Source organism: Bacillus nitroreducens, assembly GCF_964021195.1.
In genome coordinates this window covers 3,018,750-3,134,092 of sequence record NZ_CAXHYI020000003.1, presented here as the reverse complement: position 1 = coordinate 3,134,092, position 115,343 = coordinate 3,018,750, and the positions used below count along the sequence as shown (strand labels likewise).

102 protein-coding genes, 9 pseudogenes and 1 riboswitch (2 of these 112 cut by a window edge) are annotated in these 115,343 nt (G+C 37.3%); of the genes and pseudogenes, 15 read left to right on the top strand and 96 right to left on the bottom strand.

Annotation, left to right across the window (positions count from 1 at the left end; genetic code table 11):
- The 6 genes from ACWPVE_RS19155 to ACWPVE_RS19130 form a co-directional block, all read right to left on the bottom strand.
- A protein-coding gene (locus ACWPVE_RS19155) for a sodium:solute symporter family protein (protein ID WP_453996156.1) crosses the window boundary here: on the bottom strand, positions 1–913 show its 5' portion. 674 nt of this gene lie to the left of the window's left edge; 913 of the gene's 1,587 nt are visible here — the first part of the coding sequence; it begins with the start codon at positions 911–913; its stop codon lies beyond the left edge, outside the window.
- A gap of 15 nt (positions 914–928) precedes the next feature.
- Positions 929–1,057: a hypothetical protein gene (locus ACWPVE_RS19150; protein ID WP_453996154.1), complete on the bottom strand. Its 129-nt coding sequence runs from the start codon at positions 1,055–1,057 to the stop codon at positions 929–931.
- Positions 1,058–1,087: 30 nt separating this feature from the next.
- Positions 1,088–2,125 (bottom strand): ketopantoate reductase family protein, encoded by a 1,038-nt coding sequence (locus ACWPVE_RS19145; protein ID WP_453996152.1) that lies wholly within the window; start codon positions 2,123–2,125, stop codon positions 1,088–1,090.
- Between the two features lie 38 nt (positions 2,126–2,163).
- Positions 2,164–3,021, bottom strand: coding sequence for a 3-keto-5-aminohexanoate cleavage protein (locus ACWPVE_RS19140; protein ID WP_453996150.1), 858 nt, complete (start codon positions 3,019–3,021; stop codon positions 2,164–2,166).
- Positions 3,022–3,224: 203 nt separating this feature from the next.
- Entirely contained in the window at positions 3,225–4,718 is a 1,494-nt protein-coding gene (locus ACWPVE_RS19135; protein WP_453996148.1) for a sigma-54 interaction domain-containing protein, read from the bottom strand.
- A gap of 584 nt (positions 4,719–5,302) precedes the next feature.
- A complete protein-coding gene (locus ACWPVE_RS19130; protein ID WP_453996146.1) occupies positions 5,303–5,923 on the bottom strand; it encodes an NAD(P)-dependent oxidoreductase in 621 nt (206 codons plus the stop codon).
- Positions 5,924–6,255: 332 nt separating this feature from the next.
- On the opposite strand from ACWPVE_RS19130, the gene ACWPVE_RS19125 reads away from it, so the two are divergent.
- Positions 6,256–7,644: a M28 family metallopeptidase gene (locus ACWPVE_RS19125; RefSeq protein WP_453996144.1), complete on the top strand. Its 1,389-nt coding sequence runs from the start codon at positions 6,256–6,258 to the stop codon at positions 7,642–7,644.
- Positions 7,645–7,787: 143 nt separating this feature from the next.
- Here ACWPVE_RS19125 and ACWPVE_RS19120 read toward each other — a convergent pair whose 3' ends face one another.
- From ACWPVE_RS19120 to ACWPVE_RS19075, 10 genes are all read right to left on the bottom strand, one after another.
- The gene (locus ACWPVE_RS19120; protein ID WP_453997637.1) at positions 7,788–8,270 is read right to left on the bottom strand and encodes a VanZ family protein; all 483 of its coding nucleotides are present in this window, start codon (positions 8,268–8,270) and stop codon (positions 7,788–7,790) included.
- Between the two features lie 113 nt (positions 8,271–8,383).
- Complete coding sequence (locus tag ACWPVE_RS19115) at positions 8,384–8,668, bottom strand: hypothetical protein (RefSeq protein WP_453996142.1); 285 nt, start codon at positions 8,666–8,668, stop codon at positions 8,384–8,386.
- 62 nt (positions 8,669–8,730) lie between these two features.
- Entirely contained in the window at positions 8,731–9,261 is a 531-nt protein-coding gene (resA, locus tag ACWPVE_RS19110; protein ID WP_453996140.1) for a thiol-disulfide oxidoreductase ResA, read from the bottom strand.
- A 301-nt stretch (positions 9,262–9,562) separates the two neighbouring features.
- Positions 9,563–10,072 (bottom strand): YfiT family bacillithiol transferase, encoded by a 510-nt coding sequence (locus ACWPVE_RS19105; RefSeq protein WP_453996138.1) that lies wholly within the window; start codon positions 10,070–10,072, stop codon positions 9,563–9,565.
- Between the two features lie 208 nt (positions 10,073–10,280).
- Positions 10,281–11,747, bottom strand: coding sequence for a glycoside hydrolase family 1 protein (locus ACWPVE_RS19100; RefSeq protein ID WP_453996136.1), 1,467 nt, complete (start codon positions 11,745–11,747; stop codon positions 10,281–10,283).
- A 24-nt stretch (positions 11,748–11,771) separates the two neighbouring features.
- Complete coding sequence (locus ACWPVE_RS19095) at positions 11,772–12,704, bottom strand: ROK family protein (protein WP_453996134.1); 933 nt, start codon at positions 12,702–12,704, stop codon at positions 11,772–11,774.
- Positions 12,705–12,770: 66 nt separating this feature from the next.
- Entirely contained in the window at positions 12,771–13,796 is a 1,026-nt protein-coding gene (locus ACWPVE_RS19090) for a LacI family DNA-binding transcriptional regulator (RefSeq protein WP_453996132.1), read from the bottom strand.
- A 90-nt stretch (positions 13,797–13,886) separates the two neighbouring features.
- Positions 13,887–14,720 (bottom strand): carbohydrate ABC transporter permease, encoded by an 834-nt coding sequence (locus ACWPVE_RS19085; protein WP_453996130.1) that lies wholly within the window; start codon positions 14,718–14,720, stop codon positions 13,887–13,889.
- A 14-nt stretch (positions 14,721–14,734) separates the two neighbouring features.
- Positions 14,735–15,682, bottom strand: a complete 948-nt coding sequence (locus tag ACWPVE_RS19080; protein ID WP_453996128.1) for a carbohydrate ABC transporter permease — start codon at positions 15,680–15,682, stop codon at positions 14,735–14,737.
- 154 nt (positions 15,683–15,836) lie between these two features.
- The gene (locus tag ACWPVE_RS19075; RefSeq protein ID WP_453996126.1) at positions 15,837–17,138 is read right to left on the bottom strand and encodes an ABC transporter substrate-binding protein; all 1,302 of its coding nucleotides are present in this window, start codon (positions 17,136–17,138) and stop codon (positions 15,837–15,839) included.
- A gap of 578 nt (positions 17,139–17,716) precedes the next feature.
- Between ACWPVE_RS19075 and ACWPVE_RS19070 the strand changes: the two genes are divergently transcribed.
- Positions 17,717–18,523 (top strand): aldo/keto reductase, encoded by an 807-nt coding sequence (locus ACWPVE_RS19070; RefSeq protein ID WP_453996124.1) that lies wholly within the window; start codon positions 17,717–17,719, stop codon positions 18,521–18,523.
- A gap of 329 nt (positions 18,524–18,852) precedes the next feature.
- On the opposite strand, the gene ACWPVE_RS19065 is transcribed toward ACWPVE_RS19070, so the two are convergent.
- Both ACWPVE_RS19065 and ACWPVE_RS19060 read right to left on the bottom strand, forming a co-directional pair.
- Complete coding sequence (locus tag ACWPVE_RS19065) at positions 18,853–20,001, bottom strand: IS91 family transposase (RefSeq protein ID WP_453993553.1); 1,149 nt, start codon at positions 19,999–20,001, stop codon at positions 18,853–18,855.
- A complete protein-coding gene (locus ACWPVE_RS19060) occupies positions 19,998–20,867 on the bottom strand; it encodes a tyrosine-type recombinase/integrase (protein WP_453990210.1) in 870 nt (289 codons plus the stop codon). Before ACWPVE_RS19060 ends, ACWPVE_RS19065 begins: the two co-directional genes overlap by 4 nt.
- A gap of 522 nt (positions 20,868–21,389) precedes the next feature.
- On the opposite strand from ACWPVE_RS19060, the pseudogene ACWPVE_RS19055 reads away from it, so the two are divergent.
- A pseudogene (locus tag ACWPVE_RS19055) lies at positions 21,390–22,859 on the top strand (IS1182 family transposase); the annotation flags it as partial.
- A 164-nt stretch (positions 22,860–23,023) separates the two neighbouring features.
- Here the strand turns inward: ACWPVE_RS19055 and ACWPVE_RS19050 are convergent.
- From ACWPVE_RS19050 to ACWPVE_RS19030, 5 genes are all read right to left on the bottom strand, one after another.
- Entirely contained in the window at positions 23,024–24,172 is a 1,149-nt protein-coding gene (locus ACWPVE_RS19050; RefSeq protein WP_453996122.1) for an FAD-dependent oxidoreductase, read from the bottom strand.
- A 169-nt stretch (positions 24,173–24,341) separates the two neighbouring features.
- Entirely contained in the window at positions 24,342–24,773 is a 432-nt protein-coding gene (locus ACWPVE_RS19045; protein WP_453996120.1) for a GNAT family N-acetyltransferase, read from the bottom strand.
- A 238-nt stretch (positions 24,774–25,011) separates the two neighbouring features.
- A complete protein-coding gene (locus tag ACWPVE_RS19040) occupies positions 25,012–25,806 on the bottom strand; it encodes a tyrosine-protein phosphatase (protein WP_453996118.1) in 795 nt (264 codons plus the stop codon).
- A gap of 175 nt (positions 25,807–25,981) precedes the next feature.
- Positions 25,982–26,245: a hypothetical protein gene (locus ACWPVE_RS19035; RefSeq protein WP_453996116.1), complete on the bottom strand. Its 264-nt coding sequence runs from the start codon at positions 26,243–26,245 to the stop codon at positions 25,982–25,984.
- Positions 26,246–26,339: 94 nt separating this feature from the next.
- Positions 26,340–27,218: a CPBP family glutamic-type intramembrane protease gene (locus tag ACWPVE_RS19030; protein ID WP_453996114.1), complete on the bottom strand. Its 879-nt coding sequence runs from the start codon at positions 27,216–27,218 to the stop codon at positions 26,340–26,342.
- A gap of 328 nt (positions 27,219–27,546) precedes the next feature.
- On the opposite strand from ACWPVE_RS19030, the gene ACWPVE_RS19025 reads away from it, so the two are divergent.
- Together ACWPVE_RS19025 and ACWPVE_RS19020 are read left to right on the top strand one after the other, a co-directional pair.
- On the top strand, positions 27,547–28,026 hold the full coding sequence (locus ACWPVE_RS19025; RefSeq protein ID WP_453996112.1) for a glutathione peroxidase: 480 nt from the start codon (positions 27,547–27,549) through the stop codon (positions 28,024–28,026).
- Positions 28,027–28,039: 13 nt separating this feature from the next.
- Positions 28,040–28,480 (top strand): MarR family winged helix-turn-helix transcriptional regulator, encoded by a 441-nt coding sequence (locus ACWPVE_RS19020; protein WP_453996110.1) that lies wholly within the window; start codon positions 28,040–28,042, stop codon positions 28,478–28,480.
- Between the two features lie 249 nt (positions 28,481–28,729).
- Here the strand turns inward: ACWPVE_RS19020 and ACWPVE_RS19015 are convergent.
- The 20 genes and pseudogenes from ACWPVE_RS19015 to ACWPVE_RS18920 all read right to left on the bottom strand — a co-directional run.
- A pseudogene (locus ACWPVE_RS19015) lies at positions 28,730–30,199 on the bottom strand (IS1182 family transposase); the annotation flags it as partial.
- Positions 30,200–30,422: 223 nt separating this feature from the next.
- On the bottom strand, positions 30,423–31,034 hold the full coding sequence (gene wrbA / locus ACWPVE_RS19010) for an NAD(P)H:quinone oxidoreductase (protein ID WP_453997635.1): 612 nt from the start codon (positions 31,032–31,034) through the stop codon (positions 30,423–30,425).
- Positions 31,035–31,134: 100 nt separating this feature from the next.
- Complete coding sequence (locus tag ACWPVE_RS19005; RefSeq protein ID WP_453996108.1) at positions 31,135–31,560, bottom strand: DoxX family protein; 426 nt, start codon at positions 31,558–31,560, stop codon at positions 31,135–31,137.
- Positions 31,561–31,584: 24 nt separating this feature from the next.
- On the bottom strand, positions 31,585–32,193 hold the full coding sequence (locus ACWPVE_RS19000; protein ID WP_453996106.1) for an alpha/beta hydrolase: 609 nt from the start codon (positions 32,191–32,193) through the stop codon (positions 31,585–31,587).
- The gene (locus tag ACWPVE_RS18995) at positions 32,190–33,137 is read right to left on the bottom strand and encodes a ring-cleaving dioxygenase (RefSeq protein ID WP_453996104.1); all 948 of its coding nucleotides are present in this window, start codon (positions 33,135–33,137) and stop codon (positions 32,190–32,192) included. Before ACWPVE_RS18995 ends, ACWPVE_RS19000 begins: the two co-directional genes overlap by 4 nt.
- A 56-nt stretch (positions 33,138–33,193) precedes the next feature.
- Positions 33,194–33,802, bottom strand: coding sequence for a flavin reductase family protein (locus ACWPVE_RS18990; protein ID WP_453996102.1), 609 nt, complete (start codon positions 33,800–33,802; stop codon positions 33,194–33,196).
- A gap of 20 nt (positions 33,803–33,822) precedes the next feature.
- Positions 33,823–34,761: pseudogene (locus tag ACWPVE_RS18985) on the bottom strand (ring-cleaving dioxygenase).
- 148 nt (positions 34,762–34,909) lie between these two features.
- Complete coding sequence (locus ACWPVE_RS18980) at positions 34,910–35,338, bottom strand: MarR family winged helix-turn-helix transcriptional regulator (RefSeq protein ID WP_453996100.1); 429 nt, start codon at positions 35,336–35,338, stop codon at positions 34,910–34,912.
- Positions 35,339–35,673: 335 nt separating this feature from the next.
- Positions 35,674–35,904: a hypothetical protein gene (locus tag ACWPVE_RS18975; protein ID WP_453996098.1), complete on the bottom strand. Its 231-nt coding sequence runs from the start codon at positions 35,902–35,904 to the stop codon at positions 35,674–35,676.
- A 172-nt stretch (positions 35,905–36,076) separates the two neighbouring features.
- Positions 36,077–36,469: a hypothetical protein gene (locus ACWPVE_RS18970; RefSeq protein ID WP_453996096.1), complete on the bottom strand. Its 393-nt coding sequence runs from the start codon at positions 36,467–36,469 to the stop codon at positions 36,077–36,079.
- Between the two features lie 375 nt (positions 36,470–36,844).
- A complete protein-coding gene (locus ACWPVE_RS18965) occupies positions 36,845–37,045 on the bottom strand; it encodes a hypothetical protein (protein ID WP_453996094.1) in 201 nt (66 codons plus the stop codon).
- 234 nt (positions 37,046–37,279) lie between these two features.
- The gene (locus tag ACWPVE_RS18960) at positions 37,280–37,555 is read right to left on the bottom strand and encodes a hypothetical protein (protein WP_453996093.1); all 276 of its coding nucleotides are present in this window, start codon (positions 37,553–37,555) and stop codon (positions 37,280–37,282) included.
- Between the two features lie 78 nt (positions 37,556–37,633).
- Positions 37,634–38,340, bottom strand: a pseudogene (locus tag ACWPVE_RS18955) (SDR family oxidoreductase).
- A gap of 94 nt (positions 38,341–38,434) precedes the next feature.
- Positions 38,435–38,650 carry a hypothetical protein gene (locus ACWPVE_RS18950; protein ID WP_453996091.1) on the bottom strand — a complete coding sequence of 72 codons (216 nt, stop codon included), beginning with the start codon at positions 38,648–38,650 and terminating at the stop codon, positions 38,435–38,437.
- 16 nt (positions 38,651–38,666) lie between these two features.
- A complete protein-coding gene (locus tag ACWPVE_RS18945; RefSeq protein WP_453996089.1) occupies positions 38,667–38,960 on the bottom strand; it encodes a hypothetical protein in 294 nt (97 codons plus the stop codon).
- An 80-nt stretch (positions 38,961–39,040) separates the two neighbouring features.
- Entirely contained in the window at positions 39,041–39,610 is a 570-nt protein-coding gene (locus tag ACWPVE_RS18940; protein WP_453996087.1) for a nucleotidyltransferase domain-containing protein, read from the bottom strand.
- 226 nt (positions 39,611–39,836) lie between these two features.
- Positions 39,837–41,372 carry a tetratricopeptide repeat protein gene (locus tag ACWPVE_RS18935; RefSeq protein WP_453996085.1) on the bottom strand — a complete coding sequence of 512 codons (1,536 nt, stop codon included), beginning with the start codon at positions 41,370–41,372 and terminating at the stop codon, positions 39,837–39,839.
- Between the two features lie 286 nt (positions 41,373–41,658).
- Positions 41,659–43,530, bottom strand: a complete 1,872-nt coding sequence (locus ACWPVE_RS18930; RefSeq protein ID WP_453996083.1) for a PTS fructose transporter subunit IIABC — start codon at positions 43,528–43,530, stop codon at positions 41,659–41,661.
- 15 nt (positions 43,531–43,545) lie between these two features.
- Positions 43,546–44,457 (bottom strand): 1-phosphofructokinase, encoded by a 912-nt coding sequence (gene pfkB / locus ACWPVE_RS18925; RefSeq protein ID WP_453996081.1) that lies wholly within the window; start codon positions 44,455–44,457, stop codon positions 43,546–43,548.
- The gene (locus ACWPVE_RS18920) at positions 44,454–45,209 is read right to left on the bottom strand and encodes a DeoR/GlpR family DNA-binding transcription regulator (RefSeq protein ID WP_453996078.1); all 756 of its coding nucleotides are present in this window, start codon (positions 45,207–45,209) and stop codon (positions 44,454–44,456) included. Before ACWPVE_RS18920 ends, pfkB begins: the two co-directional genes overlap by 4 nt.
- Before the next feature lie 538 nt (positions 45,210–45,747).
- Between ACWPVE_RS18920 and ACWPVE_RS18915 the strand changes: the two genes are divergently transcribed.
- Positions 45,748–46,983 carry an IS110 family transposase gene (locus ACWPVE_RS18915; protein ID WP_453996076.1) on the top strand — a complete coding sequence of 412 codons (1,236 nt, stop codon included), beginning with the start codon at positions 45,748–45,750 and terminating at the stop codon, positions 46,981–46,983.
- Between the two features lie 134 nt (positions 46,984–47,117).
- On the opposite strand, the gene ACWPVE_RS18910 is transcribed toward ACWPVE_RS18915, so the two are convergent.
- From ACWPVE_RS18910 to ACWPVE_RS18860, 11 genes and pseudogenes are all read right to left on the bottom strand, one after another.
- Positions 47,118–47,567, bottom strand: coding sequence for a hypothetical protein (locus ACWPVE_RS18910; protein WP_453996074.1), 450 nt, complete (start codon positions 47,565–47,567; stop codon positions 47,118–47,120).
- 61 nt (positions 47,568–47,628) lie between these two features.
- Entirely contained in the window at positions 47,629–48,669 is a 1,041-nt protein-coding gene (locus ACWPVE_RS18905) for an anti sigma factor C-terminal domain-containing protein (RefSeq protein ID WP_453996072.1), read from the bottom strand.
- The gene (locus tag ACWPVE_RS18900) at positions 48,662–49,159 is read right to left on the bottom strand and encodes an RNA polymerase sigma factor (RefSeq protein WP_453996070.1); all 498 of its coding nucleotides are present in this window, start codon (positions 49,157–49,159) and stop codon (positions 48,662–48,664) included. The genes ACWPVE_RS18905 and ACWPVE_RS18900 overlap by 8 nt, the downstream gene beginning before the upstream one ends.
- A 490-nt stretch (positions 49,160–49,649) precedes the next feature.
- Positions 49,650–49,826, bottom strand: a complete 177-nt coding sequence (locus ACWPVE_RS18895; protein ID WP_453996068.1) for a hypothetical protein — start codon at positions 49,824–49,826, stop codon at positions 49,650–49,652.
- Between the two features lie 190 nt (positions 49,827–50,016).
- Entirely contained in the window at positions 50,017–50,847 is an 831-nt protein-coding gene (locus ACWPVE_RS18890; protein WP_453996066.1) for a hypothetical protein, read from the bottom strand.
- A gap of 425 nt (positions 50,848–51,272) precedes the next feature.
- The gene (locus tag ACWPVE_RS18885; RefSeq protein ID WP_453996064.1) at positions 51,273–51,473 is read right to left on the bottom strand and encodes a histidine kinase; all 201 of its coding nucleotides are present in this window, start codon (positions 51,471–51,473) and stop codon (positions 51,273–51,275) included.
- A 324-nt stretch (positions 51,474–51,797) separates the two neighbouring features.
- Positions 51,798–53,267: pseudogene (locus ACWPVE_RS18880) on the bottom strand (IS1182 family transposase); the annotation flags it as partial.
- Between the two features lie 160 nt (positions 53,268–53,427).
- The gene (locus ACWPVE_RS18875; RefSeq protein WP_453996062.1) at positions 53,428–56,379 is read right to left on the bottom strand and encodes a lamin tail domain-containing protein; all 2,952 of its coding nucleotides are present in this window, start codon (positions 56,377–56,379) and stop codon (positions 53,428–53,430) included.
- 443 nt (positions 56,380–56,822) lie between these two features.
- Positions 56,823–58,100, bottom strand: a complete 1,278-nt coding sequence (gene larA, locus ACWPVE_RS18870; RefSeq protein WP_453996060.1) for a nickel-dependent lactate racemase — start codon at positions 58,098–58,100, stop codon at positions 56,823–56,825.
- Between the two features lie 332 nt (positions 58,101–58,432).
- Positions 58,433–60,367, bottom strand: a complete 1,935-nt coding sequence (locus tag ACWPVE_RS18865; RefSeq protein ID WP_453996058.1) for a DNA/RNA helicase domain-containing protein — start codon at positions 60,365–60,367, stop codon at positions 58,433–58,435.
- Between the two features lie 615 nt (positions 60,368–60,982).
- Positions 60,983–61,219: a hypothetical protein gene (locus tag ACWPVE_RS18860; protein ID WP_453996056.1), complete on the bottom strand. Its 237-nt coding sequence runs from the start codon at positions 61,217–61,219 to the stop codon at positions 60,983–60,985.
- A 442-nt stretch (positions 61,220–61,661) separates the two neighbouring features.
- On the opposite strand from ACWPVE_RS18860, the gene ACWPVE_RS18855 reads away from it, so the two are divergent.
- A complete protein-coding gene (locus ACWPVE_RS18855; protein WP_453996054.1) occupies positions 61,662–62,567 on the top strand; it encodes a hypothetical protein in 906 nt (301 codons plus the stop codon).
- A gap of 181 nt (positions 62,568–62,748) precedes the next feature.
- On the opposite strand, the gene xylE is transcribed toward ACWPVE_RS18855, so the two are convergent.
- The 3 genes from xylE to galU form a co-directional block, all read right to left on the bottom strand.
- On the bottom strand, positions 62,749–64,185 hold the full coding sequence (xylE, locus tag ACWPVE_RS18850; protein WP_453996052.1) for a D-xylose transporter XylE: 1,437 nt from the start codon (positions 64,183–64,185) through the stop codon (positions 62,749–62,751).
- Between the two features lie 657 nt (positions 64,186–64,842).
- Positions 64,843–66,300, bottom strand: coding sequence for a glycosyltransferase family 2 protein (locus tag ACWPVE_RS18845; RefSeq protein ID WP_453997633.1), 1,458 nt, complete (start codon positions 66,298–66,300; stop codon positions 64,843–64,845).
- Positions 66,301–66,506: 206 nt separating this feature from the next.
- Positions 66,507–67,433, bottom strand: a complete 927-nt coding sequence (gene galU / locus ACWPVE_RS18840; protein ID WP_453996050.1) for a UTP--glucose-1-phosphate uridylyltransferase GalU — start codon at positions 67,431–67,433, stop codon at positions 66,507–66,509.
- Between the two features lie 396 nt (positions 67,434–67,829).
- On the opposite strand from galU, the gene ACWPVE_RS18835 reads away from it, so the two are divergent.
- Positions 67,830–70,349 carry a LuxR C-terminal-related transcriptional regulator gene (locus ACWPVE_RS18835; RefSeq protein WP_453996048.1) on the top strand — a complete coding sequence of 840 codons (2,520 nt, stop codon included), beginning with the start codon at positions 67,830–67,832 and terminating at the stop codon, positions 70,347–70,349.
- Between the two features lie 349 nt (positions 70,350–70,698).
- Here the strand turns inward: ACWPVE_RS18835 and ACWPVE_RS18830 are convergent, their stop codons facing one another.
- On the bottom strand, positions 70,699–71,742 hold the full coding sequence (locus tag ACWPVE_RS18830; protein ID WP_453996046.1) for a serine hydrolase domain-containing protein: 1,044 nt from the start codon (positions 71,740–71,742) through the stop codon (positions 70,699–70,701).
- Between the two features lie 326 nt (positions 71,743–72,068).
- Here ACWPVE_RS18830 and ACWPVE_RS18825 point away from each other — a divergent pair, with 326 nt between their 5' ends.
- Positions 72,069–72,344 (top strand): hypothetical protein, encoded by a 276-nt coding sequence (locus ACWPVE_RS18825; protein ID WP_453996044.1) that lies wholly within the window; start codon positions 72,069–72,071, stop codon positions 72,342–72,344.
- A gap of 279 nt (positions 72,345–72,623) precedes the next feature.
- Here the strand turns inward: ACWPVE_RS18825 and ACWPVE_RS18820 are convergent, their stop codons facing one another.
- The 17 genes from ACWPVE_RS18820 to chvE form a co-directional block, all read right to left on the bottom strand.
- Positions 72,624–73,916: a Na+/H+ antiporter NhaC family protein gene (locus tag ACWPVE_RS18820; protein WP_453996042.1), complete on the bottom strand. Its 1,293-nt coding sequence runs from the start codon at positions 73,914–73,916 to the stop codon at positions 72,624–72,626.
- A gap of 520 nt (positions 73,917–74,436) precedes the next feature.
- Positions 74,437–75,456, bottom strand: coding sequence for an ABC transporter permease (locus ACWPVE_RS18815; protein WP_453996040.1), 1,020 nt, complete (start codon positions 75,454–75,456; stop codon positions 74,437–74,439).
- Positions 75,449–76,441: an ABC transporter permease gene (locus tag ACWPVE_RS18810; RefSeq protein ID WP_453996038.1), complete on the bottom strand. Its 993-nt coding sequence runs from the start codon at positions 76,439–76,441 to the stop codon at positions 75,449–75,451. The genes ACWPVE_RS18815 and ACWPVE_RS18810 overlap by 8 nt, the downstream gene beginning before the upstream one ends.
- Positions 76,407–77,942: a sugar ABC transporter ATP-binding protein gene (locus ACWPVE_RS18805; RefSeq protein ID WP_453996036.1), complete on the bottom strand. Its 1,536-nt coding sequence runs from the start codon at positions 77,940–77,942 to the stop codon at positions 76,407–76,409. Before ACWPVE_RS18805 ends, ACWPVE_RS18810 begins: the two co-directional genes overlap by 35 nt.
- Before the next feature lie 555 nt (positions 77,943–78,497).
- Complete coding sequence (locus ACWPVE_RS18800) at positions 78,498–79,541, bottom strand: substrate-binding domain-containing protein (RefSeq protein ID WP_453996034.1); 1,044 nt, start codon at positions 79,539–79,541, stop codon at positions 78,498–78,500.
- A 78-nt stretch (positions 79,542–79,619) separates the two neighbouring features.
- Positions 79,620–80,807, bottom strand: a complete 1,188-nt coding sequence (locus tag ACWPVE_RS18795; protein WP_453996032.1) for an acyl-CoA dehydrogenase family protein — start codon at positions 80,805–80,807, stop codon at positions 79,620–79,622.
- 39 nt (positions 80,808–80,846) lie between these two features.
- Positions 80,847–82,226, bottom strand: coding sequence for an LLM class flavin-dependent oxidoreductase (locus tag ACWPVE_RS18790; protein WP_453996030.1), 1,380 nt, complete (start codon positions 82,224–82,226; stop codon positions 80,847–80,849).
- Positions 82,227–82,345: 119 nt separating this feature from the next.
- Positions 82,346–82,510, bottom strand: a complete 165-nt coding sequence (locus tag ACWPVE_RS18785) for a hypothetical protein (protein ID WP_453996028.1) — start codon at positions 82,508–82,510, stop codon at positions 82,346–82,348.
- Between the two features lies 1 nt (position 82,511).
- Entirely contained in the window at positions 82,512–83,747 is a 1,236-nt protein-coding gene (locus ACWPVE_RS18780) for an acyl-CoA dehydrogenase family protein (RefSeq protein ID WP_453996026.1), read from the bottom strand.
- Positions 83,748–84,063: 316 nt separating this feature from the next.
- Positions 84,064–84,408 carry a hypothetical protein gene (locus tag ACWPVE_RS18775; protein ID WP_453996024.1) on the bottom strand — a complete coding sequence of 115 codons (345 nt, stop codon included), beginning with the start codon at positions 84,406–84,408 and terminating at the stop codon, positions 84,064–84,066.
- Between the two features lie 198 nt (positions 84,409–84,606).
- A riboswitch (SAM riboswitch) is annotated at positions 84,607–84,707 on the bottom strand.
- Between the two features lie 200 nt (positions 84,708–84,907).
- On the bottom strand, positions 84,908–85,939 hold the full coding sequence (locus ACWPVE_RS18770; protein WP_453996022.1) for a threonine aldolase family protein: 1,032 nt from the start codon (positions 85,937–85,939) through the stop codon (positions 84,908–84,910).
- A 29-nt stretch (positions 85,940–85,968) separates the two neighbouring features.
- Positions 85,969–87,132, bottom strand: coding sequence for a cation:dicarboxylate symporter family transporter (locus ACWPVE_RS18765; RefSeq protein ID WP_453996020.1), 1,164 nt, complete (start codon positions 87,130–87,132; stop codon positions 85,969–85,971).
- Between the two features lie 482 nt (positions 87,133–87,614).
- Complete coding sequence (locus ACWPVE_RS18760; RefSeq protein ID WP_453996018.1) at positions 87,615–88,100, bottom strand: GyrI-like domain-containing protein; 486 nt, start codon at positions 88,098–88,100, stop codon at positions 87,615–87,617.
- 62 nt (positions 88,101–88,162) lie between these two features.
- On the bottom strand, positions 88,163–88,618 hold the full coding sequence (locus ACWPVE_RS18755; RefSeq protein WP_453996016.1) for a hypothetical protein: 456 nt from the start codon (positions 88,616–88,618) through the stop codon (positions 88,163–88,165).
- Positions 88,619–88,816: 198 nt separating this feature from the next.
- On the bottom strand, positions 88,817–89,980 hold the full coding sequence (gene mmsB, locus ACWPVE_RS18750) for a multiple monosaccharide ABC transporter permease (protein WP_453996014.1): 1,164 nt from the start codon (positions 89,978–89,980) through the stop codon (positions 88,817–88,819).
- Entirely contained in the window at positions 89,964–91,514 is a 1,551-nt protein-coding gene (gene mmsA, locus ACWPVE_RS18745) for a multiple monosaccharide ABC transporter ATP-binding protein (protein WP_453996012.1), read from the bottom strand. The genes mmsB and mmsA overlap by 17 nt, the downstream gene beginning before the upstream one ends.
- Positions 91,515–91,589: 75 nt before the next feature.
- Positions 91,590–92,681 (bottom strand): multiple monosaccharide ABC transporter substrate-binding protein, encoded by a 1,092-nt coding sequence (gene chvE / locus ACWPVE_RS18740; RefSeq protein WP_453996010.1) that lies wholly within the window; start codon positions 92,679–92,681, stop codon positions 91,590–91,592.
- 586 nt (positions 92,682–93,267) lie between these two features.
- Here chvE and catA point away from each other — a divergent pair.
- Positions 93,268–93,913: pseudogene (gene catA / locus ACWPVE_RS18735) on the top strand (type A chloramphenicol O-acetyltransferase); the annotation flags it as partial.
- A 204-nt stretch (positions 93,914–94,117) separates the two neighbouring features.
- On the opposite strand, the pseudogene ACWPVE_RS18730 reads toward catA, so the two are convergent.
- The 4 genes and pseudogenes from ACWPVE_RS18730 to ACWPVE_RS18715 form a co-directional block, all read right to left on the bottom strand.
- Positions 94,118–94,446, bottom strand: a pseudogene (locus ACWPVE_RS18730) (HIT domain-containing protein).
- Positions 94,447–95,282: 836 nt separating this feature from the next.
- A complete protein-coding gene (locus ACWPVE_RS18725; RefSeq protein ID WP_453996008.1) occupies positions 95,283–95,765 on the bottom strand; it encodes an N-acetyltransferase family protein in 483 nt (160 codons plus the stop codon).
- A gap of 473 nt (positions 95,766–96,238) precedes the next feature.
- Entirely contained in the window at positions 96,239–96,769 is a 531-nt protein-coding gene (locus tag ACWPVE_RS18720; protein WP_453996006.1) for a GNAT family N-acetyltransferase, read from the bottom strand.
- Positions 96,770–96,804: 35 nt separating this feature from the next.
- Positions 96,805–97,668: an alpha/beta fold hydrolase gene (locus tag ACWPVE_RS18715; protein ID WP_453996004.1), complete on the bottom strand. Its 864-nt coding sequence runs from the start codon at positions 97,666–97,668 to the stop codon at positions 96,805–96,807.
- 173 nt (positions 97,669–97,841) lie between these two features.
- Between ACWPVE_RS18715 and ACWPVE_RS18710 the strand changes: the two genes are divergently transcribed.
- Positions 97,842–98,429: a TetR/AcrR family transcriptional regulator gene (locus ACWPVE_RS18710; protein WP_453996002.1), complete on the top strand. Its 588-nt coding sequence runs from the start codon at positions 97,842–97,844 to the stop codon at positions 98,427–98,429.
- 80 nt (positions 98,430–98,509) lie between these two features.
- On the top strand, positions 98,510–98,692 hold the full coding sequence (locus ACWPVE_RS18705; protein ID WP_453996000.1) for a hypothetical protein: 183 nt from the start codon (positions 98,510–98,512) through the stop codon (positions 98,690–98,692).
- Here the strand turns inward: ACWPVE_RS18705 and ACWPVE_RS18700 are convergent.
- The 6 genes and pseudogenes from ACWPVE_RS18700 to ACWPVE_RS18675 form a co-directional block, all read right to left on the bottom strand.
- A pseudogene (locus tag ACWPVE_RS18700) lies at positions 98,693–98,905 on the bottom strand (IS1595 family transposase); the annotation flags it as partial.
- A pseudogene (locus tag ACWPVE_RS18695) lies at positions 98,902–99,081 on the bottom strand (IS5/IS1182 family transposase); the annotation flags it as partial. The pseudogenes ACWPVE_RS18700 and ACWPVE_RS18695, both read right to left, overlap by 4 nt.
- A 337-nt stretch (positions 99,082–99,418) precedes the next feature.
- Entirely contained in the window at positions 99,419–100,633 is a 1,215-nt protein-coding gene (locus ACWPVE_RS18690) for a response regulator transcription factor (RefSeq protein ID WP_453995998.1), read from the bottom strand.
- The gene (locus ACWPVE_RS18685; RefSeq protein ID WP_453995996.1) at positions 100,626–102,461 is read right to left on the bottom strand and encodes a cache domain-containing sensor histidine kinase; all 1,836 of its coding nucleotides are present in this window, start codon (positions 102,459–102,461) and stop codon (positions 100,626–100,628) included. Before ACWPVE_RS18685 ends, ACWPVE_RS18690 begins: the two co-directional genes overlap by 8 nt.
- Before the next feature lie 18 nt (positions 102,462–102,479).
- The gene (locus ACWPVE_RS18680; protein ID WP_453995994.1) at positions 102,480–103,475 is read right to left on the bottom strand and encodes a substrate-binding domain-containing protein; all 996 of its coding nucleotides are present in this window, start codon (positions 103,473–103,475) and stop codon (positions 102,480–102,482) included.
- Between the two features lie 292 nt (positions 103,476–103,767).
- Positions 103,768–104,421, bottom strand: coding sequence for a DUF1643 domain-containing protein (locus tag ACWPVE_RS18675; RefSeq protein ID WP_453995992.1), 654 nt, complete (start codon positions 104,419–104,421; stop codon positions 103,768–103,770).
- Positions 104,422–104,836: 415 nt separating this feature from the next.
- Between ACWPVE_RS18675 and ACWPVE_RS18670 the strand changes: the two genes are divergently transcribed.
- Both ACWPVE_RS18670 and ACWPVE_RS18665 read left to right on the top strand, forming a co-directional pair.
- Positions 104,837–105,136 (top strand): hypothetical protein, encoded by a 300-nt coding sequence (locus ACWPVE_RS18670; RefSeq protein WP_453995990.1) that lies wholly within the window; start codon positions 104,837–104,839, stop codon positions 105,134–105,136.
- Between the two features lie 165 nt (positions 105,137–105,301).
- Positions 105,302–106,522, top strand: a complete 1,221-nt coding sequence (locus ACWPVE_RS18665) for an ISL3 family transposase (RefSeq protein ID WP_082090051.1) — start codon at positions 105,302–105,304, stop codon at positions 106,520–106,522.
- 293 nt (positions 106,523–106,815) lie between these two features.
- Here ACWPVE_RS18665 and ACWPVE_RS18660 read toward each other — a convergent pair whose 3' ends face one another.
- The gene (locus ACWPVE_RS18660; protein WP_453995988.1) at positions 106,816–107,316 is read right to left on the bottom strand and encodes an SRPBCC family protein; all 501 of its coding nucleotides are present in this window, start codon (positions 107,314–107,316) and stop codon (positions 106,816–106,818) included.
- Positions 107,317–107,633: 317 nt separating this feature from the next.
- Between ACWPVE_RS18660 and ACWPVE_RS18655 the strand changes: the two genes are divergently transcribed.
- Positions 107,634–108,032, top strand: a complete 399-nt coding sequence (locus tag ACWPVE_RS18655; protein WP_453995986.1) for a hypothetical protein — start codon at positions 107,634–107,636, stop codon at positions 108,030–108,032.
- 74 nt (positions 108,033–108,106) lie between these two features.
- Here the strand turns inward: ACWPVE_RS18655 and nadR are convergent, their stop codons facing one another.
- The 10 genes from nadR to cbiB all read right to left on the bottom strand — a co-directional run.
- The gene (gene nadR, locus ACWPVE_RS18650) at positions 108,107–109,132 is read right to left on the bottom strand and encodes a multifunctional transcriptional regulator/nicotinamide-nucleotide adenylyltransferase/ribosylnicotinamide kinase NadR (protein ID WP_453995984.1); all 1,026 of its coding nucleotides are present in this window, start codon (positions 109,130–109,132) and stop codon (positions 108,107–108,109) included.
- The gene (gene pnuC / locus ACWPVE_RS18645) at positions 109,129–109,827 is read right to left on the bottom strand and encodes a nicotinamide riboside transporter PnuC (RefSeq protein ID WP_453995982.1); all 699 of its coding nucleotides are present in this window, start codon (positions 109,825–109,827) and stop codon (positions 109,129–109,131) included. Before pnuC ends, nadR begins: the two co-directional genes overlap by 4 nt.
- 60 nt (positions 109,828–109,887) lie before the next feature.
- Positions 109,888–110,670 (bottom strand): NUDIX domain-containing protein, encoded by a 783-nt coding sequence (locus ACWPVE_RS18640; RefSeq protein ID WP_453995980.1) that lies wholly within the window; start codon positions 110,668–110,670, stop codon positions 109,888–109,890.
- Positions 110,671–110,802: 132 nt separating this feature from the next.
- Positions 110,803–111,618 (bottom strand): cobalamin-binding protein, encoded by an 816-nt coding sequence (locus ACWPVE_RS18635; RefSeq protein WP_453997631.1) that lies wholly within the window; start codon positions 111,616–111,618, stop codon positions 110,803–110,805.
- A 32-nt stretch (positions 111,619–111,650) separates the two neighbouring features.
- Positions 111,651–112,079: a bifunctional adenosylcobinamide kinase/adenosylcobinamide-phosphate guanylyltransferase gene (locus tag ACWPVE_RS18630; protein WP_453995978.1), complete on the bottom strand. Its 429-nt coding sequence runs from the start codon at positions 112,077–112,079 to the stop codon at positions 111,651–111,653.
- Positions 112,031–112,654, bottom strand: coding sequence for a histidine phosphatase family protein (locus ACWPVE_RS18625; protein ID WP_453995976.1), 624 nt, complete (start codon positions 112,652–112,654; stop codon positions 112,031–112,033). The genes ACWPVE_RS18630 and ACWPVE_RS18625 overlap by 49 nt, the downstream gene beginning before the upstream one ends.
- Complete coding sequence (cobS, locus tag ACWPVE_RS18620; RefSeq protein ID WP_453995974.1) at positions 112,606–113,364, bottom strand: adenosylcobinamide-GDP ribazoletransferase; 759 nt, start codon at positions 113,362–113,364, stop codon at positions 112,606–112,608. Before cobS ends, ACWPVE_RS18625 begins: the two co-directional genes overlap by 49 nt.
- The gene (locus ACWPVE_RS18615) at positions 113,364–113,912 is read right to left on the bottom strand and encodes a bifunctional adenosylcobinamide kinase/adenosylcobinamide-phosphate guanylyltransferase (protein ID WP_453995972.1); all 549 of its coding nucleotides are present in this window, start codon (positions 113,910–113,912) and stop codon (positions 113,364–113,366) included. Before ACWPVE_RS18615 ends, cobS begins: the two co-directional genes overlap by 1 nt.
- Positions 113,909–114,994 (bottom strand): threonine-phosphate decarboxylase CobD, encoded by a 1,086-nt coding sequence (gene cobD, locus ACWPVE_RS18610; RefSeq protein ID WP_453995970.1) that lies wholly within the window; start codon positions 114,992–114,994, stop codon positions 113,909–113,911. The genes ACWPVE_RS18615 and cobD overlap by 4 nt, the downstream gene beginning before the upstream one ends.
- Positions 114,995–115,010: 16 nt before the next feature.
- On the bottom strand, positions 115,011–115,343 hold the final stretch of the coding sequence (cbiB, locus tag ACWPVE_RS18605) for an adenosylcobinamide-phosphate synthase CbiB (protein ID WP_453995968.1). Its footprint extends 642 nt past the window's final position; the window shows 333 of its 975 coding nt (coding positions 643–975); its start codon lies off the right edge, out of view — the gene reads right to left on this strand; its stop codon occupies positions 115,011–115,013.

Below are 115,343 nucleotides of genomic sequence, written 5' to 3'. Positions count from 1 at the left end.
GAATCAGCGTCTTAGCACCTAATCCAATTACGATGAGCGGAAGAAAAATACCAATCAAAACGACAACTGAAAACATCATTTGCATAATCGCAACTTTGACACTTTTAGGTGCTAACATCCTGGTTACCCAGTGAGGGGATACTGCTGCCCCTAAGGAATTCGAGATAAAAATTGAAAAAAGCGCTCCTAAACCAAAGGTACCAACAGGAGATAAAAGAACACCTGTGCTTAAACTTTCTCCTCCTTCAATTGTTGGGGCTGTTGTTGTAGAAAGTGTTTGATAGATATTTTCAAATCCCCCTGTTGCTACTAACACAGCTCCTGCCCCTAATATCACTCCTGTAATAATTAAGACAGTATTTACTGTGTCGGTAACAGCAACCGACCAAAACCCACCTATACTTGTAAATAGTAAAAAGAGTAGAAAAACAAAAATAGCAATCTTATAATCAATACCAGTAATGGTTGAAAAGACAATTCCAAAACCGACAACTTGTAGGTGAGTAAATACAAAATACCCAATTAACATTAAGGCAGCAACAAGTGTCCTTAAATGACTGTTCTTCTTGAATGGTTCATATCTTAAATGAACATATTCAGGAAAGGTTCTTGCTGGTGTTGCAGGTCTTCTGATTTTATAGGCAACTAAAGGGATTAAGGCTGTTCCAAAGAACCATCCCCCTACCCATCCAATGATTGCTGCAACTCCCGTACTATACAGGTAGCCCGGGACCCCCATAACCGAGGCAACACTCACCCATGTTGCAACAGTCGTCCCAACCCCAATCCATAGTCCCATCCGATGTCCACCTGTTGTAAAGTCCGACATGGATTCTACATTTTTTAGACTTTGCAAACAAGACCATATGAGAAATACCATATAAAAACAAAAAACGGCTAGATACCAAGTCATCTTCCTACCCCCTTATTATTTAAAGAGTTTACCTGAAGCACCCCAACGCTTTACTCCCGATTTTTCAATTCGATAGCAAAGGAATGACCCGAACATGATGGAAAATATAATCGTTATCAACCAGATTGAAAATGCAATGATCATACATGTCTCCTCCAATTTCATTAGTAAAAATTATTTAACAACCGTTCTTAATGATTCAAAACGGGCAAGATTTTCATTAAAATCAGGGAGCGTTCTAGTATTTTCTGCTTCCTTAATTAGCTGAACGACGAAATCATTATAAGGGGTTTTTACTCCAACTTCTTTCCCCTTATGACTTACAAAACCATTGATATAATCGATTTCTGTTTTTCTATATTTTTCCAGATCTTGAAGCATACTTGCTTTTAATTTCCTGTGTGGAGACCATACTTCATGATAAAAGTCCATTTTTTCACAGACTTTTTGTCCTTCTTTTATTTCTAATAGACTCATATCTTTTCCTTGCATCTTTGCTAATTGAATCCCATGGGCTCGTGCTACCTTAATCGTTTCATCAGCGATATATGCTAAACAATTCATCGCCGTTTTATTATCTAATACTTCTCCAAACGTACAGCCGAGCGCTGCAGACATCCCGCTAAATGTGGCATTCATGAGCAACTTTGACCATTTAATACCTAAAATATTTGAAGAGACTTCACAGTACCCAACATGTTCTAAAACTGCTTTTATTTTTGATAATCGGGGCGTATCCTTTCCATCGATCTCACCGATATCGAATGCATATTTTTTTACCGTCTCCCATTCCGTTGTTAATTCTGATTCACCTGGACCTTTCCAAGTTGCTCCAAATCCAACAACCCCTCCGACTGTCCTGTTTGCACCTACAATAGAAGCGACATAATCTTCAGGCACTCCATTTTGAAGAGTACAAACAATACTATTTTCATGAAGGTGTGGTAGTAATTGTTTTAATGTTTCATCGTTATACACTTGTTTCGTTAATAAAAAGACTAAATCGTAGACGTGGTCTTCTAATTCAAATGGTGTAATGGCATTTACAGGGATTGTCTTCTGAATAAATCCCGTTAATTTTGCACCAGCCTGATTCAACGCCTGAACATGCTCTTCATTGATATCAATTAAATCGACTTTTTCTCCACCTTCTGTCAGTAATCCACCAATGATTGTTCCTAAAGAACCTGCTCCAGCTATCGCAATATTCATCACAAAATCCCCCATTCATTTTTTCAATATTCTGTTTTCTATTTTTGTACATCTGCTAAATTTGGTAGACGATTCCTTTTTAATTTATCTAATCCTAAAATTCGTCTAGCATCTGTCGGAGTGGCTACTTCTCTTCCAAAGGTGTGAGAGAGTTCGGTGATTCTCTTAACAAACTGTGCATTTGAAGTTGCCAATTCCCCTTTTCGATAATACACGCTATCTTCCATTCCTACACGAACATGACCGCCTAATAGAATGCTCATCGTATTAATGGCTAACTGATCCTTACTCGCCCCGATGGCAGACCATGTGGACCCCTCTGGAATACTATCAATTAAAAACATTAAATTTTTAGGAGTGGCTGGCATACCACCATGCACACCCAGTACAAATTGAAAGTGGAATGGTTTTTCCATTAAACCCTTATTAGCAATGCGTAAGGCATTATGAATCATACCGACATCAAAGATTTCAATTTCAGGCTTGATTTGACGTTCTTTTGTAACAGCTGCCAACCTTTCTAAAAACACAGGCGTATTATGAAAGACTCCTTTGCCAAAATTCATAGTTCCTGCATCAAAAGTGGCCATCTCTGGATTTAATTCACAAACTCTTAATCTAGCTTCATCATCCATCCCGATTCCGCCAGCAGTAGTCAAGTTTAAGATAATGTCACATTTTTCTCCAACGCGTTCAATAACTTCCTTATAAGTATCGAGGTCAAGCGTATTATCTCCATTTCGATCCCTGACATGAATATGAGCAATAGCTGCGCCTTCTTTCCATGATTCATACACAGAGTCTGCTATCTCTTTTGGAGTAAGTGGTAGATACGGCGTATGTTCCCGTGTTGTTTGTGCTCCTGTTGGTGCTACGGTAATAATGAGTTTTTCCATGAATCTCCCTCACTTCTATATATTTTTTCACTTTATATAGATGCAAGTACCGTGCCAACTTTAAAAGGGCTCTATGAAAGGCTTTTCATACCGTATCAAAAAAAATCTGATGAAAAAATTCATCAAAATTTAGCTTACATAAAGATACTACAGGTACAAATAGGATTTAACTGTGATTCTAAAATGAATCACCCCTGATGACATTAAGAATCACCTAGTTGAATTCCTAACTTTTTTGCTTTTTTCACAACAGAAGATTGGCTAATTTTTAAAACTGCTGCCGCTTTTCTTGTACTTCCATAGTCTTTTAATGCCTTTTCGATTGCCTTCCTTTCTACCATTTCCACCATTTCTTTTAAACCGAGCTCTCCGTTTAACATTTCAGGACTTTCGGTAGTAATATTTAACAGTTTCTTTGCTACATTTACTTCTATTCTTTTATTCTGTTCTGATACAATAACCATTCGCTCAACTACATTTCGCAATTCTCGTATATTCCCTGGCCATGAATACGTTTTAAACACGTCATACACTTCAGAATCTAAGAATACGTGCTTTCCATATTTAACGTTATACTTATTCAAATAATGATTGGTTAGTAATTCGATATCAGTCATTCGTTCCCTAAGTGGCGGGATATGAATAGGGAAGACATTAAGTCTGTAATATAAATCCTCGCGAAATTTCCCCTGTTTCACTAGTTCATATAAGTTACAATTGGTAGCAGCAAGAATTCGAACATCAAATTTTACCGATTTTGTTCCACCAATCCGTGTAACCTCTTTTTCTTGTATGATTCTAAGAAGTTTTGATTGTAACTCGAGTGGCATTTCACCAATCTCGTCCAATAGGATCGTACCTTTATCGGCTAACTCGAACATTCCGATTTTTCCTTTGCTAGATGCGCCAGTAAAGGCACCAGACTCATAGCCAAACAACTCCGCTTCTAATAGGCTAGCAGGAATCGCTGCACAATTGACTTTGATAAAAGGTTTGCCTCGTCTATTACTATTCGTATAGATTTCGTTTCCAACAACCTCTTTCCCAGCCCCTGTCTCTCCCGTAATCAAGACGGTAACATCCAAATTAGCTACTTGTTGGATCATTCGTAAGACTGGCCTTAGTTCGTCGCTTTGACCGATTAAGTTGCTAGACGTTTGCAATTTACGTAAGTGTTCGATTTCATTTTGCGAGGCTGTAAGCTTTTCCTGCATTTCCAACAAATCGGACATATCTCGATTTATCACAACAACCCTTTTTACATTTCCTTCATCATCAAAAATAGGAGCACCCGATATTAATACCTTGACCCCTGTACGGATTTCTGCCATCGCATTAATCGGTTTTTTTGTTCGGATAATATCAGGTGTGATCGCATTTTTAAATAAACCTTCCTTCATGAGGTCTGTTACATACTTATTCAGAACAAGTTCTGGAGCCAATCCCGTTATTCTACTATAAGCCTTATTGACATATAAAGTTTTTCCCTGTCCATCTGATATATATATCCCATCATATAATTCATCACAGATTTTCTTATAGAAAAGATCCCCTTTTAATTCTTCCAATTCCCTACAAACTCTTTTTAAATCGGACTCTATTTCCATCTTGATCAAAGGGTTAGACACTTTCGTTTCCAATGACTTTATCAATTCATTAAGAATTTTAGTTGAAGAATACGTTTTTTCACTGTTCATCCTCAAACCACCTAATCTATTATTTCAGTCTGTTTCAATTATATTATCACTTTTTTCTTACTATTTGGATTTCTATTGGAATATTTTGTTATGGTTCTTTTCGGAAAGATTGTTGCTGTGTTTGAGACTATTATAGAATTCTTTTTTGGCTCGTCTTATCGATTCAACAGTTGGAATAACCGAATCACGACATGCTGAAATAAGCATTATCGTTAAGGTGATAAGAAAAAAAGACCGCTAATGAAACGGTCTTATACTAGTCATAAGATTTATTTAAGAAAGGCACTAAAATTTTTGTCCCTTCCAAAATTCAATATTTTTGCCAACTATACATAGGTAAGTAATAGTAAAAAGAAAGTGGATAAATTTCTTAAAGGTTCCAGTAATTCATTAAAGTTAAAATTGTGATAATGTAGGCCCCAAAACATAACATCAAAATACTGATTGTAAGGCTACGTTTATATTTGATTTTCTGTCAATTAACTTTTGTGATAAAAAGCAAACAGCCTACATAAATAAAACCTAGTAAAATACTAGGCATCAAAATGATAATTTGGTTGTTTACATACAATTTGAACACATGATTAATAGGCGACTCCTACTCGCGTATGGATAAACTCACTACTTTCTATCTGACGATACGCAAATTCTGCTGTATCGGGAACTGATATTTTCATACCCTCTTCTGGCAAAAAGTTTCGTTCAATTCGATATTGACCTTCTCTTTTTCCGTCTGGCAAATAGGTCGGACATACAATCGTCCAATCGAGTGTTGAGTCTTGCAAAATCTCGTAAGCTTTATGATGGTCTTCTGCTGCACGAGTTGATTTGCGTTTTGATTCACTTGATTGATAACGCAAAATATCTGGTGTGATTCTACTTTGTAGTATACCTGCTGTACCTATCGTTATTATTCGTTTTAAACCTTCGTTTTTCATTGCTTCGATAATCAGTGGCATGCTTTCAGATAAAGTGTTTTTGCCATCCGTGTTGAGTGCACTAATCACGACATCAATCCCCTGCATCGCCCGTTTAAGCTCCTCTATATTTAATACATTCCCTTGAATAATCGTTGCATTTTCACTATGTATGTCAACCTTCTCTGGAGATCGAACGAATGCAGTAACCTGATGTTTATCATGAAGGGCATACGTTACAATTTGCCTTCCCACTCGTCCAGTTGCACCTAAAACTAAAATATTCAAAAATAGATCCTCCCTTTTTCCTTATAACTATTACAATACACTATTAATTCGTCTTTTACTGCACTCTTCAACTTTCCACTTTATCGGTGCTTCGTTTGTACAACTATAATAGTCGTCTAAATCAATTTCATATAAACTTACCATAGAATAGGTCTCTTTTACCATGACTTACTAGATTTTTACGTCGAAATAAGTCTAAATATTAGTAATTTTCTAACTCGTATGTTTTTCCATTTTACCCTATCATTAAATGTAATTGTGGCTTGTACAAATACTAGTTTGCTAGATACATAAAAAACGCAGCCATAACAATTACATTTAGGAGGATGTATATGGTAGTTAAAAGAACAAGATCAAAGGTGTTTGCTTCACTTTTAGCAGTATCCATTGCATTTGGGTCCGTAGGATCTGTTTCGGCAGATAGCCCAAACGGAAAATCTTCTTATGCACACGATCAAAAGGTAGTCGCAAGAGTTGATGCAAATAGGGCAATTGAACACGTCCGATATTTATCTGAAGAAATTGGTACACGGCCTGGAGGACTTGAAGCAGAAAAACGGTCAGCAGATTATATTGCAAACACCTTAAGGGGATACGGGTACGATGTAGAATATCAATATTTTCCTGTAGCTGATCAGTATATTGCTAATGTAGCCTTTAATGATGGCAGTACATGGGAAATGGGGGCTGCCCCAAATGGAAAAATAAGCACGGAAGCTGTCGAGGGCCAGGTTTTATTTATTGAAGGTGGAACGAGCTTAACCGATTTTCCTAGTGAAGCAGAAGGAAAAATAATTGTTATGCCTCGTGCGTCTAGTACTTCCGATTATCGGAAGCAGGTAGACAATGCTGTTCAGGCTGGAGCTAAAGGAGTTATTTTACAAAGCCTTGTCGGTAGTCGTGGTAATTATGGTTCAACCTTTAATCCAAGTTTATTGACAACATATGATATCCCTGTATATGGTGCAGCCTTTATCCAGGGAGAGTGGCTAAAAGAGCAGTTGGAAGAAGGACCAGTAGAAATCAGCCTTACGGCAAAACAATATTCCAACCTTCAATCCGTGAACGTAATAGCCACAAAGGCACCGAAAACGAAGAGGAAAAATGCAAAACAAGTCATTCTTGGCGCCCATCATGATAGCGTCGTTGGCGCATTTGGTGCAAATGACAATGCCTCTGGTGTGGGATTAATGCTTGAGCTTGCAAGGGTTTTTAAAGGATATAACACAGAAAAAGAATTGAAATTTATTGCTTTTGGTGCGGAAGAACGTGGATTACTTGGATCACGATATTATGTTAATCAATTAACACAGGAACAAAAAGATAACATTGAAGCTGTATTTGTTCCTGATATGGTGGCTACCAATTATGATAAGGCGAAAAACCTATATGCGATGACTCCAGATGGTAGTACAAATTTGGTTACTGACTCAACAATGGCCGCAGGTGCCCGTTTAGGTAATTCTGACATCCTGCCAGGAACATTTGGCTCGAGTGACCATGTACCATTCCATCAAGCGGGTATCCCTGCTGCCTTATTTATTTGGATGGGTATCGATAGTTGGGACCCGCTTGTGTACCATATCGAGAAAGTCTACCATACGCCACAAGATACCATTGCTGATAATATTTCTGCTGAAAAAATGAAATCAGCACTAGACATCATAGGTGCTGGACTGTTTTCAACCGTAAGAAAAGATATACCTGGCTTATATAAGTAAGAACGAAACAGAATATTGAAGTATTACAGATGACTCCAGTTATGAACTGGGTCATCTGTTTTCATTCAAAAAGGTAAGCTCGATATCTTTTACAAAAAAGTGCAGAAATCTTTGGATCAATGCACTCCTCTTGTACAAGAACATTAGGATTCCGATTTGGCAAACATATGAACTATTCTAACAGAAGTTTTGATTACCAAAAATCCGATCATAGTACCTAAAGTGTTCAAGATGATGTCGTCAACATCCGTTGCCCTCATTGGCAAAAAAAATTGGACGAACTCAATACATGTAGAACATAGGAAACCCGTTACTCCCACTCTTAGTACACTATTTAATTTGTTGAATTTTAATGTAAGCATTATTCCTAATGGTACAAACAAGATAATATTTCCAGCAAAATTTCTTAAAGGGACCATGTAATAAAAGTGGCTCATTAAGCCTTTTATACTTGAAAGAGGTACTAAATTGATAGTTGGACCATGGTTATAATGAATACCTATTTCAATAGGAAAAATGGTCATTCCTATAATCCACAGTACACTTATCAAAAAAAGTAGATTGATTGTTTCCTGTTTAAGATCAAATTCTATCTTCCTACAAATGATCGAATTCCCTTTAATCATCAACCATAAAATTATGATGACTAGTGCTGGTAAAAGAAAGTTTATCCTCAATTCTATACATCTCCAACAACTATATATTCTATCTCATAAAATACGAATGTTCGCTGAGTTATTTAATAGAACCAGTATTGCAATAAATCTTGAAGAGCTACGATCAATAAAACAGTACCAACAATAAAGAAAGCGATTAATTGAGCAACGATTCTATTTTTCTTATAAAACCGAATACCACTTATAAAAAAACATAGGCTAACTGACATAAAAAAGAATGGAGCAACTACCATATTATCCGTAATGGTGAGATACACAAATAAAATAAGAGAAATCATTGTAGTAAATGCGTGAATGAACATCATGGCCTTAACATCACAAACTCTCTCCCTCTTCACCTCAATCATACATGAATCACCTCCGATATAAATTCTTACTATTAAAAAGGACTCTTTAAAATATTTTTGTTTTAATTATGTACTATTTCTTTTATTAATTGATCTAGTTGTTCTTTAGATAACTCGCCTTCGTAGGAACTATGTAAAGTTCCGTCAGGAGTTATAAAAAAGGATGTAGGAACATAACGAACATTGAAAGTATTATAGACTTCTCCTTTTTTATCTAGGACAACAGGAATTGTTAAATCATTTTTTTGCATAAACGATGAAACGGTTTCTTCAGATTCATATATGTTAACTGCTACAACCTCAAAACCGTCCTTTTTATATTGTTCATAAGCCTGTTGAATTGCAGGCATTTCATTTTTACAAGGGGTACACCAGCTACCCCAAAAATTGATTAATACAGCCTGTCCACGTAAATCTTTTAACTCTAATTCTTCGTCGTTATTCGTTGGTAACCTAAAATTCGGAGTAACTTTACCAATTACGGCTTCTTGAGTCTGATCTATTGCAAAGTAATTTTGATAAATCGTGAATATTAGTGCAGCAAAAAGTATGGCTATTACACTTCGACGTAGCCAAATACTGAACCTTTCCATGACAAAAGCTCCCATCAAAATAAAAATGTGTTGAATACGAATACACACTTAACTTTAACATATTTTACATAAATTAACATTAAAAGTTGATAGTTTACATAAAACCACTACTTCTATACATTCTTTATATTTGTTGTATTTCAAAAAAGAAGAGCTATTTCTAATAAATCCACCTTTTCTATATGAAGATATTTTTTATATAGGCACCATTAATATTCTTAATTAACCACAATAAAAAGGTGCAATAATCATTAGATCAATGCACCCTGTTGTTTAATAATAACTTTTATAAACTATTGTATTATTTTGATAACGCCATTTTTATATGGGCTAAGTGATGTTCTTCATGCCAGGATAATTTAGCTATTTTTGTTGCAACCTTTATCATACCGTTTATCTGGTGGTTAAAGCCTCGTTCTAATTGTTCTTCTGTTAAACTTTTTCCTAATGATACGATGCGTTCGTTAATACCTTCTAACATTCTAATCGAACTTTCTACAGGAAGCTTTGTATCAGGCTGAATTGCCCATTTTTCTTCATCAAATGCAGGTACTGTTGGGTTCTCATCTGTTAAAGCCAGCTTCAAACGTTGATACATATTCAACTGAGAATCTGCTATATGATGAACAAGTTGACGGACTGTCCAGCTACCTTCACGATACGTTTTGCTTAATTCCTCATCACGAAGGGAGTCGACAGTTTCTCTTAATCGAATGGTGTAAGTTTCGATTTCATTTAGCCATTCTTGAATATTCTCTAATGTTACTTTTTCAGGAACTTGTAATTTCCCTATTGGGTATCTTACATCCATTTTCAATCCCCATTTCTCTTCTTCCTCTTTATTTTTCATACTATTTTTAATTATATCATTTCAACATTTAGATAGTTGGATAAAAGCTTTTTCATTAAACGCATCCTGATTTTTTAATAGATGTTAACAAATAATTTATCATTAAAAGACCTCTTCCAAAACGGAAGAGGCTTATAAAAACAATAATCTAAATGTAATATACCATTCTTTACTCTTTCTCACCCGCTACTTCGGCAGATTCTAGTATACTACCATTCGTTTCGATGACTTCTTTATACCAATAATAGCTTTTCTTTTTGATGCGGCGAAGATCGTGTATTCCTTCTTCATGTTGGTTCACATAGACAAATCCATAGCGTTTTTGGAATCCATTAAGCCAGCTTAACAGGTCTGTAAACGACCAGGTGCAATAACCTAGCATGTCCACACCGTCACTAATCGCTTCTTGTACGGCTCGTAGATGTGCTTGTAGATATTGAATACGGTACTCATCATTAATGATATCGCCTTCTTCAAGAACATCATACTCGCCTAATCCATTTTCACTAATTAAGATTGGTAGCTGGTAGCGATTCGTAATACGGCGCAGGGCGATTCTGAGTCCAGTCGGATCAATGTTCCAATCCCAATTTGTGCGCTCGAGATTGTCATTTTTGATTGTTTTATAGAGACCTGGGACACCCGTATCTTGTGAGCTTCCTTTTTTGCCAGATGTATTCATTTTACCAGCGGACACACCATTTAATAGGTTCTTTTCAAAGGTTGTCGTTTGGTAATAATTTAACCCCATGAAATCAGGTGTACCTTCTTTTAATAAATCGAGGTCACCACTTTCAAGGGTTGGAGCCACACCTTTTCGTTCTAAGTACTCCCACGCTACCTTCGGATACGTTCCCCATGCATAGACATCCATCCACCAATGAGCATTAAACTCCTCCGCATTTTCTGCGGCAAGGATGTCATCTGGGTGAGAGGTTGCAGCATACGATGGAGAGTATGCGAAGCTCGGTCCAATCTTGCCATCTGGAACATAGTGACGGAACTCTTTAATCGCACGTGCATTTGCAAGGTTCGCGTGATGATTCACTTGATGAAAAAGTTTCTCATCTTTCACGCCTGGAGGGTGAAGGGCTGTTCTATATCCAAAACTAGTGAAAATGTTTTGTTCATTTAAGCTTACCCAGTACTTTACACGATCACCGAAATGCTTAAATAAGGTAACGGCGTAATTGGTAAAGTCTTCAACAATTTCACGAGATTCCCAACCTCCATACTCATCTTGAAGCGCCTGTGGTAAATCCCAGTGATAAATCGTTAGAATCGGTTCAATTTGATGAGCCAGTAGTTCATCAATTAAATCACTATAGAACTGGATACCTTTTTCATTGACTTCCCCTTTGCCTTTTGGAAAAATCCGAGTCCATGCAACAGAAAATCGGTAGGCTTTCAATCCCATTTCCGCCATCAGACGGACATCTTCTTTATACCGATGGTAATGGTCGACGGCTATATCACCAGTCGTACCTTTAAACGTTTTTCCAGGAATTCGGACAAACTGATCCCAGTTAGAAGGACCCTTACCATCCTCATCCCATGCCCCTTCTATTTGGTAAGCTGCAGAAGCAGATCCCCACAAAAAGTTTTTAGGAAAAGGTGTTAATTTCTCGTGTATCAATGTATTCCCTCCTATGAATTTGAACTAGATATTGGATGATTCAAGTTGTTTACTTGAACGTGCTGAGTCTCTTTGCAAAAAATGGCATAGTGCACCAATTAAATTAGAGTCATTTCCAAATTGACACGGATAGATTTGGATGTTTATACATTCTTCACTCGGCTTCATCACCTTAAGCTTTTCATTTATTTGGTCTATAAACCCTTCCCGTTTGCTGATGGCCCCGCCAATTAGGATTTTTTCGGGATCAATGATGTATTGTAAATTATATATCCCTACTGCCAAGCGTTTAATAAATTTATCAATTTCGTCCTGTACTTCCAGATCGCCAGCATCCGCCATTTCAAAAACGTCTAATCCATTAAGTGTATATGGGTCAAGGTTTTTACGTTTGGCAACCTGCATAACTAAACCCCATGTAGCCGCAAGGGAACTCCAAGTTTCCCCGATTGGTTGATTCAAATAGTCTTCGAGTATCATATAACCAAATTCACCGCCGAATAAGTTACTACCACGGCGAACTTTTTTATCTAGAACAAGCGCTCCCCCAATTCCAGTACCAATCACGATACAAATATAATCACGAACATCTTTCGCAGCACCGATCCACCCTTCGGCTAGTCCAGCGCAATTCGCATCATTCTCAAGTTCAACTGGAAGATTTGTACGTTCGTGGATTAATTCCTTTATATTGGGACCATGGATATATGGAATTGCCGTAAACCCTTTAATAAATCCAGTTTCCACATCGACAGCTCCTGGCATACTTAAGCTGATGCCACGTAGGATATGACTTTTTTGAAATTCCTTCACCACTGAATGAATCGCATCTATAAACGAGTCAATTCCATCTTTTGGTGTTGGAAGGAAAGACTTTTTCAAAAAATTACAGCTTGCATCCATAAGGGAATATTTGATTGTGGAACCACCAACATCAAAAACTGCATAATAGTTCACTGTAACTCCCCCTAACACCTCATTAAAGTCTTGATGTTCTCTTTTCTTAAAATATTCAAAGTGCGACTACCAGAAGTTATTCTTTGTGCCACACGAATCCCTGATGATCACTTCAGAGTCAGTTAACACAGGTTTCAATTTTGATTTTCCCTCGATTAAATCATTTAGCATATATGCGGAAAGTTTACCGATTTTCTCCTTCTCCTGTTTCACTGTACTCAAGGCAGGATCACTGTATCTGCAAGCGGCAATGTCATCACATCCAACCACTCTTATATCATTTGGAACTTGTAATCCAGCTTCTTTAATCGCTCTGATTGCACCTAGTGCCATTAAGTCTGATGCAGCGAAAATAGCTTCCGGATAATCCTTTAACTTCAGTATTTCCTTCATGCAGCGATATCCACTTTCTTCATTATAGTCACCGTACTGGATCCACTCTTCTCTTTTTTCAAGACCAAATTGAGTTAATGCATTGTTAAATCCTCTTAACCGATAATTCGAAATGACAGAATCTCTCATACCACCGATAAATCCAATTTTTCTTATAGAATTCAAATAAAAGTGCTCGACCACTTTTCGTGATAAATTCTCATTATCTGTTGTGACATAGCTAGCTCTAGGTCCTGTCAACTCGATATCAATGCCCACACAAGGGAAACCGCTTTCCGCAAGTTCATACGTTGCATCCTCTACTTTTTCACCTGCAATTATTAAACATCCATCCACGTTAAAATGCTTGCATCTAGCCAAATAACTACCTTGATCCTGTAAAAAATGTTCGTTGGAAAACAATAAGATATCATATCCTAATAATCCAATATTTTTCTTAAATGTTGAGATGACTTCATTGAAATAAGGGTGCGTCATATCAACATTGATCTTCCCAGCGTAGATAAGACCAATCAGATTGGATTTTTTTGTTGCCAGCGATCGAGCTGAAAAATTAGGTGCATATCCCATATCATGAATAACGGTCAGGACTTTATTTTTAGTTTTCTCACTAATCCCGCCGTAATTATTAATGACTTTCGAAACGGTAGCCTGTGATACCCCTGCCATTTTTGCAATGTCTTTTATCGTTAAACTCATCGTGTTATCCCTTCTATTCTGTCTAAAATCTTCCTACTGCTAGATTACTAAGAGTTATAGAGTGAAACAATAGCTTGGCAGGAAAATTCATTATTTTACGGACCCTTCCGTAATACTTGAAATAAACAATCGGTTAAATAATAAGAAAATGATTAATAATGGAACCGTAGCCCAGAATACACCAGATAAAATCATGCCGAAGTCAACATGTTGTGTATTGCTCAATTGTGCCAATGCCACTTGAATCGTATACATTTCTGGATCTCGTAATACTGTAAACTGCCATAGGAATTCTCCCCAAACAGCGGTAAAGACAATGATTCCGAGAGTCGCAAAAGCTGGTAATATAATCGGTAAGACGATGCCCCGATAAATTCGAAAGTTCGAACATCCATCTAATTTCGCTGCTTCTATTAATTCATCAGGAACGGCTTCGTTAATATACTGTCGCATCAGAAAGATTCCTAATGGATTTAAAAAGAATAAAATCATTACCCCTGGTAAGGTATCAAGAAGTCCTGCATTTGAAATTAAAAAATATTGAGGAATTAACCCTAACTGTGGCGGTATGATCATTGTTACTAATACAGCGACAAAGAAAATGTTTTTGCCAGGGAATTTGAACTTTGCAAACGCAAACCCTGCTAATGAACTAATAAATAGAACAACAATCGTAACGACCGCACACAGGAGAAAGGAATTCCACATGGAACCAAAGAAGTCAATTTGATTCAGTACCTTTTTAAAGTTTTCTACCAACATAGTTCCTGGTGTAAGTGTTGGAGGAATAGTGTTATAGGCAGCACTAGGTCGAGTCGCCATTACAAACATCCAATAAAACGGAAACAAGGAAAGGACTGCCGCAATAAGTAAAAATAAGTAAACGAGAGTTCTAGTGAAAGAAAACTTTTTTCTTTTTTTCATTGCTTGGGTACTCATTAACGGACACCTCTCTTCTTTCCAAAGCCTTGTGTTAACTTAATATTTAGGACAGCAAATACAGATATGATCACTAACAAAATAATCGCTGTTGCTGAAGCTGTTCCAAATGACTGTAATCTAAAAGCATCTCGATATAGGTACATCACTATCGTCATCGCCTCATCCCTTGTAAAAGCGTCAGCCCCTAAGAAAACAGTAGGTTCAGAGAATAACTGCATAGCGCCAACAGTTGAAGTAAAGACCGTTAGAATGATAAATGGCTTCATCATTGGGATGGTAATATATAAGAGCTGCTGAATCTTATTGGCACCATCTATCGTAGCTGCCTCATATAAATCATTCGGGATACTTTGAATCCCTGCTAAATAAATGATGGTATTGTACCCCACCCATCTCCAAAACACCATGATGGATATGGCAATTTTCGTTCCCCATTCCGAAGCGGCCCACGCTATAGGGTCAAGCCCAAAGAAATGTGTTAATACATAATTAGCAAGTGAAGATTCATGATTGCTAAATAACACACTAAAAATAAGGGCTACAGCTACCATTGACGTTAAATATGGCATAAAAATTGATACTCGAAAAAATCCTTTAAACTTAAGAAACGTCATATTTAATAAGTAGGCTAAGATAAGGCCAACAACTAATTGAGGAGCAGTCCCCATAATCCCCATTACGATCGTGTTATAAACTGATTTCCAAAACAATGGGTCCGTTAACACCAGTTCAAAATTCGCTAATCCATTAAATGTCATTGGGCTTAGCCCGTTCCATTTTTGGAAAGCAAGATAAAAGCTAAAAAGTGCTGGGTATAGACCAATAATGGCAAAAATAATAAAGAAAGGCGCTATGTATAGATATCCTGAAATCATATCTTTCTTTGCTTCAGATCTAAATTTCTTTTTCCTTTGAATTGGTACTTTATTAGTGATTAAATTCATTTACACGCCTCATTTCCGTATTAAATAGAATAGGCTCGTACTTCCCTTTCCTCTTCATGTTCACACATGTTTATGTAATAAGGGTCGGCCTACTTTCATAAGCCGACCAGGTAGTATGATTTTCCTTCGAAAAATAGCCTAGAAGTTTACTAGATTAGCGCTTCATAAGATCTTCTGCACGCTTGACAGCAGCTTCCCACTCTTTTTCTGAGTCAGCCCCTTTATTTTGGACATTTTTAAGTGCATTCTGGATTTCATTATGAATTGGGAAGTACTTTTCGCCTCTAAATCCAATACCTGTGATGTCTTTAGCAGCTTCAGCGAATACTGGAGCAGACGCTTGCCCACCAAAGAATTCATCTTGATTTGACTTGAACTCATCCATTTCATATACAGCATGAGCAGAAGGAAATAATCCATGGCTTTGGAATGATTTTAACTGATTTTCTGGTGATACAAGCCATTCAACAAAATCGTACGCTTCTTGTGCATGTTTTGTTTCGTTTGGAATGGCAATGTATGAACCACCCCAGTTAGCTGCAAATTCAGTTGGCAATGTAGCCACTTTCCATTTACCTACGGCGTCAGGAGCATTTCCTTCCATCCAGCCTTTTAACCAACCCGCACCTAGCTCAGCAGCAAATTCACCCATGTTCACAGCGTTCGCCCACTCGGGACTCCACATTTCATATTTCCCAACAATTCCAAGATCGTTCAGTTTAACAGCATAGTCATAAGCCTTTTTCACTTCACTATCTGGACCAAGGTTTAATTCATTATCAGGCGTTAAATAAGCAGATTGTGCAGCATCTAAGTAGGCTCGGTATACCATTTCAATACTATCCACGAATGGCTTACCTGTTTTTTCTTTTATTTGCAATCCAGCTTCTTCGAATGCTTCTGGTGAATTAATTAAAGCTGCCACCTCATCTGGGTCAGTTGGAAGACCAGCTTCTTCAAATAAATCGGTGCGGTAATACAACGCCTTCGGACCGATATCGGTTGGAAGCCCAAACAAGAAATCGCCATCTGCATTTTCTCCAACTTCCCATTTCCAATCTAAGTACTGATCCTTCACATCATTCGCACCAAGATCATATAAATTTGCGAAACGATCTTGAGCGACTTTAAAACGGTCGAATTGATCAATTTCCAACATTGCGATGTCAGGAGCGCCACTTCCAGCAGATAATGATGTAAAGAGTGCATCATGATGATCCGCTGTTTCAGATGATTTCACTTTAATTTTTATGTTTGGATTTTCTTTTTCGTATTCCTTTGCTAAATCTTCATACCCGGTTGCACCGAATGTCCAAAAGTCTAATGTAATTTGTTCGTTTTTCCCACCATCGTTTGTGTTACTCGATTTTTCAGCATTATCACCACTACAAGCCGCTAACGAAAGTGCAAGAATGGAAGATAAACCAACAGCAGCCAACTTTTTTATAGGTTTCATGTTCATGCCCCCTTAAATAATTAATATGTAACTAGATTTACTACCGTTTTAATGCATTACCGAAGTGACCACCTCCTTATTATCGCTACGAAAAAAGTTTACGAAACCGGTTTCGTAACCGAGTAAAAAAATATATTATGTATTCGCTTTCAATTACATGATAATCTCTTAAAAGTAAAAAATCAAGGAATATTTTAAATAATTTATAAACTTTTCTACTAAAATATGGATTTAAATTATGCGTTTCTTCTGTAAAACACAGAAGTACCTCTGTGAAATTGATTATATTAGGAAACCGTTTTCTGTAATGTGAAAGGTGATAATATTTTACTTCCCTCCCATATCACTCACCCTATTTAGGATTTCTCGAACAGTTTTTAAACCAGAATGGATGGAGTCTGTAAACTATTAACCGTATTTAGATAATATTTCCATCAACAGAACCCTTTCGTTCAATCGACAAGTGTTCTTTGAAACTTCACCTCCAATTCAAATAACTTTCTGAAGATTAATGATTTTGTTATGATGAATCTTGTAAGAAAAAATTATGTGAGTCAATTGAGGGAGTGCTTAATCGTATGGAATACATCACACTTAATAATGGGGTAAAAATGCCAATCGTAGGTACTGGTACGAATACGTATGGAAAAGAAAATAACGAATTTAATGGAGCACTAAAGAATGAAATTCCTGAACTACTGTCAGCGCTTGAGTTAGGATACCGTTCAATAGACGCAGCCATTATGTACCGAAACGAAGAACTGGTAGGTAGAGTTTTAGCAGAAAGCGGAGTACCTCGCGAAGAATTATTTATAACAACAAAAGTTCCGAGCGATGAAGAATATATTTCTTCAAAGGAAACCACTCGCGCAGCAATTGATCGCTGTCTAACGAACTTCCGAACAGACTATCTCGACTTGCTACTCATTCACTTCCCTATCGAAGACAAAGAGCAATTAAAAAACACTTGGGAAGTCTTTGAAGATTATTACGAAGCAGGCAAACTAAAAGCAATCGGAGTTTCAAACTTTGGAAAAGATCTTCTAAATGAAATGAAAGAATTCGCAAAAGTGAAGCCAGCTGTTAACCAAATACAAATAAACTTAAAAGAACCGAATAAAGAACTCCTTGCCGTAATAAAAGAAAATGGCATTACGCCAGTTGCTTGGGGACCAATGAAAACTGAACCACATCAACAAGAGGTTTTAGATGAAATTGGCAAAGCATACAACAAAACTGGAGCACAAGTTTTATTAAGATACCAAATCCAACGCGGTGTGGTCGTCATTCCTAAATCACACAACCGCCAAAACCAAGCAGCCAACATCGACCTATTCGACTTTGAACTAACTCCACAAGACACAGCAAAAATTGACAACTTATAATGAAACAAGTGAAACAAGGGGACGGTTCTTAAAGGGGACAATCGGATGTTTTGCGCGAAAGAAGGCACATTGAACGGTTATGAACCGTTCAATGTGCCTTCTTCTTTTTGTGTGCTATTACGTAATACGCAAAATTTTTGATTGCCAAGAAGAATGAAGTCGCGGTCTCGGCCTATGGGAATTCATTCTTTGCTTTTCTCTTGTTCTTCGTGATTTCCTTGGTTTAGATCTGTAAAAAGTGTATTTTTTCATGGACAATTTGATATTTGGGCATACTTTCCCCCTCCCCATTTAAGCGGCTTTAAAAAAGTGTATTTGGTTTGAGGTTTTCAAGGTACTTCTTCTTTTTCTGAAACAAATGATTTAAGGTGTGAAACCTTACAAGATGGACATAACGTGACATCTTTCCCAGTAAGTTTAGAAATGATTTCAATCGTATTTAGTCCTTCAAAATCTGGTTTGTAACTGGGACTATTGGTTAATTTTCTACAGAGTGAAAGCTTTGTTTTTTTATTTCGGTTGGCAAGTAGTCCGTAATGTCTGATTTTTACTAATCCCTTCGGGAGTATATGCATTAAGAATCGCCGAATAAATTCTACACCTTTCATGGTAACCGTCTCTTTTTTACTCTTTTTTCGATAGTCTTTTACTCGAAATGTCACCGTATCTTTATTGATTGAAACAATCCGATTGTTAGAAATAGCGATACGATGAGTATAGCGACCAAGGTATTGAACCACAGCTAGGGGGCCCGAAAAGGTCCTTTTCGTGTAGCTGTACCAGTTAAGTGAATAACATTCATCTATTAAACTCTGAAACTTCCTAGGATTTTTATATTGTTTAGCGTCATTATAAAACTCGAGTAAACCAGATTCATAATATTGTTTTAAATAATAGAGATACTTTCCACGGAACTTTTTGGATAATACTTTTACTGGGATAAAGAACTTTTTACTCGAAGCACGCCACTGGTTTTGCTTAGAAAGCCCTCCTGCCATTACTACCGAGTGAATATGAGGGTGGTAATGCAAATTTTGACCCCAGGTATGTAAAACTGAGAACTGACCTATTTGTGCTCCTAAGTATTTGGGATCCAAAGAAAGTTCTGATAAAGTCTCTGCGACAGCCTTGTACATTAAATCATAAAGTAATTTCTGATTATGATAAATGACCATGTGTAGTTGTTCTGGCATGGTAAATACCACATGAAAGTACGGGGCGTTAAGAATATCCTTTTTTCTTTTATCGACCCATACTTCTTTGTTAACCCCTTGACACATCGAACAGTGCCTGTTGCGACAGGAATTATAACTTACTTGATAGTGTCCACATGTGTGACATGAGTAGGCATGTCCACCCAACTTAGATGTTCTACAGTTCATGATAGCTTGTGCTGCTTTGTATTGTTCTCTGGACAATCTGTATTTCTCCTTGTACTCTGGATAGAACTTTAAGAAAACTTCCTGAACGGTGTTCATACTTGATGATCTCCATGAGTATCCAAGGGACTCTTGATTCCCATAAGACTTTTAGAGGTCATGTGTAGGTACTTTTCTGTTGTAGTAAACCTTTTATGTCCAAGCATTTGTTGGATATACACAGGCTCTACACCATCCTCTAATGCATGCGTGGAAAAACAATGTCTTAAAGTATGCGAAGAAATATTCGTATCAAGTTTGAGTTGATCCCTAAGCCTAATAATCGTATTCTTAATACTTTTGACATGAATATGATCGGATGGATTTCTCCCTGGAAAAAGCCAGTCATTCGGTTTAAAGTTTTTTGTGAAATGTATTTTGAAATATTCTCGAAGCACTTTCAGTGCTGTTTCCGATAAAATGGTATACCTATTGGTATTGTGTTTTGCATTTTCAACACGAACTCGCATGGTCTTACTACAGATATCACTTATCTTTAGTTTGGCTACTTCGCTTACTCTGAGCCCACTTCCATAGATTAAATGAAGGATGGCTTTATGTTTTAAATTGTCGGTTGAATTTAATAGTAAGAAAACATCGTCTTTTGATGGGATGACAGGAAATTTTTGAATTCTTTTCATCCTAGGAATTTTTCTATTGTTCCAATCTTTGTCTAACACGTAAGTGTAAAAGAATTTAATAGATGAAATATAATTATTTATGGTTCCAGCTGAAAGGCCTCTATCTCTTTTGAGATAAAGGATGTATTGTTGGATATCCTCTACCGTCATATCTTCTACGGATTTATTTTGTTCCTGGAGGTAATGTAGAAAGGCTCTCATTCTACGCCAATAGGATTCTCTTGAAGAATCTGGGGTACCCTTAAGTTCAAAATACAGCTCGACTTGTTGTTCATACTGCTTCATGTAAGTTCCTCCTGAATGAAATTAATTACTTTGAATCGTAATAAAATCAACAATCAAGGAGGGCCTCTAAACTTAAGGAAAATATAGTAATATATTTTTTGTGAAATACGTGGTATAATCTTCATTAGAAAAAGTATGTCCTTTCTTGGATTGTTTGGTTTGGCGATTAAACAATACCACAAGGTACATACTTTTTCTATTTTTTTATGCTTTTTTGGTCTTAGAGGGCTTTTTTAGAGCCATCGCGTAGCGATTTCGTTCTTCTCTTGTTCGCCTATTTTTTACCAATTTATTAAGGCGATCAATCCCTTAGATAATATAACAGGGGGGCCCATCTTCATCCCCTTCCAATTATTAGGAAAACAGCAGAACCGTCCGAGACCACTGAAAAAGTCATAAAATTTTTTAGTTAAATCAGCTTTTTATAAAAAGTTGAAAGTCATTCGGTTTTCCAAACATGAAAAACCCCCTAAATGGTATAATGGATGTTGACTAGACACCAAACCATAGGGGGTTTTTCATATGCTTCGATTAGTGCCAAAGCAATATAGCTTTCATTCTGTATTATACGATAAAATTCCAGAAAATCATATCCTTAAAAGGATAGTTAGTATAATAGATTTTAGTTTTATTAATGAAATACTTAAGGAATATTATTGCGAAACTTTTGGAAGACCGGCAAAAGAACCTGAGTTAATGTGTAAACTCCTTTTCCTTCAGGAAATGTATAACCTCTCTGACGAGAGGTTGATTGATGAAGCTAGCTATAATCTAGCTTATTTGTATTTTCTTGGTCTTGACCCCGAAGATACACTTCCCGATAAAAGTCTACTATCAAAGTTTAGAACAAAACGGTTTCCAGATGATAAACCTTTGGATAAGATTTTGACACACATTGTTGAACAATGTGTGGACAAAGGGCTTATTAAAGGAAACAGTGTCAGTATTGACGCAACACACATTGAAGCAAATACTATTAAAAAAACACCTGAAAGACTGATGAAACATTTAGCACGAAAAGTTCTTAAAGCACTAGAAGAAGAAACTGGCCAGGTTCCTGTTGACTTGCCTGCAGAACCAGAATATATGGAAATTGAGGATCATAAAGAAGCGAAGGCTGTTATGAAAGAGTACGTTGATAGGGTGATTGAATGTGTAGAAAAGCAGGTAACTCCTACAGAATCAAATACCAATGAAATGATCAAAAAGACAAAAGAGATTATTAACGATCCAAAATTTATGCAGCAAAAAGGTGTTCGCTCCGTTATAGATGAAGATGCTCGGGTTGGACGCAAAAGTAAGTCCCAAGATTTTTTTGGCTATAAAACCGAATTTGTTATGACAACAGACGAACGAATTATCACTTCTGTTCGTACAGCCAGCGGATCTTATATGGATGGCAATTTTACAAATGAAATGTTGAATGACACTTTATCTTCTGGTATTAAGGTAAAAGAAGTTTACGCAGATAAAGCATATTTTAGAAAATCAATTTTGGATGAAATTAAAGTCTTTGAAGCAAAGGCTTATATTCCTGTGAGTTCCGTTGTATATAGAATAGATGAAAGTGAATTTACATATAACAAAGACTCTGATGAGTGGCAGTGTAGCCAAGGAAATACAACCATTCAGAAGAAACATTTTAACACTAAAAATAAAGACGGTGATAGAACAGGGTATAAATATTATTTCGATATTAAGCAATGTAAGACCTGTCCTTTACATGACCAATGCGCAAAAAAATCAGCAAGAAGAATCCTTGTCGCCGGAAAAAACACCACAGAGTTTTATGAAATATCACAATTTCAGAAGTCAGAGGAGTTTAAAGAAAAATATAAGAAGAGGGCTTCTATCGAAGGTAAGAATGCGGAGCTCAAACGTTTTCACGGCCTCTCCCGAGCCAGGGGGTATGGTCTATTAAGTGTGTCTAAACAATCTAAATTGGCTGCCATAGCAGTTAACTTGAAGCGGATAGCAGCTATTGCATCCGCTTCATCAGTTAAATAAAGGGGGAATGGGACACCCACCCCCTCATAATAATAAGTTTCAATAAAAATATTCCCATTTTTGGTAGTCAATTTTAAAATTTCGAAGAAATGGGAGTGGGAGTGAAAAAAACCTCTACTTTTTCACTGGTCTCGAACCGTCCCTCTGTTTTAAAAATCAGTTTGAAAGATGGATTCGAGTTGGTTTTCTTGAATTTTAGTTGGTATGATTTGCATGCAGGTATTGCGGATACCGATTAGTAGTGGATTCTGTATTTGCGCTGCTTGACCAATTCGCCATGATAGATTGATAATCTTTTTTGTTTTCGCCATGCGTAATTTTTCAAATTCGCGAAACGAATCTTCTACCCTTTTATTCTTGTTTATTGCATTTTTTAAGATAAGGGCATCTTCTATCGCTTGAGCTGCTCCTTGTCCCATATTCGGAGTTGTTGCATGGGCAGCATCACCGATAAGGAGTACTCTATTATATGCGAAACGATTCAAGGGCTTTAGATCAATGATGTCATTCCAAATAAGCTCTTCGTCTTTTGTCATTTTTATCAACTCGGGTATAGGAGAATGATAATCTTGAAAATGCTGGGATAAATCATTCGTTTTCATTGCTAACATGGCTTTACTACGATAAGGAGCATTCACACAGGCAAACCAGTAAATTCGATTTTTGGTAAGTGGCACGATCCCAAAGCGCCCTTTCGTTCCCCATGTTTCAGTAAAGTCTCCTGTCGAATACGTGTCTTTTGGTACGTGAATGACCCCTCGCCAACACGTATATCCTGCGTAACGTGGCTGAATCTCAGGTTGTATGTTTTTTCGAATGTTGGAATGAATTCCATCAGCGGCTATTAATGCATTTCCTTCGATCGTACGTCCATCCTTCAAATATACGGTAACTCCACTCTCATTCTGTGTAAAATTCGTCACATGTTGATTCAATTCAAGTGTACCCTCTTCGAGTTGTTTGATGAGAACGGATTGCAAATCTGCGCGATGGATTGTAAAATAAGCCGCACCGTACTTCTCGTTAAGATGTGCAATATTTAGTTCACTTAATAAACGACCTTTATGATCAAGGAATTTCGTACTTTCTAATAAATGACAGTGATTTACCAATTCATTTGTAAGACCAATTTGTGATAGTCCTTTCCAGGCATTTGCACCTAATCCCAATCCTGCACCCAGCTCTTTTATCTGTTTCATTCGTTCAAGAACTTTGACTTGATACCCTTCCTTTTGGAGAGCAATGGCTGTTGTTAATCCTGCAATTCCTCCACCTATAATAATAAAGTCATATTTCATTTAAACATACTCCTTCTTTTACAAGAATGACGGTTGCTTTTACTTGTTGGAATTCAAATGCAATGGACACATGGCTAGTGCAGTTATTTGCGTGTGCAATTAGATATCTTCCTCCATAAAAATGCATAATGGCATTATCGAGGTCCAAATAACCTGATAGTTGAAAAACTTAACGTCTTTCCCATCCCATTAAAAATTCTTCTTCAGCGGTCTGTTCATCTATTAATTCTTCTTTTATTACAAAACCATTCCTTTCGTAGAATTGAACAGCGTTTCTATTTTTCTTATACACTTTCAATTGTATACTTTCCCTTCGTTCTTTAATGAAGTTTAATAATTTTTTTCCATACCCTTCGCCCTGATATTTCACATCTATGAACAGTGCAGCCAAGTAATCGTCTACCATTGATACAAACCCCACTACTCCTGTTTCATTAGTTATAACATAGGTTTCTGACATTGGAAGATATTTTTCTTCCATATCCTTTTGTTGTGTTTTCCAATAATTTTTGTCTATAAAGTCATGTGCTAATAAGGACCCTTCGTACCAAATTTTTACTAATTTATTTACTTCCGATTTCTTGTTACTTCTTATGCTCATATTATAACCCCTTCGATTATTAATCCTGCAACGTTCATACAACAAACAAACTGTATTCATGACAGCTCTATACTTCAAATCTTGCACTTTTTGTTACATAATTTTTATGCATATGAATCTATAAATCTGGCTTCATCTATCTCCAATCATTTATCTGCAACTAGATTATCACCCTAATCAATATTTGATCAACACAACTGTTAGTTGAACTAAGCATAGACAATTTTCGCACAAGCTTCTACTCCAACAATAAATTTTTTAGTTTCAAAATGATGTTTCTTTCTACCTCGCATGCTTCGCAAAGATAATCTTCGATTGAACCATATTTTCTAATGATGGTATCATGTACTTCCTCGAGAACTGCTCGTTGAGCCATAAAAATATACTTTACTCGCTCTGGTGAAATCTGAAAAAGTGTTATCCATTTCATAACCTTTATAACCTTTTCCATTCGAGTTTCGTAAAAATGGTTCGTCATGAGGTATTCCTGTGCGACAGTTTCATATGGGATGCCCACTAGTAGTTGAATTAAAGCAGCTATATAACCTGTTCGATCTTTCCCCGCTGTACAGTGAATCAAGGTTGGGTAATTGCATTCATGAGATAATATAGTGACAATTTCCTTAATTTGAGTGGTTCGGTCAAACGCAATATGATGATAGTAGTTTTTACTAAACTTTTCGAATTCCTCTCCACCTGATTTTGAAAATATATAATTAACGAGTTGTTTCCTACTTATATCATGAGTTTCCTGATCATGAAGAGGTATATTTATCATCTTAATTCCCTGTGATAATAAAACTGGTGATGGTTTTTTGTTGCATTCTCTTGGTGTACGGAGATCACAAATAACTTTTATATTATACTTTTGTAATAAATCTATATCATGATTCGTAGCCCTCGATAGCTCATCCGAACGAAAAAGAACTCCTGATTTCATAAAGTTTCCCCTGGTCGTCTTCAAACCACCTATATCTCTAAAATTGGATAATTTCTCAAAATTTGTCGTTACTTCTTTACCGTAATGATTCATTTTCCCCTCCATTCAGACTTACGAGATTAAATATGGGTCCTCTATTTTAAATAAGAAAAAAGCGACCTTCCTTCTTGAAGCATCGCACCCATTATTAAAGAACGAAATCATTTCTTTAATTCTTTGGCTAAAGATTCTATCGCATTTAATACTTCTTGTATATTTTCTTTAGTATTCATTTTGTTACGAGCGTGAAGAAGGACAGGTCTAACTGATTCAACTGAGCGACCAAATTCATACATCCAATCATACCGTGGAACCATCCAAGTATGAAAATGACGAGTCCCTTTACTGGATACGCAACATCTTGATGTGCGTGAAAATACTCTGTTTCAAATACAACCCCACCGTCTGGTTGAACTAGACCGCTTGTAATTGCACAACTCAAACAATTAACCTCAACTGTTTTCCCGTTTGATAAAATTATCTTCCTCTCCAAAGTATCCACCTAATTTGTGTTCCGATCAAATGTCTTATTTCTACTTAGTCCGTTTACAATTCAACAAAAAAGAGCATCTTGATGAAAGGCAAATTTACAACTCAACATGGCTGTTAAGTTTTGATACCTTACTTTTTCGTTTATCAATTAATAATAAAACTGACAGTACCACCACACTAAGTACCAAGATAAACAGAAAGGACAAATAAAGACTCATGAATCCTCCAATTACTTCGTCAAACTCTAAAAGAGCGACATCTGGGTTATATTGGCCACCCATTGAAATATATCTAGTTACTTCAAGATAAACAACATGGAAGATAATACCCATCCATAATGTCCCTGTGTACTTTCTATATAGTTGTAGTGCAATTCCAAAAGTGTAGAGCAATATAAAATAACCAATTGTCAATGCAAGTGGCGTATCAAAGACTATGGATTCAAATGCAATTACTACAGTAGGCACACAAATAAAAATAAAGGGTTGTAAAACCAAAGAGATGATGAAGCGGAATTTCTTTTGCAACTCTTCAAAGATGAGTCCACGTATAAAAACCTCTTCTGGAAATGCTTCATACATAAATGCTGTAACCGTATTAATAAATATGGCACTAATCACACTTGCTGATATGTTCAATCTTAGATTTTCAATACCGCCCATTAAATAGGCTGTTGAAATCCCTGATATTAGTAAAATGAAAGGCAATGCCATTCCGATTATCAACTTAGATGGTGAATGCACACCTCTTAGACCAATTTTTTTTAACACATCTGGATTTTTCCTTTTAAGCAAATAAAGAACAGTAAGAGTTAACCCAGTAAAAATCACCCCTTGTAAAAGCATGCCTATTTGTCGACTTAAACCTTGAAATTCAATTAAATATCGGCCAACATTTCCCGACACAAAGAGAAACAGTGATACAAGAACAAAGTATAAAAATAACCGACTAATTCTAAATTTTGACGAATCCATCAGAATGCTCCTTTCCTATTACAATCATATTAATATTCATTACGTACCTATACCCAATAAGTTTCAAAATTTCCCAATTATTATCCTTAGTGAAACAAGGGGACGGTTCTCTTGTTCACCTATTTTTTACCAAATTATAATTTTATCAGTCAGACGCCCTAGTTTAAGAAACGATATAGATGCACTGGAGAAAACTTAGTCCATCAACATCTCCTTCCAATTATTAGGGAAACAGTAGAACCGTCCCGCTGTTTCATTTGATTTTTAATTTTAAATCGTGTATGATTTAATCGTACACGATTTAAATGAGTTTGAGGAGGAATTCAGTATGACGACTGTTTATGATTATAGTGTTAAGAAGACAAATGGAACTGAGCAATCTTTGAAAGAGTATGAAGGTAAAGTAATTCTCATTGTGAATACAGCTAGTAAATGTGGGTTATCCGATCAATTTAAGGAGCTTCAAGAAATTTATGATAAGTATAAACATAATGGTTTAGAGATTTTAGGATTTCCTTGTGGTCAATTTAACAACCAGGAATTTGATAATATTGAGGAAACAACTGAATTCTGTCAGTTAAATTACGGTGTAACATTTCCAATGTTTGGGAAAATTGATGTAAACGGGGAAAATGAAGATCCCTTGTTCACATTCCTAAAATCTGAAAAAGGTGGTCTTCTATCAAGTGACATCAAGTGGAATTTTACAAAATTCCTAGTCAATCGTGAAGGACAGGTAGTGGAACGCTATGCACCGACAACAAAACCAAGTAAAATAGAAAAAGCTCTATTGAAACTATTAGCATAATTGTATTAAGGGGATGAATGATGTGGAGGATTTTTTAACATTAGAGAATCAGCTTTGTTTTGCGATATATGAGACGAATAGCCAGTTTATTAAATTATATACAAAAGTACTTCATCCCTTTGGTATTACCTATCCACAATATTTAGTCTTATTAGTCCTATGGGAGAAAGACGGAATCACTCTCAAAGAACTAGGTGAACGAGTAAACTTGGGCACAGGCACGTTAACCCCTATGATAAAAAGAATGGAAGCCAATGGCTGGGTGAAAAAAGAACGTCCCCCACATGATGAACGGAAAGTCTGCGTCTTTCTTCAGCCAAAAGCATTAGAAGAAAAACTGGCGATCAAACAATCAATCGCGAGCGAAATAACTGCCTGTAATATTGAATTAACAGAATACGAACAACTAATGAAGCAGCTAAAAAATCTTAATGACAAACTGATGCGACGGTGAAACAAGGGGACGGTTCTCTTGTTCGCCTATTTTTTTCCTTTTTATAAGACCGTAAATAAGAGACAAAACAATAACTTCTATCTATAACACTTGAACCGTCCGAGACCAGTGAAAAAGTAGAGGTTTTTTTCACTCCCACTCCCATTTCTTCGAAATTTTAAAATTGACTACCAAAAATGGGATTATTTTTATTGAAACTTATTATTATGAGGGGGTGGGTGTTCCATTCCCCCTTTATTTAACTGATGAAGCGGATGCAATAGCTGCTATCCGCTTCAAGTTAACTGCTATGGCTGCCAATTTAGATTGTTTAGACACACTTAATAGACCATACCCCCTGGCTCGGGAGAGGCCGTGAAAACGTTTGAGCTCTGCATTCTTACCTTCGATAGAAGCCCTCTTCTTATATTTTTCTTTAAACTCCTCTGACTTCTGAAATTGTGATATTTCATAAAACTCTGTGGTGTTTTTTCCGACGACAAGGATTCTTCTTGCTGATTTTTTTGCGCATTGGTCATGTAAAGGACAGGTCTTACATTGCTTAATATCGAAATAATATTTATACCCTGTTCTATCACCGTCTTTATTTTTAGTGTTAAAATGTTTCTTCTGAATGGTTGTATTTCCTTGGCTACACTGCCACTCATCAGAGTCTTTGTTATATGTAAATTCACTTTCATCTATTCTATATACAACGGAACTCACAGGAATATAAGCCTTTGCTTCAAAGACTTTAATTTCATCCAAAATTGATTTTCTAAAATATGCTTTATCTGCGTAAACTTCTTTTACCTTAATACCAGAAGATAAAGTGTCATTCAACATTTCATTTGTAAAATTGCCATCCATATAAGATCCGCTGGCTGTACGAACAGAAGTGATAATTCGTTCGTCTGTTGTCATAACAAATTCGGTTTTATAGCCAAAAAAATCTTGGGACTTACTTTTGCGTCCAACCCGAGCATCTTCATCTATAACGGAGCGAACACCTTTTTGCTGCATAAATTTTGGATCGTTAATAATCTCTTTTGTCTTTTTGATCATTTCATTGGTATTTGATTCTGTAGGAGTTACCTGCTTTTCTACACATTCAATCACCCTATCAACGTACTCTTTCATAACAGCCTTCGCTTCTTTATGATCCTCAATTTCCATATATTCTGGTTCTGCAGGCAAGTCAACAGGTACCTGGCCAGTTTCTTCTTCTAGTGCTTTAAGGACTTTTCGTGCTAAATGTTTCATCAGTCTTTCAGGTGTTTTCTTAATAGTATTTGCTTCAATGTGTGTTGCGTCAATACTGACACTGTTTCCTTTAATAAGCCCTTTGTCCACACATTGTTCAACAATGTGTGTCAAAATCTTATCCAAAGGTTTATCATCTGGAAACCGTTTTGTTCTAAACTTTGATAGTAGACTTTTATCGGGAAGTGTATCTTCGGGGTCAAGACCAAGAAAATACAAATAAGCTAGATTATAGCTAGCTTCATCAATCAACCTCTCGTCAGAGAGGTTATACATTTCCTGAAGGAAAAGGAGTTTACACATTAACTCAGGTTCTTTTGCCGGTCTTCCAAAAGTTTCGCAATAATATTCCTTAAGTATTTCATTAATAAAACTAAAATCTATTATACTAACTATCCTTTTAAGGATATGATTTTCCGGAATTTTATCGTATAATACAGAATGAAAGCTATATTGCTTTGGCACTAGTCGAAGCATATGAAAAACCCCCTATGGTTTGGTGTCTAGTCAACATCCATTATACCATTTAGGGGGTTTTTCATGTTTGGAAAACCGAATGACTTTCAACTTTTTATAAAAAGCTGATTTAACTAAAAATTTTATGACTTTTTCAGTGGTCTCGAACCGTCCCAGTGTTTTTTTAGTTTTTTCCATTAATTAGGGAAACAGCAGAACCGTCCCGCTGTTTCCCTTGTATACATTATTGATTTCCTTTTTTAACCCATTCGGCTACATTAACTGTACGTTTTGCTTGGTGTTTTACAGCTGCTTGTACATCTTCAACCATTTTTCCATCTTGATTGACAGTAACACTTGTTCCGTACGGATTTCCGCCTGCTCCAAATATCACTGGATCAGTATATCCTGGTGTTGCAATGATTGCTCCCCAGTGCATCATGCTTGTATATAACGAAAGAAGTGTTGCTTCTTGTCCACCATGTGGATTTTGTGCAGAGGTCATTGCACTTACAACTTTATTAACCGTTTTTCCAGTAGCCCATAGTCCACCTTGTGTATCAAGGAATTGCTTCATTTGAGATGGCATGTTACCAAATCGTGTTGGTACACTGAAGATAATGGCATCTGCCCATTCTACATCTTCTGAAGTGGCCACTGGAACGTCTTTGGTTGCTTCTACTGTTCCTTTCCACACTTCATTTCCCTCGATTACAGAATCAGGAGCTAATTCTTGAACTTTTAAAACTTTGACTTCGGCTCCAGCTTCTTTTGCGCCTTCTTCAGCCCATTTTGCTAATTGATAGTTTGTTCCACCCATACTGTAAAAAATAACTGCTAATTTAACATTTGACATAGTTTCTATCTCCTTTTTTGTTGATTTACCAAATAATTTTGCTAAAAACCCCATTTAGTACACCTCCTATTATTCCACCAACTAAGATTTACATTCCTCGTTAGGCAGCTCTTTTTAGTTCATTTGAATCTTGATTAAATAGTACACGATTTAGTGATAATAATTTGCTACCATTAATCGCAAGATAGACAGCCATTGCTAAAAAAGCTAAATCTAATTCATATCCTGCCATTTGGCCATTCCCTAGTAAGCCAACGGGAAGTTTAGCCGTAATGGTTGCACCAACCATTAATACTGCAAATAAAATGGATACAAGTCTAGTAGCAAATCCAATAATTAGCGCTATACCTCCAACTAGTTCGAGTAAAGCTACCACATATGCCATGAATCCAGGTATATTAATACTCTCAAACCAGCCGACAGTATTCTCAATTCCTCCTTGGAACTTCACTAATCCATGTATAAAAAATAGCATTCCCAATGTAACTCGTAAAATAAGTGCTCCAATTTCTTGTTTTTGTACCATTATTTCTTCCTCCATATTTTCTTTTTAGATTATAAGTTTTTTATACCATTGTGCAGCAGCTTCTACTTCTGTCAAAGTCAACTGATGACCTCTGTTTTCCCAATGAATTTCTACATCAGCATTTGCCTTTTCTAATAAAGATTGTAGCTCGGTAGATTCTGTAGGAGAGCAAATTGGATCATTCGTTCCAGCAGCAATAAATACGGACTTCCCTGTTAAATCAGGAAGATCCATTCCTTTGCGTGGAACCATAGGATGATGAAGAATTGCCCCTTTTAATGCATCTTGATAGTGAAATAAAAGACTAGCAGCTATATTTGCTCCATTCGAATATCCAATCGCAATGATATTATCGCGATCAAATTCATACTTGTCAGCTGCTTCATCCAAAAATTGATTTAGCTCTTTTGTCCTGAATATAAGGTCTTCTATATCAAACACTCCTTCAGCCAATCTTCTGAAGAAACGTGGCATGCCATTTTCTAAAACATTTCCTCGAACACTTAATACAGAGGTCTCATCATCAATTCTTCCTGCAAGAGGTAATAAATCTAATTCATTTCCTCCTGTACCGTGAAGCATTAATAATGTAGGTTTTTCTGGATTTGTCCCTTTATTAAATATGTGTTTCATTCTTTATCTCCTTCCAATTCGCGAACCTCAATAGAAGGTAAGCTTTCTTCTAATTCTTGTCGTTTTGACTCTAACCATGTAGGAAGCATGAGCTTCTGACCTAGCTCACTCGTTGGCTCATCTACCGAAAATCCTGATGGGTCTGTCGCGATTTCGAACAAGATTCCGCCCTCTTCATGAAAATACAAAGCCTTAAAGTAGTTTCGATCGCGTATCTCTGTTGGGTGATACCCTTTTTCTTGAAGTAGATTTCTCCATCTGAGTAGTTCTTCTTCATCCTTTGCTCTCCATGCGATATGGTGAACAGTTCCTGCTCCCATAAGGCCCCTTACCGATGGTGTTAATTTGATATCTATGATATTTCCGTGAGATGCATCAGCTTTAAATCGAAGATAACCATCTTCGTTACCAATCAAGGTAAGCCCCAATACATTCTCAAGTACCTCAGCGGTCTTATTTGGTTGTGCGGAAATGAGCGTAGCTCCAGAAAAACCTTTAATAGCATTCTCTGCTTTTATGCCACCAAAACTCCAAGGATTGATTGGGCCTTCACTTCTTTCGATTAGTTCAAGTTCGAGACCGTCTGGATCCTGAAATGCTAGATATCTTTCTCCAAATCGCACGGAAGATGTGACGTTAACACCGTATTTACGTAAACGTTCCTCCCAAAACGCCAATGAACCAGGCGGGATGGAGTAGCTTGTCACCCCAACTTGCCCCATACCAATTCGTCCTTTTAGCTGTTTGGGCCATGGAAAAAAGGTAATAACAGTTCCTGGATCACCGGTTTCATTTCCAAAATAGAGGTGATAAACTTCTGGGCGATCAAAGTTAATTGTTTTTTTGACAAGCCTAAGCCCTAGTACACCTGCATAAAAATCAATATTTCTTTGTGCATCGTTAACCATTGCTGTTATATGATGAATGCCTAATGTTCTGAGCATCTCATTCCCTCCCTAGGTTAGGGGAACAGGTCCCCTCCCATTTATCCAAATATCTGTTACTTAGGTCGTTCGATTTCAAAGAGATCTCCGATTTTTGCATAGTTGGCACCAGCCAATCGGCTCACGGCAGCTAATCCTCGAGGATCGATTCTCCCTTTTGCATAGATTTCATCTTCAATATGATACTGAACAACTCTCCCTATGATAAAATCACAACCTGGAGATTCACCCTCGCCGAATTCAAGAGATTGTTCCAGTACACACTCAAATCGAACCTTTGATTCTTTCACTCCAGGAACCGAGATTCGAGCACTTTCCACCGAGGTTAACCCCGCTAATTCGATCTCGCTTCGATTTTGAGGTAAAGTCGCAGCCGTCATATTTATCTTCTCTACATTTTGTTCATCCACAATATGGACGACAAATTCGTTGTTCATCAAAATATTACGAGCTGTATCTTTTTGTTTGCCTCCTGTCCGTTGAATGGATAAAGAAATCATCGGTGGATTTGAGGAGACAATATTAAAATAACTAAAAGGTGCTCCATTTAAGACTCCCTCTTCAGAAAGAGTTGTAACGAATGCAATAGGTCTCGGGATAATACTACCAATTAGAAACTTATAATTTTCTCTTTCTGATAGGGAATTAGGATCAATTGAAAGCATTACATTCATTCCTTTTCAAATTAATCTAGATTTCTCACCTTAATCGGAATTAAGCTACGTTCGAGCTGCTCTCTATATTGCTCATATTGTGCTGGTAGCATTAATTGTTGTCCCATTGTCTCATGTGATTCATCATGTGCGAATCCAGGAGGATCTGTTGCGATTTCAAATAAGATTTCTCCATGTTCTCTAAAATAGATGGCATTGAAATAATTTCTGTCTTGTACTGGAGTTACCCCATATCCATTTTGGGCAACATATTTTTGCCATTCTAATTGGTCTTTGTCATCACTAGCTCTCCATGCGATGTGGTGAACTGTTCCAACACCCATTCGTCCTCTACCAGTTGACACAACTTTTAGATCAATGATATTTCCGATATCAGCAGAAGAACGATAACGTACAAAATCTCCTTCTTCAGCTACTTTTTCAAGGCCCATTATATTTTCGAGAGTTTCTGCTGTTTGGTCAGGCTTTGCAGAAAACAATGTTGCGCCGCCAAAACCTTTTATCGCAACTTCAGGTGTGATCTCTCCAAACGTCCAATTATTGATTTCACCTTCTTCTCTCTCAACAATTTCTAGGTGAAGTCCATGGGGATCATCAAATTCTAAATATGTTTCACCAAATCGTGTGATTTTAGTGTAAGGAATATCAAACTTTTCTAATCTTGCTTCCCAGAAATCCAATGCTCCAGTTGGAACAGCATAAGAAGTAACACCTACTTGACCATCCCCAATAGTTCCTTGATAAGCACCGGCCCAAGGGAAAAATGTAATGATTGTCCCTGGCTTTCCACCTTGATCTCCAAAATAAAGATGATATGTTCCAGGATCATCGAAATTTACGGTTTTCTTTACTAAACGTAACCCTAAAACTCCTGCATAGAAATCTACATTCTATTGTGGATGACCTACTATTGCCGTAATGTGGTGAATCCCCATTGTTCTTTTACTCATTTTTAAACCACTCCCACTTTCGTTTTTCGATTCATTTACTATCAGGATTTACGAATCATAAAAAACCATTCTATTTTTTCTTTAATCTCCAATTAAAGTATCTTTATTTCAAGATATATACCTAAAAAAATATCATAACTTCATTGACCTATGATCTTACTTTTACTTTTACTCTTTTTAATAAATCTACCAGAGTATCTACCTCATCAGAGGATAGTGCATCAAAAACCCCATCTACATAATCCTCATGTTCAGGCATTATTTTACTCATTAGTTCGAATCCATCATCCGTCAACGTGACATGTATCGCACGTCGGTCATCTGGACATGCACTTCGCTTTAAAAATCCTTTTTGTTCTAACCTATCTATTACATAAGTCATTGAACCACTTGTTATCAAAATACTCTTACCAATTTGTTGGATCGTTTGCTTGCCTTTATGAAAAAGTACCTCAAGTACAGAAAACTCAGTGATGCTTAAGTTATTTTTCATCATATCGTCTTTAATTCTCTCTTGGAGCTCTCTTGATGTTTGCATTAAAACCAAGAATGGTTGATTTGTGCATTTATTTGCCACAGTTACACCTCCCCCAAAATCTTAAAACTAATTATCTCGACTTCAAGATAATAATATTACATAAAGAGTCCTTTGTCAATCATTAACTAGCTTTTTTCATAAGCTAAATGAGAACAGCGGAATTCCTACAAGGATTCGTTTAATTAATCAAGAAGTATCAATAAGATAATAAAAAGTTGGAGTGTTGTGCAGAACGTACCTGCCACACTCCAACTTTCTTTTTATTTATGGTTAACTTATAGATGAAATATTCATTGTAATTTCCGCTAGTTGTACTGGATGGATGAATGGTGGTATATCTAGCTGTTTTTCTTTACATAGTTTGAAACCACCAGTTATCCAAAGTGACTATGAAACCACCAAACAATTAGAAAGATACTCACTATTGCCCAGGCTGTGGTACTCACGATCCACCAGATGATGGATTTTGCTTGTTTTGAACTTTCTACGCCTTCCATATTTGCTGTTATAAATGCGAGCTTACGTTCCATCCCTTTTTTCATCGAAATGAGAACAACAAATCCAGAGATTATGAAACCAATCGTTATCCAAAGTAACACGTCCACGTTTACTCCCTCCTTTTTTATCTGAATGACTCTCTTACTAATCATCTTTATTCAATCCTGCCCTATCCGTACTACAATATGTTCCACAAAACATGAACCTACTTTAACAAGGGTACCACAAATAAGCAAACGATTACATAATTTGTATGAACCTCGTTTGTTTTATAGAATTCTATACATTTTTGAACTTGCTTTGAACTTTGACAAGCACGTAATATTTACTCCACATTTGTGTAGTAGCAATTAAACGTTCTCCATCTTTATCAAAAAATAGACCCGCACCATCTTTTTCTTTAAAATTCCACCCCTCTCTGCCAATCATTTGTTTAATGTTTTCATCTGCTATTGAAATGCCCTCGTTTTCAGTTCTTGTGATATACCAAATCGCATCATCTTCTACTGTAATTTCTACTACCTTGCGATCTGTTTCTTTCATCTTTTCTATAACTTCTTTTGCTGTTACATTCTCTATTGGAAGTGGAGGATAGTAAGATTTATTCACAAAAATGAATACAGCAAAAATAACTAGTAAAATAAATAATGAAATAAATCCACCCTTACTCAATTAACTGCCCCCTCAATTTTACACTGCATGTTTGTTTAAAAAACAATTTAAGATAGTTTAGTGATATTGAGTGTACCATTCCTCGATTTCATTCTCTCTGTAATCAGACAATGTCCTTTTCCTTCCTCCTATTGAAAATTCATTCTATGTTTAGACGTTTGTACCCAAAAAGGTTGCGAAATTTCGATCTATTTATTCACTTTACATTTTAGGTAAACTCCCAGTTTTTTAGAATGGTACTAAAAGTCTACAAATCAAATACGTAAAGGAGATGTTATGTCACATAGAATGAATTCCAGCCTATATAACTTAAATAAAAAGGTGCTTTAATCTTTTCTTTTCTTGATTAAAACACCCTTACTTATATTAAAGCAACTACTCTTCATTGATTTTATCCTTCGTTGTTCTCATATACATTCTGATTCCTGAGATAATAAGAATCCCTAATAAACCTCCAATAATTAAACTAATCATAAGTTGCCAATCTACTTCTTGATTTCTCCATAAACTCATAGCAAATATTGCTATAATAACTCCAATAATATACCCCGCACAAATTTTTAGTGTGTTTCTCACCCAATCCCCTCCAAATAAATTGAGTTCAAAATACCTTATACTCAAAATTATGAGTTTTTTCAGGTGCAAAACATTAGAACCCATACCTACTCACAATTTAATACAAAATTCAAATCACATTATATCTTTCCTATTAAATAGGCTAAACTTTTTCTTCTCGTACTAAACTGATTCATTGTATTATAACTACTACAATCATTCTTGAATCAACACATCCGTTAATCCACTAGCTAATTAAGGTTCTTGAAATCCGAATATAGCGACGAACGAAAGAACTCCAAAGATAATAATCAATAATGAATTGACTAGGACTAAAATGTTTCGTGTCGATCCTTTTGCACTAAAAATAGCACATATGACTCCCAGTCCATTTATAAAGATCGGTGTAAATAAACTTATTCCAAATAAATAATCAAAAAACGCAATTTCCCAACCTTGAGAGAGATGCATAAGCATTAAAAATGTAAACAAGATACAAGTAACCGAAAGAACCGCAAGGAATTTTTTCATACACTTCCCTCCTTTTTTTGAATGGCTACACTAAGCTCGTAAATAACCACCTTCTGAGTGAATGATTTGGCCTGTAATCTATTGTGCCTCATCACTGGAAAGGAATGATACTAACCGTGCTGCATCTTCAGGCAATCCTATTCTCCCGACAAGAATTTACCTTTCATATGACTTTTTATCTCATCTGTCATCCAGCCAGTATCCGTAGGACCTGGATTAATTGCGTTTACAGTTATACCGAATGGAGCTAATTCCGCTGATAATGAAAGTGTGAAAGCAGATACAGCCCCCTTCGTTGCCACATAAGCTAATTCACCCCTCATCGGTCCAAGTGCTTGTCCAGATGTCATATTGATAATTCTACCGTTGGATTTATTTTGAAACTTTAAACGACGAGCAAATTCTACACTCAATAGAAACGTTGCTCTCATATTTACTGCGTAATGATCATCAAGTGTTTTTGCGTCCAATTTCATAAAACCATCTCTTGTGGAATGAGCGGCATTATTTACTAATATCGTTGGCATTCCCAATTGGTCAGTAACCGTATCAAGCAGTTTATATGGGGAATTTGACTCGGACAAGTCTATTTCTAAGTTGCCACATCTAACTCTGTTTTCTCGTATTAGTTCATCTTTGAAATGAGCTGCCCATTTTTCATTTGAATCCCAATGTGTAAAAAAGATATCTGCTCCATCGTTTGCTAATTGACGACAAATAGCCGTACCAATTCCTTTTTCATGACTTGCACCCGTGACTAACGCTATAGTTCCCTTTAGTTTCATAATTTCTCCTTTAATTGATCAAAATGGTATAAAGGTAAGTCTAATTTCTTATGCTAATTTCTCGATACCGATCGTGTTAAATGTCCATCACGAATTATTCAAGAATAGAAATTCCAGTCACAATTGCCATCCATAGTTTGTCAGAAACTTTATTTTCAAAGACATCAACTTTGTATTTCTTTAAGTTTACTATATTTTTTAGCAATGATGATATCAGCTTTCCTTCTACAATAACATTACGCTGAGAATCAAACACTTCAAAAGATTTATTCGCAATTTTAAATTGGACATAATAATTTTCATCATCCATACGAATCGTATATTCTCTAAAGATTGTGCTTTTTTTTATAAATAGGTGGTTCATTAATAGTTACTACAAGATTTTCATCTACATCTGCAATTTCAAATGTAAACCTAGTAAGATTTGATTTTTTCAAGATCGCTGTATAACGTAATTCTGCCCCCTCGTAAAATTCAAAAATTGGATTGAGCTTTAATTTTGGCTTGACGGTTAAGATAGTCTGACCATTATCTGAGGTCGTTCGTTGTCTCAAAAAGCCCAGTATTGGATATGTATAATAAAATGTATTTTTTATTCTCACCACTTCCTTAGTTGACAAAATCTGCTTTTTTCCTTTTCTCCACAGTATGTTCACTAAAGAATTTAATCAAGATCCACGCACACGTAGTTACACATAATTCAGTTCAAGTATTGAAGCCACTTATGTTGTGGTTCGTGAATTTCCAAAGCATTTTTAAGCCATTTTTTCTTTTTATTATCAAGATTATCTTTTATATTTAGAAAGTCTCGATGGTCTTTTTCTCTTGTGTTTTTCGCCTTATATAAGAGTACAATTTCTGGATTTAGGTAAGGTATTCCTGTTTCAGTGATACTCCAAATGGAATCGAGTGGATATGATATCCTTTCATCTCTTCTAAATATCCAATTATTTTCATTTGATTCATTGAGAAGAATCTCTATTTTATCATCACTATACTTATTCGAAGCGTGTATTTCGTGAATAGGTAACTCTAAAAACTCATTTTCCCAAGCATGGAACTTACCGTTCATGACTTTCTTAAACTCCCATTCTTTGAGATAATCCTTCAAATAGAGTTGGTCTTTTCGAAAAATAGCAAACTCTATATCTGTATGTTCTCTTGTTTCTTTCCCAATAAAAAGGTCAATTGCCCAGCCGCCCGCAAAAAACCACGGTCTATCAAATCCTGACATCAATGAATGGATTCCCTGGCATTTTTCAAATGACATATGTATCCTCCATAGATAATTTTACTATCTAGTCGCTTTTTTTAATCACTTCTCCAGCCATCCGCATTCTATAGGTAAAAAACAATCTAAGTCCTTTTCATCTTATTCCCCTTGTTGCGACATTTTTAATAAGAATCATCAAACCTACTATAAAATAAGCTAAGTAACCGAGTACATTTAAGTATATTACACAAATTAGAATGTGAATTAGATACATAAGTTATTTTTAGAATTCTTCAGGAAACTTTTCTTTTGCTTGTTTTTTTAATTCCTCCATTATGGGTGCCTGAATAGATAACTGCTTACTTTGAAAAATTGATCGGTATGCCTCCACATCGTTTCCTTGCTTTAACATTTCGGAATATGTTGATATCTCGTTTACCCATTCTTGAACGAAGCTCACATTTCCATAAGGGTCTTTCTTAGTTAATTCTAATGACTTTTCAGCCATTTCTACCGCTGCTTTCGGATCCGTTACCGTTAATAAATAAGATAAGTTTTGAAAACCAGGAGCATCTTCTGAGGAGAACTTTATAACATTGTATCTTGCCTCTATTGCTTCATCCCACCTACTCTGTTTTTCAAGTAAAAGAGCAAATTGATGCCATGCGATACTTTCGTCAGGGAATCGCTTTAAAATTTCAGTATACATATTTTCGGCTGTATCAAAATCAGTTTCATGTACGACTCGTAAAGCTTCATTTAAATATTCATCAAACGAAAAAATAGTTTGATGAAGTGTACTTAGTTTTATTCCTGTGATCTGTTCAAACGAAACCTCGAATGAATCACTATTCTTTTGATGTAAAAGGATATCAGATAATACCTTTACATTATTTTGGTCACCAACAATATATTGAATGGCTTTCCTTGCTAAATAATAGACATCTGTCTTTTCAAATGCTGAGGACCACTCTTTAAATGTACTTAGTTTTGTAAATGGCAAATCAGTATCTATTTTATTTGGTTTTTTAATAGAATCTACCATTTGCCAACGGATGTACTCGCTAATTCCTTCGTTATACCAAATAGGTATGGCATCATAATTTAATTCTATTTTTGAAGAATAGATATCCAAAAGATAATGTGTATATTCATGTGCAAAATATCCAATAGTTGACACTTCATTATCTTTTTCTGTATAAATTACAATTCGTTTATTGTTTGAATCATAAGTCCCTTCTACGTTGTCAGGATAAAATAGATTAAATTGTTTCTTAGAATATAAGATTACCTCTAAAGGATTATCGTCATAGATTCCTTCTCCAAATATATCCTCTTCCAATTTATTTATTTTTTCCAATGAATGAATCAGTTGGTCTACTTGATGTTTAGTACTTGGATGATAAATAAACTTTATATTTTGATGGTTTTGGACAAGAAAGTTGTTTGTTGCACGTTTATGTGAAATCTCACCAATTACTGTTAATCCTTGAATAAAATAAAATTTATCTCCTGCTGATAACTCATCGTATTTTCGATGGAGAGCAAAATTATAAAAACTTATTACACATAAAACTAAAGAAGTTACTATTAAATATATAAGAGCCAACGATATACTGAATCTATTCTTTAATTTAAAGAAACTTCCTTTTCCTAAGCTAATTGCAGCAAACACAATTAACGTTAGTAGCATTACAAAACCAACAATCCCTATGATATTACCTACTATTTTCCCGCTAAATAAAAATACTATAAGTAACAAAATTGTTGTTAAAACTATGCATGTGAACGTAAACAAGATATTTCTAATAATCTGCATTCGAATCCCCCGAATTTTTGTTCTCCTACAAACGGAACATAAATGAAACACTGCATTTTTCTGAAATGAAGGTCAAAAAGAATAAGTTTATACTAAGAATGACGATTTTAATCTAAGAAAAGTTCCCGTTTCTTGAATACGTAAATTAAATTTATTGATTTGGAGACTAATTTCTCTTATAAATCCACAAATCTTATTGAACATGCAATCATTAAAAATAGAGATGAAACTCGATTCCCTTTCATAAAAAATACCCCGTACTAAAATAGCACGGGGTAATTCTTTCTTATTTTAATGGCTTTTTCAAGAATCCAACTAAAAGCGCCGTTACGATTGTACCGATGATGATGGCAAGTACATATAACGCCCAGCTTCCATTCACAAAAGGAATAACGAAAATTCCTCCATGTGGTGCTGGTAAGCCGATTCCAAATAACATTGTAAGTGCGCCCGTAACTGCAGAACCAATGACAGCAGCTGGAATCACACGCCCTGGATCAGCAGCTGCAAATGGGATTGCACCTTCGGTAATAAAGGATGCACCCATGAAATACGCTGTTTTTCCAGCTTCACGTTCTTGTTTTGTGAACTTATTTTTAAAGAGTGTTGTTGCTAAAGCTAGTCCTAGTGGTGGTGTCATTCCACCCGCCATGATGGCTGCATGTGGTGCGTAATTTCCTGCATCAATCATTGCAATTCCAAATGTAAATGCGGCCTTATTGATTGGGCCACCCATATCGATTGACATCATGCCACCTAAGATTAATCCTAGTACAACCAAGTTCCCTGTACCTAGACCTTCAAGCCAACCAGTTAAACTGTCCATCACAAATTTTAATGGACCCACAAGGACATACATAATAACGCCTGTGATCAGGATTCCAAAGAACGGATAAATCAATACTGGTTTAAGACCTTCAAATGATTGTGGCAGCTTTGAAAAGAACTTCTTCAAGAATAAGACGACATATCCTGCAAGGAAACCTGCAATTAATCCACCTAAAAATCCTGCACCACCTGTTGTTGCCATTAGACCACCAATCATACCTGGTGCTAATCCAGGACGGTCCGCAATACTCATGGCAATAAATCCTGCTAACACAGGAACCATTAATTGAAATGCATTTGCACTACCAATCGTCATCAATGCAGCTGCAATTGGACTATAGGATGGATCATTCGGATCAGAAGCATTGATACCAAAGATAAATGAAATGGCAATTAATAGTCCGCCACCTACAACGAATGGAAGCATATTGGAAACACCATTCATTAAATGCTTATAGAAGCCGCTTCTTTCTCCACCATCTGTTTTTTTCTTCTCCGTTTGTTCAGCCTGGTAAATTGGAGCATCCGCGTTCACCGCTCTTGTTAATAATTCCTCTGGTTTGCGAATCCCTTGGGCAACTGGTACCTGAATCACTTTTTTACCATTAAAGCGAGCCATATCGACTTGCTTGTCCGCAGCCACGATAATCGCAACAGCTTCATCAATGTCCTCTTGCGTAAGGGCATTTTTCACACCTGTTGAACCATTTGTTTCAACCTTTAAATCGATGTTCAGTTCTTTTGCTTTTGCTTTTAAAGAGTCTGCCGCCATATACGTATGGGCAATTCCAGTCGGACAAGCCGTTATAGCAAGTACTCTTTGCTTTCCTTCTTCCTTCTCAACTGGTACTTCTGCAACTTCAGGTTCCTCAGACTCATTTTCTTTTTCATTAATGACATCAATTAGCTCATCTGGTGTTTGAACCTGCATGATTTTTTCACGGAAACCAACATCCATTAATAATGAGGATAATCTTGATAGTGTTTCTAAATGTGCATTATTGGCACCTTCACTTGCTGCAATCATGAAAAATAAATGACTTGGTTGTCCATCCAATGCTTCATAATCTATTCCTTTTGTGGAGCGTCCAAAAGCAATCGCTGGTGTCTTCACCGCAACCGTCTTTGCGTGCGGAATCGCGATTCCTTCACCAATTCCTGTCGTGCTTTGACCTTCCCTTGTTAAAATCGCTTGCTTGAATTGTTCTTTATCTTGTAGACGGCCAGCTTCATCAAGTTTTGAGACCAATTCATCAATAACCTCAAGCTTAGACGAAGAAGAAAGTTCAATAATGACCGTATCTTTCTTTAACAGATCTGTAATTCTCATGTGCTATTTTCCTTTCTATAGTTCTTTCACGTGTACTTGTGAAATCAATTCATTTATTTTTTCTTCGGTCGCTAATCCTTCTGAATAGGCAGTCGCACTACCAGCTGTTGCTCCATAACGGAATGCCTCCGTCACATCCTGATTTTTGGAATAGGAAGCGATAAAACCTGCCACAACAGAGTCCCCAGCACCTACTGAGTTCAAGAGTTTTCCTTCTGGAATGTTGGCGAAAAAGACGGTGTCTTTAACAAATAACAAACTACCTTTTTCCGCCATCGAAACGATGACATGCTGTGCACCCATTTCAATGAGCTTTTTCCCATAAGGAATCGCATCTTCTTCATCCTTTATTTCAACACCGAAAATCTCACCTAATTCGTGATGATTAGGTTTAATTAAAAACGGTTTATAAGGAAGTACTTCGACAAGTAAATCTCTAGTAGCATCCACCACTACCCTAACTTCCTTATCTTTTAAATTCTCAGCAATTTGTTGATAGAGTGTAGCTGGTAACGAAGACGGTATACTCCCCGCAAGCACGACCACATCACCTTTTTGCAGTTGATTGATTTTATCTAGAAGCTGCTCAAGTTCAGTCGATGTGATTTGTGGCCCTGCCCCATTAATTTCTGTCTCTACATCTGAATGAAGTTTTACATTGATTCTCGTGTCACCTTCAACCTTGATAAAGTCTGTCTTAATATTCTTTTCGGTTAGCGTATCAATCAGAAATTTGCCAGTAAATCCGCCAACAAACCCTAAAGCAACACTCTCTACCCCAACATTTTGTAAAACAGTGGATACATTGATTCCTTTTCCGCCTGGACTTTTTCGATCGGTTTTAATACGATTCAGTTCACCGACTTTAAATTCATCCAACTCGATAAAATAATCAATCGAGGGATTTAATGTAACTGTGTAAATCATGTTGTCACAACCTTTATGTTGATATGTTCCTGATAGGATGTAAGCTCATCCTTTGTTAATCCATCATCTGTAATTAAAATAGCTTCCGTTATTGAAGAGATTTTTGAAAAAGAAACCTCATTAAATTTCGTGTGATCAGCCAAAATATATGTTTCCTTCGCTAGCCCCATCGCTGTTTGTTTGATTAGTGCTTCTTCTGGATCAGGGGTAGTATAGCCATATTTCAAATCAATCCCATTCACTCCTAAAAAGCACTTATCAAATCGGTAAAGGTTCAAGCTTGATAATGCCCGAGAACCGATTAATGCTTTTGTACTCGGTTTCAAGACACCACCTATGAGATAGGTTTTTATCCCTTTTTCAAGTAAAGGTTCGATCAAGTTTACTCCATTTGTCACCACAGTAAGTCCATCGTGGTCAAGATACGGAATTAATTCCTGCGTGGTTGTCCCCGCATCTAAATAAATCGAATCGCCATCTTGAATAAGCTCTGAAGCATATTTTGCTATTGATTGTTTTTCTACTATATTCTTTGCAGTTTTTTCTAAATAACTCGGTTCCAATTGGCTACCATGGATGAGTGACGCTCCACCGTGAACCCTTTTTAACTTGTTTTCATTTTCAAGTTGTACTAAATCACGACGAATCGTTGATTCCGACGAATTTGTTCGTTCAATTAGTTCTTGGAGTTTCACAACCCCATTTTCTCTAAGTAACGCTAAAATAAGCTGATGTCTTTCTGGAGTTAACATCATGTCACTTCCTTAATGGATTGTACTCTCATTATTATATTGAAACAGTCATTACAAATCAATCAAAATCATTCACTTTCAATCAAAAACATCCACAAGTAAATTTTCCCTCTATAATATAGTGTTATTTATATAGATAGAAGATAATTGCTAAGGGTTTGTATAGATACCATAATGGTACCCATATAAAAAACCCTCTACTCCCGTTAGAAATAGAGGGTTCGTATAAAGTTTTATGCCCAAATGTTATTAATCGTTTGGTCCCTATTTAAATCTACCCGTTCGTATTATAAGGTTAGCCAGAATGCTAAATATTTCTGGTTGACCATTTTTTATATGGTTTTATTATAACAGTAGCCAGGGTAGAACGTATCTGCCCGTGGGGCTTGACCCCGTCAGCTAAACCGTTCACCCCCTACTTGTAGAAACATGATTGAGGCTGGTTGGGACTTTGATCTCGAATAACAAGCGAAGCTGTGACACTGCATGGAGGATTAGGGGTTACTGGCAAACTACTTATTTTAGGAGGAGAGATAGTATGAATCCAGTCGTTGGTCTGGATATTTCAAAAGGAGAAAGTCAGGTTCAAGCATTTTTAGATAAAGGCAAACCATATCGTAAGAGTTTCAAAGTTTCTCATACTCTTGAAGGACTTAACTCACTTGTAGAGTTTCTTGAGGAAATAAAAAGAGAGTCTGGAAAGAAGCCTTCTGTAATTTTAGAAGCTACTGGGCATTATCAAACTCCAGTTGTTCAATATTTGGAGGAGCGAGGGTATTTACTGATTATCATCAATCCATTGATTTCATATAAGGCAAGAGCATCCAGTTTAAGAAAAGTAAAAACAGATGCCATTGACGCTTATCTTCTTTGTGAATTGTTCTATAAGGAGGAGTTAGAGCCGTATAAAAAGCGTGGAGTCCAATTATTAAACCTTCGGAACCTCACAAGACAACATGAAAATATTACGGGCGTTATGATACAGACCAAGCTACAATTTCAGGCAGTGCTTGAACAAGTATTTCCCGAATATAAAGGGGTTTTTGGGGATTTATATTCGATGGTGTCACTTTTAACTCTTTTAGAGTTCCCCTCTTCAGAGGATATTTTGGGTACTAGCGAAGAATTAATTACAGATAAAATAAATGATTTTTGTAAGAGTCGCTCAAGCAGGTGGGCAAAGGAAAAGGCTAGTCAACTTAAGGCTGCGGCGGCTCGTAATCCCTTTGAAAAGACAATCTATCGAAGCCATATTTTAAGCCTTGGTATGTATATAAAAATGATTCTTCAATACAAAGAGCACCTATCAAAGTTAGAGTCGGAGATAGATGCCCTCGCTAAAGAAATTGAAGAATATAATATTATCAAATCTATCCCTGGCATCGGAGAAAAAATCGCCGCCACGATTATTTCAGAAATTGGAGAGATAGATCGATTTAATCATCCTAAAAAGCTAGTAGCTTTCGCTGGAGTTGATCCCAGTGTATTCGAATCTGGTAAATTTTCTGCCACTAGAAATCGGATTACAAAACGAGGATCTAGCAGGCTTCGTCACGCATTATTCATGGCAGTTCGTTGTGCAATTCGAGATTGTCGTAAAAAGAAAACGACTGATGAGATCATCCCTCGAAACAAAAGAATGCGAGAATTTTATGATAAAAAACGAGAAGAAGGAAAACCATTTAAAGTAGCTGTCATCGCTTGCGTAAATAAGCTCTTACATTGGATTTATGCCTTATTAAAAAACAAAACATCCTTCCAAGATATAGCTTAAAAACTATATCTATCTAACTAAACCAAAACCTTCCAAAAAGGTATTAATGGAGGGTTATTTGGCATGCACATTTTTAGTATACCATGGCTAATTTAAACTTTTTATTGAAAAATATTGACAAACTATTAGCTGGTTTAGCTAAAAAACATTAGACCAATTAACGTTCCAAGACCTGTTTCCCAAACGAATAAAAAGAGGACCATGATGAAAAACCAAGACATTCGCCATATCTTGTTGAGACGTGCAAACTGGAGAAAATAAAATATACCCCAAAATACATAGGACATCCCAGTAGCAAACCACGAATAAGGCTCTATTCCACCTTCACTCATTCCAGCGCCAAATAAGGCGATTGTGTTAAACGCAAATAACATAAACAAAAAGATAAAGTTGTTTATATGAAATGTTTTGTTATTCAGGTCTCCTATAAACAAGATTGACACCATGAGTATCAACATCCCTAAAAATATAAAAGGAAAAGCAAGACTCGTAATCGTTCCACCTGTATCGTTTATCATCAGAACAATACCAAGTACAGTGACCCCGACACCCATAACTGCCAGTATTTTCCCTGTTTTAATCAATTTATTGATTTCAACACACCTACCTTATAATCGTTATCATCTCGGATATGAGTGAGACAGCTTAATATAATGAAGTTGTTGCTCCAATCGTTGACGCTCTCATAATGCCTAGGTCTGTAAACCGCTCCAACTCTTCTGGTGTTCCCGTCACAACTGCACCTATAATTCGGATGTCATCGACTGTTGGGAAGGAGTTTTTCTTTATTCCATTCGCAATCTCTTGTGCTTCTGATTGATACTTTCCTTCTTTGCTTAAATCTTCAATCGCATATAAAAAGTATTGCGCATGCTGAATAAATCCTTCATCCTTTACTTGAAACCCATTCGCTGAAGCTCCTGACAGCGTTCGATTGCCATAAATATTATTACGAAGATCCGTCGTTTCGATTAGCTCTTTTTGTGTATCATTCGCATCAGACCAGTCCATCTCTTGCTTTTCAACTTGAGCCTCTGTATTTACCCAAAGCCAGTTCACATCTTCTGAGCCCATCAACTCTTCTAATTCCTTCAGTGTATATGGTTTATCAAATGAGAGGGCAACTTCTGCTAGGGTGTTTTCATCCAAATTTGTGGCAATCTCTAATTCATTAGGTAAGTAGTCGTATTTTACGTGAGGGTAGTAAAATTCTACTTCTCTTTCACCATTAAAACTATTGTAGTGTACAAATCTGTTCAATTTATCACTGAAGCCACTCGATTCGACAGAACGAGGATTATCTATCACCTTTTTCGATCCAAGGGCAGGAATTTGCTCTTTAATTGTATTCCAAATAATCGTCCGATCCCCGATTGTTTTTTCGATCCATACTTGAGAGGTAGCATTCAGAAAACCATACGTAAAACTTTTATCTCCACTTCTATACACATTCGCACCTTTAATCTCACTCAAAATTTGTTCATCATTGTCATTTATAATTCTTTTTTGAAGAGCATACGAAGCACCTAGATAAAGGGCATACAAGATTAATAACGTACTTAATGAACCAATGATAAAAAATTTGATTGTTTGTCTTCTTTTTGCCTTTCTAACGGATTGTTGGAAGGTTGGTTTTGTAACAAAATCTAGTTCCTCGCTATGATCGTTTGATTTATTATCACTCATCATAAAACCTCCTGTATATTTTTCCAAATTGGATGCGCGCTCGATATAACGATGTTTTTACCGTACCTATCTTCATATCAAGTATGGAAGAGATCTCTTCATATTTTAAGTTCCAGACATATTTAAAGACTATTAATTCCTTGTATTGTGGCTTTAGCTCATTTAACACGCGTTCAATATCCGACCAATTTTCTTTTGAAAGTAAAATATCTTCTGGCAAATCTTCTGACAGCAACGTAATCTTGTCGTCCAGAAGATCAAATTGAATCCGTTTATTCTTTCGATATTGGTCAAAATAAAAATTTAACGCAACTCGAACTAGCCAGCTCCTAATTTTTGATGTTTTTATAGAATCATAGTACAGCAAAAAACGATATGCCGTTTCTTGCACTGCATCCTGAGAATCCTCATGTTTAATCCCCAATTTTCGTAAATATCGATATACAAAATTCAGTTCAGCATTTAATTCTTTTAGATCCGGATCAGTCATCGTAACCACCTTCCACCAATAAGACGGGGAACGTCTAAAAAAGTATACAGAAATGCAGAAAATTAATTTCTAATTTGTAAAAGCTAGAAACACGTAGTTTGCATCTTTTAACGCTAGCACAATACTATTCCACAAAAAGGTAGACGAAGTCCTCTCATTCACTACGTCCCCCCCATTTTCCGCTCTCAATACTGGACAGATCTTGAAAACAAGCTCGATTCTGTCCAAAAAATAGTTGTTGTTTCCTTTATCTTCCCACACAATATGAATCTTGTGTATAATTTTACCAATTTAACAGCCTATTTCTACAGCGCTACTAGATGATTTATTTATAAAATCCGTGTGATGACCATGAACTTGTTATTTAAATTTGAAGATATTACGTTAATAACGAAAAACAGTGCTAGAAAATCGTAGCACTGTTTTAAAATCGAAATATTTATTTGCAAAACAAATTGATGGACTCTGCCACCAACACTTTGACATATCCTCATCTTATCAATTCATACGTATTAAACTCGCCCTCTGGTGCGGTGTTAAAATAACTTGTTCCATTAATGTCATACCGAACTGCATATGTAATGCCACCACCGCCATCACGAATTCCCTTGATTTGGACCGATCCAGTAGAGGGTACCATGAATTCCTTTGGTTTATGCTGAATCATAAATGCCTCCGAAATGGGTGTCCCATCTACCAAAACTTGAACATAGTCTCCATCCTCTGCTGCATAATCCCATTAGTTGGCTTCTCACCTTTTCACGTAGTTGAGTAAGAGCTCTTTTTGCCAATTGCTTGATTTCTTCATTTGTATATGGATCCAGATGAATGAGATCGCCTATCGACTCGATAAATTTTTAACCCGTAACATCTGATAAGCTTTGCTCAGACTTCTCATACAGAAAAACAAAATATTTTTCATTCGCATAGATTTCACTAATCGATTGTTGTAGTAAGGCTCCTGTCGCCTCGATCAACTTATTTTTATCCATGATATAACGTGCTGGTAGTGTATACTTGCCATCTATGGTGAGTTGCGCGATTGCATCGAGCACTTTTGATGGTGCTTTATCGATGTTTTCAAATAAGACGATATCTGATTTGGCATATAAACATTTGTATAAGTCCGTTAAGAATAATTGAAATTCAGAGTCTGTCGTATAGGACGAGAGATCCATCACGGAAACCGTTTCCTGCTTGAGTACTTTATGTTGCTTGAGTAACTCAGCGATAAACGCTATACTTTGCTTTCTGCCAGACCCAGGATGACCAAATAGAACGAGTGAATTTTTCGGTTTGTTTTTTGGCATCCCCGTCACAAATGGCCGCTTAAACGAAAGGCATAGTTCATCCAAATAACAGGTTTGGCCAATCATTTTTCTACCGATATCATGACGAATCGATTGAAAAATTGTATCTAGTTGTTCACTCTGTAAGGTTGGCTGTGTATCTTTTCGAGTCGCCTGATGATGATTTGTTGATTGATTGCGAACAGCTGGGATCCCTTCTGACATAGCAGGTGTTGAAGGAGATGGTCTACCTTGATTTTGCCTGACTTGCCCATCCGAACGAGTCCGTGTTTTAGGAATTACCCCTTCCTTATTGATCCATCCATGCCTTTTAATACTCTGAACCACTTGCCACTCTGGGAATAAAAACGTAAGGATTTCTTTTACATTCCAATTCATGATCTGGATCACCTATCATTTTGTCATACGTTCCACTGGTCGAAAGCCCTTTGTCTTTAAATGGTCGATATGATGCTGGAAATTTTCCATCGCATCAGAAGGATCAAGTCGTGCAACGTTTAGTCTGTCCAAAAGGGAAACAAGGGGACGGTTCTTCTGTTCCCCTATTTTTTTCCAGGATATAATTTGTTTTAATTCCATAAATAATGCAGCAATTTTAAGCCTTTGGACTCCACCTTTTACTCATATATGGATTCTTTAAATATGAATAAACGCTCACTCCTTATTTAAAGGGTAACTGCTTTTTAGTGAATTATGCAGGAACTAGAAATATAATGCTCTCACCCACGCAAAAAGGAGCTGTCATGTCGACAACTCCTTTCAACTATTTTACCTATTCCTATAACAGTATGTAATTGTAGTGCCTACTTCTTAGAAGGTTTCTTTTCTTCGTTTTCTGGAAAAAGAAAAAATGAAATGAGTCCCGAAAATAAGGCAGCTCCTGCCGCTATCATAAATCGTGTTCCTGATTCTATTTCTGAATAATCCTTATTCAGCATCCAAATGGCTAAAACTAAAACCAACGCCATGATTGGAATGACAAGTGTAAACCTCTTTAATTTCAACGCTTAACTCTCCTTTTGTTAAATTGCACGTAAATGGACTTACTTTAGGTACATCAATTATAACATAGAGAGTTTTGAAACAATGAAACAAGGGGACGGTTCTTTCGTTTCCCTATTTTCTTCCATAATATGAAGATGTAGACTGCAAATAAGGGATGAAACACTAGAACCGTCCGAGACCAGTGAAAAAGTAGAGGTTTTTTTCACTCCCACTCCCATTTCTTCGAAATTTTAAAATTGACTACCAAAAATGGGATTATTTTTATTGAAACTTATTATTATGAGGGGGGTCGGTGTTCCATTCCCCCTTTATTTAACTGATGAAGCGGATGCAATAGCTGCTATCCGCTTCAAGTTAACTGCTATGGCAGCCAATTTAGATTGTTTAGACACACTTAATAGACCATACCCCCTGGCTCGGGAGAGGCCGTGAAAACGTTTGAGCTCCGCATTCTTACCTTCGATAGAAGCCCTCTTCTTATATTTTTCTTTAAACTCCTCTGACTTCTGAAATTGTGATATTTCATAAAACTCAGTGGTGTTTTTTCCGACGACAAGGATTCTTCTTGCTGATTTTTTTGCGCATTGGTCATGTAAAGGACAGGTCTTACATTGCTTAATATCGAAATAATATTTATACCCTGTTCTATCACCGTCTTTATTTTTAGTGTTAAAATGTTTCTTCTGAATGGTTGTATTTCCTTGGCTACACTGCCACTCATCAGAGTCTTTGTTATATGTAAATTCACTTTCATCTATTCTATATACAACGGAACTCACAGGAATATAAGCCTTTGCTTCAAAGACTTTAATTTCATCCAAAATTGATTTTCTAAAATATGCTTTATCTGCGTAAACTTCTTTTACCTTAATACCAGAAGATAAAGTGTCATTCAACATTTCATTTGTAAAATTGCCATCCATATAAGATCCGCTGGCTGTACGAACAGAAGTGATAATTCGTTCGTCTGTTGTCATAACAAATTCGGTTTTATAGCCAAAAAAATCTTGGGACTTACTTTTGCGTCCAACCCGAGCATCTTCATCTATAACGGAGCGAACACCTTTTTGCTGCATAAATTTTGGATCGTTAATAATCTCTTTTGTCTTTTTGATCATTTCATTGGTATTTGATTCTGTAGGAGTTACCTGCTTTTCTACACATTCAATCACCCTATCAACGTACTCTTTCATAACAGACTTCGCTTCTTTATGATCCTCAATTTCCATATATTCTGGTTCTGCAGGCAAGTCAACAGGAACCTGGCCAGTTTCTTCTTCTAGTGCTTTAAGGACTTTTCGTGCTAAATGTTTCATCAGTCTTTCAGGTGTTTTCTTAATAGTATTTGCTTCAATGTGTGTTGCGTCAATACTGACACTGTTTCCTTTAATAAGCCCTTTGTCCACACATTGTTCAACAATGTGTGTCAAAATCTTATCCAAAGGTTTATCATCTGGAAACCGTTTTGTTCTAAACTTTGATAGTAGACTTTTATCGGGAAGTGTATCTTCGGGGTCAAGACCAAGAAAATACAAATAAGCTAGATTATAGCTAGCTTCATCAATCAACCTCTCGTCAGAGAGGTTATACATTTCCTGAAGGAAAAGGAGTTTACACATTAACTCAGGTTCTTTTGCCGGTCTTCCAAAAGTTTCGCAATAATATTCCTTAAGTATTTCATTAATAAAACTAAAATCTATTATACTAACTATCCTTTTAAGGATATGATTTTCCGGAATTTTATCGTATAATACAGAATGAAAGCTATATTGCTTTGGCACTAGTCGAAGCATATGAAAAACCCCCTATGGTTTGGTGTCTAGTCAACATCCATTATACCATTTAGGGGGTTTTTCATGTTTGGAAAACCGAATGACTTTCAACTTTTTATAAAAAGCTGATTTAACTAAAAATTTTATGACTTTTTCAGTGGTCTCGAACCGTCCCTGCGTTCTACGCTTCTTTTTTTCTTCTTGCAAAGATAAATAGGCCAACGCTTGTTCCGATCATGAGTAATCCCGCAACTATCAAGTTATAGATTGATGTAGCTGTTTTTGGTAGTTTATTATCTGCTCTGTTATTCTTCTCTTCTTCGTTTTGATCATTATTATTTACTTTTTCATTGTCATTGTTTGTTGCGTCATCTTTTGTATCTTGATTATTTTTATCTTGGTTGTTGTCTGGTTTCGTTGGTTCTGGCTTCTCGATATCGTTACCATCATTGCCTGGATTGTCAGAGTCATCCTTTTCTTGATAGTCGGAGTAAATCGAGCCGATTGATAATGAGCCAAATTTTTCTCCATCTTTGAAGCGATAGACTGGTCTTTGGCCGTCTTTTGTAAAGCTTGCCTCTGCAATCGCAAATCCTTCATTATTGGCACTCGTGTCTACGCCACTTGCTGGTAGGACATGAACGATTTCTGGTTGTTTTTCTCCTGTAAATGATAGTTTTGCTGCACGATTGTCAAATCCATTATCCGCCACTACCCACAATGCCTTTTCATATGTGTCAAAATCTAGAGCCATCGCCCCACCAAGCTTTGAGTCAAGATCTGCTATTTGTACTGCACTTCCATCTTCATATAACACATAAGCATATACATGTCCATTATCTTCTAATGCCACAAAGAACACACCATTTGAAATCGCATTTGGATAACGACTTGCATCAAACAAGGCATTCGTATTTTGGTCAAAAAGCTTACCATTCATATCTTCGTTTGAGACCCATTCTACAGCTTCAATTCCCATATTGGCAGAAACCTGTGGTAACGACGTGGTTAAATCCCACTCTTGTAACGCAACTAGATCCTCGCCCTCTTTACGGGGATCCACTACTAAAATTGTATTATGGTTTACACCCTTTACACTGTTATCACGTTCAGATGCAATATAAACAAAACCTTCACCATCTACCGTGATTCCTTCTGCGTCTGGTCCCGCTGCTCTTGGATTATCAGCATCATGTTGGAAGCGAACACGTTTTCCATTTTCAAAACCTTTCGCGAACGTTAACTCTCCATCTTTTGAAACGTCTAAAATCCAAAACCTACCTGTTCCATTATCCACGGCATATAATTGGTCATTAAAGAAATCCAGGCCCGAAGAATCTTCTAAAAATGTAGGTTCTTCGTCAAAAATGACCACTTCATCCTTACCAGGCCATGCTAGGATGTCAGGGATACCTTCAAATTTATTCGGTGCACCTGGGGTTTCTTGCTTCGTATTTCGATATTCATTTCCCTTCACATCTGGATACAATCCCCAAGTCGGATTTGTATGTTCTGGCCATGTTGCACTACTAATTAAACGTTCATTTTCAAATAGACGAACAGAATCGTTTTTTCCTAGACCAAACCCAAAGATTTCTTCTGTTAGGACTAAAAATCCATGAGCTGGAATTTTGCTACCTTCAGGGAACACATATTGATGTGTATCATCACTATCTTTCATAACAATTCCAGAAATATCTATTTCTTCCCCTGTTGGATTCGCAAGCTCAACCCAATCTGAACCTCCGTTCGGATCTTTTGACTGTACTTCATTCACAATCACAGGATTTGTTACAATATTTGCTTTTCCCTTCGTCGAAGATGGGAACTCGATCAATTCACCTGTTCCATCTGGAATACGTGCATACACACCGTTCGCATGAAATTCCCACGAATATTCGGCAATGGCTACACCATCTTTATTAAAAATCGTCACTTGATCAGCTTTCCCTAAACCAAATGTAAAGTCTTTATTCCCATCAAACACATAAAATTCCCCTGGTTGAAGAATAGTTCCATCAGCCACTGGGGTGATATCTAAAGCATGTCCTACTGGATCATTATCATATAAATACCAACCAGAAATATCGACAGCTGTTGATCCTACATTATAAATTTCAACCCAATCTGTTTCATCATCGTTAGACTCGACCTCATTGATGACAATCTGAGGGTGATACCAATCGTTTTTAGAACCCTTTGTTTCTTTCATTAACACAAACGAACCTGTCCCATCTGGGTATCGTCCGAAAGATGCTAACGCTGCATCACCTTCGTAGCTCGCATGTTCTGACCAAGAATAATCATCGAGTAAATTTCCTTCATTGTCATATAAACGAATGGAATCTCCTGAACCAATTCCAATTGCTGCCTCGAATTCACCAGCAACAAACGTATCTGTTTGATCATCATAGATCTGACCGAGTGTATTTGCATCTACCACAAACAATTCACCTGGTTGTAGTTTTGTTCCTTCTGCAAATTTCCAACGGTGGTCATCCGAATTATCACGAATCTCATAACCAGATAGATCCATCTCATCTGTTCCTAGATTCATAAGCTCTACCCAATCATCTGGCGAAGAGTTAATCTCATTAATTACTAATTTATGTTTAGGTAATTCTTCTTTTTCAACAATATTTAACTCGCCTCTGGTCGGTTCCTGATCGACAAATTCACCCTTACCATCTGGCACCCTTGAATATGTACCAACTGCATGACCTGAATATGTATATGAGTCCAGTAAGTTTTCATAACGATCATACAAAGAAACTGTATCATTTTTCCCTAATGAGAGATTACCTAACACCACATCATGTTCCACAACAAGAATTTCACCAGGTTTTAAGGTCGTGCCATCCTGAATCCGCCATTCCTCTTGATCTGCCAATCGCTCTAGACCTTTATTATCCGTAACAAACCATCCACTGATATCAATCTCTCGATCACCCGTATTCATAATCTCAATCCAATCGATATCTGTAACCGTATCATTGGATTCAATTTCATTAATAAAAACAGGATTCTCTACCTCTGATGCTTGTACACCTTGCACTGGCGGTAACACAGACAATGCTATAGATGCACTTAAAAATGTACTTAAAACTCCCCTTTTTCTTTTCCTGCTACTCATCTCCACAACTTCCTTTACATTTAATATTGTTGAGGTAGCGCTTCTGAGACGCCACACAAGACCCTATTCTAAACGATCTTTGTAAACCCCAAACATGGATTTATGTAAAGAATCAGTAAATTGTGGGTGAAACAGGAGGAAACAAGGGGTGAGACAGGGGGACGGTTCTCCTGTTTCCCTATTTTTTCCACATATTAATGAAGATGTATGTCTTAAAAAAAGAGATAGAATACTAGAACCTTCCCTCTGTTCTATCCTGTTCTAGATCTTATCAAAAGATAAACTGTAAATAAAAAATGGGTGCTTATCCTTGTTAAAGGACAGCACCCATTACCAGGAAACAAACGGACGGTTCTCTTGTTTCCCTATTTATTTCCACATTTTTACGGAGATGTAGACTGCAAATAAGGGATGAAACACCAGAACCGTCCCTGCGTTCTAAATTAGCTAACTACTACACTCTCATTCACGTAAGGAATTGTGAGAGGTCCCATTGGCAGTACAGCTACGGACATATTTTCTCCATACTTTTTCTTTAACTTCTCGATGGTCGCTTCAATCGAGTTGGTATAGTTTAGCATAGCGCTTTCAATTTGCTCCTTTGAAAGCTTAGAATACACATAGACATCCGCCCATGTTTGAATAAGTGCTTGCTTCTGAACCTGCCATTGGTCATGCATTTCAAATTTAGGGTCATTGATGATTTCTAAAAGCTCTTGAGGTCTACTTGCTAGACCAAATATTTTACTATAGTTCCCAAAGTCAGGTAGACCATCTGAGCATTCAGCAGCAACAATAATGGAGCCACCTTTTTTAACGATCTTTTGTGCAGCACTCATTCCTTTTACAGCTTGATATAGGTTTTGATCTAGTGGATAGCCTGAGTTAGACGTAATGACAACATCAAACCTTTCCTCACATTGGACCATTGAGTGTTCTTTTACAAATTCACAACCGATCTCATGGGCTTTAAATAATTCACCTGCAAAGATTTGCGTGATTTCCTTCTCTTTATTAAGCGTTACATTTAGCATAAAATCAGGTTTACACATTCTGTTGATTTCTCTGGTCATTTCCTGAAGTGGATTATCGTCCATATTGCCCCATGTTGAGCGAGGATCTCCTATCATTTTGGCATTATGAAACGTTAAAATCGTTTCAATTCCAGCAATACCAGGCATGATCCCTTTTGGTCCCCCAGAAAACCCAGCAAAAAAGTGGGGCTCAATGAATCCCGTTACAATTCGAAAGTCGGCTTCCACATACTCTTTGTTTAAGTACACATCGCAGCCAAACTTACTCTTTCCGAGATTAACGAGTGAATCTTTATCATGACACCTATTATTAATGATTCGGATATTATCGACTACCCATTCACCTAGCATCTGAACGAACTCTTCCCTGGTTTGATCTCGGTGAGTCCCAGTTCCATTGATGATGACAAAGTTCTCTAATGGAACATGCTTCAATTCTTTGATCAGCTCTGGCACAAGTTTATGATTAGGTGTTGGTCTCGTGATGTCACTGATTACAATCGCAACGGTATCCGTAGCTTTCACCATTTCTTTTAATGGCGGACATCCAATTGGGTTTCTTAATGCCTCTCTTATTGCCTCAAGGTCATCTTTAATGCCTTTGAGATTACGTGGTTCAATTATGACAGACTGATCGGGTACGTCTATTTGTATATTATTTTCACCGTAAAGTAATGTCGTTTTCATGACATGACTTCCCACCTTTCAAACGAATTTTTATGTAAAAAATAATTTTGCTGCTTTGAAAGTGATTCACCAAATAAAGTGTATCTCTTTCAACTAGTAATCTATTACCTTAATATTACCCTAGTTGCCAAATTATGAAAAGGTTTCCAATATTCCTAAACACATGGCAATGGCTTTCGTTACAACCTTGATTACCACTAATTTATCCACCATATTAAATTTCACAATAAAAAACACCCTATTTCGCTAGTTTACGTCTAACAAACAGGATGTATTTCATTAGTAGATATAGTATTATAAAAAGCACTTTAGTAATTATATTGAAAAAAACTTTAGTAACTTTCTTTCTCCTCAGCAACCTTCAAGTTTCCACATTCCTTTTCACTATACATTCTTTCCCTCATCAATCGAGATTTTAGATACTCTTCCAATTTCTTATCGGTACAAAATACATAACACCCTTTTTGCCCTCTGGTCATTAAGGTCCGATACGTATTTCGTATAATTTTATCTGCTACTTCTTGTGCTTCTTCAGGTTTTTCTTTTAGCATTTTCTTAATACCTTTGAGGGATTGATCCGTTTTGGCACGTTTTGTGAAATCCGTGACAATTTGTCCGTTTTCATAGCGCAAATCATCACCAATAATAACTCCGACATAATCAAATTCTAATCCCTGACATGTGTGTATACAACCTGCTTCATGGACAGAATTTTCATCAATTGCCCATGTAGTCGAGCTCTCAAGATTCCAACTAATTCCGAAATTATATTCCTCTATTTTAATATCATGGTATCTCGAATTTGTACGATTTTGCTTTGGCCATTCCCAGCAATAACCAGATACGATTCGGGATTTATTATTAATTTTATTTTTCTTTTCAATCTCTTTCTTCAATTCACTAGGATCAGAGAATATCTTAAAATCATAATCCAACCCCATATCATTGGCATTAGCTGTTTCTCGAATTTGCAAAACATCATCGAGCCAAGCAATATAACCGTCTGAACCATCACATCTAAACTGTGAAGCGAGAACTCCTGAAGTTATTTCTGCACCATATTCTCTTGCAAACTTTTTTATCATTTCAACACTACCAATATCCTTCAACGTTACACGTTGATTTTCATCAATGAAAAAGATTGCGGTCCTTGCTGCATGAATGATTTCTTTGACTTGGTTCTCTCCCATGTTTTGGTACATACCTGATTTTTCATTTAGCCGATGAGCTTCATCAACAATCAATACATCTAATTCATCTTGTTCGGATTCTGTGTAACTTCCAGAACCTTTAAATAGGTTATCGATTCTTGTTTTTCTAAAATCACCTTTTAATTTAGTTGAATATACATTTCGCGGAGCAGAGTTTTTCGTAACATACTGACAAGTCATTGCTTTATTTGTTAATTCTACTAATAAATTGATAGCCAGGACAGATTTTCCTGTACCTGGTCCACCTTCAATAATCATTACTTGTTTGGTATCTGTTTTAATTGCCCTCTTCGCTAATTGAATTGCCGTTTCATAAAACACTTTCTGCTCGTCAATCATGACAAATTCCTGGTTACCCTTTAACATATTAGATAAGGCATCTTGTAACGATTTTGAAGGTCTGATTCTTCCTTGTTCGATTTGATATAAAATATCTTTTTGATCACCATATTTGATGTATTTTTTAATAAAATTTCGAAGTTTCTCGACCTCACCTTTAGCATACACTGGTGCTAGATTTAAATAATATTCATAATGTTTATCCGTCAATGGATCATCATTTTCACGAATTCGATAATTATGTAAATAAGCACAAGGCTTAAGTTGAATTAACTGTTCTTGTACATTTTCATTATAATCTTCAATTAATGCCGCATAAGACCATGCTTGATAAGACGGATGTGTTACTTCATGCAAACCACGATTTAATGCTGTTTTAACAATCGCCTCTTTCCCTTCTACCTTTTGAACTTCTGACCATTGTTTCAGTTCAACTATCACAATAGAATCTTTCTCACCATCATGCCCTGATAGGAGAAAGTCGACTCTTTTTGAGGTATATGGAATTTTATATTCAATTGCAACTCCTGCATCATTTGGGATGGAAGGATCATTCAAAACTCGGTACATATGGAGCATTGAATTATCCCAAGAGCGAATTTCAGATTCACTCGTCCGTCCAAGTTTCAATTCAAATTGAGTTAATATATGAGAAACAAGTATATCTTTATCAACATGATCGAGGAATTCTTGTTTATTTGCTTCATAGACGATCATTTAAGGACCTCCGTAAACATAAGTACTTTAGTAATATGTATATTCTACCATATATTTAATGTACTTATTTTATTGTGAATTGAAATAGGCAGAGTGCCAAAAATAGCACTCTGCTAGTATTTCATATTTGATACCGGTGGTCGGGGTCAAAGTAAATCTTTATTGATTTTACATAAAGTATAACTTAGGGATGATGAAAAATTGAGAAACTCACCAACCTCATCTGATTTTGCCCCCTACTCTATCAAGGTCGAGATCGGATTTTCCCTTTCAGATACTAATACCATTTTTTCCATTAATTTGATTACCTTTACACTTAGATTCAAATGATCTCTTTAACTCTCCAAACAACAATGGCTCTGCCAATCGTCTAAGTGACGATAAAGATATGCTTTTTTGTTTTGGGAAATGTTTGTTTAATTCTACTGTTGAGACAATATAGAATTCCCACTGGGTTGTATCGATTGGATTGACTTTTTCAGGATCTTTTTCTTTTAACAGACAGAAGACGTATATATCTGCTGTTCTTGTTGAATCAGTGCTGTATGTATTTGTTTCATAGCTGTATTCCTTTTTAAGTCCAATATTGTATCTAATATTGGAATGTGTTCCGTTTTACCATGCCTGGATGTATGCTGCTGATTTTACTTCTATTTTAGTGTCTTTATATTTCAAGTCATATGAGTCCCATTCAATTCTAGATCCGTTTTGAGCACCGATTGCAGCACCAACTAAGAATTCGCCAAATACCCCTCTTAATGAATTAGTAAGTATATCTGTGAAACCCCATTGCCAAAAATCTAAAACTGTTAGTTCCGTTCCATGTATTTTGGTATCAGGTTCAAGAGCCAATTTTCTATTCGTATCTAAACCCTTCCAATTTAAGATGATTACATTCTGTAGTTTCCCAAAACATTCCTTTTTTATTTGACTTTACATTAGGCAGAAATTTAATGAAGAAGGATGGAAAAAGTGAGTTTGAATACAGTTCCTTGTCAAATAAGAGATTAAAGGTTGAGGTTTATAGGGGGAATTATCCTAACAAAAATTTGATTTGACAGTTTTTACAAATTTAAATAATTGATGATCAAACCACATTACTACTACTCGTAGGAAAATGGTCTGATTCAACTGTCTCAAATATTTTTATATAGTGAAACACGACTTTTCTTCGCTTATGCCCTTCTTTGCTACAAATAAAACCTCTAAAAAATATATGAATATATGTTCATTTCTTCTATAATATCAAATAAATGGAATTTTTATTAAATCAACGTGTATAAGGAGTTAAAAAATGGGAGTTTTATTAGTTGTTCTTATTATTTTGTTTCGAGTCATGTTATGGATATGTCATGATTGGCTAGGATTTAGTGTTTTGACCACAATCTTTCTAACACTCTCTTTACTATCTATACCGCTCATCTATATGGAAATAAAGGAAACTAAAAAATCAAAAGAATGGTTGAGAAAGGCTGTAACTTACAAGGCAACAGTCTTATCTAAGGAAGTAATTTCGGGTTATCGCGGCAGAACAACCTACACATTTGAAATACCCGTTGAAGACGAGACCATTCAAATTAGCAAAGATAATGTACATAGAGATTTAGAAGTAAATCAAACGTTAGACGTTTATCTCGCTTACGATGAACAGAAAAACATTACTGATTTTGAATTTGCTGATTATGTAAAAATGAATACAAAAATTCATAAGCCTTTTGTTTATTTCGCATTAGTTTCTTTTCTGACAGCCACTTTGTTTGTTCTAATAGACAAGGCACCTTTCATGACTACGATGTCTAATGTTGTTAGTTTATCATTTTTTATGATATTATTTTTGCCAATTGGGATTATGAGTATCAGAAGAGCGATAATCAGTAAAAAGTCGTTAACCCCTGTTGAAGGGATCATTCATGAGGTACGAACTGTCACCTTTTATCATTTTCACCATGAAGTAGTCACACCGCCAAGGACTAGCAAAAGTCCTATTTACCGAGTAGAAGTGGATGGTCAAACGTATCAATTTTTAGGAGATAAATCAATAAAAGATGAAGATAAAGGGAAGAAAGAGATTGTCTATTATGACAAAGAAACGATGGAATTCTTTGATAAGCCTAATGATAAAGGAAATTGGATTGCAGGAGTTGCCTTAATTGTCCTTTCTATATTTATTGGCAACAGTATTTTACAAGAATTTAGATAGGTAGTCTTTTAAAATTGATATTTATTAATCGTTTCCCTAAAACAAAGAACACTCATAAACATGATCCATCGGTAGTTGTGAGTGTTTTTAAGATGCAATGAAAATGAATTTTTCCACCTTCTAAAAACAATGAGGAGAGAAACAATCTGTTCCTCTCCCTTCTTCCTTGTCATCCAATGTATTACATTGCTTTTCTTTCAAGTTGTCCGTTGTTTTTATTGCTTTTTTCTTTCCATAACGTTTCCATATGTTCGAGTGTTTTTCCTTTTGTTTCTGGAACCATTTTCCAAACAAAGATGGCTGATAGGACACTCATTAATCCGTAGAATCCGTATGTCATTCCACCGCTGTATTCCATCATCATTGGGTACGTTGATGAGATAAAGTAGTTTGCTGCCCATTGTGCAGCAACCGCAATTGCAACTGCTTGTCCACGAATTTTGTTCGGGAAGATTTCTGAAATCAATACCCAACAAATTGGTCCCCATGACATCATAAACGATGCCGTATAGATAATAATGAAGACAAGTGTGCTGATACCGATTACATTTGCAAATGCAAGACCTGCTACACCAAACATCCCTATCGCCATACCAATTGAGCCCATAATTAATAATGGCTTACGTCCCCATTTATCAACTGTGAAGATCGCGATAACTGTGAAGACCACATTGACTAGTCCCATCACGATGGTTTGTAACATGGAAGCATCTTTCGCAGCACCCATACTTTCGAAAATACGTGGTGCATAATAAAGGGCTACGTTAATCCCAACAAATTGTTGGAAGACAGAAAGTAAGATTCCTACAACAATGACTAAGCTTCCATATGCAAATAATTTCTCTTTGTTTTTCGATGCAGAGACTTTCAGACTTCCTTTAATATCTGATAGGATCGTTTTTGCTTCAGTTGAGCCATTGATTTTTGAAAGAACAGATAGTGCTTGCTCGTCTTTGTTTTGCATCGCTAAGTAACGCGGAGTTTCTGGCACAAAGACTAACAATAGTCCAAATACAAGAGCTGGAATGGCTTCAGAAGCAAACATATATCTCCAACCAATGTCATTGATCCAATCAATCGTTTGGCCATTGGCAATTCCCCAGTTTACAAAATAAACCGTTAGCATCCCAAAAATAATCATAAATTGGTTAAACGAAACCATTTTTCCACGAATATCAGCAGGGGCAATTTCCCCGATATACATTGGTGTAATCGCTGACGCCAAACCAACACCAATTCCACCGATGATGCGGTAGAAGTTAAATGTAATGAGCAATGCCATACTTGGTTCACCTTTTGTGAAGAACAAGAACTCAGGATAAGCTGAACCTAAAGCGGATACAAAGAATAGAATTGCCGCAACAATTAGGGAACGCTTTCGTCCAAACTTCGTTGCGAACAGACCAGAGATCAATCCCCCGATAATACACCCGATTAAGGCACTTGACGTTGTAGCTCCGTGAGCTAGTGAACCTAAGCCTAACGTATCAATTAAATAAGCTTGGATTGATTTTTCAGCACCGGAGATGACGGCTGTGTCATATCCAAATAGTAAGCCACCAATCGCTGCCACAAGAGTGAGTGAGAAAATGTACATCGCATTTCGTTGGTTTTTCATAGTTTGCTAAAGCCGCAATCCATCCAATTTTTTATCGTTTGAGTAGCAAACGCATTCAATTACTGCAAAAAAACGTTTGCAACGATGGATTCGACTTTATACTCCCTTCTGTTTAACATTTGATGTGTGAACGTTAAGAGAAACGTAGTCTTTGGAGTCTGAAAAATAATGAGTGTTATAAGGGTTGATAGTGTTTACATTTAAATCAATGAATCCTTTCACCACAGAAACGTATCTTGTAAACTACCACATTCTATGGCGTATGAAGGGTTGATTTCTCTATCTGTGTTTACCACCATTCCTCCATGTTACGTAGAACTCATCATTTCTTTCATAAGTTGCGCAAACGGTTTCCTAACGTTTGTAGTTTTGATTTTATCACCACAAACTTAGTTTGTCTAGTGGACTTACGAAGTATTTTTAAAACAGCGGGACGGTTCTAGTGTTTTCCTATTATTTTACATTTCTAATTTCTATATTTCAATAACCTGATTGCGATAAACGTAAACATGACTGATCCCCAATACGGTACTATTTTACAGCATTGGGGATTGAACTTATCGCGTTTCTCCTATCTTTAACAAGATTCTAAATTTATCTCAATACAACAAAAATAAGGTAAATTCTTAGACCCATTACTCGTTACCTATCACTCTACTAAGCCGTATGTCTTCCTCGTAGTGTCCATATTTGATATAACATATTAATGGATGCGATGATGGTGAGGATCGTCAAGAGCACCCAACCTGTCATCAAATAAGGTTGCAATGCTGTTTGGACAGGGTCACTCGTTAAGTAGTCTCTATTTTGGATACACAGGTATACGATGATCGAGGTTGCAAGGATCCCTCCAATTATTCCTTGAACTAGTTTACTTTGTGTTTTCCCTTTTTCGGCATTGTATTGATTTGCCCAACCGTCTTTTTTATTAACAGATAGTTTTCCTAACCACACTTGTGAAAATGTGATTAAATTGGCCCATAAATATAATTCAGGGCTGATTAAGAGTGCAGCTAGGACGACATCAATTGTTCGATGCATCGGTGTCTTGATGGCAAGGATGGTATTAAGGATGGATGCTAACACGACTGGCGTAATCCAGAGCCATGACCAATAAAATTGGTTGGTCGCTAAGGAGATGGAAAGTAAGGCAATAAATAGAATACGAGTGAAGAGGTCTAACGATGTTTTGAGTTCTGAACGCCAGATTTTCCCCTTATGTCTTGATTGCGCACCGATGTCATGATTCGTTAGTAATTCAACCGTTCCTGATTTCCATTTATTTCGTTGTTGTCGAAAAGTATGATAAGATCGCATGGCGTCCACAAAACATCGAGCTTCTGGACTAATCAGCGTTTTCCATTTCGATTTTTGCAATTGCCACGTTAATAACATATCTTCTACATCACTATCATTTTGCCAAGGACCATCTAGCTTGTTTTCATTTACGATGTCCTGCAATGCCTCAGGCCGAAATAAGGTGGCCTGGCCTCCTAGTACGTAGGTACTTCCTCCGTGATATTGAAGGTTTAATAACCAACTTGCCATATCTTGTTTTTGCTGATGTGTCCACCATCGTGCAATCGGCCCTCCATATTCACCACTCGCAATTTTTTCTTCATAGTGAACATCATCTTTTGATAGTTGACTTTTCTTTTTCGGCATTCTCATTGTATATTTCGCCATAACCCCACCGATATTACGAGCGCTGCTTAGTCCTTCCCATAAATGCTTTAAAGCTCCTGGCGCCAAACGGCTATCGGCATCCATCCCTAAGATGGCTTTTACAGATTTCTGGTATAGCAGTTGATAGGAAGATATTTTTCGATCATATAAATCCATCACATCACCGTAGATATATTTCCATCCTTGATTTAGTGCACCAACCTTCCGTAGTTTGTTATTCTCGGTTGTGAGGACTGTAAGGTTTAAATTGAATTCTTTCCCCGCCTCAATCGCCTTTTCTTCCGTACGGTCTGTACAATTATCTGCTACTACAATGACATCCAGATCAAGACCTTTTGGTAAAGATTGATCACCAAGACCCGCTAAACAGTCACGAATGGACTTTTCTTCATTATGTGCAGGAATAATCGCAACTACCCTCGGTTTCATATACGTATGCTTAATACCAGGCACTGATAGTAGGTCGTCGATTCGCTGTTCTTCCAATAAAGTGGATAGTCGATTCGTACGCTCAGGTATATAGTCTAAAAGCTCTCTAGAATAAGGAGTTTTCATCCTTTCCAATTTCCCTACCTCCATTTATCATTCATCGTTACTCCTTACATGGTGTAAAATAACGACCTGTTCCTTTTGATTTATATGACTTTAGATTTACGAGGCTGTGATGAAAGAAACGGACTGTCTATCAATGATTGATTGTTGTGTATCACCTTCTCCATGTACCGAAGGATGTCACTTTTAAGGGTCTCATCTTTTAATGCAAATTCAAGTGTAGTGAGAATGAATCCTATTTTTTCTCCGACATCGAAACGTTTGCCTTCGAAGTCATAGGCAAAAACACGTTGGATTTGATTCAGTTTTTGAATGGCATCTGTGAGTTGGATCTCTCCTCCTGCGCCGGTTTCTTGTTCTTCTAAAAACTGAAATATTTCGGGTGTAAATATATAACGTCCCATAATGGCAAGATTGGATGGGGCCATTCCTCTATTGGGTTTTTCAATAAAATTGGCTACCTCGTATTGTCTGCCATTTTTTGCTATGGGCTCAATGATGCCATATCGATGGGTCTCCTCTTTAGGAACGGTTTGGACACCAATTACAGAAGAGTATGTTTGACTATATTGATTGATTAATTGTTTTAAGCAAGGAGTATCGGCTTCGACAATATCATCGCCTAAAAGGACAGCAAAAGGTTCATTGCCAATGAAATTCCTTGCACACCAAACCGCATGTCCTAGTCCTTTTGGTTCTTTTTGTCTAATATAATAGATCTCCACTTTTGAGGAAGCCTGAACCTTCTCTAACAATTCCCATTTATTTTTTTCTCGTAAGTTCATCTCTAGCTCCACTGCATGATCGAAATGGTCTTCAATGGCCCGCTTCCCTTTTCCCGTTACGATAATAATGTCTTCAATCCCTGACGCAATGGCTTCTTCGACTATATATTGAATGGTCGGTTTATCCACAATCGGAAGCATTTCTTTTGGCATAGATTTTGTTGCGGGTAAAAATCTAGTTCCAAGTCCTGCAGCTGGAATAACAGCCTTTCGTATTTTTTTCATATTCTCCTCCTACTTTCAACACATGATCTTCTATTCACTCTTCTTAATCGTTTTTGTTTACAACGTGACCGACCCCCCACTTAAACAGAGATCCTATTAAAATTTCGTCCTTTCCACAAAATCCCCCCAACTTCAAGAGGTTAGCTTTTTTTCTATTATCCTGCATCTTGCAGACCAGTCTCCGTTTGCTTTCAACAATTAAATAGGTGAATCCCTACTTTATTCCCTTTTTCAACATTACAATTGTAAGTGTATAGGCAAATCCAAACTAAAAATACTGACTAATGTTAATATTGAGCCTATTTTATTTTGTAATTATTCAGAATTCATAGTAAAATAGTCATAGATACAGCATCGGTACTATATATAAACTTATGTATAAGGAGGGACTTTCGGATGGAACAAATGCTCAATCTTTCTAAATTGATTATGCCAAGACTTTCACCTAAATATATGGAACGTAAGCACTTGGAGGAACTTTTTGAAGCCAATTGTTATAAAAGAATCACGATCCTCCGTACTCCTGCAGGTTATGGCAAAACCTCGTTACTTAGTGCCTATCTCAGAAAAGCCCATGCAACGGTTGCTTGGATTACACTAGATGAAGAAGATAACGACCTGATTCGATTTTGGACATATTTCACTACCGCCATTAGTAAAAACGACCAGTCACTTCCATCATGTATAAACCCTTCCTTAGCGCAGCTTTCCAATCAGAGCATTCAAAAAATCGGACTGTATCAACTCATTGAAGAACTAACTGTCTATCAGCAACCTATGAAAATCGTCTTGGATGATTACCATTTCATAAAAGATGAAACCATTCATGATTTTCTCATCCAGTTGGTTGAGTACTTACCAGAAAATGTACATATTTATCTTACCTCTCGAACGGCTGTCCCTTTTCCTCTCGCGAAATGGCGTGTTAGACAATGGGTACAGGAATTGGATGTCTCGCATTTACAATTCAATCGGCAGGATACAACGTTCTTTTTATCACAAACAACGCCAAAACTAATCAATGCGACAGACATACAATGTATTTTCGACAAAACAGAAGGTTGGGTGTCGGGTTTACTCTTAACAACGCTTGCCTATGAAAATCAACCCATGCTTCTCGATGAATCACAGTCATACACAACTGATTTTTTATGGCAGGAGATCATTTATAAACAGCCAATGCATATTCAGGACTTTTTACTCAGAACCTCCCTTTTACAAGAATTGTCTCCTACGATCTGTGACGAGCTAACAGGACGAACGGATAGCGCTGTCCTGCTTGAGAAACTCGAGAGCGATGGCTTATTTATTTTCAAACTGCAATCCACATCCCTGACCTATCGGTACCATCATCTTTTTACAAAAGCCCTGCAAGATGAACTGGGAAAACGCTATGAGGTTGATATCATAGCTAAGATCGCCAAAAAGGCAGCCTTTCTTTATTTCGAAAAAGGTGAGTTATTAACGGCCATCGAACTTGCGATGCGGTACAAATTATTCGATGTGGCAACCAAATGGATAAATGAACATTACGAAATAATTCTTTCCTCTAAACAAACAGGTATGTTCATTCGTTGGATCCAACGGTTACGTAAGGAAGATATTCTATTAAGTTATGAAATTCTTATTTTTGGATTAATGAATGCGATTTCAAGTCTACAATTTGAACTAGCTCATGATCTAATGAATGAATTAGAGGCGCTACAGCTAAAGGAACAATGGATGGATGATCCTCAATACGCAGACTTAACCAATCTTTTTATCCGAACGAAGGCCTATTATTTAGTTGGGCTAGGTGACAAACTACCTGAGGTTTTATCTTTGCTGCAGACCCAGCTTTTTAAAAAGGCGATTTCTTCAAAAAAGGAAGGCATCGATATTTCGTATAATAACTATGAAGTGAATCTACTCCGCATGGGTTTAGCATCAAAAGGTAAATTGATCCCAATAGAAGAAGCAGGTAACGTCATACAGTTGTTCCGACATACTGAACTGAATCAGTTAGCTGTTGCACCCTATATTTTTGCTGTCGGTACAGCCATGCTCTATGAGTTAAATGAAATACCTGAGGCAGAGAAGGAATTAGCTATATCACTAGAAATTGCTCATCAAAAAGATACTCCCGAACTATATGTACCGCTGTATCTCATAAAAGCAAAGATCTATATCATGCAGGAGCTACCCCTTTCTGCGTTAGCCATGCTTCAACAAGTAGAAGAGAAAGTTTCTGAAAAACATTGGAAAAATGCACTAAAAATTATGCAAGCCTATTGTCATATACTACACGGGGAATTGGAGCACGCCCAATGTCTACTGGATGATACTAAATCATACCTCCCCTATTGGAGACTGACGTATGCGCGATTTCTTTTACAGAATGGACAAAATGAGGATGCATTACATACGATTGTTCAAGTCAAAACAGAGGCCCAACAAGAAACTCAACTTGCGACAACGGTCGAAGCATCTGTATTAGAAGTCATCTGTCATTCCCAAATGAACAATCATACTAATGCCTATAAGTCTTTACATGAGGCATTTCAACTAGCCATACCATATGGCTATATTCGAACATTCCTTGATGAAAAGAAAGTGATCCCGCTTATTCAACGTTATCTAAAGGAACCAGCCTATGTAGAAACATGGGAATCAACAAGTCAAACCTATTTCTCCGTACTCAAAAAGCACATGCCGACCGTATATGTAAACAAACAAGTAAAAATAACCTTAACGCCTCGAGAAAAAGACATATTCAAGCTCATCATTGCAGGAGCCAAAAATCGTGAAATCGCAACTCAACTACACCTGTCAGAAGGCACCGTACGAGTCTATCTCACAGCACTCTACAGCAAACTCGGCGTCACCTCACGAGTCGAAGCAATCCTATACGCCCAATCGCACCCATCTATCTTATGAAACAGGGGGTGAAACAGGGGTGAAACAGGGGGACGGTTCTCGTGTTTCCCTATATTTTTACATTTTTATCATCAAAGGAACAGGTACTAGGTGAACCAGGCTGTTAAAGTAGTTTACTTCTCAAATCATGCCGCTTTCTCAGGTTAAGCCCAAAATGTCTTTCTGCCCTAGGGTGCGGTTAACCTTGAAACAGTGTGATGTACTCCTGTTCTCATACATTAAAGAGATGTATTCCAAAATTTTTTGAGACGATTCATGAACGAAAGAATGAAAAAGGGAGCATACGAAATATGCTCCTCTTCCCGCATTTCTAAACTCGAAAAACACACCTTTAAAAGGATAATCTCAGTCATGACTTCACAGACATAGCAAGCCGCATCGCCAACCGTACGGGAATCGCTGGGTTTGCCATTTGATTGACATCTCCAGTAAAAAACAAATCCTTCTCTGGATAGTAAAACGCAAAGGATCCTGTTGAACCAGAATGGCCGATTAACTCCCCTTTTCCCATAAAAAGAGTTGTAAGCCCATCTAGTGAAATTCTCATATAGCCAGCACCGTAATGGATAGGATGCATCAACATCTGCAACCTGTTATTTACGTTCAGTTCATCAAAAACAGTCGTTTTAAATAACTTTCCTTTCATGAAAGCCTTCATAAATACCATTAATTCACGAGCTGTCGAAATACAGCCGCCACTTGCTCGAATGCTCCTCAGTATTTTCGGACGGTGTAATGCCGTGTTCTTATAATAAACATGAGGTATACCATCAGCCTCATCGCTCGGAAGATATGTATGTGTAAGTTCTAACGGCTCAAAAATGAATTGTTTAAACACATTTTCTAATGTAGAATTCGTCACAATTTCAATGATCTTTCCGAGAAGTTCATAGTTTATCCCTGCATAATGAGCTCTTTTTCCCTTATCTGGCGCAAAATATGGTTGTATTTCCTTCGCCTTTCGTAAGGTTTCATTAAAATCGATATACACATCGTCAACCATACCGCGTTTTTTCGAGTTTTGGCTGCCTTCCTCGACCACATCCCTCAATCCACTTGTATGACACAATAAGTTCGAGATTGTAAGTTTATGAGAATAGTCTTGACCTTTGTAAACGTGTAGGTTCCTTAAGGTGTCCACATCTAAATATCGCGTTAAATGATCATCAAGTGACAGTTTCCCCTGCTCCCTCAAAATAAAAATGCATGTGGTTGTGAATAACTTTGTGATACTGGCAATTAAGAAAGGCGTATCGATATCCTTCCCTCCATACCCAAAATTGTACGAAACATCTCCATTGGAATTTTCAACAAGAAGAACCGCTTCATGTATCTGCGTTTTCTTCGTCACGTTTCCAAATATGTTTTGAAATCTTTCCCTTTGAATCTCCATAACCCCCATTTCCTTTTTATACCATTAAAAATCCAATAAGAAATAAGACCTATACTAATCTTACTATTTAATCCTTGAGAAAATGTCAAATGAAACAGTGGGACGGTTCTACTGTTCTCCTAATATTTTACATTCAGTGAACCACACAGTTCACTGCGCAAGTTTATGTTAATAGAAGAAGGCAAGTTGCTTAAGTACAACCTGCATACCATCACTCAATCTATATTCCTTTTTAATGTTAATTAAGGGAATATATGTTAAAGTTACTGGTATATTCTGATTCGAATCACTCTTCAGTTTATTGCAATTACTATGGGGGAAAATTTATGAAGGCTATTAGTAAATTGGCATTTTTAACGAGTTTTTTCATACTTTTTATCGTTATTTATAGATTTATAACAAAAGAACCGCTTTACCAACTTAAATTTGCAGTATATAGATATGCTATTCTTGTATCGATCATCTCGATCGGAATTCATCTAAATGCATTATTTACAGAAAAAGAAAAAATATATTTGATTAAATGTAGTCTATTTATACCATCAGGAGTCATTTTATATTTTATAGTAGGTTTAATTGTTTGGTATAACAGTGGAATTTAGTGTTATTCTTCAACTACTAGTAGCGATGGCTGGAAAATGCAGAATTAACAATTGTATACATTCCAAGCTTAATAGAAAGCAGATCGGTTTCTTTTTAAATGGATAGGCTGCTTTACCTGCACTAATCTTATGTTCTCATCCCTTTCTCCTTAAAAGACATCCAACAATCACACACCAAAAAGCAAGTTACTCAAACAGCAACTTGCTTCTCGTTTTCTTCCATCATTCTATTTTTACCACTCCGTTATAAACCTCTAATCAAGCCGCAAGCTTACCCCTTCAGTTTCGTGGCCTCATCTTTCTTTTACCAGGATATCCGATTAGAATAGCGCCTATTCCGCAGATTCCAATAAGAATTGGGTAGAAAGAGTATGGTAGGATGCTGACTGGGGATATTCCAGCTACGCTAGCTGCTACCAGAAGTTGAGCTCCGTATGGAAGAAGGCCTTGGATCATACAGGAGAAAACATCCAATATACTTGCCGTTTTTCGCGGCTCAATTCCATATTGGTCAGCTATATTTTTTGCAAGCGGACCCGTTATTAAAATAGCAATTGTATTATTGGCCGTCGATAAATCGGTTAAGCCTACAAGACCAGCAATACCAAATTCCGCACCCTTTTTCGTTTTAATTTTTCGGGTGATAAGTTGAAGGAGAAAGTCTATTCCTCCGTTAAATTTAATGACCTCCACCATTCCAGCTATTAGGAGCGCAAGAAAGGCCATTTCATACATGCCTGCCATTCCTTCACCAATCGTTTGGAACAGGTTCATGAGCTGATAGCTACCGTCCGCTAAGCCAATAGCCCCTGAGAGAACGATCCCTAATGCTAGAACTATGAAAACATTCATTCCAGCTAATGCAAAAATAATAACAAATACATAAGGAACAATTTTTAGCCAATTATAACTTACATGCTCCACTTGTGCGGTCTCACCCATTGTGAACACCGCTAAAATAATGCACGTTACAATGGCAGCTGGCAACACAATCCAAAAATTCACCTTAAATTTATCCTTCATTTCTGCTCCTTGTGACCGAACGGCGGTTATTGTTGTATCTGAAATAAAGGATAAATTGTCGCCAAACATCGAGCCACCAATAATCGCCGCCATGACTAACGCTATGGAAAGGTCAATATGTTCACTTATCCCAACACCAATCGGTGCCAGTGCAACAATCGTTCCGATCGAAGTCCCCATGGACAAAGAAATAAAACAGGCAATGATGAACAACCCTACTACTAGAAGGTTTTGTGGAACAACCGATAAAGCAAAGTTAACAGTGGAGTCCACTGCCCCCATTCCTTGTGCTACAGCTGAAAATGCACCAGCCAAAAGGAAAATCAGAGCCATGAGCATGACATTTACATTTCCTGCTCCTTGACAAAAAATATCCACCTTTTTCGCAAACGGTTCTTTTCGATTCATTGCCAATGCGACAACTCCTGAAATCGCAATCGTTACAATCACAGGGAAGGTATAAAAATCACCCGTAATAACCCCTGAACCAATAAATAAGACCAAAAATATAAGAAATGGGATTAACGCCCATGGATTCCCTTTTTTCAATGTACTACCTCCAAAACATACACTTTACACTCTTCTTTCATAGTGTGGTTTAATAAAATGAAAAAACAAATATTGTTGAGTTTAATTTTTTTCATTATGACTGTCCTGAATTACGCTTAGCATCCAACAATGAAGGATTGATATTGATACGGAAAATTTAATGGCATTCGCGGGCAAAAGACAAGAAATCCAAAAATTGCGGAGTACAAAATTGGTCATAGTCTATTAATTACAATTGTATAGATACCACACTCATCATCCAGTTATCTTCTGTAAGAAAAAGTATGGATTCTATCTCCTCTTTAGATAATAAAAGTAAGACACGATATATAGAAAAAATCACTAACACATTGTAACAGATTCATTCTCTCTTTTGAAAATAAAATTGTTACCAAAGGATAACATTCATTAAAAAAATTAAAACAGGTAAAGCCTCTTACTATCCATAAAGGATTTGGCTGCTTTACCTGTTCTTATCGTTCGTGATACTCCCAACGGGGGCGAATTTACCTTCTCCCACCTACTTTCTTTTATTTGTAATTATCGAATTCCCTGCAAGTATGAGGAAGATTAAGATCCCCCTCACTACACCTTGCCAGTAATAGCTAATCCCCATTAGGTTCAAGCCATTTGCGACAATTCCAAAAAACAAGACGCCGATGATTGTTCCAGGTATGTTGACACGCGCTTGCCTACTTAACGTACTACTAATAAACACAGCACCGATGGCATCCATTAGATAATATCTACCACTTAAAGGTGTAAAGGCTGTTAGTACAGAGGAACCGATTATTCCCGCTAAAGCGCAAATCACCCCAGTAATGACAAATGCATAAATGGTGTACCTACCAACTGGTATCCCTGATAACCTCGCCGCTTCTTGACTGGATCCGATGGCATATAATTTCCGACCATACACCGTTCTCTTCAACGTAAAATGGGCCACTACTGCTATAAAGAGAGCTAGTAGAATCGAAAACTTGAAATTCGCTACTGCTCCTGTACTTGACTCGAAAACTAAAAAGCTACCACGCCCTAGAAACTGGAATGCTTCGTCCATTCCTGGCAAATAAATCGGTTCTCCCCCTCTTGTGAAAATTTTTTCGATACTTTCGCCGATAAATAAGGTTCCAAGCGTTACTAGAAAGGCACTTATTTTTAATTTCACTACGAAAAAACTATTAAACAGGCCTACCGTTGCCCCCGCCGTTAGTCCTAATAATATCGCTGGAATCCACCCTAACCCAGACTGTAAGGCAATCACAGCGACCATAGCTCCAAGATCAAAAGATACAGCGATGGATAGGTCGATTCCTCCTGATGTAACGATAAAGCATAAACCAATCGCGACCAACGCTAGTACTGCTGATTGACTCAATATATTGGCTAGATTGTTCATGCTTAGAAAAGAAGGAACCGTGAAAAAGAAGATGAAAACAACAGATAATAAGGCAATGAGAGTACTATAATGTAAGGTGTTACTTCCAAGACGTAGAACTGGACTTTGATGTACACTGTTTTTTACTACTAACTTAGCCATGAACAGTTCCTCTCCTTTGCTGGATGGTTGTGATGGAAACGGCCAACAATATTAAAGCACCTTTTATTGCATACACCCAGTAGGTCGGAACATTGATTAACGTAAAACCATTTGATAGCATTCCAACAAAAATAGCGCTTAGAATGGCCCCTGTCATATTAGGAATAGATAAACGGGAAAAAATCGCACTCATATATCCCGCAAGTAACACATCTAACAACATTAAATCCCCAATTCCTGGTACACTTCCCGATAAACGAGCCGATACTAATAGTCCTGCAATTGCTGCCGTGATAGAAGCAATCACATACGTCAATCCTACGATTAACGTGACATTGATCCCAGCATTTATTGCAGCTTGTGAATTGCCTCCAATGGCGTGAACCCAATTTCCAAAAATAGAGTGATGAAATAGAATGTACAATGTACCGCCAATAATCGCGAAAATCCAAATTTGGATAGGTAATCCTAAAACTTCCGTAGTCGCCAATGAAATCATGACGGGATCCGTCACATTTACAACGGTGTTATTTGTAATTAATAACACCATTCCCTGAAGTAAATACATCATAGCTAACGTACTTAAGAGAGGAATGATTTTTAACTTAATAATCGAAAATGCATTTATGATCCCTATTAGTACACTACACAAGAAAGCGACGGAAAAAGCCGTTATAATCGAAAACCCTTGATTGATCAGAACAGCAGTAATTGCAACATTTAGGGCAAGATTATTGGCTAATGATAAATCAATACCTCCTTTGATAACATGATTTCCTCCACCAATTAGAATTGCCGTCATTCCACATGACACAATCCCTAATGCGCTTGATTGCAAGAGAATATTTTTCACATTATGAAGGGTTAAAAACACAGGTGAACTCCATGTAAAATAGACTGCAATCAGAATGAAGGCTATGTAGCCACTATATTTTAGTAGTCCATTCATATTAAATGCTTTGTTCGATACTGCTACTTGACTCATCCATACTCCCTCCCATCATCGATACCATAATTTGATCTGTTGTCACGTTTTCTTTCTCAAATTCTCTCACTACTTCTCCGCGGTACATGACTAAAATCCGATCGCTTAGTTTAACCAATTCCTGGAGATCTTGTGTGATTAAGAGCACCCCTGCACCATTTTCTGCTACTTGTGTAATAAGATTGTATATTTCTGCTTTTGTGCTGACATCAACCGCAGCGGTTGGTTGATTTAAAATATATAACGCCGCGTTACTACTTAACCATTTTGCTAAAACGGCTTTTTGTTGATTTCCACCACTAAGGTAGTTAATCGTTGTTTCTTGATTTGGTGTACGAATCCCCAATTGATCAATCATAACGTCAACCTTTTCCCGTTCTACTTTCCTTTTAATCACTCCACCCTTACTCACTTTTTTCAAACTTGTAAGAGTGATATTTTCTTTCACTGACATATTTTGTAAGATTCCTAGATGCCGCCTGTCTTCAGGGATATATCCCATCCCTAGTGATACTGCCTTTTCAGGATTATGCTTGGATAGTCGTTTTCCTTCAAATTCAACAACGCCCTTCGTTATATTTGAGTCATCATAGATTGACAGCCCTAGGTCCGAATATCCCGAACCCATTAGCCCCGTAATTCCCACAATTTCCCCTCTCCGAATTTGAAAATTTACATCCTGAAATTGTTGGGAATGAGTGAAATCTTTCACATTTAGTAATACATCTCCTAGTTGACGGGATTTTGTTGGAGTGTCACTCCCTATACGTCTGCCTGTCATGAAATACACTATATCTTCAATTGTTAATCCCTTTGTTTCTGTCGTTTTCACATTGCTTCCATTCCGTAATACTGTAATTCGATCGCAAATATCTAGAATCTCTCCAAAATAATGGGAGATATAGATAATCGAAATTCCCTTCTGCTTCAATTCCTTAATGATATTAAATAACTGGTTCGCTTCACGTTTAGCCAGGACAGCGGTTGGTTCATCGAATACGATAACTTTTGGATCTTGAAGCAAAGCGCGACAAATCTGCAACAATTGTTTTTCTCCTACAGAAAGATCACCCACTAGTTTCTTCCCAGATAAACGCACGCCCACTTTTTCAAGTAATACTTTTTCAGCTTCCTTTTCCATCGTTCGTCGCTTAATCAATCGAAAAGAAGCAAACTTATTTTCAATCCCTAAAAATAAGGACTCAGCGACTGTCAAATACGGGACAACATGTCGCTCTTGGTGAATGAAGTGGATTCCCAAATGTTCAACAATCTTTGGTGTTAGCACCTTTTGGAGATTACCGAGAAAACGTATTTCTCCACTGTCTTGACTGTAGATCCCAGCTAAAATTTTCATTAACGTCGATTTACCAGCTCCATTTTCTCCAATGAGTCCATGGATTTCTCCTTCTTTCAGCTGAAAATGAATATTTTGAAGAGCTTTTACACCTGGAAATTCTTTTTGAATCTCTTTCATTTCCAATACAAACTCATCACTCATGTTCCAAACCTCCCTTTTATGAAAAATTAATTTTGGGGAGGATAGCATCAACTATCCTCTCTTTATAATCCTAAAAGCACGCAGGTTCACTTGGGGTATGCGTCGTGACATTAGGGATTTGCACCATCGCCCAATTTTTTGCACCATCTCAACTGGAATTTGCGCCAACTACCCCGATTTTTGCGGCGTTATACCTGAGATTTGCGCCGCCACACCGAGGATTTGCGCTGTCTCACCCGATTTTTACGTCGTCTCAACTGGGATTTGCGCCGTCACTCCCGATTTTTGCGCCGCCACACCTAGGATTTGCGCCGTCACTCCCGATTTTTGCGCCGTCACTCCTGGGATTTGCGCCGTCACTCCTGGGATTTGCGCCGTCACCCGAAATTTACGTCGTCTCAACTGGGATTTGCGCCGTCACTCCCGATTTTTGCGCCGCCACACCTAGGATTTGCGCCATCCCCCGATTTTTGCACCGTCTCAACTGGGATTTGCGCCAACTACCCCGATTTTTGCGCCGCCACACCTGCGATTTGCGCCGAATCACCAATATTACTATTCTTTAAATAAAATTTTCTTCGATTCTTCGGCATTGTCTTTTGTGACAAGAAACCCTTCATCGTACAGTTTAGTTGGAACCTCTTGCCCAGCTAGTGAACGTGCAACGATATCAATTGCGGATTGCCCTGTTTGATATGGAATTTGCGCAAAGTCAGCCGCAAAGGAACTATTTGAATCAGCAATCATATCCACTGCAGTTGGGTCACCATCAACACCATAGACTTTCACATCTTTCCGTCCAGCTGCATCAACCGCTTGAGCTGCTCCAATGCTTGGAATATCCCAGGCTGCCCAAATCGCTTTAATACCACTTCCTTCAGGATGTTTCACTAGGAGGTCTTCTACCTTTTTACGCGCATCTTCGATTGTTCCTGGTATGACATCAATTAGTTCTGGTTCAATAAACTCAATATTCGGATAATCTTGCGCAACATATTTCAACATGTCATAACGAATTTCACATACCCGAACGCCTGGAAAACCATGAAAAACGGCGACTTTCCCTTCTCCTCCCATATCCTCAAACATTTGACGTGCTAATACCTCACCTGCATAATAATCATCCGACAAGATATTTGTAATGCTATATTCACTATCGTGGGCAACTGTAAATAGTGGTATATTTGCATCATGAACTTTTTTCAGGACAGGTTTATAGACACTTGTATCACCAAGTTGCTTAATGATTGCATCTGGCTTCTGGATGATTAAATTTTCAATATCTGTGATATGTTTTTGATCATTCCGTTCCCCATCGACAGCAATCGGAGTCCCACCCAATTCCTTAATCCTGTCTATTTGCCCTTGATATGATTGGCGATCCCAGTTATGATCTGTTCCTATAACGGCTACTCCGATTGTTTTTCCTTCAAGAGATGGTACAGGTTTTCCATCTATCACGCTTTTGACACCAGAATCCTTTCCTTGATTACTATTAGTCGTCTCAGATTTTACCTCACCAGTAGATTCTGTCTGATTAGAGCATGCTGAAACAACGAACATCGCTAGAATAAATAAAAATAGAATAATCTTCTTCACCTTTTCGTTTCCCCCTCGGTCATATGCAACAACCATCTTTGATGAGTGTTACTTTTTATTCGATTTCACTTACTACTATCACGAATAGCTACTTGGTGTTGGGTACTCTCCATGTAAGAACCATTGACCTATATTCTTTCTTTTATATTCGATTGGATTATGCAGTGAATGTGTTCTGACATTTCTCCAGAATCGATCATAATTATTTTTAATGGTTGCTGATCTTGCTCCCATCACTTCAAAGATATGACTTGTAACATCTAAGGAAATTTTTGTTCCAAATGCATTTGCGGCAGATGTAAAAAGAACCGTTTCACCTCGTTCTACGTATGTTAACGACTGGTCTTTCTCCCAGGCTTCGTCTACTTTTTCACCCGCCATTTCCACAAATTGAACAGCTGCCTGCACATTGATCCAAAACTCGCCATAGCGACGTTGAATAAAAGGGTCATCGATTGCTTTTTCATAGTTCGATAGATACCATGGTCGTGATTTATTAATTGTGTATTTACGCGCTTCCTTTAAAGCTCCCTCCGCACTTCCTACAATGACGTTTGCTAAGATAATTTGCGATAAGATCGGATCAAACGTAGAGAATGGTTTTCCTGCGGACACCGATTTATCCAGAATTTCATGTGGTTCCACAATCACATTCTCAAAAGTGACCGACCCGCTATCTGTTTGCCTTTGACCCATTCCATCCCAGTCATCATTTATAATTACTCCGATTTGATTAGTCGGAATAAAACCAACATAAACCTTGTCATTTTCTTCTTGATCGATCCAATAAACTAATAGACGATCAGAGTCCTTTGCACCAGTGCTAAATGTGTTGTATCCGTTTAAAATAAACCCATTTCCATCTTTTCTTCCAATTAACGTAGGTTCGATCGGATTTGCTGAATTTCCCCAAAACCAATTATTTTTTGCTGATTCGGTGTAAAAGTATTCTTTCTGTTGTTTGGAACCTGCAAAATGAGGAGTCACAAGTTGTAAAAAATGATATCCATACAAATGCGCGAGTGCCGCATCTGCTTTTGCCAATTCACGAACGATACGAAGAACGAGAGACCAAGGTTGACCGCTGCCTCCATATTCAGTTGGAATTAGAATCTTTAATAATCCTGATTTACGTAATGCATCGCGTTGAACTTTCGCAGTGCCTCCAATTTTATCCCGCTCTGCTGCATCTTTTGAGAATTCTTGTGCCAGCAATTGTGCTGTTTTTAGATAATCAGTTGGTTGATTTGTTATGGTTTCGACCATCTCTCTCCCTCTTTCTTTTCGTTTCAAAAAGTATTATTTCTACACTTGAACGGTGGTTAGCTTACGGTATTGGCGAGCTGGGTGATGGTCTGGTAATTGTTCATTCCCAAATAGATTTTTACGCAAGCCACCCTCCACATATTCTTTTCTAACAAGTCCGCGTTCCTGTAGTATAGGAATGACCAATTCTACAAAATCCTCAAATGTACCTGGTGTAATAGCATACGCAATATTAAATCCGTCTACATCCGTTTCCTCTATCCATTTTTCCATCTCATCCGCTACTTGTTTAGGTGACCCTACTGCAACTGGCCCGATTCCGCCAATTCCTACAAATTCCGCTACCTCCCTCACGGTCCATTGTTTTTCAGGGTCTATTTTTGTAAATGTCTCAAGGGCTGAATGAATCGCATCATTTTTGATATATTCGATCTTGTCGTCTGGATTGTATCGAGATAAATCCACACCCGTCCAACCCCCAAAGAGAGCCAATCCACCTTCATAACTCGTATGTTTTTTATACTCTTCAAATTTTGCGTACGCTTCTTCTTCTGTACGTCCAACAATCGGTGTAAATAATGAAAGAACTTTAATCTCGTTTGGATCTCTCCCCGCATTTTTCGCTTCTTCACGTAGGGCTTTGACAAACGTTTGACCAATCGGAGCCGTAGGAACACTAATGAATACAAGTTCCGCATGTTTCGCCGCAAACTGCCTTCCTTTCTTCGAGGCACCTGCTTGAAAAATAACGGGTGTTCGTTGTGGTGATGGCTCACATAGATGAGCACCTGGTACCTTGAAATACTTGCCATGATGGTTAATATCATGCACTTTAGTTGGATCCGTATAAATCTTCTTTTCCTTATCTAAACGAACCGCTCCATCCTCCCAGCTCCCTTCCCATAATTTATAGACAACCTCAAGATATTCATCCGCTATGTCATAGCGTTCATCGTGATTAATTTGCTGGTCAAGCCCTAGATTTTTAGCTGCACTATCTAAATAGGAAGTGACAATATTCCAACCTATTCTTCCTTTTGTAAGATGGTCTAGTGTGGAAATCCGTCTTGCAAATGAATAAGGGTGCTCATAACTTGTTGATGCGGTGAGGCCAAATCCTAGATGCTTTGTCGCACGTGCCATAATAGGGACAACAAAAGCAGGGTCGTTGACAGGCACCTGTGCCCCTTGACGTACCGCAGCATCTCTTGAACCTTGATACACATCATATGTTCCTAAAACGTCTGCCAAGAAGATGGCATCAAACCGACCCTTCTCTAACAATCTAGCAAGGTATTCCCAATACTCGGCATCCTTGTAAATCGATGATTGATCATCTGGATGCGTCCATAATCCAGGCGATTGATGACCCGCACAATTCATATCAAATGCATTTAAATAGATTCTTTTCTTTGGCATTTTTTTACCTCCATTATGATTAAAAATGAATGCTAGTTCCCTTTCACACCGTGATTTCCGTTATACATTTGTTCCTGCGGGGTCTCAAGTCTCACACTTTCCCGCAGGAATTTTAAATCCTACCTAACGTCAACTCCCGTTTCACCAATCATTTGGGATGGGATTTTCCAATCAGAAAGCAATAATCTATTTGATGAGAGTCTAAAAAAGAAAATAGGGATCTTCCAAAAGAACAGTTTGATTACTCGGCTAAAAATATTTTTCACTCTATAAATTTTCAACATTTTAACTCCTCCCAACATGCCATACATAAGGTGGGCGTGTTTGATTCACCGCATAATCCCCGACCACTCTCTCTTTATAGATAAGAGGATTATGTGATGCTAGTGTTCGGGCATTACGCCAATAGCGATCAAAGCTCTTTGTTTGTAAGGTGGCGGAAGCACCCAATGCGTCGAACAATAATTCTGATGCTTCAAGTGTTAAGCTACTGACCACCGTTTGAGCCTGTGAAACTTCAATTTCCACCTCATCATTGAGCACTTCTTCATTTTCAACGTCTCCAGATAGACGGACTTCATATGCCTGTTGTAACGATTCGGCTGTTTTTACAACAATGGCTCCAGCAGCATAAGCCAAGCTATGTATTTTTCCAACTACTTGTAGCACTTGTGGATCTTCACTTGGACGAGCACCTGCTGCATGTGTATATGTTCGTTGACGCTCTGCTACAGCTTTTGAAACATCCGTTGCTGCTGCACGGGCAATCCCAGCAAGAGTTGCCAAATGCATCATTTGGAAAAAGCCAGCTAGATATTGCGCATTAAACTCCTCTGTTAAGATTTCCTCTTCCTTAATCGAAACATCTGTGAATCGTGTTGTTCCACTAGCTGTTAATTTTTGTCCAAAGCCATTCCAATCATCAATGACGTCTACGCCTTTTGCATATCTTGAGATAACCGCAAAGATATGATTGTCGTCACGGGTTGCCAAAACAAGAATCCAATCGGCATAAATCGTACCTGTTGAATAGTATTTTGTACCGTTTAAAAATAACTGGTCTCCTTCTCCTCTCGTTACATTTGTTAAGAAGCTGCCAGCCTTCGCGCCAGCGACTTCAGACCACGCATTCCCAACAAGATCTCCGTCTAAAATACGCTTTATCCACTTGCTTCTTTGTTCACCCTTTGGTGAATTTAATACCATCTCAACAAAAGAAAAATGTGCCCGCAGTGCTTGCGGGATATTCGAATCTGCCTCTCCTAATTCAATCAGAAGAGTAAATAACTCTGGAAGTGTTGCTCCCAAGCCTCCTTCTTCACGTGGAATCCGAATTGCTCCAAATCCTGCTTCTTTTAGCAATTGGATTTCCTCAAAAGGCAGCTTTCTCTCATTTTCTCGTTGAACGGCACCCTCTCGTATTTGTTGAAAAACCCCTCGGAATCTTGATGCCAATTGTTCGTAGTTCTTACTAGGGGCACTCCCCCATACACCTCTTACTTTTTCTAATGTTACTGTCATTTCTTTTCCTCCTTATGGTTTCATGTAAATAATATTTGGTGAAACGAATCGTACATTTTTTATTACTTGCTGCTTATTGAGGCTTTGCATCACCCCCTTTAAATGGTTCAGTTTGCTCTTTCTACGGTATGGAATTTCGAATTATTTTAAATAATCGCATCGGAATAGTAAGATTTAGTGCGATACAGAATCGCACTGAATCATAGAACGAAACTTTTTCTTCAAATTAAAAAGACACCTCACTTCCCACGTCTTGAATGAAAAGAAAGATGCCTTTAGTTGTCTAATCGGCAGATATGCAATTTTCTAATTTTCTTCATTTTATAAACTGATATTTTTTCGGCGTGAAAAATTTCTGAAGCTGTCTAGTTAATCCTCCATTTCCAAATCGAATAAATTTTTCATGTTCCTGCTTCATTCCTTCTTCCAAGGTGTGATCTAGAAATGCTAAAAGATAGATACGACGATGTTGAATGTTGATAATGCCATTTTCAAAAAACCAGTTATCGATTGTATTAAAAACACCTCGATTTACCCCATACTGATCATTGCACCATTTATAAAATTGCAAATCGGGTAAATTCAGATATTCATTTTGTGAAAATGTATCATGTCCTATTGTTTTAATACGAATGTTATGCACATGTAATGCTTTTTCCATGATGAGTGTCCTCCTTTTGTGTTTTCTCTTGTTTTTAAAAATAAAAAAACCAAAGGCACTGAAAAAATATACATTCTCACAGTGCCTTTGGTGGTCCAATCAGCAATTCTACATATTAAATTTTCGGTTATAATCGAGTAAAAATATAAAAAACCTCTTCAAAATAAGAAGAGGTTAATGGATTCGTCCTATTTACTCTCCTTATCTTTCAAGCATACGCTTGCTGGAATTGGCACAGTACTATAAAGCCTGTTGCCGAGGTATCGTCGGGCCAGTCCCTCCACCTCTCTTGATAAGTAATTTGTTCATTATTTAATTAATTTACAATATAAGCCATATTAAAAACATTGTCAACTACCTTTTCAGAAAAATATGAAAGTGTAGGATAGGGAGAATTCCAATCCTCCTTACTATACAGGCGGTCAGGACCTACATTTGTGAAAATGTAAAAAAATAGGTGAACAGCAGAACCGTCCCCCTGTTCCCCCTGTTCTACTACCTACCCTAGGTTTTCTACTAGGTAACTTAGGACCGCATCTATGTCTTTTTTCGTGATTTGGTGGTGTGTGACCATTCGCACTTTTTTAGGGCCTATTTTCTTCACTAAGATATTTCTAGATTTTAATAGATCCACTAATCGATCGGCATCCCAGCCTTCTTGTACAATTTCAATGGATACGATATTCGTTTGGAATTGTTCTGAGAGCAGTTTTAGGCCTGGAATCGTGGATAGTCCGTCACTTAAATGACTGGCTAATTGATGATCGTTCTGCATGTGATTTGTCATTTTCTGAAGCGCAATGATTCCTGGTGCCGCAATGATACCTGCTTGCCTCATCCCTCCGCCTAATCTTTGGCGTATTTTCTTTGCTTTTTGAATAAAGGTCTTTGGTCCTAATAAGATTGAGCCGATTGGACAACCTAACCCCTTTGTTAAACAAATTTGTACTGCATCCGCATATTGACAAATGACCGAGGCTGGCACATTTAGGTAAGTTGCGGCATTAAAGAGCCTAGCACCGTCTAAATAGACAGGAATTCCATTTCGCTTTGCCACTTCTTTTATGTCCTTCATATTTTCGAGGGGGACAACTGAACCTTCATTTAAGTTATAGGTATTTTCTAAACAAATGAGTCCCGTTTCCGCTGCTTGAATTCCAACAGGTTGAATGGATTCTTCTATTTCGTTTATATCATAAACCCCTTTTGTTACGGAAACACTTCGCGCTTGGACTTGAGAAAGTGCAGCTAACCCTGCTACTTCAAGATTATATAAGTGGGATTCCTTCCCCATGATGACTTCTTGGCCGCGTTCTGTCATCGTCATGACCGCTACTTGGTTCGACATTGTACCCGAGATTGTCAACATCGCATCTTCCATATCTAGCATAGAAGAAGCGAGCCTTTCCAGTTCAATGACTGTCGGATCTTCGCCAAGAATATCATCGCCTAGCTTCGCTTTTGTTATCGCCTCTACCATTTCTTGAGTTGGCATCGTTTCAGCATCACTTCGTAAATCGATTCGTTTCACTAATATTCTCCTTTTTCCTTGTAACTTTTTTATACAGCTTCATCTTTTCCAAAAAACTTATTTACGACCATACTAATAGCTCCATCTCCTACCACATTGGTAGCTGTTCCAAAACTATCTTGAATCATAAATAACGTTAACATTAGCCCTAATGCTGCTTCGTCAAACCCGAGAGAAGACTGCAAGATTCCCAACGCCGCTAGCACTGAACCACCAGGAACTCCGACAGCACCAACCTCGATAATGCCTAATAAAATGATAAATGAAATCACTACACCTACTGGTGGTAATTGGCCCGTGGTCATTTGCGAGACAGTAAATGCACTAATCGTAATCGCCATGGCAGCACCTGATAGATGAACGGTATTGCATAATGGAATTACAAAGTCTGCAATACTCTTTTTCATGTAAGGAACCGTTTTGGCTTGTTTTAAGGCTACAGGTAATGTCGCTGCACTGGACATTGTACCCAATGCTGTAAAATAAGCAGGAATCATCGCCTTAAACATCGGAATAGGATTATTTTTTGATATCAACCCAGCTACAGAGTATTCAATAAATAACCAGACAAACTGCAAAATGATAATTAAAAGTAGCATCTTTCCAAAGATTCCAATGCTAGAAAACAGCTCTCCCTTTGCAGTGATTCCAGCGAATATACACGCAATAAAGAAAGGGAGAATCGGAAGAATAATCTTATTGATACATAGGGTAACGATATCTCTTAATTCACCTATCGCATTCTTAATAGTTGTCCCTTTTACAACCGTACTTCCAATACCTAGGATAAAAGCAAGGATTAAGGCACTCATTACACTCATAATTGGAGTCATTTCAATCTCAATATACGGTGCACCAATTGCTGCTGCATCTGCTCCTGAACTTGAGTCAATGGCAAAAAGCGGAATCACCAGATAAGCCACACCAGCTGCCAACCCGCATGCGATGATGGTATCAATATACGAAATCCCAACAGTGAAGCTTAATAACTTCCCTGCCTTTTTCCCAAACTCTGAAATGGCGGCAGCTACAAACGAAATAATGATAAGAGGAATAATAAATTTGATTAATCCACCTAATAACACCCTGCCTGTCTCTGTTAATCGAATCAACCAATCAATGTCTAAAAAACCAATCCCAATCCCAATCAGTAGACCTAGAATCAACTTCGGAATAAGTCCCAACTTCGGCATACACATTTCCCCCTTCTTTATTTTGTTGTATTCAGTATCAGATAGATACTACATACCAGTTCAGTTGATACCTTTAGAAAAATATCAAACTAGAAAACGATACCAGATGGCACAAACAATGATCTATCTGAGATTAAGGCTATATGACAAATCTGGCATCTACTCTCCCAAACTATGAGAAGTTTTTAATATACATTGTATGAACGAACAAAAGAGGATATGAAAGAAACAGTGGGACGGTTCTAGCGTTTCCCTATTTTTTTACATTTCTAGATTCAGAATCAGGGCAAAGAGCAAAGCAATGGTTCGATAGTTGTGGGACAAATTGGCTGTGTAGTTCTTCTTGTTACACTAAAGAAGTTAAAGTTCACAAATCTTTAGGGCAATTGAAAAAGGCAAGTTGTCCAACACAACTTGCCTTTCGTTTATAGCGCCACACCAGTAAAGACGACCGTGAATAAGTCTATGAGTATCGAGGAATTTCACTTCTTTACGATCGGGATATATATGTCAAAGTGTGGATCAGTGGGATCTCGATCGAGTGGATATCGTTCATGCTTTATGGGCATATATTTATCAAAGTACTCTACACCCGCTTCTCTATATGCTTTATACTCACTATTCAATAACCAATTATGTAAATCCGTATAGGTCCGCTTGATATCTTCGCCTTTGTTATGTGTGGTTTTCACATACGTCAATTGAGGTACTTCAATTTCTACCATTCCATCAGGAACTTCTTGTTGATCATTTACTTCGTACACGGCGTAGTGCACAAAGCCATTCTCAATTACATGATACGATAATCCTAGCTGAACATGTGGGTTTAATTTGTCTTCTAACTCTTTGGCACGTTCTTCTGCTTGTCGAATGACATTTTTTAAATAAGGCACAATTTCAGAGAATGTCCCTTCCCATTTTAATCCGACTGCACGATAGCTGGGTAAAGACAAAATTTCATAGCGCACTCTAATTCCTCACTCTCATTTATAATTGCACATTTTCTCTTTCGCGAACATCTAAATGGCACTCACCTCCAATTAAAAGGAGTATATTCTATTATTTCCCAATCCAAACCTGCTCTCAAGATTATCAAATTCCAATTATCGCTCCATCCTTCTACCACATACCTTACAGAACCTACCATTATGCTCATATCATCCAGGCCTACTTCATATGAATCTTTATCCGTTTGAATGACTAAAGTAGTATGGATCGGTGGAAGTGTTCGTGTGTCAACCTCTTTTAACTTTATTTCTTGCTTTAACATTTTTTCAATTAATTCATTATCCGTTATTGTAGCTGTAACAGTTTTTGTCACAAGCCTTGGTTGATCATAAATCGTGATTTGTTCTACAATCTCCTCTTCATCCATTACATTCTCCAAAACTTCAGCAAATGTCGTTTTCTTTGAATGTTCATTAATGAAGTAACCCACACAAATAATCACTATAGCAATCGCCGTAAAAACTTCCTTCTTGTTCATAAACAATCCCCCGTTAAGTGACGCAAAACTTAGGTTTCTTCAAAAACGAAACACGATTTTGATTATTTGTCACCTCATACCCCTACCTTATAAAAAGTACGAAAAAGTTAACGAGAAAGTTTCAAAAATTCACAATTTAATTCAGACTCTTGAAAATGGAAAAAAATAGGGGAACGACAGAACCGTCCCCTTGTTTCACTATTTTCCTGCGCGGTTTTTGTTGTAGATGTCGAATCCTACTGCGAAGAGGAGGACGAGGCCTTTGATGGCTTGTTGCCAGTCGATTCCGATTCCGATGAGGGACATTCCGTTGTTCATGATTCCCATTACGAGTCCACCAACAATGGCACCGATGACCGTTCCTACGCCTCCTGCCATGGATGCACCACCGATAAAGACGGAGGCAATCGCATCGAGTTCAAGCATGTTACCTGCTGCAGGTGTGGCTGAATTAAGACGTGAAGCAAACATTAAACCAGCTAATGCAGCAATCACTCCGTTGTTGACAAATACCCAGAATACGACTCGCTTTGTTTTTATCCCAGACAAATCAGCCGCTTTTTGGTTCCCGCCTGTTGCATATACATGACGTCCCATGACGGTGTTATTCATGACGAAAGTGTACACCACGATAAGAATAATGACGATGATTAATACCATTGGGATACCTTTGTTTAACGCCAATTGGTAAGCGAACCAGTTAATCACGGCGATTAATAAGGCAAGTTTTGTGACAGATAGCCATAATGGTTTTACTTCAAGGTTATATGATAATTGTTTTTTACGGTTCCTAAATTCCATATAAATCAGTACAATTGATAGAATAATAGATAATATGAGCGTTAGTAAGTGCAAGTCTCCAGAACCAATCGCTGGTAAAAATCCACCGCTTAGCGCCTCAAATGATTTCGGAAATGGCGCAAGTGATTTCCCATCTAACAGATACAAGGTCAATCCTCGGAAAATTAACATACTGGCCAAGGTCACAATAAAGGATGGGATCCCTACATATGCGATCCAAAAACCTTGCCACACTCCAATAATGGCCCCAACTAAAAGCGATAGAAGGATCGCTGCCCATACAGGTACGTTGTGATTGATCATGAGTACCCCTGCAATTGCGCCGACAATGGCGACAACGGAACCGACAGATAAATCAATATTTCCTGTAATAATAACTAAAACCATTCCAATTGCCAGGACGAGGATAAATCCATTCTGCAAGATAAGATTGGTTAGGTTTAATGAACTAAAGGATATTCCATCTGTTAAGATCCAAAACAGCCCTGCAATGAATACAAGTGCAATGATCATTCCATATTCCCGGATATTATTGCGAAATAAATTACTTAGAGTTTGCACGTTTCGTCCCTCCTGTTCCCGTCATATAACGCATGACGCTTTCCTGGTTTGCCTCTTCACGACCTAGTTCGCCCGTTATACGGCCTTCATTCATGACATAAATACGGTCTGACAGCCCTAAGACCTCAGGTAACTCTGATGAAATAACAAGGACACCCATTCCTTCAGCCGATAATTCGTGGATAAGCGAATAAATCTCATACTTCGCCCCAACATCAATTCCTCGAGTCGGTTCATCTAAAATCAAGATATCTGGCTCTGTAAAAATCCACTTACTTAAGACAATCTTTTGCTGATTTCCCCCGCTTAGATTTCCTGCGAGCTGTGCCAATGTTGGCGTTTTGATATTTAGTCTTTCCCGTAGCATCTGAGCTTCCTGAACTTCCTTGTTTTCATCAATTACTGTATTCGTTGAAATTCGTTTGAGGTTGGATAACGTTATATTCCGTTTGACGTCATCAATTAGATTCAGACCATATGTTTTCCGATCCTCTGACACATAAGCAATTCCATGCTGAATCGCATCGCTCACTGTATTTATCTGTATTTCTTCACCGTTTTTGTATAGTAAACCGGTAATTCTTTTCCCATATGATTTTCCGAAAATACTCATCGCAAGCTCGGTTCTTCCTGCTCCCATTAAGCCTGCTAACCCGACAATTTCTCCACGACGAATCTGGAGGTTCACATTGTCGATGACTTTCCTATCACGCTGTAACGGGTGATACACATTCCAATTTTCCACTTCAAAAATCACGTCACCTATGGCTGGGATTCGTTCGGGATATCGACTCGTCAACTCACGTCCTACCATCCCTTTGATCATTCGATCCTCTGTTTCCTTTTCACCCTTCGTTTCAAAGGTCTCAATTGTTTGTCCATCTCGTAAAATCGTAATGTTATCCGAAATACTCGATACTTCATTTAATTTATGAGAAATGAGGATAGAGGTAATTCCTTGTTTTTTTAGTTCAAGTAAGAGGTTTAATAAGTTTTCACTATCTGTTTCATTTAAGGCTGCAGTTGGTTCATCTAAGATTAACAGTTTCACATTTTTGGAGAGTGCTTTCGCAATTTCCACGAGCTGTTGTTTCCCAACCCCGATATCCATAACAGCCGTGTTTGGTGATTCGTTTAACCCTACCCGCTCTAACAGCTTTTTTGCATCAATAAATGTTTTCTGCCAATTGATAATTTTTTTGGATTGGCGTTCGTTGCCTAAAAATATATTTTCGGCAATCGATAAAAAGGGGCTCAACGCCAACTCTTGATGGATAATGACAATTCCAATTTGTTCACTTTGCTTAATGTCTTTAAAATGACATTCTTCTCCTTCAAAAACGATGCTTCCTTCATAGGTTCCACTTGGGTATACACCACTTAATACTTTCATCAAGGTTGATTTTCCAGCACCATTCTCACCGACGAGTGCATGAATTTCTCCCTTTTTCACCTTGAAATTCACATTATCAAGTGCTTTAACTCCTGGAAATGTTTTAGTAATGTTATTCATTTCTAAAATATACTCAGACATATCCTCACCACCTCATTAAAATCCTGAATGAAAATTTAGTGGTGATAGAAAACATCACCACTAAATCGGGGGAACTTATTTCAAATCGTCTTCTGTATAATAGCCGCTATCAATTAACAATTCTTTGTAGTTATTGATGTCGACGGATACAGGCTCAACTAAATAAGAAGGAACAACTTTTTGACCATTATCATAGGTTTCAGTATCATTTACCTCTGCTTCTTCACCAGCTTCAATTGATTGAATCATTTTTACCACTACGGCAGCTAAATCACGTGTATCTTTGAACACAGTTTGTGTTTGCTCACCTGCAATAATCGATTTAACAGAAGCAGATTCCGCGTCTTGTCCTGTTACGATTGGAAGTGGAAGGTCAGCAGAACCGTATCCAACACCTTTTAATGCCTGAATAACCCCACGGCTAATTCCATCATACGGTGATAAAACGGCGTCAACCTTTTCTCCACCTGAATAGGCCTTACTCAAAATATTTTCCATACGTGATTTTGCCGTGTTCCCATCCCAGCGCATGGTTGCACCTTGATCAAATTCTGTTTGACCACTTTGAACCACCAATTTTCCACTGTCAATATATGGTTTTAGAACAGACATTGCACCATCCCAGAAGAAATACGCATTATTGTCATCTGGTGAACCACCAAATAATTCAATATTAAATGGTCCCGCCTCTTCTTTCAGATTCAATGCCTCCTCAATATAAGAAGCCTGTAAAACACCTACTTGGAAATTATCAAATGTGGCGTAATAACTTACATTTGGAGTTTCCATAATTAATCGGTCATATGCGATAATTTGAATGTCTTCGTCAGCTGCTTTTTGTAAAACATTCGTTAACGCCGTCCCATCAATGGAAGCGACGACTAAGATCTTTGCGCCTTTTACAATCATGTTTTCAATTTGCTCGATTTGCTTATCAACATCATCTTCCGCATATTGCAAATCCGTTTTATACCCGATTTCCTCTAATTGCTTCACCATATTATTTCCATCATCCACCCAGCGCTGTGAAGACTTCGTAGGCATCGCAATTCCAACTAACGTATCCTTCGAATCTCCTCCAGAACTTGATGATTTTTCATTTCCACTACAAGCCACTAACGCAAATACCAAACTAACGATGAGTGCCAGAAAACCTACTTTCCGCATAATTGTAACCCCTTTCATTTTTTTCATTATCTAACTACCTATTAAACTATCACTTCATAGATGAATGGGCTTTACACAAAATTAAACAGTTTTTATAATTTTTTAAACTTTGTCATAAAACACACCATTACTTACAGGAAACGGGTTTACTTGTATACCAGCTACATCAAGGCTCTTGTTTGTCGCTATATCTGCTTTACTCCATGCTCCAGCAACCATAGTAAAGCTACTTACGATCTCGGAAAAAAATATCCCCGAAAAAACATGATGATATCCTGCTAGAATTACTCCATAGGATTACTCATCGTCTTTTCGGGGATTTTCAAGTATCCGTATTCATTTAAAACTGTAAGTTTTTACATTTGGTTAAAAATAGGTTTCGTTACTTAAACCTCTGTTAATAAAAAAAACTAACTAATAATCGCAGATTTTAGCAAGGATTGAGTGGGAATGAAATTTTATTTACACCTTTAAATTTGTTACAATATAATTTACCATCCTAACAAAGGATTGATTTTCATGAAGAAAGCAGACAAGTTAGCCTCCTAAATTCTATACAGAGAAAAAAATTTAGGAGGCAACTGAAATGAATTTTACTAAAATTAATGTAGACAATTGGAATCGAAAAGAGATCTTTCATCATTATTTGGACCAACAAACGACCTTTAGTATAACCACTGAGATTGATATTAGTATTTTATACCGAAACATTAAACAAAAAGGATATACATTTTATCCAACCTTTATTTACTTGGTGACAAGTGTAGTAAACTCAAATACAGCATTTAGAACTGGTTTTAATAATGAAGGAGAAGTAGGGTATTGGGAGAAATTATTCCCTCTCTATACGATTTTCGATAGTGATTCTAAGGCATTCTCAGGGATCTGGACTCCTGTAAAGAATGACTTTAAAGAGTTTTATGAGTTGTACCTTTCTGATGTAGAAAAGTATAATGGAACAGGTAAATTGTTTCCCAAAACACCGATACCTGAAAATATTGTATCCATATCTATTATTCCATGGACTTCATTTTCTGGTTTCAACTTAAATATTAACAATAACAGGAATTATCTTTTACCTATTATTACGGCAGGAAAGTTTATTAAAAAAGATGATTCCATTTATTTACCACTCTCATTACAGGTCCATCATTCTGTTTGTGATGGGTATCATGCAGGATTGTTTATGAACGCTATCCAGGAATTGGCAGATCGTTCTAATGATTGGCTTTAAACATATGCAGTAATGTTGACTGTTCTGTTTAGAGTCATTGCTACTACAAAAATGCGATGATCCATTCTTGGGTCATCGCACTACGTAACTTTATTTGAATGTTAATTTGGTATAGATTTTCCTTTTCTAAAAACCTTTTCCCATACGGTTCTTGCTCCAAATCCGTTCCCTTATTGATCAATTCTGCCCTATGGCTTATTAACTATCGCAAAGGTTCTCCAGAGACTATATGCCAATGGAGATGTTTTGAGTCTTGATAATTTCCTAAGTTGGTTATCACTCTGCAAGCCCCGTTTTCTTCAGTAATCATAGTTGCTAGCTTTTTTATTACTCCGAGTAATTCTAGTAATCATTCATTATCACTATCTTCTAATGAAATGAATGAAGGTATATGCTTCTTCGGAATAGCCACAATATGGACAGGATAAAAAGTTGTATGATAATATCCTAATACATTTTCTGTCTCTAACACCTTATTACCTGGGTTTTACCACTTAATACTTCATCACAATAAAAATCTTCAGTCATCATATCCTCCTAAAAAGTTCTATTATCTTTTCCTACGATCAATCCCATCATTTGAAAAGGCAGTTTCTCATAATCAGAGGTACTTCACGTTTCTGCAACGCAGCTGCTTTTGTACGTGATAAAAACAAAAAGAAAAACACCCAGCATAAATAGCACGGGTGGTAGGTGTCTGAACGCTTTTGAATTCTCTTACTCTATTTTCGAATAGAATCGTTATTGTAGCCTAAATTTGGCCAACACGATGTATTTATCCTAATATAGGAAAAAGAAATCAACGTACTTCTCCATCCTTTAATCTTCTAACTTCATCTTCTAAATAGCTTATTCTGCGATTTATGCGATAAAATATAGGAATATTAATAATCACCATTACGATGATTACACATATAAAAATGGATATTTCAGTCATTAGAACACCTCGATATCGATAAGTTTATTATTTTAAGGATGCTACCCTTTCAAAAACGAAAAAGGCTTTCGGTTTTAGAAGGTAAACCTAATTTACAAATGATTCATTATTAACCTCTAACTTCTTACGTACATTAATCATTGGAGAGTCCATCTTGTTTGCAGTATACAATTTCATCTTCCCCATTATGCATCAGCTCCACGAACGATCTAAACCCACAACCATTGTTAAAAAGAAACGTAAAACAAGTAAACTAATGAGGGGAACACATTTTATTTTACCTACGTTTTATTAATATCAATCGTTTACGATATTTTCCAATTTCAAGAAAATTATATCAATTCAACAAAACTTGGTCAAGTAGGAGTGCCGAGTACCTTAAGATTAAGTGAAGGTTAAAGTATTACGGTAAAAACTCAATACGCTAGCTTTAAACTTTTAACACCATCCTTACTGTCTGTAAAATGTGACCATCAAAATCCTCTTCAAACTCTCTGACAATCTCAAAACCTTTCGCTTTATAAAAGGTCATTCCGATTTTATTCTCCTTTTCAACATTTATATAAATCTCAGTTACACCGTCTAAGTGAATCCCCTTTTGTAACAATGCTGAACCTATCCCCTTCCCTTGTTGTTCTGGGTAAAGATAAATAGCCCCTAACTCCACTTTTCCATCTTCTCTTACGGGAGAATAATTCGCAAAACCTACAATTCTATCGTCTACTTCAGCCACAAAAAGAGTAGAATGCTCTAACCGATGCTTCATTGTTTCATCATTGTAAGCCGATTTTAAGAAGCTTTCTTGTACCTTTGAAGGAATGATTCCTTCGTATGTAGCTTGCCACGTTGTTTTTGCCACATTTTGCACTTGTTTTATGTCTTCTTGTTTCATATTACGTATAACAAACGCCATTCTAATCAACCTTTCCCAATTTTATTCCAATAATTTCAAACATTATATAATTAGTTTTGATAACAGTGGGCTTTTTCTTTTACGTTTTTTTGAAAGAAGAAAAAGAGCATTTCTGTACGCTATGCTCTTTTTCTTTAACTAAATATAATGTTATTGGCTCTATTTTGATTGGCGATTTCATGTTTTTTTACACCAAAATGTTAAGGGGCCGAGGTAGTATGTTGTATTACCATTTCTCCTACTAGATGTTTACAGTTTTTTTTATTTTCTAAAAATAGCTAAATAATATTCCTCGAAGTATGAATCTATTAAGAAAACTCCAACCACTGCACAAGATATCCTTTTTAATAGAGGAACGCTTAAATCGTAACAACTTCATCTTCTTCAATTCTAGAACCTCTTCAGAAAAAGCCATATTTAAACACCAATTTTAAAATATAATTTATGGTCTTATTCTTGATTTCTACTTGCATTTATTCAAAAAACACACTAGGATATTCAACAACTCCCGAAACTTTATCGAGGGTATTTTCACCTAATTCCATTGCCATGAATGCCTCATCCGGTACTTCAAAAGGTGCTTTTATCCCCCAAGTGGATGCTTTTTTGAACCCGAACTTCGGATAATATTCTGGATGCCCCAAGACAACAACTGAATGAAATCTTAGCTCTTTTGCTTTTTGCAATGCTTTACTAATCAATAACTTACCTACGCCTTGATTTTGATATTCAGGTAATACAGACACAGGTGCAAGAGCAAGTGACTCTACAACTTGATCTTCATTCTTAATTTTCACTTTGGAAAATAGAATATGTCCCACTATTCGTTCATTATCCATAGCCACTAAAGATAATTCAGGAATAAATACATTGGAGTTTCTAATGCGACACACCAAATTATGCTCATTTTTATCACTATGTTCTGCATTAGCAAATGCACATTTTACTACGTTTTCAGTTATTTTATAGTCCTTAACCTGTTCTTGTTTAATTATTATGTTCATTTCTTTAAGCTCCTGTTCTGATACATATTATTATTTTACTCTTTCTCTAGGAATGTTTTAATAACTCGGGTAAACTCTTCAGGTCTCTCTTTCTGTGGCCAATGTTTACACCCTTCCATTACATATATTTCGGAGTCCTTAATAACCTCATGTGCTCTCAACGCATGTTTAATAGGAACCATCGTATCTTTTGAACCATGTACGATTAAGGTTCGTTTCTTAATTTCAGATAAACTTTCTGCCAACTTAGTTCTAAGTCCCTTTCTTGTAATCTCACTTCTCTGAAATGACATAAATGCTTTACCAGCATGTGGTGCTTGAAGAAATGCATAAACTTCATCTACAAGTTCTTCTGATAAATTATTAGGATTTCCAAACAAACTATTTAGCAGTGTCCACTTTACAAATCTTCTGCTTTTACTTGACCATTTATATGAAAGCTCATTTAAGAATGATTTTGTATACCAATAAGTAAAAAGATGGTAAGGAAGTTTACTAAATAGCCCCCATGCACCTACTAGTACTAGCTTTTCTACTCGAGATGGATATTCGAGCGTAAATCCAAGAGAAATTCCTCCACCTAAAGATAGTCCAATCAAGTTAGCCTTCTCAAGGTGAAGACTATCCATAATTTGATTCAAAATATCAATGTAATATGAAAGTGAATATTCTACATTAGGTTTATCACTTTCTCCATACCCAGGAAGATCAGGAGCAAATACACGGTGTTTTTTTGATAAGTGACCTAATACCTCACTCCAAGAAATATTTGCTGAATCAACACCTGCTCCATGCAAAAGTATCACAGGAGAACCTGTATCTCCAGCTGTGTAACAATTGACATTTACATCATTTAGTTTAAGTTTTATCTTTTTAACTTCTGGCAAATTTCCTAGCATATTAATCCTCCAAAGTATTTTAATATATTCATGTTACATCAAACTTTAGTTATGAACTTTTTTTATTATTTTAGTACATAATATACAAAATTACTTATTTACGCAATAATTTATGAACAATTTGTATTGTTATATTACATATTTTTTATTAAACTAACACTGAGGTGAAGAAAATGGATGGGTTTGAAAAACGTAGGGAACAAAAGAAAAGAGACATATTAAATGCCGCATTAACCCTATTCATGGAGTATGGAATACAAAAGGTATCTATTACAGAAATAGCTAAAAAGGCCAATGTATCGCAAGTCACCATATATAATTACTTTGAAAGTAAAGATAATCTTGTTCGTTTAGTTTTTAAGTTTTATGTTGACCAGATATGGGATGAACAAAAACTTCTATTAGTTAATGACCTTCCATTTAATGAGAAGATTAAAAAGATTATGTTTGAAAAAGGTATTGCCGCTAATCAAATGAGCGAACGTTTTTTTCAAGACTTTATGAAAGATTATGCAAGTGGGCAGAGTTATGTTGAAGAAGTATATCAAAAGGAAGCCCTTCCACTCTTCATTAAACTTTTTAATGAAGGTAGAGAACAAGGATATATTGATTCTGAGATTTCAGATGAAGCTATCTTATTCTATTTAAAGATGTTTCAAGAATATTTGCAGCGTGAAGATGTTGCCACAATGACACTTCCTATAGCAGAGGATCTTACCAAGCTTTTCTTTTATGGCATAGCAGGTAGGATAGAAGATTAAGACTTTGTTCAACAAGAAAAGTTGGGCAGGATTTATAAAATTAAGTGTTCATTGACCACATTGTTAGAGTGGCAAATTCAATGGAACACACTTTCATTGTTGGTGGACTAATCATTTTAATTGGAACGGCTTTATTTTGGGAAATTGTAAAAAGGGTAACTCCTTTCAACGAGTATACATTTACGCATCCAGTTAATTTAGTAGGATTAATTTCCTTTGGTTTAGTGGTCGTTGTAGATTTATTCGTCTTGAATTTAATCTAACTAACCGCGCAAATCTTTAACAGTTAAATAACCAGATTTTCGGCATGCAGAAATAAGCATTTGCTCAACTTGTTTTTCAAATGCTAAGTTCTTTCCTAATTGAAGCCAACAAAAACAGTAGAAGTAGTTATCTAAATATTTAGTAACCATACCTTGAAACGTGACCATTCAATCTTTCAAACGTTAATGAAGGTTATTGTCGTGTTTAACATGCGAATAGGGTCGACAGCATTTCGACCGTTATCATGACAGTAATTTTCCTTAAGCTCTTCATATACGAAAGAGAAGTCCACAAGTTCAATTTTCCGTAGCATATTATCCTGCGGAACGACAATATCATAGATTTGCATAAACGGACTAAAAGTCATTGATTGTTGTTTTTGAATCATAGAACCCACCCACATAGAATTGATACAACCAGTATACAATGAAAAAAGGTATTATTTTCTCAAATTCAAAGAAAATAATACCTTTTTAACTAATGTTGATTGGAGCGGAAGGCACGAGACTCCTGCGGGAAAAGCGTGGCCAGGGGAGACCCCGCAGGAGCACAGCGACGAGGAGGCTCCCGGACCGCCCGCGGAAAGCGAGTGGCTGCAGCGGAAATCAATACCAATTTTAGAAAGGGACTTTTTCAGTGCCCTCTCTGTAAACAATGCTCTTTTTCTTCGACTAAATATAATGGTATTGGCTCTATTTTATTTGGCGATTTTCATGTATAAACGATTACAGGTGCACGTTTTCCATCTCATTCTTAAACTGCAGGGGTGAGATACCGACGACCTTTTTAAATGTGGTGCTAAAGTAATGTTGTGTATCATATCCAACGGTTTCTGCGATTTCTCGTATGGTGAGATTTGTTGTTTTCAATAAATCAACGGCTTTGTTAATGCGCATTTGTGTTAACAGACCAACATAGGAAATCCCAAGCTCTTGCTTCAACATCCGACTTAAATAAACACTGGTCACATGTAATTCTTCTGCTACCCGCTCTAACGTGAGAGAAGAATCCTGATAATGCTGTTGAATATAAGCGAGAGCTTGCTTAACAATTGGAGATATTTTAATTTGCTGCTCAACCTGACGTTTGCATTGATCATAGACCTTATATAATTGATCAAAATCACCAATAAAAATATCTTCCACATGATAATAAATTGTAAGATTAAAAAAGGATTGCACGACTTCTTCGATTCTTGTAAGGAGTTTCTCATTGATTTGCTCCCATACACACACATTCAGCAAATGAGATTGGTCCCAAAAGATTACCGCCTTCTCTGATCCAATCATTTCTTTTACGATATTCTCGATCGCAAATACATATAATTGCCGATCATTTTCTTGCATAAACGTCTGATTCAAATGATAATCGGGCCACTTAATCACGAGATATTGAGTTGGAAGTGCGACTGGCAGGTGTAAAAACTGAAGTTGTTCGGTTATCTCTTCATTCGTTAACTGACCTGCAATCCAGTCTTGGAAAAAACGTTCCTTAAGCTGGGTATGATTCCGTTGGATTTGGATGGTAGCTTGATTGAGATACTTTTTCTGATTGATTTCCTGATCAAGTTTTTGTTTAAGCTCCATGATGAGAGCTTCTAATTTTCCTGGATTGATCGGTTTTAATAAATAATCTTCGACCTTTAAACGAAGGGCTGCTTGTGCATAACGAAAATCATCATAACCCGAGATAACCACCATTTTACAGTTGGGCAATTGCTCCTTGATTACTTCCATTGCCTCGAGTCCATCCATGATCGGCATATTTAAATCAATGAGTAACAGATCAATCTGGTATTCAATCGCTAATTCAACGGCTTCTTCTCCATCCTCCGCTTCGCCAATGACCTCCATATTAAACTTTTCCCAATCGATCGAAGAATGGATCCCATCACGAATAATAAATTCATCATCAGCAATTAATACCTTCCATTTATGCATGTTGTTTTCGCTCCTCTTCCCATCCAATATCTTCTTCTAAAATAGGTAACACTAACTCGAGCGTTGTCCCAACCTTTTCTTTACTGTCAATCGTAATCCCGTATTGTTCCCCGAATGCAAGTACAATTCGAGCCTGAACGTTCAAAATTCCATATCCTTTTTTATGCTTCGATTCACTTTGATTTTCGGTCCTTCTAACCGCATCCTTTAGGGCTACTCGGATTTCGTAAAGCTGTTGCTCTGTCATTCCAGCGCCATTGTCAGAAATCACGAGGCGCAATTGCCCGTTATGTTTCTTAGCGGAAATGAGGATTTGCCCTGGGCCCCGTCGTTCCTTTAAGCCATGGTAGATGGCATTTTCGACGAGTGGCTGCAGGATAAATTTCAGCACATACAACGACCCGACACTTTCATCTACTTCAATCAGATACTGTAATTTTTCACGATATCTTGTTTGTTGAATCTTTAAGTAACTCTCGATATGCTCAATTTCCTTATCGAGAGGTATTCGATCTCTTCCCTTATTTAATCCAATTCGGAATAATTTTGCTAACGATTCAACAACTTCCGCTATTTCAATCGCTTTTTGCTTTCGCGCCATCCATTGAATCGTATCGAGGGTATTATAGAGAAAATGAGGATTGATATTCGCTTGCAAGCTTCTAAATTCCGCTTCTCGTTTCTGTCTCTCATGCCTCTCCGTTAAGTGCATCAATTGGTTGATTTGTTTTAGCATTTTATTAAAACTTCTACCAAGCATACCAATCTCATCGTCCCGTTTTTCTGTATATCTGACCCCAAATTCCCCGCCTTCCGCTTTCCTCATAAATCTCATTAACTGGCGAATTGGCTTTGAAATGGAATTGGATAAGAAATAAGAAACGGGAATCCCAAATAAAAGGATAATAAATACAAAAACAACTAGATAAAACTGGATTTCTCGTATTTCGAGAATCGATTCCTCGGTAGGAAAGACGCCAATGGTGGTCCAGTTTGAATAGGGTGATTTTTGAAATATAAACTGCAGCTTCTGAGATCCAATTTTTGTTGAAAACGTACCTGATCTTTTTCCATCGAACCACTCATTCGGGATTGTCTCAATTAAGGGATCGTTTGGTTGATAAATTGGTCGACTTTGTTCATCAATCACCGTCAAATAGCCTGTTTTTCCTAGTCTGACATCGGATAACGTTTCAGCCACTGTCCTAACCTTAAAATCGATCAAAATGACCCCTAGTACGTCCTGTGAAATGGGATCAATGACAGCGCGAACCCCTGACACAACTTCATCATTTTTGTAACTGACCAAGGACGAAAGATGACGGTCCTTCGGTTGACCAATCATTCGAAATATCCCTTTGTTTTCTACCGCCTCTTGATACCAAGATTCTTCTGTTAAATTCTCAGTAGCAGGAGCGTACAGTTCATTACTTACATACTCCCCTTCGCTATTCACCACTAACACCCCTGCTACCTCAGGCATAAGCGTTGTAAAATTACGAAGGTAGCGTTGAATCTCATACTGATTTGTTCGATATTGACCTGGCTGCTGACCATTATGATGAAAAAAATCCTCAATCCGTTCATTATTTGAAATAAAGTAAGTAACACGTTGCATGTTGTTGATGTAAAATTCCAGTGTTTCGTTTACTTTACTAATCAGCTGTAAGGTATTCTGGTTGACCTGCTCCTCCACCACACGCTCAACCGTCCAATTAATTAAGAAACCTAGACAGATTATTGGAATAATACTAATGATTAAAAAATGAGATATCAGCTTATAGCGAATTGGTAAATTATTAATTTGTATGAATTTCTTCAATTCCACCAATCCATTCCTAGAAGATTATTGTGGGTAATAAGCATTCACATTTTCCTTTGTCACAATCGTCACCCCTGTATCAACGAAACGAGGCAAGGGTTCATTTTCCCGATCTTGTTCATGAATGCCATGCTGCAAGTGAAACAAAAATTGTAAGGACCAATACCCCATTTCCCATGTACCCTGTGCAAGGGTCGCAGAAATCACATCGTCCTTAATCATATCGAGTGTTCCCTTATCTGTATCAAAACTTATGATTTTAATAGAGTCCTTAAGTTGTTGATCGATGATGGTTTGCCCCACTCCTACTCCACCATTCGCTTCCGTAACGAAGACACCTGCTAGATCTGGATACTCGGCAATCATTTTTTCGGCTGCCTCCTTTGATATCATTTGATCTCCTCTTCCGTCTTTGACAGAGACAACCTCCATTTCAGGGTATTCTTTGAAAATTGTATCTTGAAAACCTTTGGTACGTTCCTGATGGTTTAATTGATTAGGAAGCGTAATCACGCCCACTTGTCCTTTTTCTTTCAGTAACTCTGCCATTTTGTGAGCCGCCTCTACACCTGCTTTGTAATTATCCGTTCCCAGAAACGAATACGCCTTACTTGCCGGTGCATCGGCATCGAACATCACGACTGGAATGCCAGCCTCCACCGCTTTATCAATCACGGGGTTTAACGCTTCTGGATCCATTGTTGATATAGCAATCCCCGCTGGATTCTTCGCGATTACCTGCTCTAGAACCGTCATTTCCTCGTAAACATCATATTGCGTTGAACCTCTGTACTCGATTGACACATTTAAGGCTTCAGCCGCATCCTCAAAACCTTTTAACGCGCGCTTCCAGTAATCAATCCCTACCATAAATGTGACCATCACATACGTTTCATCCACATCCCCTACCAGCTCATTCCCGTTCCAAGCACGTTTCGTCGAACTCTCTGCTTGATAGTTGTATATATAAAGAACAAACAACCCAATGAGCAACAGATATACGAAAAGTAGCTTCTTCACGATTGAAACCCCTTTCATAATAAAGCATGATTAATAGATTCGTTTTTTAATATATGCCTATTATAGCGTAACTCTTCCGAAATTTCCCACTATTTTCGAGAGAGGTATAGGTGTCGGATTTTGATTTATGAATGATTGTTTTGTTCATTCCTTATAGGAGATTTTTCGAAAAACTTTCTAAACAGCATTTGCTCCCTAATGATAAAAGTTTACTTTTCGGAAAATAACTTAGGTGAATCCCCCGCATTTTATCATCAAAATTTGGCGTTCTACAATTTGTTACTTTAATTTGTTACACCAACCTTCTCATATATTCTAACCACTTTACCTTTCCTTTCAAAGGTGGAGGACTCGCGTGATAATAATAAGGCTTACGATCATGTTCCATCCCGATGATGTTGTCCTTAGGAAGACATTGAATGGCACGTTCTGCTAGTTTTCTTATGACTGGATCTGTCCCCCAAGCGAGAATAATGGGTCCTTTCAATTTAGAAAGGATGCTATTTAGTTCCTGACGCCTCACAGGTGAGAAAATACTGTGATTCACAAACTTGTTGTTCTCAGCAAGCTTTAGTTTTTGCCTAAACTCAGCCATATTACCTGCACGTAGATCGGACAGATTAATTAATAATACATTTTTCCAAGTCTTTAGCTTCATACATCGCATTATTTGATATTGGGTATTGTCGGTTTTAGCGAGGGTATATGTTACGGGAATTTGACCAACGGGTACTTGTGGGATGTCATATGTTGAACGTTTTGGCATGCATTGGCCTGGATTGACTAATACAAATAAAGCATCAAATTTCTCTTGTGATTTGTAGTCTTTCCTATAAATCCAAGCGAAGTTTCTACATTGGAACTCTGTATTGTTTACGTCAACCTTGTAAAAACTCCCCTCTACCACAAATTCATTCTTTAATATATCTACTTTTACAAAATCCATTAAAATCCCTCCAAAGATTTTAATAGGCATTGGCAACAGCAACAACTTCCAAGGACACCTTAAAATTAGGCCATAAGTCGGATTACATACATATTACTATCATACTTCCAATACCTAACAAAAATTCCAATTCCAATAGCAACAGCCCTTATCAACCATCTTTATCAACATTTTCAATTTTTAAAAAGGAAAAAACACATTCATCTTGAATACTATATGAAAGGGCTCTCATGAAACAGAGGTGAAACAGAGGGACGGCTACTGTTTCCCTAATTTTTTACATCTATTAACTCGGAAAATCAGGGACCAGGAGAATTCTATCTGATTTGAGGACAAGCTCCAAACTGCATTAGCAAAAAATTCAAATAAAAAACTACAAATCAATAAATATATCAATCATTATAGGAGAGGTAGAATGGCTAATAAAAAAGTAATTCATATAACAACCAAATCGCTCCCAGAGTGGTTAAACAAAGACATTGAAAAATATATTAAAAATAAAGAGAACACATTTAAGCCGGGCTATGTTCTTTCTCAAATTTATAACCAATACTCTTCTGGGTACAAACAGATTGTTTCAGTGATGACAGGAAATACAGAATGGATCGCAGTCGCAAGAGAAAGACTCGCATATATCGATGAGAACCTCGAACTCATTTTAAAAACAATAAAAAGAAAGCGATTGCAACCAACTCTTTTAGTGTTACAAATATAGCTGATTATTAAAACAGGGGGACGGTTCTTGCGTTTCCCTATTTTTTTACGGCTCTATAATATTTGTTGGGGTTTAAACAAAATTTTGTGTGCATAAAAAAACACGCAAACTCCTCATTCTTTTATACTTGAATTGTCGAGAAACAAGTCTAAAGAATGGAGTTGCGTGTATATGGATTTTACCATGATTATTCCTGGATTAAAAGGGTCTATCCTAACCAATGTTGAAGAAGTGGGCGAAGTTATCCGCCTGTACGTTGAAATGGAGCGAAAAGTACATCGGTGCCCTAAATGTAATCAAAGGACGAGTAAAATTCATGACTATCGTATACAAAAAATTCAACACTTAAAGTGGTTTGAAAGAAAAACCCAAATCTTTTATAAGCGTAGACGATATGTCTGTGAATGTGGGAAACGTTTTTCAGAGAAAAATCCTTTTGTCATGCGTTATCAACGTACCTCAATAGAATGGAATCAAGCTATATCAATTAAAGCGATTAAAGGAAAAACATTTAAGGAAACAGCTGAAATCTACGGGTGTTCATCTTCAACCATTATACGTCGATTCGATCAAATTTCACGAAGTGAAATTCGTCCGGTGGAAGAATTACCTACAGTTATAGCTATTGATGAATACAAGGGTGATACCCGCGAAGGGAAATACCAGTTAATCATTGCGAATGGGATAACAAAAGAACCGATTGATATTCTACCAAATCGTTATAAACGTACGATAAAGGACTACTTAAGAAAGCACGGATCTAGAGTGCAAATAGTCATAATGGATATGAATCATTCCTTTAAAGCAGCCGTTCAAGAGGCATTGGGTAAACCTGTTATTGTAGCTGATAGATTTCATTTTTGTCGTTACATCTATTGGGGTCTTGATGGAGTAAGACGTCGAGTACAAAACCAATTTCATGGCTACGACCGTAAAAAGTGTAAACGTATGAAACATGTCTTTCATAAAGACTGCCAACGCTTAACTAAGGATGAGAAATGGCATTTAAATCGTTACTTGGAGATGTCGAATGAACTCAAACAAGCATATGAAATTAAAGAGGCATATCGTTCTTGGTTTTTACGTGCCAAAGAAAACGGAAAAAACAGTATCAGTTTGGTTAAAAAGGAATTGGAAGAACTATATAAGTTAATTGAGGATTCAAAGATACCTGAAATGATTAAAGCAATAAAGACCATACAAAATTGGCAAGTTGAAGTGTTAAATAGCTTTGCCTATGAATATTCAAATGGGTTTTTAGAGGGAATTAATAATTCAACCAAAGTTCTAAAGAGAAATGCTTATGGATTTAGAGTTTTTGAACGCTTTAGGGCGAAGATTTTATTAACACACAAGTATAAAAGAATTGGGGTACATATTGGTTAACCGAGTTGGTGTGATTCTCCTCTATAAAAAATGATGAATGGTACCATCCATCATTTTTTATAGAGGCCACCAAGCGTAGCGCGGTAGCCTAAAACCCCAACATTTGATTTAGAACCTTTTTTACATTTCTAAACAAAGTAAATCAGGGGCAAGAAAATTCTTTTCTTATTTCGAGAACAGCGACCATGCCTAGAACCTGCAAGAAGTGCATATGTGGGGGGAAACTTACATTGACTTATTAGCTGGATAAAAAAACAGAGCATCCCTCTTAGCTGCCCTGTTTTCAATATGTACTAGAAATTTGGATATTCAATTTTTCCAGTTTCAACTAATTGCTTTAGCCCTAAGAACATGTAATGCCAACCTTGTTCCGTTTCTCGTTCCCATTCCACATGCGCTTTTTCGATATCTTCTTCTGTCCAACCTTCTTCATGAATGACTGTAATTTCTTGGGTAAACGTCATCTCCGTTCCATCTTCAGTCGAATTGAATTCCACGGTAATGACATCATGTAGATCACTAAATTGTGGCATCTGAAAAGTGAACACGATTTTATTGGGAGCGTCCAATTCTTTATATTCGCCAATTGCTCGATAATCTTTTCCCTCGCGGTGGTCTACAACTTCCCAACTACCGCCGATCCTTGGATCATTTTTAGACACTTTGTTGGTATGCTCCATTGTAAAAAACCATTTCTTCATTAATTCAGTGTTCGTCCACACTTCAAAAACCTTTTCAGCAGGTACGTCAAACGAGCGTTCCATGACTAGAGTTGTTATTGATGTTTCAGCCATTTTCGATTCATCCTTTAAAATTGAATTTAATACACTTTCATCTTACTATACGTTCTTCATTTCTCAACCACCCCACCACCGCTGGAAAAATAACATGCTCCTTTCTCAACTCCCAGAACGTGGTTAAAACGATCCATTAATGTATGTATTGAATATCCCTTATTATTCTACGGAGGTGATTAGTCCGCATAATCCAATAGCAGTACTTTTATCATTAAAATATTTTAAAAAATAGTTATTTATGCTAGCCCCTTTTTCTTGTAAAATCTAAGAGACCACCATCTTTTGGTATAGATTGTTTCAAAAGGGAGAAGCCCATGTCAACAATTATAAAAAGAAAAATATTAACTGCCATCATCAGCAGCCTTGTAGTTAGCTTGATTTTTATGGTTCCAGGTGGATTTAACTTGAATGGATTTGCGAATTTGTATTATCTAAACCTCTCGATCGTTGTTTCATATGGGGTGATCGTATCTATCTTAAGTGATTGGCTTAGTAAAAAGATGTTTACTGCAACAAAATCCCGAGAGAGTACGTCCTTTCTGTTTCATTGTTTTTTCGGTACCATTTTTCTGGTTCTCAGTCTGGTTTCTGCCATCTCCTTTTTTATCGTGGACCGTTTATTAATAAAAGTAAAGACGAAATGGTGGCATGTCATTTTGGCCGTATTACTTGTAGTACTTGTGTATTTTATCCTTATAACGATCGGGGATTAATCCTATAAGAAACAATATAAAAGACCTGAGCCCATTATCTCAGGTCTAACGTTTCGCATTAACTCTTGAAAACATTAAATCCCTACTCTTCGCCGTATCAATTCCATTGATTTTTCTAGCCTCTCTCGGTAAGTTCCGCCAATACACTCGAACTGAATACCATTTTGATTCAAGATCTCTTTTAAACGCTGATTATTCTCTTCTCGTACCTGTTGTTCCCCGTGCACCCGTAATCCATCATCAACCCATTTCACATCAGGCTCTAAAAAGAGGCACAGGTCGTATTGTTGGATTTTAGCGACTTCATCTAACACTCCCTGCGTTTTCTGGTTGTAAAGCTTCGAATAAAATTGTGTGACAGCCGCTTCCGTGTCAATAAAGACGATCTTATTTGCTTGTTTAATCGCCTCATATTCTTTTATTTTATGACCGTATGCAATAAGAGGATAATCCTCGTCTAGCATAATGCCATCACAGCCTCCCAATTCTTCACAAAACTCCCTGCCATATTCACTTACATAAGTCGTGTTATAGATGCGAGCTAAATTTTTCGTCAGTGTTGATTTTCCACAGCTCTCCGTACCCAAAATCACAACTTTTTTCACGAAGAATGGCTTCGCTACTTCAGGAATGTAGTCCCAGTAATGAAACACACCATTCTTTCGAATGTCAGTCGCTGAAATCGGTACCTGTTCCCTCTTTTCATCAAGTAAAATGTGGGCTGCCTCAGGATATAGTTTCTGAAAAATCGGGTCATATTCTACTTCTGAGCTAAACACCACATCAATATTCTTCCCGATTGCAGCCTGTATTTGTAACGATCCTTCATGCCAATCGTAATCCTCATCACCGTCATGATCCTCCACTTTGATGACCTTCACATGTTCCATGTCCTTCGTAAGTTGGGAGAGCCAGCGTAACCGAATGCAACTTGGAATGTAGGGTAGCTTACTACCTTCGCATAACTCCCGATCCCGTTTTTCACTATGAGACAGCACGACATACAATTCATTCACAATTGTAGAAGCTTTGATGATGGCAAACACATGTCCTTGATGCAAAGGTAAAAACTTCCCACCGTAAAATCCAACCTTATTCATGAAACGTTCTCCCCTTTCTGGTGTTTATATACTTTCGACCAGTTGTAATATCCATACATACTATTGATTAAAAACGCTGACCACATGACAAGCATCGATATATCGTTGCCACCTTGTAACAATAAAGCCTTCACCCAAAGTGCTATGGAAAGTACGTTCACAGCAATCCAAAATAACCACTGTTCGGTGAATCGTTTGAGCATTAAAATTTGGGCAATCATCGATAATGTTGTCGTTGCCGAATCAATCCAAACAACATTCCCACCAATTCTTTCAAGCAAGTAAGCATAGAGAACAAAGATTACTAGAAATGAAGATAAAGTAAGTAACCAACCTCTTTTCGTTAACACACTAACCTGAATCTCTTCCCCTTGTATGGTTTGCTTTGATTTATTTTTACTCCATAAATAAAGCCCCACAAACTGGAGTGGAAAATAAAACAAGCCATTCAACATGACTTCTCCATATAAGCCATAACCGTATGCGATATAGGCATATGTTCCAGTTTGGATAATGCCAAAATAGTAATTGCTGATTTTCCCTTTCGCCACTAACACCACACAAAGCATGCCTGAAATGGAGGTTATTAAACCGAGAAATGTATCATCCCAAACAAAAAACAAATATACATTTACAAATGTAAAAATCACAAGCCATAGCTTTTCAAACAAGGTCCAGTCTTTTAAAACTTTCATTTTACCCACCCCTTATTGATTATCAATTAACAAATCGTTAATTATAAATCAGAAAAAAAATTAGTACTTTGCATTATAGATGGATACATATGGATCAAAATCATTAAATCGATACAGCTGCGCTTTATTTTTCGACCAACGATTTGTTTTTTGAGGCTCTCCATCCTTCACAACTTTCTCAAGAAATGGAAGCGTTGGTGCCTTTCTGAAAAATTGAGAATCCAGTTTTAGCCACGGCTCATCCATGACGGTTAACAAGACGCCTTGTAGCTCAGACAAAACAAATTCCTTTGGTAAAAAGTTTTTCGCAAGCGTTGTTAATGACATATCCTTCTTTATAAACCATAAGGCATCATCTATGATTTGCTTGTGATCAAACGCTAGGTCAAGCTTTCCAACTTCATCCATCGTGAATAAATCGACTTCGCATGCGTCCTCTGCTGCCCTTCTTTTCACGAGCTGATTTTCTGGAACAATGGCATAATGCGCGTTAGAAATGATCCAGCCTCGCTTGTCTCGACCAGGTTTGTCGTATACTCCAAAATGCTTAATCTTTAATCCATCAATTCCCGTTTCTTCTTTTAGTTCACGAACAGCGGCCTCATAAGCCGTTTCCTCAGGCTTAATAAACCCACCAGGCAACGCCCATTTTCCTCTCTCTATATTAGACTCACCTTCTTTTGTTTGCTCCGCTCGCTTAATCAACATAATTTTCAATGTTTTTTCTGGCGGCTTATATGGAGCTACCTCTGTCGAAATAATCGTAAAAACAGCAATATCACTCGTATAACCGTCGGGGGTACGATACTTACTCACATCATATCGTAATAGCTCCTCACTCATCCTTGACTCACCTCAAATCAATATGATTTTTAATTAACATTTTGCTAATTGTTAATAACAATATATCAGATCTCTTCATAAAATGTTACAAAAAATTTCAAAAAAATGAAACAGCAGAACCGTCCCGCTGTTTCATTCTAGCAACGGATCTTTTCCTTCGACAAATGGAGGAAAGATCGCTGGATGGAGAATACTTGCTATTTTATTGAGTCCCACCAATAATCGTGGTGAAGGTCTGCAAAATAATGGTTCTTCTAAAATATACAAGTGATTATTTTGGATCGCCTGCATGGAATTTGATTGTGGACGTTTTAAAATCACTTTTGGGTTCACTCTGTCTGCTTGAACTCCCACCCAAATGATACACATCACATCAGGTTTTCGTCGTCTGACTTCTTCCCAATCTGTTTGGACACTTGCTTGATCTATATCTTGAAAAATATTTCTTCCACCTGCAAGCTTACTCATTTCGGTTAACCAATTTGTCGCCCCAGGTGTGAAAATCGGCTTTGCCCACCATTCCCAATAAATTGATTTCGGATGTTCGACTTGCTTAGATAAACGTTGATAGCTTTCAAGAATTTGTTGATATTTCTCAGCTAATCGGGTCGCTTTTTCATACACATTTGTTGCTTTTCCAACGAACAGTAAGCTTTCCCCAACTTCTTGTAAACTTTTGGGGTTTGGAACAATGACATACGGTAGATTTCGCTTCTTCAGTTCTTCAATATTTCGTTCCATCCCTGGTACACTTAGAGATGCTAGGACTAAGTCTGGCTGTAGCTCTTCTACCTTATCTATGTCTATCTGTAAATCAGGCCCCAATCTCGGTAATGTTTTCACCCGCTCAGGCCAATCGGAGTAATCATCTACTCCAATTAATGAATCCGTTAATCCAAGATACTCCACTAATTCCGTATTACTTGGACAAATCGAAATGAGCCTCATACTTGCCCCCTCCTTTTTACGAGATGAAACGTTTATTTCAACCTCTTTCTTAATCCATTCCATACGTACACCACTTCTTCTGACATCCTACCAGCATCCTGCGCCATCCACCCCATTACATCTCGTAGCATTCTGTCATTCTTTTCAATCGGTACGATGCCTCTTCCCACCTCTAGCATTACAAGCACGATTGGCATCTTTCGCTTTTTCTCCTCTGCAGCAAAAGACGTTAAAAGATGTGAAAAATCACTTCGAATATCGTTCATGCTTTTTCCATTGGTCAGGTCCTTTTCGATCCATTTTTCCCAACCTTCGACTACTAAAGGTGTATCATGCTCCCAATTGATTTTCCAATCCGTTAATGAATGTCCCATATAAGCAGAAGTCCAACTACATCTTTCATATTTCTCTCTCACGATTTTCCTTTTTCCTGCGAAGGCACCGCCGATAACGAGCTGCATGTCCATCCCCCCTCGTTCTTCTTAAATGTTAAACGTAGACAATGTCCATTCGGGATTGTAAGTTCCCAGAACGATAGAGAGGATACATATTTGGAAACAACATACCGAATCACGCCTCCATGAGTCATGATTAGAATGGTTTCATTGTTACGTATTTGTTGAAATCGTTCATGAAAGAAGGAATCAATTCGACCACTAAATGTATCAGCTGACTCCCCATTCGGAATCATGCCGTTCTCCCAATTGTCAAGCCAGTTCTGATACGTTTTCTGATTCTTTAACTCATCATATGTTTTTCCTTCCCAGTCCCCAAAGTCCAATTCTCTTAATCTGGCATCTACCGTTATCTGGGCTGGAATATCCAATAGTTCTAAAGACTCCTGACATCGTCGTAAATCACTTGTAAAAATGTGATCAAAGTATATATTAGTCAATTCTTTTTTAATCTTAAGTAGGCCTGATTGTTCACCTCTAATAATACCTTTATCTGTATGACCTAAATACCGTTTTTCTTTATTCCAAGCGGTTACCCCATGACGAACGAGATATACATCCATGTAATCGCAAGTCCCCATAATTCGCCCCCCTCTATCGCTGTGCCTAGTAAATCTCCATTTGTCCCTTTAAATGTATGCTTGATCCAAGCACCAAATACGATCATAAACACAATATATGCAGGAACGAAAATGAAACATTCAGGAAAGAAATATAAGAGTATCCCTACAGGTATCAACGCAGATAAAAAATCAAAACGATTGACGTTTTTCTTCCATTCCCATGCTAGGCCATGTTGTTTGGCTGTAGGTAGAAAAATCATGAGGCCTACAGCTCCTAATCGTGAAAATGCCAGAATAAAAAGAAACGAGGACAAGAGAATATCCGTTTCGATTAATGAATAGATAAAAAATGCTTTCCAAGCGAGCAAAAACAGAAGTGAAATCAGACCAAAGCTTCCTACATGTGGGTCTTTCATAATCTCCCATTTTTTCTCAAGAGGCGCATTTGATCCCATTGCATCCGCTACATCCGTCCACCCATCTAAATGTAATCCTCCAGTCAAATAGACCCATAAAGAGAGGATCAGCAATGTCATGAACAGGACAGGAAGATAAGGCTGTAAAAGCCATAATACCAACATAAGAATCGCACCTAATCCAACACCAACAAGTGGATAACTTCGGATTGCCCATCTACTTGTTTGTTTCGTCCATTGAGATTCGATTGGAAGAGGAATGCGTGTTAGAAATTGAACAGCTAATATAAATCCATACATTATGTGCTTCATCACATTTCTCCCTTCCAAAACAATGGGATCCCTGCTTGAACTTGAACGGCAATATCTGATTGCTGGACAATTAGGTTATGAAGACGTTGTAAGGTATACATATAGCGTTGTACAACCTCATCACGGTGGGAGATTCCCTCATTCACATCATTCGACACAATAAGAAGCTGAAATTGCTTTTCGCGTGCAATCGATAGCCAGCCATTCACACTCTTCTCTACTTCTTCCAACCTATATCCACGTTCGAACATGACATTGCTTAGCCAGATCGTCAAACAATCTAGTAAAATCACATCACCTTTTTTAAAGTTTGACAGAATCCGCTCAAGATGAAAGGACTCTTCAATTGTATGCCACGTCTCGCCGCGATCTTGTTGATGGATGCGAATCCTTTCTTCCATTTCCTCATCACTTTTTTTAGCCGTAGCCATGTAATGAAGAGTTGCGTTATGATGTACTTTTTTCATTTGCTCAAAATACGAGAGAGCGGTTTGTTCGGCAAATTGACTTTTCCCTGATCGAGCCCCACCTGAAATAAAACAAATCATGATTCATTTCTCCATTTTTGAAGTGCAGCCAGTAGCTGTTGATTTTCTAGATGTGACCTGATGGCGATTCGTATGTACCTTCCATGTAAACCTTTAAAGTTGTGAGTATGTCTTGTTAAGATTCCATTCTCCAATAAAAAATAAAAAAGATCATCGGTTCGATCTGGTGACTTTCTGTCCTGCAATAGATAAAAGTTTACGAGTGATGGCGAAAAGGAATAATCTAATTCTGTTAAACGACTACATACATCCCGCAATTCCTCATGTAACCAGCTTTTCGTTTTGTTTACAAACTCTCGGTCTTCTAGCAATCTTGGAACAACGGCATCTACTAAGGAGTTAATGCTCCACGGAATTTGTTCATTTTTCAACGTTTGGATGACAGTTGGGTGAGCCATGATATATCCAATTCGAAGCCCTGGAATGGTATACATTTTTGTTAACGAACGTAATAGGATTAGATTGGGATATGTCGATAACCATGACGTAAGGGTTGGAATGGAAGATGGTAAAAAGTCAACAAACGCTTCATCCACGACTACATATGTACCGTTTTTTTGTCCTATTTCTAAAAAATGCTGCAAATCTTCTTCAGGAATAACCGTTCCGGTTGGATTATTCGGTCGACAAAGAAACATCACATCTTTGTCAGCAAGCTTTTCCTCGATCAATTGAACGGGTAGGTCAAATCCATTTTCTTCATCAACAATTAGGTCCTCCACATCAATATGGTAATGTGCACAAGCTCTTTCATATTCCAAAAAGCTCGGATGAACAATGAGTGCTTTCCCTTGTTCAAAATACTTCGCCACTAAAAAAATCGCCTCTGCTCCTCCACTTGTTAAGAGGACCATCTCTTTGTCTATTCCTTCATGCTCCGCTACCGCAGCGCTTGCTTTCGAATATGTTGGATCTGGATAACGTGTGATGCTCTCAAATTGTTGTTGTAAAGCATCCGCTAACCAGGAAGGAGGTCCCAGCGGATTGAGATTGGCGCTAAAATCGAGCAATGGTTTCTCTTCCTTCAAATGTAACAGTTTTTTAATTGCCTCAGGTTGTCCCCCATGGTTGGGCCATTTCATCTTTCCACCTCATTTATCACGATTTAACTAGTAGGAGAATGCTGACACCGATTAGAAAGAATACGATCCAGCCTCCATGCATGTATCGAATAGTTTTTTCAATATCACAACTCACCATCGTTCGTAACGGGTCTCCCATTTGGGCACGTACTGATTTTTCACCTTGATAATAATTGATCCCGCCTAACTGAATTCCGAGTAATCCCGCTACCATTGCCTCTGACCAGCCGCTGTTTGGGCTTGGGTGTTTTTTTGCATCTCTCCATGTAGTTTTCCAGCCATTTGATATGTTAGATCCTTTGATAAAATATGCTGCCAGCCACATCGAAATAGCGGTCAGTCTCGCAGG

Bases quoted from the DNA above. Each gene is read 5' to 3' on its own strand.
- ACWPVE_RS19150 (WP_453996154.1), bottom strand. From the start codon at position 1,057: ATGATCATTGCATTTTCAATCTGGTTGATAACGATTATATTTTCCATC.
- ACWPVE_RS19145 (WP_453996152.1), bottom strand. From the start codon at position 2,125: ATGAATATTGCGATAGCTGGAGCAGGTTCTTTAGGAACAATCATTGGT.
- ACWPVE_RS19140 (WP_453996150.1), bottom strand. From the start codon at position 3,021: ATGGAAAAACTCATTATTACCGTAGCACCAACAGGAGCACAAACAACA.
- ACWPVE_RS19135 (WP_453996148.1), bottom strand. From the start codon at position 4,718: ATGAACAGTGAAAAAACGTATTCTTCAACTAAAATTCTTAATGAATTG.
- ACWPVE_RS19125 (WP_453996144.1), top strand. From the start codon at position 6,256: ATGGTAGTTAAAAGAACAAGATCAAAGGTGTTTGCTTCACTTTTAGCA.
- ACWPVE_RS19120 (WP_453997637.1), bottom strand. From the start codon at position 8,270: ATGATTAAAGGGAATTCGATCATTTGTAGGAAGATAGAATTTGATCTT.
- ACWPVE_RS19115 (WP_453996142.1), bottom strand. From the start codon at position 8,668: ATGATTGAGGTGAAGAGGGAGAGAGTTTGTGATGTTAAGGCCATGATG.
- resA (WP_453996140.1), bottom strand. From the start codon at position 9,261: ATGGAAAGGTTCAGTATTTGGCTACGTCGAAGTGTAATAGCCATACTT.
- ACWPVE_RS19105 (WP_453996138.1), bottom strand. From the start codon at position 10,072: ATGGATGTAAGATACCCAATAGGGAAATTACAAGTTCCTGAAAAAGTA.
- ACWPVE_RS19090 (WP_453996132.1), bottom strand. From the start codon at position 13,796: ATGAGTTTAACGATAAAAGACATTGCAAAAATGGCAGGGGTATCACAG.
- ACWPVE_RS19085 (WP_453996130.1), bottom strand. From the start codon at position 14,720: ATGAAAAAAAGAAAAAAGTTTTCTTTCACTAGAACTCTCGTTTACTTA.
- ACWPVE_RS19080 (WP_453996128.1), bottom strand. From the start codon at position 15,682: ATGAATTTAATCACTAATAAAGTACCAATTCAAAGGAAAAAGAAATTT.
- ACWPVE_RS19075 (WP_453996126.1), bottom strand. From the start codon at position 17,138: ATGAAACCTATAAAAAAGTTGGCTGCTGTTGGTTTATCTTCCATTCTT.
- ACWPVE_RS19070 (WP_453996124.1), top strand. From the start codon at position 17,717: ATGGAATACATCACACTTAATAATGGGGTAAAAATGCCAATCGTAGGT.
- ACWPVE_RS19065 (WP_453993553.1), bottom strand. From the start codon at position 20,001: ATGAACACCGTTCAGGAAGTTTTCTTAAAGTTCTATCCAGAGTACAAG.
- ACWPVE_RS19060 (WP_453990210.1), bottom strand. From the start codon at position 20,867: ATGAAGCAGTATGAACAACAAGTCGAGCTGTATTTTGAACTTAAGGGT.
- ACWPVE_RS19050 (WP_453996122.1), bottom strand. From the start codon at position 24,172: ATGAAATATGACTTTATTATTATAGGTGGAGGAATTGCAGGATTAACA.
- ACWPVE_RS19045 (WP_453996120.1), bottom strand. From the start codon at position 24,773: ATGAGCATAAGAAGTAACAAGAAATCGGAAGTAAATAAATTAGTAAAA.
- ACWPVE_RS19040 (WP_453996118.1), bottom strand. From the start codon at position 25,806: ATGAATCATTACGGTAAAGAAGTAACGACAAATTTTGAGAAATTATCC.
- ACWPVE_RS19030 (WP_453996114.1), bottom strand. From the start codon at position 27,218: ATGGATTCGTCAAAATTTAGAATTAGTCGGTTATTTTTATACTTTGTT.
- ACWPVE_RS19025 (WP_453996112.1), top strand. From the start codon at position 27,547: ATGACGACTGTTTATGATTATAGTGTTAAGAAGACAAATGGAACTGAG.
- ACWPVE_RS19020 (WP_453996110.1), top strand. From the start codon at position 28,040: ATGAATGATGTGGAGGATTTTTTAACATTAGAGAATCAGCTTTGTTTT.
- wrbA (WP_453997635.1), bottom strand. From the start codon at position 31,034: ATGTCAAATGTTAAATTAGCAGTTATTTTTTACAGTATGGGTGGAACA.
- ACWPVE_RS19005 (WP_453996108.1), bottom strand. From the start codon at position 31,560: ATGGTACAAAAACAAGAAATTGGAGCACTTATTTTACGAGTTACATTG.
- ACWPVE_RS19000 (WP_453996106.1), bottom strand. From the start codon at position 32,193: ATGAAACACATATTTAATAAAGGGACAAATCCAGAAAAACCTACATTA.
- ACWPVE_RS18995 (WP_453996104.1), bottom strand. From the start codon at position 33,137: ATGCTCAGAACATTAGGCATTCATCATATAACAGCAATGGTTAACGAT.
- ACWPVE_RS18990 (WP_453996102.1), bottom strand. From the start codon at position 33,802: ATGCTTTCAATTGATCCTAATTCCCTATCAGAAAGAGAAAATTATAAG.
- ACWPVE_RS18960 (WP_453996093.1), bottom strand. From the start codon at position 37,555: ATGAAAAAATTCCTTGCGGTTCTTTCGGTTACTTGTATCTTGTTTACA.
- ACWPVE_RS18950 (WP_453996091.1), bottom strand. From the start codon at position 38,650: ATGGATGATGAAAATTATTATGTCCAATTTAAAATTGCGAATAAATCT.
- ACWPVE_RS18940 (WP_453996087.1), bottom strand. From the start codon at position 39,610: ATGTCATTTGAAAAATGCCAGGGAATCCATTCATTGATGTCAGGATTT.
- ACWPVE_RS18935 (WP_453996085.1), bottom strand. From the start codon at position 41,372: ATGCAGATTATTAGAAATATCTTGTTTACGTTCACATGCATAGTTTTA.
- ACWPVE_RS18930 (WP_453996083.1), bottom strand. From the start codon at position 43,530: ATGAGAATTACAGATCTGTTAAAGAAAGATACGGTCATTATTGAACTT.
- pfkB (WP_453996081.1), bottom strand. From the start codon at position 44,457: ATGATTTACACAGTTACATTAAATCCCTCGATTGATTATTTTATCGAG.
- ACWPVE_RS18920 (WP_453996078.1), bottom strand. From the start codon at position 45,209: ATGTTAACTCCAGAAAGACATCAGCTTATTTTAGCGTTACTTAGAGAA.
- ACWPVE_RS18915 (WP_453996076.1), top strand. From the start codon at position 45,748: ATGAATCCAGTCGTTGGTCTGGATATTTCAAAAGGAGAAAGTCAGGTT.
- ACWPVE_RS18905 (WP_453996072.1), bottom strand. From the start codon at position 48,669: ATGAGTGATAATAAATCAAACGATCATAGCGAGGAACTAGATTTTGTT.
- ACWPVE_RS18900 (WP_453996070.1), bottom strand. From the start codon at position 49,159: ATGACTGATCCGGATCTAAAAGAATTAAATGCTGAACTGAATTTTGTA.
- ACWPVE_RS18895 (WP_453996068.1), bottom strand. From the start codon at position 49,826: ATGATTCAGCATAAACCAAAGGAATTCATGGTACCCTCTACTGGATCG.
- ACWPVE_RS18890 (WP_453996066.1), bottom strand. From the start codon at position 50,847: ATGAATTGGAATGTAAAAGAAATCCTTACGTTTTTATTCCCAGAGTGG.
- ACWPVE_RS18875 (WP_453996062.1), bottom strand. From the start codon at position 56,379: ATGAGTAGCAGGAAAAGAAAAAGGGGAGTTTTAAGTACATTTTTAAGT.
- larA (WP_453996060.1), bottom strand. From the start codon at position 58,100: ATGAAAACGACATTACTTTACGGTGAAAATAATATACAAATAGACGTA.
- ACWPVE_RS18865 (WP_453996058.1), bottom strand. From the start codon at position 60,367: ATGATCGTCTATGAAGCAAATAAACAAGAATTCCTCGATCATGTTGAT.
- ACWPVE_RS18855 (WP_453996054.1), top strand. From the start codon at position 61,662: ATGGGAGTTTTATTAGTTGTTCTTATTATTTTGTTTCGAGTCATGTTA.
- xylE (WP_453996052.1), bottom strand. From the start codon at position 64,185: ATGAAAAACCAACGAAATGCGATGTACATTTTCTCACTCACTCTTGTG.
- ACWPVE_RS18845 (WP_453997633.1), bottom strand. From the start codon at position 66,300: ATGAAACCGAGGGTAGTTGCGATTATTCCTGCACATAATGAAGAAAAG.
- galU (WP_453996050.1), bottom strand. From the start codon at position 67,433: ATGAAAAAAATACGAAAGGCTGTTATTCCAGCTGCAGGACTTGGAACT.
- ACWPVE_RS18835 (WP_453996048.1), top strand. From the start codon at position 67,830: ATGGAACAAATGCTCAATCTTTCTAAATTGATTATGCCAAGACTTTCA.
- ACWPVE_RS18830 (WP_453996046.1), bottom strand. From the start codon at position 71,742: ATGGAGATTCAAAGGGAAAGATTTCAAAACATATTTGGAAACGTGACG.
- ACWPVE_RS18825 (WP_453996044.1), top strand. From the start codon at position 72,069: ATGAAGGCTATTAGTAAATTGGCATTTTTAACGAGTTTTTTCATACTT.
- ACWPVE_RS18815 (WP_453996040.1), bottom strand. From the start codon at position 75,456: ATGGCTAAGTTAGTAGTAAAAAACAGTGTACATCAAAGTCCAGTTCTA.
- ACWPVE_RS18810 (WP_453996038.1), bottom strand. From the start codon at position 76,441: ATGAGTCAAGTAGCAGTATCGAACAAAGCATTTAATATGAATGGACTA.
- ACWPVE_RS18805 (WP_453996036.1), bottom strand. From the start codon at position 77,942: ATGAGTGATGAGTTTGTATTGGAAATGAAAGAGATTCAAAAAGAATTT.
- ACWPVE_RS18795 (WP_453996032.1), bottom strand. From the start codon at position 80,807: ATGGTCGAAACCATAACAAATCAACCAACTGATTATCTAAAAACAGCA.
- ACWPVE_RS18790 (WP_453996030.1), bottom strand. From the start codon at position 82,226: ATGCCAAAGAAAAGAATCTATTTAAATGCATTTGATATGAATTGTGCG.
- ACWPVE_RS18785 (WP_453996028.1), bottom strand. From the start codon at position 82,510: ATGTTGAAAATTTATAGAGTGAAAAATATTTTTAGCCGAGTAATCAAA.
- ACWPVE_RS18780 (WP_453996026.1), bottom strand. From the start codon at position 83,747: ATGACAGTAACATTAGAAAAAGTAAGAGGTGTATGGGGGAGTGCCCCT.
- ACWPVE_RS18775 (WP_453996024.1), bottom strand. From the start codon at position 84,408: ATGGAAAAAGCATTACATGTGCATAACATTCGTATTAAAACAATAGGA.
- ACWPVE_RS18765 (WP_453996020.1), bottom strand. From the start codon at position 87,132: ATGCCGAAGTTGGGACTTATTCCGAAGTTGATTCTAGGTCTACTGATT.
- ACWPVE_RS18755 (WP_453996016.1), bottom strand. From the start codon at position 88,618: ATGAACAAGAAGGAAGTTTTTACGGCGATTGCTATAGTGATTATTTGT.
- mmsA (WP_453996012.1), bottom strand. From the start codon at position 91,514: ATGTCTGAGTATATTTTAGAAATGAATAACATTACTAAAACATTTCCA.
- chvE (WP_453996010.1), bottom strand. From the start codon at position 92,681: ATGCGGAAAGTAGGTTTTCTGGCACTCATCGTTAGTTTGGTATTTGCG.
- ACWPVE_RS18725 (WP_453996008.1), bottom strand. From the start codon at position 95,765: ATGGCGTTTGTTATACGTAATATGAAACAAGAAGACATAAAACAAGTG.
- ACWPVE_RS18720 (WP_453996006.1), bottom strand. From the start codon at position 96,769: ATGAACATAATAATTAAACAAGAACAGGTTAAGGACTATAAAATAACT.
- ACWPVE_RS18715 (WP_453996004.1), bottom strand. From the start codon at position 97,668: ATGCTAGGAAATTTGCCAGAAGTTAAAAAGATAAAACTTAAACTAAAT.
- ACWPVE_RS18710 (WP_453996002.1), top strand. From the start codon at position 97,842: ATGGATGGGTTTGAAAAACGTAGGGAACAAAAGAAAAGAGACATATTA.
- ACWPVE_RS18705 (WP_453996000.1), top strand. From the start codon at position 98,510: ATGGAACACACTTTCATTGTTGGTGGACTAATCATTTTAATTGGAACG.
- ACWPVE_RS18690 (WP_453995998.1), bottom strand. From the start codon at position 100,633: ATGCATAAATGGAAGGTATTAATTGCTGATGATGAATTTATTATTCGT.
- ACWPVE_RS18675 (WP_453995992.1), bottom strand. From the start codon at position 104,421: ATGGATTTTGTAAAAGTAGATATATTAAAGAATGAATTTGTGGTAGAG.
- ACWPVE_RS18670 (WP_453995990.1), top strand. From the start codon at position 104,837: ATGGCTAATAAAAAAGTAATTCATATAACAACCAAATCGCTCCCAGAG.
- ACWPVE_RS18660 (WP_453995988.1), bottom strand. From the start codon at position 107,316: ATGGCTGAAACATCAATAACAACTCTAGTCATGGAACGCTCGTTTGAC.
- ACWPVE_RS18655 (WP_453995986.1), top strand. From the start codon at position 107,634: ATGTCAACAATTATAAAAAGAAAAATATTAACTGCCATCATCAGCAGC.
- nadR (WP_453995984.1), bottom strand. From the start codon at position 109,132: ATGAATAAGGTTGGATTTTACGGTGGGAAGTTTTTACCTTTGCATCAA.
- pnuC (WP_453995982.1), bottom strand. From the start codon at position 109,827: ATGAAAGTTTTAAAAGACTGGACCTTGTTTGAAAAGCTATGGCTTGTG.
- ACWPVE_RS18640 (WP_453995980.1), bottom strand. From the start codon at position 110,670: ATGAGTGAGGAGCTATTACGATATGATGTGAGTAAGTATCGTACCCCC.
- ACWPVE_RS18635 (WP_453997631.1), bottom strand. From the start codon at position 111,618: ATGAGGCTCATTTCGATTTGTCCAAGTAATACGGAATTAGTGGAGTAT.
- ACWPVE_RS18630 (WP_453995978.1), bottom strand. From the start codon at position 112,079: ATGCAGCTCGTTATCGGCGGTGCCTTCGCAGGAAAAAGGAAAATCGTG.
- ACWPVE_RS18625 (WP_453995976.1), bottom strand. From the start codon at position 112,654: ATGGGGACTTGCGATTACATGGATGTATATCTCGTTCGTCATGGGGTA.
- cobS (WP_453995974.1), bottom strand. From the start codon at position 113,364: ATGAAGCACATAATGTATGGATTTATATTAGCTGTTCAATTTCTAACA.
- ACWPVE_RS18615 (WP_453995972.1), bottom strand. From the start codon at position 113,912: ATGATTTGTTTTATTTCAGGTGGGGCTCGATCAGGGAAAAGTCAATTT.
- cobD (WP_453995970.1), bottom strand. From the start codon at position 114,994: ATGAAATGGCCCAACCATGGGGGACAACCTGAGGCAATTAAAAAACTG.